The sequence below is a fragment of the Microbulbifer mixtoriginis (SeqCode) genome (assembly GCF_052466715.1).
The window spans coordinates 2,364,228-2,479,570 of record NZ_CP174288.1; the positions used below are offsets into that span (position 1 = coordinate 2,364,228).

The following is a 115,343-nucleotide window of genomic DNA, read 5'->3' on the forward strand; positions in this document are numbered from 1 at the left end:
TGTGCACCAAACATTCGATTCGCAAAATAGGAAATAGTAAAAGTCCAGAAAAATACCATTAAACCCAACGAATAAAAGCCTTGCAATTTTGGCATAACTAAAAAGTAAAGAGGTGCGGACATCAAGCATACGAGAATTGTATATATACAAGATTTAAATAAGTTAATTTGCGGACTTACAGATGCTATGATTGCTATAATTGTAATTAAAAGTACAACAAGCAGCCCGCCTATCATATCTGGAACAAATAAATAAGCTAAATAAGATATCCAAATCCCTACTAGCACGCGAACCACATTAGCCAGCCTATCAGGATCAGGCATTAACAATCCAAACCAGTATTCTTCACGTTCACTTGAAGTACTCGAACTGGAAAATTCCAGGCTTTTTAGATCATTTACAGCATTAATTAGTGCCCGGGTTTCCACCTCCAAATCATTCAAAGAACGCCTGGTTACAGCTATTGCGGCAGTCTCTGGAGTTGACAGCTCCTTTTTTAGTTTTTCAACGTCCCCCCTAACCACCCTCTCCCGAGCATCTCCAGCCACCTCATCTTCAGCAATGGCAAATCTAACTCTCTTAAATCGCCCTCTCATAACTTCCAAATAGTCATTCATATTCAAAAGAAACTTCATAATCCCCAAATCACTGGATAGGGCCAAACTCTCTTCTAATTTAAGTAATGACTGTGTTACCGCGGTTGTACGATAACCAAACGCCTTCCACTGTCTACGGCACTCCCAGATTTCATAACTATCAGAACTGGCATCATTAATAGCTGTACGCAAACGTGTATCTGCCCTTAACAGTTCGACTCGCTTATCTCTAAGGACTTTAACTTTCTTTCGATCTTGAATTCTTAAAAAACATCTATCTGCAAAAGCACGATGCATATCTAGCAGAGAAACCGCTGCTTCATGCAGTTCTTCACGGCTACAATTTGGCCAGATCAAAACAGCTACAAGCCCATATACAATAATACCCAGTAAAGATTCTTGAATACGGAATATCCCTTCCTCATAAGAAAGGGATAAATCACCACCGGTCGCATCCCATAACATCAAAATAACGTAGCCACAGGTCATCCAAAAATACTGACGTTTTGACCTTTGCAAGATATAAACGCAGCCCGCAACCCATACCGATAGCGCAATCATAAAAAGCCATCGATCTTGAGGGAATGATGCGACGATTATCCAGCCGCCTAGAAGTGCAAACAGAGTGCCCAGCATCCACAAAATGGCACGATTTAACGACTGCCCCAAGTTTGCCTGACTACACACAATAACGGCAAATGCACCCCAAAAAGGTTTTTCCCAATTGATACCCATTGCAATGGCATAAACAATTACCAAAGCCAGCGCAATTTTTATTGACTCTTTCGCATTGCGAGACAGGTACAATGTTATCTCCGAGTATTTTCACGATAAAGCGACAAGCTTTTGACACCCTAATGATTACAAGGCATGTAATTTTTAGGTTGGCAGGAGGAAGTATGGCATATAAGAAAGCAGCTAAATCAGGGATACACTTATAGATACAGCACACAAAAAGCGTATTTTAAAGTGCCAATAAAGTATGAGTGTCAGCGAAGATCACTGAAAACTTATATCTCAACATACGACATAAGTTATAAACGAAAAAATGAAGTTAGTATTTAAAAGCTCGTCTCACAGTCTAAGGCTTTCCGTCAGTCTCTTTTTATAGCCAGTAGTTTGGGCATAGGCAAAGAGATAATTTGTGTAGGCTTTTTATCCCCCCAGGAAAATTGTATTATCAAATTTATTGAGCGGTATACCTTTCTTTAACCGCTTAATAACATCACGATCGGTTAGAAAGGTACCCTAAAGCAATCAGCCCAGCATTTGCCTACTTAACATTTACTTCGCTTGATTGCGCGCCATCGTGTCATAACCATACACTTTGAAAATTGAACACCTGCTAAGTCAAAGAATGAGGGAAATGGGCCATACTTTACTCCCTCTGTAAGCGGCCGAAATTAAATGATACAAACAACTTGGACGACTGCCTCAGTGGCGCCAACAATCTATCAATTCGAGTATTTGCGGTGGCTAGTGAGGGCGGCACTTTGCACAGCCAGAGTGACTAAATAGGATGAGGTCACTATGACAACACTCTCCATCCTTTACTGTTCAACAGCAAAGCCATGTCACTTATCAGCTTCAGGCGCGGAATTCTATCGGAATATTAATTACTATCTACTGTTGGGCATGCTAAATGATACTCCACAGACCCAATAAAAAAGGCCCCTTGAGGGGCCTTTAAGAAACAATCCAGCTCAGAAATCAACCATTCAAAGCCTTAAACTCACGCCTGCGACGATGTAGAACCGGCTCAGTGTAGCCGTTTGGTTGTACACAACCTTCAAATACGAGCTCACAAGCGGCCTGGAAGGCAACACTTCTATCGAAATTTGGAGCCATATTGTTGTAATTGGCATCACCGGCATTTTGGCGGTCCACAACTGCAGCCATACGCTCCATGGTTTCGCGCACTTGCTTCTCGCTAACAATGTCATGCTTGAGCCAGTTGGCAATATGCTGTGAAGAAATTCGCAAGGTGGCGCGATCTTCCATCAGACCGACATCATTAATATCCGGCACCTTGGAGCAACCTACCCCCTGCTCAACCCAGCGCACCACATAGCCGAGAATGCCCTGAGCATTGTTATCCAACTCCAATTGAATCTCTTTAGTACTCCAATTAGTGTCTTTGGCCACCGGTACGGTGAGAATATCTTCCAGCTTGGCGTGATGGCGGTGCTGAATCTCCTCCTGTCGACGGTTCACATCGACCTTGTGGTAGTGCAGTGCATGTAAAGTTGCCGCCGTGGGCGATGGTACCCAAGCAGTATTCGCACCAGCCATTGGATGTGCGAGCTTGGCGTGCATCATCGCTGACATCTGATCTGGAATCGGCCACATACCTTTACCAATCTGCGCCCTACCCTTGAGACCGCTATTGAGACCCACATCCACATTCCACTCTTCGTAGGCGTTGATCCAAGTGGACTGCTTCATATCTCCCTTGCGAATCATGGGGCCGGCAAGCATAGAGGTATGAATTTCATCTCCTGTGCGATCCAGGAAGCCGGTGTTGATAAAGACCACGCGCTCTTTGGCTTCGGCAATGCAGGCTTTGAGGTTTACCGTGGTACGCCGCTCCTCATCCATAATACCCATTTTCACCGTGTGGCGCGGTAGGCCGAGGGCATCCTCAATACGATTAAACAACGTGTTGGCAAAAGCCACCTCTTCCGGGCCATGCATCTTCGGCTTTACGATGTAGATGCTTCCTTCACGAGAGTTCTTGATCTCGTTATTGCCGCGTAGATCATGTAGAGCGATCAGGCTGGTAATCATTCCGTCGAGAATACCTTCCGGAATTTCCTGGCCGTCACCATATAAAACAGCATCGTTGGTCATCAGGTGGCCAACATTGCGCACAAACATCAAACTGCGACCCGGCAGGGTTAGCTGATTACCATTCGGTGTAATATATTCACGGTCGACATTTAATTTGCGCTCAAAAGTCTTGCCGCCTTTATTGATGGTTTCCTTGAGGTCACCTCTCATCAGGCCGAGCCAGTTGCGGTAAACCACAACCTTGTCTTCCGCATCGACTGCCGCTACGGAGTCCTCACAGTCCATAATGGTGGTCAATGCAGATTCCATAAGGACGTCTTTAATACCCGCGTCATCGGTTTTACCGATAGGACTTTCACGATCCACCTGAATTTCAAAGTGCAGGCCGTGCTGCTTGAGCAAAATACTCGAGGGTTCTTCGCTGTCACCGCGGTAACCGGCAAACTGAGTGCCGTCTTTCAAGGTGGCAATATCGCCATTGGCTTGGACAACTTCCAGCAGAGAGCCGTTAATACGATATTGCACGGCTTCTTTATGACTGCCGCAGGTTAATGGAGCAGACTGATCTAGGAAGCTGCGCGCATATTCAATCACTTTGGCTCCGCGCACCGGATTGTACTCACTGCCCTTTTCCACTCCACCTTCTTCGCTGATCACATCAGTGCCGTAGAGGGCATCGTAAAGGCTGCCCCAGCGGGCATTTGCGGCATTCAGTGCATAGCGGGCGTTCATCACCGGGACCACTAGCTGAGGGCCGGCGAGAGTGGCGATCTCCTCATCCACATTCTCAGTGGAAGCACTGAACTCAGCGGGCTCATCCACCAAGTAGCCAATTTCTTTCAGAAAGGTCTGGTAGCCTTCCAGATCGAGGAAGCCCTGCGGATTTTCGGTGTACCAGCGATCCAGGGTTTCCTGTAATTCGTCGCGTTTTTCCAGCAGGGAGCGATTGACTGGCGCCAGTTCGCGGACAATCGCATCGAGTCCAGCCCAGAACTTATCGGCATCGACCCCGGTTCCTGGAATCACCTCCTCGCAGACCAGGTTGTAAAGCTCTGGTGCGATTTGTAGATCACCGATTTGGACTCGTTCCGTCATACCCTGGGCCTCTCACTGATTGTTGGAATTACGGCATTCTAAACAGCCATTTCAGCATACCGCTAATTTATAGACACAATTTCCACTATTCATAGATCAAATTTTTATGAAAATGGATGACGCATGATTCACTGCCAAGAGAACTGTATATTCACCCGCAGGGCGCATGATTCCTTACTAAGGGGTCACTCATAGAGCCCGACCAATATCCAAGATCAGGCGCCGTAACCAGCGGTGCGGTGCGCTCTGCTGTAAAAGTGGGCTCCAAGCCATTTTTAGCTCAAGAGGAGGGATATCCAACGGCGGATCCCTGCGCACGACTCTGGGATTGTCGCTGGCAAGCTGTGCCAGACGGGTGGGCACAGTGACAATCAGGTCACTCTGCTCGGCCAACAGCATAGCCACTTGGTAGTGGCGTGTGAAAACCGAGATATCCCGCTTTTCCCCCAATTTGCCAATAGCCTCATCCACCCAGCCCAAGCGTTGCACATCCTCTGGGTTTACTCCTACCCCCACACCCATGCCGGTCTTGCTCACCCATATATGCTGAGCCTTTAAGTAACTCTGCAGATTGTAGTCTTCGAGAATTGGGTTATCCGCTCGCATCATGCAAGAGAAACTGTCGCGCCATACGGTAGCTTGGTGGAAGCTCTGGGGCATACTATCGAAACGGTTAATTACCATATCCACCTTACCCTGCTCCACATCGACAAAGCTCACATCGCTGGGCGTCATGATATCCAGGCTGATTCCTGGAGCACCATCCCTCAGCTGCTTAAGCAGGGGGGGGATCAACGTGGATTCAGCATAGTCACTGGCCATAATGCGAAAGGTACGCCGGGTGTTGGCGGGATCAAAATCCCTATTGGGCTGAATCACACGGTCAATGCTGGATAGCGCCTCACGAACCATCGGCTGAAGTTCAAGGGCACGCTCTGTGGGCATCATGCCCTCTCGGGTGCGTACCAGCAGAGGGTCGTCAAAGAGTTCGCGCAGGCGTTTCAGGCCATTGCTCATTGCGGGCTGGGACAGCCCTAAGTAGTTGGCCGCTCGTGTCACATTGCGCTCGCGCAGCAGCACATCCAGGTATACCAGCAGGTTCAGGTCAGCTCTTTCCAGTTGCATACAACATTTGCCAGATCGATAGTGAAAATAAAATCAATAAATTAGGCAAATTATGCCACTCCTCCTAAGATACTCAACACCTAATCGCAGTCACCGTTTTAAGGAAACACTGTCATGTCCACTTACACTCAAGACATCGACGCGGTAGCTAAGCTCCGTGACAGCAAAAGCGGCACTTGGGATGCTATCAATCCCGAATCTGTTGCCCGTATGCGCGCCCAGAACAAGTTCAAGAACGGCCTGGATATTGCCAAATACACTGCCAATATCATGCGCGCTGACATGGAGAACTACGACAAAGACAGCTCCAAGTACACCCAATCCCTGGGCTGCTGGCACGGTTTCATCGGCCAACAGAAGATGATTTCTATTAAGAAGCACTTCGAAGGCAATACTGACCGTCGCTACCTGTACCTGTCCGGCTGGATGGTCGCCGCTCTGCGCAGTGAATTCGGTCCTCTGCCCGACCAGTCCATGCACGAAAAAACCTCTGTTGCGCACCTGATCAACGAACTGTACACCTTCCTGCGTCAGGCCGATGCCCGCGAGCTGAACGACCTGTTCCGCGAGCTGGACGCCGCCCGCGAAGCCGGCAACAAAGAAGCCGAGAAAACAGTTCAAGACAAGATCGACAACCACAAGACTCACGTTGTGCCGATCATTGCCGACATCGACGCCGGTTTCGGTAACGCAGAAGCCACTTACCTGATGGCCAAGCAGATGATCGAGGCGGGTGCTTGCTGTATCCAGATCGAGAACCAGGTTTCCGACGAGAAGCAGTGTGGTCACCAGGACGGTAAAGTCACCGTTCCTCACGAAGACTTCCTGGCCAAGATCCGCGCAGTTCGCTACGCATTCCTGGAGCTAGGCGTAGACAACGGTGTTATCGTTGCCCGTACCGACTCCCTGGGTGCCGGCCTGACCAAGCAGATCGCCGTGACCAAAGAGCCGGGTGATCTGGGCGACCAGTACAACGCTTTCCTGGACTGTGAAGAAATCGCAGCTTCTGATTTGGCCAATGGTGACGTTGTAATCAACCGCGAAGGTAAGCTGCTGCGTCCTAAGCGCCTGGCTTCCAACCTGTTCCAGTTCCGCAAAGGCACCGGTGAAGCCCGCTGCATCCTGGACAGCATCACCTCTCTGCAGAACGGCGCCGATCTGATTTGGATCGAAACCGAGAAGCCCCACGTTCGCCAGATCGGCGGCATGATGGACGAAATCCGCAAAGTGGTTCCCGATGCGAAGCTGGTTTACAACAACAGCCCATCCTTCAACTGGACCCTGAACTTCCGCCAGCAGGTATTCGATGCATGGTCTGAAGAAGGCAAAGACGTATCCGCTTACGACCGCGCCAACCTGATGAGCGCCGAGTATGACGACTCCGAGCTTTCTGCAGCTGCAGATGAGAAGATCCGTACCTTCCAGGCCGACGCTGCCCGTGAAGCCGGTATCTTCCACCACCTGATCACCCTGCCGACTTACCACACTGCGGCCCTGTCTACCGACAACCTGGCCAAAGAGTACTTCGGTGAGCAAGGCATGCTGGGCTACGTAAAAGGCGTTCAGCGTAAAGAAATCCGTCAGGGTATCGCCTGCGTTAAGCACCAGAATATGGCCGGTTCCGACATCGGTGACGACCACAAAGAGTATTTTGCTGGTGAAGCGGCACTGAAAGCTGCTGGTAAAGACAACACCATGAACCAGTTCGGTTAAATCGCTCTTATACCTTTCAGGTAGATTCAAGGCGGCGCAAGCCGCCTTTTTCTTCAGGGATTCTCTCCTGTTCAAATTGACCAGGACAATGATTCCGCCGAAGAAGAACAGTTATGCAAACTGCGCTTTTATCTCTGCATTTTGGACTTGGGCCGCAATCGCGGCCCTTTTTTTGCTCCCAATCTTATTGCTTTTTCTCAAAGACTTTTGCGCCATATTAGCTAGCCTTAGGGTATACACGCTAAGGTGCGCACCGCCTATGTCTGGCCCAAGACTTGTACTGACCATCAACTGCGGCAGCTCTTCTTTAAAGTTCACCATCATTAACCCAGAAACTGGTGAGGAACGCTTAAAAGGCCAAGCCGATGCCCTGGGATCATCCTCAGCAGCACTCTCTTGGCAGCGCGATGAAAAAGAGGGAACACAGAAACTCTCTCCAGGGGATGACTACGAAGGTGTTATCGGAGCGTTGGTAAAGCGATTCGACGGCCCCTGGTCAGCGTTGCGCGAGCAGCTTCGGGCTATCGGGCATCGGGTGGTCCATGGTGGCGAACAGTTCGCAGATTCCGCGCTGATCAATGACAGCGTGGTATCAGCTATCAGAGCCTGCTGTGAACTGGCGCCACTACACAACCCTGCAGCCCTGCAAGGTATACAGGCCTCACTGCTCGCTTTCCCAGAGTTGCCGCAGGTGGCGGTCTTCGATACCGCCTTCCACCAGAGTTTGCCGGATTACGCCTACCTCTATGCACTGCCCTACAGTTTGTATCGGGATCACCAACTGCGCCGCTACGGTATGCATGGCAGCAGTCATCGCTATATCGGTGAGCGCAGCGCCGAAATATTGAAAACACCCACAGACAACATCAATGTGATCTCCGCTCACCTCGGCAATGGCGCTTCCCTATGCGCCATTAAAAACGGAAAGAGCGTGGATACCAGTATGGGGCTGACTCCTCTTGAAGGGCTGGTAATGGGCAGTCGCTGTGGGGACTTAGACCCTGGTTTATTACTTCATTTGGGGGAGGCACTGGACTATTCCCTAGCGGAACTCGAACAGTTACTGAATCGCAACAGCGGCCTGCTGGGAATATCCGAGCTAAGCAATGACTGTCGTGAACTGGAAGAAGCTATGGGCAAAGGCCATGCCGGTGCTAGCTTGGCATTGAAGCTATTTTGTTATCGACTGGCCAAATATATCGCAGCCTACACAGTGCCACTAAAGCGCGTTGATTCGCTGATATTCACCGGGGGTATTGGCGAAAACTCATCTTGGGTGCGACGAGAAACGATAGGTTGGCTCAGCCAGCTCGGCTACCAGCTGGACAATAAGCGCAATGAAGACGTTCGCTTCGGTTCTGAAGGGCAGATATCCAGAGACGGAACACCGGATATCCTTGTGATACCCACCCGTGAAGATTGGGTTATTGCTCGAGATACCATCCGCTTAGCGAACAGGGCACTATAAACATGCCCCACAACGCGCGCGCCCTAATGCTGATTCCGCTGGATGTGGGTGTGGGTATTACATCGGTAAGCCTGGGCTTAATACGGGCACTTGAACGCAACCGCGTAGAAACCCAGTTTTTCAAACCTGTCAGCGAAGCGCCTTCCCGCGACGGCGCCATCGAGAGAACCACAGAGATATTGCGGCAGACTACCAAGCTGGACATTCCCCGTTCAATCAGCGCACAAGAAGCTGAAACTATGATCTCCGCAGGTGGTACCACGGAGCTACTGGAGAAAATTTTGGCCCGCTACCGCAGCAGCGTTCAAACTGCGGACGTAATAGTCGTAGAGGGACTTTTACCTGGAAGGCAGAATCAATTTTCTGACCAATTGAACTGCCAGATGGCAAAAACCCTGGATGCGGAAGTGGTGTTGGTTGCCAGCCTGCACACAGGTGATATTCGTCAGCTTACAGAGCGTCTGCAGTATGCGATGCAACCGTTTGGTGAGGGCCCATCCAACCCAGTGGTAGGCTGCATTATCAATAAGCTGGATGCCCCTCCCCGCATAACCGACCCACCTGGCGGCCACTTTATCTCGGTGGGCGCTCAACAGGAGCCCTGTACCAAAGCTGTCAACCGAAAGGATCTGTATCGTAAAATTCCTTTACGCATCGTTGGCACCATCCCCTGGAATGCGCAGCTGCTGGCCCCCCGGGCGCTGGATCTGGCCCGGCATTTCAATGCACAACTGATCAATCGCGGAGAACTAGAGAGCCGCCGTTTGCGCAGCGTAACCTTCTGCTCGCGATCCCTAGCCAATATGCTGCATCGCTTTAATTCAGGTGCCCTACTGGTCACTTCAGCTGACAGGCCCGATGTCATGGTAGGAGCCAGCCTGGCAGCAATGAACGGTGTAAAAATTGGCTGCTTGCTGCTGACTGGGGGCTACCGACTGGATCGCGGGGTACACAAACTTTGCACACCGGCCATGGAGACTGGACTGCCGGTAATGTTAGTTAGCTCCAACACCTGGCATACCGTGATGGAGTTACAAACCTTTAACCTGCGCACCCCCGCAGATGACCGCGAGCGAGTAAACCGGGTACAGGATTTTTTTGCCAGCCACTTGGATAGAAACTGGGTGCAATCCCTAAGCCAGGTTTCCCAGCGACCGCGGCGGATGTCACCCCCAGCATTTCGCTACCACCTAACAGAAATGGCCCGCCGGGTACTAAAACGCATTGTGCTTCCAGAGGGGGAAGAACCCCGCACTATACGCGCAGCTCTGGCCTGTGCAGAACGAGAAATTGCACAACCGATACTGCTGGGGAGACCAGGATCTATCCAGCGAATCGCCGAGCAACAGGGCCTCAGGCTCAGTAAAAAAGTAGAAATCATCAAGCCTGAAGATGTCAGGGAAGAGTATGTAGAGCCCATGGTAGCTCTTCGTAAAAATAAAGGCCTCACTCAGGTGGTCGCGAAAGAACAGCTGCAAGACAATGTCGTTTTGGGCACTATGATGCTGGCCCTAGACCGAGTGGACGGCCTGGTTTCAGGCGCTATTCACACTACCGCCAATACCATCCGCCCCGCCCTGCAATTGATCAAGAGCGCTCCAGGTGAAGAGCTTGTCTCCTCAATTTTCTTTATGCTTCTACCCGAGCAGGTACTGGTATACGGAGACTGCGCCATCAACCCGGACCCCAACGCCAACCAATTGGCTGCGATCGCCATCCAGTCGGCAGACTCCGCAGCGGCTTTTGGGATAGAACCCCGAGTAGCAATGATCAGTTACTCCACCGGCACCTCAGGAACCGGCTTAGACGTAGACAAAGTGCGTGAAGCTACACAAATCGCCAAGCAGAGAAGGCCCAAGCTGATTATTGATGGACCACTGCAATACGATGCGGCGCTGATAAAAAATGTGGCTGAGCAGAAAGCGCCACAGAGCCCAGTCGCGGGCCGCGCCACCGTATTTATTTTCCCTGATTTAAACACCGGCAACACCACATATAAAGCAGTACAGCGCAGTGCGGACTTAGTCAGTATTGGGCCTATGTTGCAGGGGCTACGCAAACCAGTGAATGATCTTTCCCGCGGTGCCCTGGTGGACGATATTGTCTACACCATTGCACTTACCGCTATTCAGGCCCAGCAACATCAACCACATATAACTAAAAAATAACTGGCCTCTATCCACAGAGGGGACGGCGAGGGTCAATATATTCATGCAGTGCGGCGGCAATAACATAGGCCTCCAGGCGGTGCTCATAGGTATCCGAATGGTCACAACCCATCCGCTCCAGACAGCGATGGATAAACGCGAACTGATCAGAATTGTCCCGCCACACTCTGCGCCCCTTGATCACCGTTATCAGCATTTTCCACCAGCTGCGGTCAGCCGCTCTCAACTGTTGAAGTGCGACAGCCAGCCATCCCTCTTCATCGGTAAAGTCCGTACCCAGCGGATAGTAAGGCAACATGGCGAGGGACTTTTCATCGGAAAAGACCTCGGCAATATGCTCCGGGGTATTTCGATTAAACTCTGCCGGAATAGTGAAGTCCTTTTCAATTTTGCCTGCATATTTGGCCTGTTCCAGCAACACTGCCTGAAATCGTGTATCGCAAATACTGAGCATGGAAACCATCACGTCCCGATCTGTTTTACCCCGCAGGTCCACCGCGCCGTATTCAGTTACTACAATATCTCGCAAGTGCCGAGGTATAGTCGTGTGGGGGTATTCCCAGACAATATTACTTTCACAAATTCCGTCGCGAACACGCGTGCTCGGCAGAGCAATAATGGAGCGGGCCCCAGGCAGTGCAAACGCCTGGGCAACAAAATTGTATTGCCCTCCAACACCACTAACTACCTGATTATCCATTAAAGCATCAGAAATAACGGCCCCGCCCAATGTCACCATCATGGCTGAATTTACAAAACGTGCGTGTTTGCGCTGGACTTGCTTCAGCATTTGTTGGCCGCGCAGATCGTTGGTGAAATCGATAGAAGTCATATCGATACCGGCCCGCTCAATGGGGGCTAGATCCCGTAACTCTCGATACATCACCTCAGGGCCAAGGTAAAATCCACCGTGCAACCAAATACCGCCTTTAAGTTTGTTGTTCAAACAACTGCCTATCAATCGTCGACGGCCGTGCTCACTGTGCAGGTCACACTCCTCCTCTTCGCCATCGGGTGTTAACAACTTGTGGCCGCGCCAACTGTAACTTGGATCCACAATACCAAAACGCTGCAAAAACGCCGTGTCATCAGGGGTTAATGGACAGTGGATACGCCCTCTCTTTTTCAGAGCAAGCAGAGTCTCTTCGTTCACTGTATGGGTGATCGCATCCGAGTCCAGCAACTCCTGCAGTGCCGCATCAGCAAACACTTCACGAATTAAAACCCCCGCCTTACGCAGATGTAAAAAGCCATGGGGAACCATTTCACTGGCACCATATAGTCCCTGTTGAAAGGGCATCTTTTGTAGGCGGAGGTTTTTTCGGTATGCGGATGACTCCGAATCGGCTAACTCATCCAGCAGGCGAGTGAAGAGCGGATTCTCTTTGTGACGCAAGCGCAAGGCATGACACACCGCATCGCCGAGCGCCCCGATACCCACTTGTAAAGTACCACCATCAGCGATCAGGCTGGCAATATGAAAACCAATAGCGTATTCGGTAAAACTCACCGGCATTGCAGGAGCGGCAAACAATGGGGTATTGAACTGGTCACCTTCTAGCAAAAAATCGAAAGCGCCTGCCGCAAGCTCACTACTGCCCGGCATATAAGGTAATTGATGATTTACCTCTCCCAGTAAAAAAAGCGATTGCCCTTTGCGATCGGAGGCCAGCTTTAAAAGTGGCAGGGTCAGATCCGGATTACAGCTCAAACTGTATTTGCCACCCGCCGGTGAAGGGGAGACCATTTGCGCTATCACATTGATCCCATTGCGCAAGAGATCTTCGGGCACCTCGGTATAATTAGTACTGACATAATGTTGCTGAGCGTAGCGATTACCCAGCAAAGCACCGGGCTCCATAAAAAACTCTATCACTTCAATATTATTGGGAAGCTGCCCTTGCCTCCTTGCCGTCACATAACCAAGATCCTGATAGTGACTGTAAAGACGATCCAGTAAAGGCTGTACAAAACGGCGCGTGATATCACTGTCCCCCCTGGGTCGCTCAAGGGTCAGGGCGGTATAAATGGTCAGAGAAATAGAAGGATCTGCAGCGGCACGCGCGTAGAGGGCATTGGCAAAGTGATTGGCTTTTCCCAATCCAAGGGGTAACCCCAGCACAATCTTTTTACCGACCCTGCGTAACAGAGCATCGATACACTCCTCGGCGCCGGTAAACCGCTGGGGAACATTATCAGGAGAAACTTCCATGGAAATCAGGCTTTTCTCACAAGGCTATTGGATTTTTCCCACCACCCTGGCCAAATGATCAAAGTGGTCGACCTGGATAGCCTTATCCACTGCATCAGCTGCGTCACGAAGAGCATCCGCTTCTTCATCACTAATGAGATTACGTTGCAACCCCTCTTCCACCGACTCGCGACTTAGGGTGCGAATACCCCCCTTTTTTAACTTCTCTCGTGCACGCTCAGAGGCACATACCTTGTTGAAGGCCTGCTCGACAATTTCAACTCCATCGCCAGGATTGCCAAGGAAAACACCACGGGTCAAACGGTCTCGGGTTTTGGAGGGACTCAACAGCAACTCGGCACATGCTCGCGCCTGTCGATCTGAAGCAGTATGGATACTATGCCCCCAGGGCATAGTCAGAAAATGCATCAACTGTCCAAAAAATGGGCGCGGGAAATTCTGAAAAACTTCCAGCAACTGAACTTCGATTTTATGCAAACCATCACGCATGGCGAATTCCAGCAACGGTAAATCATCTTTGGGATTGCCATCATCATAGAAACGCTTGAGAGTACAGCTCAACAGATAAAGCTGGCTAAGCACATCGCCGAGCCGGGAGGATATCAGCTCTTTTCTTTTTAACTCACCGCCCAAGGTGATCAGCGAGACCTCTGTCACCAGTGTCAGCACAGCCGAGTAGCGATTGATCTGACGAAAATACTTGGCCGCGCCTCCAACATTACGAGGGCTGCTGGCAAAGAGCCCCACGGTCCAACCGTGAAATACTCCTCGCAATAGTGTCTTGAACTGGAACCACATATGCTTGGGGAGTAAATGATCCAGTTGCTCCAGCCCCTCCTCTTCATCGGGATTTTCAGCAGCGAGCATTTCATCAAGTATGTAGGGGTGGCAGCGAATAGCCCCCTGACCAAAGATCATTAAGCTGCGGGTCAATAAATTGGCCCCTTCTACCGTTATCGCCACGGGTACCGCACGATAGGCATTACCCAGGTAATTCAGTGGGCCATCCATGATGGCTTTACCGGCATGAATATCCATGGCGTCATCAATAGCCTGGCGCAGCCCCCCCGTTGCATTGGCTTTCATAATTGCGGTGATTACCGCCGGCTTAAGTCCATCATCCAATGCCCTGGTGGTTGTCTTATGGGCGCTATCTAGCACGAAAGCGATAGCGGCGATCTCCGCCAGCCGACTTTGGACCCCTTCAAAACGCCCTACAGGAATATTGAATTGCTCGCGGATACGCGCATAGGCACCAGTGGTCCTCGCCGCCATCTTGGCACCGCCCGTAGAGAGCGAGGGAAGCGAGATGCCACGCCCGGCAGCCAGGGCACTCATCAACATTTCCCAGCCTTTGCCGACATTCTCCTGACCTCCAATAATCCACTCCATAGGGATAAAGACATCTTTTCCCCAGTTGGGACCATTTTGGAAGGCCTGCATCGCCGGGAGATGGCGTTGACCAATAGTTACGCCTTCTGTATCAGTAGGTACCAGTGCCACGGTAATTCCCAGCTCCTCTTTATCGCCGAGAATATGCTCCGGGTCGTACAACTTAAAGGCGAGCCCCAAGACCGTGGCAATAGGCCCCAGGGTGATATACCGCTTGTGCCAGTTGACACGCATCCCCAAGACCTTTTCCCCCTGATGATCACCGTAACAGACCTCTCCGCGGTCAATCATGGATGCCGCATCGGAGCCCGCCTGGGGGCTGGTGAGGCCGAAACAGGGAATATCCGTGCCATCGGCAAGCCGGGGCAAGTAATAATCTTTTTGCTCCTGGGTGCCATGAGCGAGCAGCAATTCTCCCGGCCCGAGGGAGTTGGGCACCATCACAGTGACGCCGACGGTGTTACTCCGCGTAGAAATTTTGGTGACTATTTCTGCATGCGCAGTAGGGGAAAAGCCGAGACCACCATATTTTTTGGGAATGATGATGCCGAAGAAACGATTTTTGCGTAGAAACTCCCAAACATGCTCTGGGATATCGTGATCAACAAAACTGATCTGCCAATCATTGATCATTTTGCAGAGCTCTTCGGCAGGCCCATCGAGAAAAGCCTGTTCCTCCTCATTCAGCTCCGGCGGTCCCATATCGAGTAGTTGCTTCCAGTCCGGTTTACCGGAGAGTAGCTGAGCATCCCACCAAACTTCTCCGGCCTCCATTGCCTCCCGTTCCGTTTGAGATATTGGCGGTAAAATCCTCTTTATGATGTTCAATAGGGGTTTGGTAAAGAATTTCTTGCGCAACTCGCTCATTTTTACCTTCCGCAGTATCCCTAGCGGTGCACTACCCCGCCAATTACCACTAGCCATGGTGCTATTTCAAAAAATAATGATAGGCAACGAATGCGGTTGAAGAGTTTCAGTAAGATCCCTTCCCAAATTGAAAACTCACAAGCAGTCACTCAGTACTCCTGACACAACATTTTGTGCGGGGAGAGCCCCCTGGTAACTAGACGCCCAAGAGAACCTGAAATTTATACATCAATAAGATGTATGAAGCGCCAGTTGTCGCGATATCCCTGGGAAATACTACCTATATTTAGAGAGATGGAATGGACGCCGCAAATGAAGCTCTGGATCAGTTGATAGAAAGCATTGAATTAGGATGCTCGTATGAAGCAGACTCTTGTGAACTCGCTTGCCGGTGTCGGACTTTTAACCCCCAGCCTGCTCTTCGCCAATCTGGTGGGAGAAGGCCCCCGGCTGGCCCCGGAAGATAGAATTACCCAGGGACAAATTGTTGAAGGTGAACTGAGCCTGGATGAAATTCGCCAGGCCGGGATGCTCATTTTCAGCACCCCCTTTAATCGCTACGATGGCTACGGGGATGGTGCACACGATGAATCCCAGCCTGATAACCACTCCGCGGATGGCGGGAACCGACCGACATTACAGGGCAATGGTACCTTCCTGCGAGTCAATGGACTCGACTCCCAGAACTGCCTGGAATGTCACAGTATCGTCAGCAATAGAACTGTGCCGGCCACCATGGGTATTGGCGGCGGTGGCGGTTTTAGTACCAGCGCAATGCTGCGTCCAGTAAATATTGATGTCATTGACGAGAGCTTCGATGGGACTGCGGAATACGATGGCCGCCTAATCAACCCCCTATTCTTATTTGGCTCTGGAGGGATTGAACTAGTCGCCAGAGAAATGACCGCTGACCTTCAGCGCCTCAAACAATACGCCTTAGACAACCCTGGAACTGTTGTCAGTCTGGATACTAAATCCGTTAATTTTGGCAGTATTCTTGTCGATGAAGATGGCAACCTGGACACCAGCAATGTGGAAGGCGTCGATGCAGACCTTGTGGTACGCCCGTTTGGCAGGAAAGGCGATAATGCCTCAGCCCGTGAATTCTCCTTGAACGCCCTTTCTTTCCACATGGGGATGCAGGCAACAGAAAAGTTTGGCGGGGCAGAAGCCGACGAAGACAATGACGGCGTGACCAACGAAATTTCTGTCGGTGACCTATCCGCGATCAGTATTTTCATTGCCACCCTGGACCGCCCCTTCCAAATAGAATCCGGCAAAAATAACCGGGGTCGCAAATTGTTCCACGAGGTAGGCTGTGCCGACTGCCATCGTCCCGTAATGACCACTGAGCGGAGGACCTTGCCCTTTAAGCTAACGGGCTCCCCGGAGGCACCATTTGAAGATACTTTCTATCACGTGGATCTAAGCAAGCCCCCCACAGTTTTTAAATCCATTTTTGGAGCGGGAATTGAGGTCGAAATGTTCTCTGATCTCAAGCGCTATGACATGGGCATAGCCTTAGCTGAAACCGCCTTTTTCCAGGATGAGGTGCAAAACAGGGAATTTATCACCGCACGTCTTTGGGGAGTTGCTGACACAGCGCCCTATATGCACGATGGGCGCGCACTCACCTTGGTAGAAGCCATCTTGTTACACGATAATCCTGGAAGTGATGCCGGCTACGCCGCAGAAAACTTCCAAAATCTGAGTGACGAAGACAAGAACAAGATCCTTTATTTTCTGATGTCTCTGCGCATGCCCAAGGATCCAGTTTCAGATTTACACAATCGATAGGCAGCTCTTTATGAACGATGCCCGCGGCAACAAAGTTGCCAGCGGGCATTTTTATCTGCAAGCTTTTGTGAAAGCTGTGTAATTGAAAAGTGGGGTTCACACTAGTGCTTCTTGCGCAACAATGATTCCGTTGTTATCCCCATACAGATATTCTCCAGGTCGAAAAGTCACCCCTCCAAAAGTCACTGCCAGATCCCGCTCACCAATACCTTTTTTCTCCGTTTTCATTGGGTGTGTACCCAGGGCCTGAACGCCTAAATCTAGCGCTCCAATCTGGTCAACATCGCGGATGCAGCCATACATCACTATGCCTTCCCAGCCATTGGCTACCGCTTTATCGGCGAGCATATCGCCAAGACAAGCGCGACGCATTGAACCACCCGCATCGACTACCAGAACCTTTCCTTGTCCCGGCTCCGCCACTAACTCCCGCACCAGCGAGTTATCCTCAAAACACTTAATAGTTACGATTTGACCGCCAAAGCTCTCACGGCCTCCGTAATTAATAAACATCGGCTCAACCACTTGCACTGCATCACCGTGGTCATCACACAAATCGGGGGTAGAAATTGGCATAAGTCCTCTCGCAATCATTCCGTAAAAAATGATGATAGCGATAGTGTCACTCTGGTGGCAGGCTGACAAAAAAATACCGGGTATCATCCCTATAGATAATACCCGGCCAAGGCTTCGCTGCTACAAAATCGTTTTCATGTTTTAGTGCGTAACCCGCACCGGAGTACCTACACGTACATGGCGATAAAACTTTCTAGCCATGTGCGGAGGCATACGCACACAACCATGCGAGGCAGGGTGTCTGGGCACATGGCCAGAAGCATGCAGACCGATCCCGCCGTTGAAGCGAATATAGTTATTCATTTTTGCACCACGATACACAGTACCGGCGGGGCGACGATGTTTACGGGTATTTACATTGGACCTCACCACCCGTCCTGTGCGCCTATCTACATAACTACCGTAGATCGAAGAGCGATGATGCGGGTGCTTGGACAATACACGGAAGTGTCCTGGCCGCGTACTATAACCCCGCTTACCGGAGGAAATTCTGGATACCCCGACCAACTTGCCGCCTTTGTAGAGGTAAGCGCGCTGTTCACTCAAGTCAATCCTGATTGAGGCGCCTCCTCCCCTAGCCGCAGCGCGATCATCAAACCAGTTACCACCGCGGGGCTTTGCCATTGCAGGGGGAACGGCGATTAGTGCCAAGAGGCACAACATCAGAAAAATATGCAATATTGGGATCTGTAACTGTCTGCTCGTATGCATAGCTCACCTCAACAACTTTCTCTGCTCTGCCAAAGTGGGCGGAAAGGAAAACAGCCCAACCGATACCACTCAAACTTCTACACCGGAGGATTTACCCCTGCAGGTGAATCAGCACCAAAGCAAATTGCGCTCAGTTTTTCTATCCACGCTCTGCCTCAGGACTCTTCCGATTTTATTGAGGCTGGTGGTAAGCCTTAGAATGAATTCTTATCTCTGAAGGCAAGCCATAGAGTTTTGAATTTTTTCGGTAGCGTGTGATCTGCAAATCTCACACAGAAATAGCAGGATAAATTCCGAAGTTATCGAGAGAAGCGGCAACAGAAGTCTAATTTTGGGGCAAACACGCAATGGATTCGGGGAAAAAAACCAAAGTCGCAGGAGAGGCGCTTAGATAGGAAAAGCGGCCCCAAAGGGCCGCTTTGAAAGGATATTAGGCTTCTTCGTTAGCTAGGAATAGCCAGGTATCTACAGCGGTATCCGGGTTCAGGGAAACACTGTCGATTCCCTCATCCATCAACCAGCGGGCGAAGTCTTTGTGGTCAGAAGGTCCCTGACCGCAGATGCCTACATATTTACCGGCTTTTTTGCAGGCCTGGATGGCGCGGGACAGCAGAGCCTTCACTGCCGGGTTACGCTCGTCGAACAGGTCGGCCACCAGGCCGGAATCCCGATCCAGACCCAGGGTAAGCTGGGTCAGGTCATTAGAGCCGATTGAGAAGCCATCAAAATGCTGCAGGAACTCTTCTGCCAGCAGGGCATTGGACGGCAGTTCGCACATCATAATGACCTTGAGACCAGCCTCTCCGCGGCGCAGACCGTTCTCAGCGAGCAGACCGACAACCTCTTCTGCCTCTTCCGGAGTTCGCACGAAGGGTACCATGATCTCCACATTGGTCAGCCCCATCTCGTCACGTACTTTCTTCAGTGCACGACATTCCAGGGCGAAACACTGACGGAAATCTTCAGAGCGATAGCGAGCCGCACCACGGAAGCCAAGCATCGGGTTCTCTTCGCTGGGTTCGTACAATTGGCCACCAACCAGGTGTGCGTATTCGTTGGACTTAAAGTCTGATAAACGCACGATTACACGATTAGGTGCAAAGGCCGCGGCTAGGGTAGCGATACCTTCTACCAGTTTCTCAACAATAAAGTCTTCCGGGGAGGCGTAGCCGCCGATGCGCTCACGGATATTCTGTTGCAGGTCATCCGGGAGGCTATCCAGCTCAAGCAGAGCTTTCGGGTGAATCCCAATCATGCGATTCAGGATAAATTCCAAGCGCGCCAGGCCAACCCCCTGATTGGGCAGGTGGCTAAAGGCAAAAGCGCGATCTGGATTGCCCACATTGAGCATGATTTTGAAAGGCAGGTCCGGCATTTCGGAAACTTCAGTTTCTTCACGCTGGAAGTCCAGCTCGCCGGACATTACGAAGCCGGTATCGCCTTCGGCACAAGAGACGGTGACGGGAGTACCGTCTTCCAATAACTCGGTGGCGTTTCCACAGCCAACCACTGCGGGAATCCCCAGCTCACGGGCAATAATCGCCGCGTGACAAGTACGGCCGCCGCGGTTGGTAACAATTGCGCTGGCCTTTTTCAACACCGGTTCCCAATCCGGGTCGGTCATATCGGTCACCAGGACCTCACCGTCCTGCATAGCTGCCATATCTTCGACGGACTTCAGCTTGCGAACGCGGCCGGCACCGATGCGCTGACCAATCGCGCGCCCCTCACACAGTACTTCACCGCGCTCCTGCAGGCTGTAACGCTCAATGCTGGTACCCTGATCGCGGGAGCGCACGGTCTCCGGGCGCGCTTGTACGATAAATAGCTTGCCAGTATCACCGTCTTTGGCCCACTCGATATCCATCGGACGACCGTAGTGCTCCTCAATTTTACGGGCCTGAATTGCCAGGCTGGTCAGCTCTTCATCATTGAGAGCAAAACGCTGGCGATCTTCTTCTGCAACCTCAACGGTTTTTACTGAGCGCCCGCAATCGCCGCTTTCGTCGTAAACCATTTTGATGGCTTTACTACCGCGATTGCGACGCAGGATAGCTGGGCGCCCGGCATCCAAAGCCGGCTTGTAGAGATAGAACTCGTCAGGATTCACAGCACCCTGTACAACAGTCTCACCCAGACCAAAGGCCGCAGTGATAAAGATCACATCACGGAATCCACTCTCAGTATCCAAGGTAAACATTACACCGGCAGCGCCAGTCTCACTGCGCACCATGTGCTGAATACCAGCCGACAAAGCTACACCTACATCCGCGTAACCTGTATGTACGCGGTAGGCGATGGCACGGTCGTTATAGAGAGAGGCAAATACTTCTTTAACCGCAATCAGAACCGCATCAATACCGCGGATATTCAGGAAGGTCTCCTGCTGGCCTGCGAAAGAAGCATCCGGTAAATCTTCAGCAGTCGCGGAGGAACGCACAGCAACAGCTGTTTCACCACCACCCAAAGCTTCATAACCATCGCGGATCTCTTTTTCCAGCTGTGCAGGAAATGGAGTCTGTATGATCCAATTGCGAATTTCATCGCCGGCTTTGGCTAACTCAGTAACATCACCGACATCGAGTCCTTTCAGCCGCTCGGCGATACGCTGCTCTAACTGCTCATGGGCGAGGAAAGCCCGAAAAGCCTCCGCTGTGGTCGCAAAGCCGCCCGGTACACTCACACCAGCGCCGGCCAGAGATGAAATCATCTCGCCGAGCGATGCGTTTTTACCGCCGACTTTGTCGACATCATCCATTCCCAGTTTTGCAAAGTCGATGGTGAAATTCGTCAAGTGAAGGCCCTCTGAAATCAGGTTTGTTGGGCGCTGATTATAAGGATGAGTCTTGTAAAAAATAGCCCAGGAAAAACGGTCAATATGTTGTAAATTTTCTACAAGCTTGCTTAGCTCTCAGAAAATAAGACCTTTAAGCCCACCACCTCTATACTAGCGGCCACTAAAATGTCCCGCCAACAGACAGAGACGCAGCATGGCAAAAGACAAACGCACCGCTTTTTTTATTTCCGACGGAACCGGCCTCACTGTAGAGGGCATTGGCCACAGCCTATTAGCACAGTTTCAAGACCAGCATGTCGAACAGGTGACTCTGCCTTATATTGACTCTACCGAAAAGGTCCAGCAAGCTCTCCAGCGTATAGAGAGCGCTGCCCAGGAATCCGGTCTGCAGCCCATCATTATTACCAGCATCGTTTCTGACCAGATTCGCGATCAATTGCACCAAAGCCCCGCTTTAATGCTGGATATCTTCGAAAATTACCTGACACCTCTGGCCAATTTATTTGGGCGCGATCCTGCACAGACCGTTAATGTCTCCCACGGCATTGCCGATAATCGCCGCTATAGCGAACGCATTGATGCGGTGCACTTTGCTATCGATAACGACGACGGGCGCCGCATCAGTGAATTTGAGCAAGCGGATGTCATATTGCTCGGCGTCTCCCGCTCCGGCAAAACCCCCACCTGCCTATATTTGGCCTTGCAATTTGGACTGCGCGCGGCCAACTACCCCATCACCGAAGAGGATATGGACTCCACCACCCTGCCCAAGATTCTGCGCCCCTTCCAGCGCAAACTCTTCGGTCTCACCATAGATCCCAAACGTTTGATGCAGATTCGACAGGAAAGACGCGCCAATAGCCGCTACGCTTCTATAGGGCAGTGCGAATTTGAGGTGCGCCAAGTCGAACAGATGCTAAGGCGGGCGCAAGTGCCCTTCCTCAATGCCACCCAGCTATCTGTGGAGGAGCTCGCTACGCGCCTGATGTCCCAGGCCGGCATCGAGCGAAGAATTGACTAAGGGATGACCAAAAAGCCAGGCGCCCTTTTCACGCCGCGACAAAGTGTGTAGTGTGCGCCGTCTTCCAGACTGCCGTGTTTTTATATGCAAATAGTCTCCCTGCCCTATTCACTCAATTCTGCAGCGGCCTTCAAGGCAATTGCGGATCTACCTGTGCCGGTATGGCTCGATAGCGGCCGACCTCTCAGCAGCGGAGGTCGCTACGATATTATCAGTGCCGACCCTCTTAACGCGCTGGAACTGGCAGCAGATAGCAGCGAGCCTTTCACTCGGGTAGATGACCTAAGTCGTGAGCTGTGCCCACAGGAGCGGGACTCACAACTGCCATTTTGCGGTGGAATCATCGGTTTTGCCGGTTATGAACTGGGCACCGGTGGTAACTTTTTGCCGGCGGATACCCGACCTACGGACCTACCGGCAGGCTTTTTTGGGCTCTATAGCTGGGCTTTTATTGCAGATCACCAGCTGGGCTCCTGCCATCTGGTTTTTCATCCTGCCTGCCCAGCCAGGCAGGTACAAGAGCTAATCGATCGTTTTAAATCGGTGCACTGGGAGCGAGAGCAGGATCCCGAGGGGTTTCGCCTTTTAGCACCATTTGCCCACGAACTCAGTGTTTCTGACTATGAGGAGCGCATTGCGCGAATCCTCGAATATATCGCAGCGGGAGATGTCTACCAGGCAAACTTTACCCAACGCTTCAGCGCCCCCTACGAGGGCGATCTCTTTGGTGCCTACCTGGCATTGCGTCGACGCGTGGCAGGGCCATTTTCAGCATTTATGGAAATGCCCCAGGGCAGTTTGCTGAGCCTATCGCCAGAGCGCTTTATTCGTGCCGATGGCAGTAGCTTGCGCACCGAGCCCATCAAGGGCACCGCCGCCAGAGTAGCTGATCCGGTAGAGGACCAGCGTGCGGCATTTACCTTGCAGAGAAGCCCTAAAGATCGCGCAGAAAACCTGATGATCGTGGATTTGCTGCGCAACGATTTCAGCAAGTTGTGCCGCAGTGGCAGCGTGAGGGTGCCGGAGCTATTCCAGCTGGCTAGCTTTGCCAATGTTCACCACTTGGTCAGCGTAGTGACAGGAGAGATGCATGAGGACTCAGCTTACAGCGACCTGTTAGCGGCCTGTTTTCCCGGAGGCTCCATCACCGGTGCGCCCAAACGCCGCTCTATGGAGGTCATTCGCGAGCTGGAAGGCAGCCCCAGGGGTATCTATTGCGGCAGCATCGGCTATATCAGTAGCTGCGGCCGCGCCGATACCAACATCGCCATTCGTACCTTTAGCGCCAGCAATGGGCGCATTACCTGTGCTGCCGGTGGAGGCATAGTCGCCGACTCTGACCCGACAGCAGAGTACAAGGAGTGCCTGGCCAAAGTGCGCTTACTTCTTGAAACCGCAGAGCAATTCCTGAATTGATCACCCAGCCCGTCAAAAATCACTGCCTGCCGGGCTTTTCTGTAGTCTTATTACAGCATTTTGGTTATAGAACTATCTAGGATCGATATTTCAAAGTTATTAGGCCATCTGATAGATTCAATGCCAGTAGTGCCAATTTCAGCGCTTAACTGGATCAAGGAATTTATTGTGAAGATCACACTAGTCAAAAAAGTACTCGCCGATGGCTCACCCTGCGCCAAATGCCGGGATGTGCAGGAAAAACTGGAAGTGAACGAACAACTCAAATTTATCGATCAAACTTTGATAGCTGACGTGCGCGACCCGCAAAGTGCCGGGATGCAAATTGCACAGCAATTTAATGTGGATCGAGCGCCATTCTTTGTGGTCGAGCGTGAAGGGCAAGAAGCAGAGATCTATACCGTCTACTTCAAATTTGCCAAGGAAGTTTTACAACCCCTGATCCAACAGGCAGAGGCCTCTTAGCCTCTGCCAGCCAGCTACACCGCAATACTAATAAACCGGCAGCTCTGTATCGGCAAATAGTGCATCTACCTCAGCTCTGGAAGTAGCATGCGCAGCTTGATCCACCAATTCCCGGGTGAGATGCGGAGCAAACTGTTGGATGAAATCATACATAAAGCCTCGCAGGAATATTCCCTTGCGAAAGCCGATCTTGGTAATACTGGGCTCGAACAAATCACTGGCATCCAGAGCAACTAAATCTTCATCCTCACCATCCACCGCCATATCCGCCACTATGCCAATACCGAGGCCCAGGCGCACATAGGTTTTAATAACATCCGCATCCGCGGCGGTAAACACGACCTTAGGCGAAAGCCCTTTCTCCAGGAATGCCTCATCCAATTTTGAGCGGCCGGTAAAGCCAAACACGTAAGTGACGATCGGATACTTTGCAACCTCTTCAAGATTCAGCTTGCTGACATGGCAGAGAGGATGATCTTTAGGCACCAAAATACAACGATTCCAGCGATAAACCGGCATCATCACCAAATCACTGAAAAGCTCTAGTGCCTCGGTAGCAATAGCGAAATCCGCAGTACCATCGGCTGCCATTTCCGAGATTTGCATGGGGGTTCCCTGGTGCATATGCAGCGATACATCAGGGTAACGGGAAATAAACAGCTTGATAACCGGGGGCAGCGCATACCGCGCCTGGGTATGGGTAGTGGCAACCGCCAAGCTGCCCTTCTTGTCATTGCTGAACTCCTGGGCAACCTGCTTGATATTTTCCACTTTGCGCATAATTTCGCCAGCGGTCTTGAGGATCGCCTCCCCCGCTGGCGTCACCCTGGTGAGGTGCTTGCCGCTGCGGGCAAAGATTTCCACCCCCAGCTCATCTTCCAGTAGGCGAATCTGCTTGCTGATGCCCGGCTGGGAGGTATAGAGGCTCTGCGCAGTAGCAGAAACGTTGAGATCGTGATGCGCCACTTCCCAGATATATCGCAACTGCTGCAGCTTCATAAGTCCTCCCTTTAATATCAATCACCCCGCCCCAGGACGAGTGCAACTCTGACATATAAATTGTTAGTTATAAAAAACATCTTGAGTTATGCGAGAAAAGAATAGCAGCCAATCGAAGCCGGGGCCAACGGACAGATGAATATCCGGTGAAGAGCGGCGGGTGTCAATCGACTTTCCAGTATTAATTGGCCCCGAAAGGGCTCAAATACTCAGGCATCACTATTTGCGATATTGGCAATACCGTGCGGCACATGACCTGTAGCCACATGCTCGGCTGCGGAGGCACAGTGCGCCGGCTGGTCATCAAAGAACACATCAGCACCGAATGCCCGCAGAAATTCCCCCTTTGGAAGCCCCCCCAAAAATACCGATTCATCTACCCGGATGTCCCAGGCACGCAACGTACGAATTACCCGCTCATGGGCTGGCGCAGACCTTGCCGTCACCAGGGCGGTGCGTATTGGACAACTCTCTAAACCAAATTCCGCTTGTAATGTTTGCAGAGCCTCAAGAAATCCCTTGAAAGGCCCTCCACCCAGTGGCATCTGTGCAGAGGCACGCTCTGCACGGGTAAAGGCATCCAGCCCATCCCGCTTGAAAATCTGCTCAGCCTCGTCAGAAAAGATTACCGCATCACCATCAAAGGCAAAGCGCAAAACATCGTCGCGCTGCTCGCGGTTACCCCCAGCCACCAAAGTTGCTGCAGCAACCCCCTGATCCAAGGCGCGACGAACATCCAAGCCATCAGTCGAGAGAAACAAATTACAGCCAAATGGACCGATATAGCGATAGGGGCTTTCACCATTGCAAAAGGCAGCCCGGGTAATATCCAGACCATAGTGCTCAATTGAGTTAAACACCCGAAGTCCTGTATCAGCACTGTTACGGGAAAGCAGGATGACCTCGACCCTGGGCTCCCCCTCAAGCTGCTCGTTGATTTTTAGAAATTTCTCTACCAGGTGGAAGGCATCTCCTTTCTGCAAAACATCGTTCTCCCGCTCTACTTGATAGCGCGAGAAAGCTTGCAGGCCCAGCTCCTCGAAAACCTTATGGCTATCATTCAAGTCGAACAGTGCCCGAGAAGAAATCGCGATTACCAGTTTGTCCGGACGCATCGCCATCAGGGCGCCTCCACATCACTGAGCCCCTCGGGACTATTATCGCTTCCTCTGAGGTTCAACAGAGTGAAAAGCATTCGCTGTAAATCTTCACGGGTACGGTAAGCACGCACCTCTGCTTGGTTAACCATCACCAGCAATAGCGCATGGCAGCTTTCCAGTGTGAGCCGACCCAAGCGATTCATTTCATTGGGCGGGCAGGTAAAGCCCAAGCGATGGAACATATCCACCAGGTGCCCGATCACCAGCTCGTCATGGCTCTTATCCAGCTCGTGCAACTCGGGAATTCCCCACATAGCTTGGGCCAATGGCAGCAGCCCTCGCTGCTCACGGTACACAGCTAGAAGGCGCCCAACAAACTCATCAATAAAACTCCCAAGTGTCATATGCTCGAGATCGAGCTCTGCCAGCTCAGCCATGGCCTCACTGATACTAGCGAGCCACTGCTCGCCCATAGCATAGAGAATCGCATGTTTATTGGGGAAATAATGGTAGAGGGAGCCCACTGAAATATCGAGTTTCCGCGCAATTAGGATAGTAGTGAGATCATCGAGCCCGACCTCTTCCAGGAGCCTCCCGGTGACATCGAGTATCTGCCGGGCTCGAGCCCGTGCACGGGCTTGGACCGGCTCGCGGCGAGGGGTTAATTGGCTTTTGCGCTTATGCTGTTCGGTACTGGACAAGATCGGTTTCCTAATGGCAACTCACAGCATCTTAACACCAAAGGAGTCGACAATTTCACCAGCAACAGTCCAGCCACCTCACCTCTTTCAATGCCCAAACCTATCAAGCAAACTGTGGTAAAGCATTCCCAACACCAGGCCCGGCCAACGCAAAAGGGTTCCACCAGGAAAAGTCTCTGTTGGGATCTTCGTCATGATGTCAAAGCGTTCCTCAGTGCCAGCAATTGCTTCAGCGAGGAGTTTTCCCGCAAAGGTTGCAGTAGGCACCCCGTGGCCCGAGTAACCTTGACTGTAATAGATATTGGGCTCCAGGCGCCCCATATGCGGCATGCGATTCATAGTGATCGCCAGAGTGCCGCCCCAGCCATATTCAATTCGGGTCTGCTTTAGCTGCGGATACACCTGCAGCATTTTTTTCCGTACAAACTTGCGTATATCTGCAGGAAAGCTGGCCGTATAATTCTCACCACCACCAAAAATCAGGCGGTTATCTCCCGATAACTTCCAGTAGTTGATAACAAACAGTGTGTCCTGTACTGCATAATCATTGGCGATCAATTTTTGAGCAGCAGGCTCAGACAGAGGTTCAGTGGCCAGAACAAAATTATTGATTGGCATAATTTTGCCAGCCAGCCGCGGCTCCAAGTTTCCGAGATAGCCATTGCAGGCCAATATAACCTTAGCCGCCTTTACCTGCCCCTTGGCTGTTTCGACGGTACAGGAATTCCCTCCCCGGTAGCTAGTCACTCTGCTGTGCTCATAGAGCTCGACCCCAGCTCTGACACAAGCCGCCGCTAACCCAAGCCCATAGTTCAATGGGTGAAGGTGCATGGAGCCACTGTCAATTTGCGCGCCTAAATAACGCCTTGTACCTACAAGGCCACCCACCTCCTGCTCATCGGCATAACGCACACCCGAGTAACCATAACGCTCCTGAAGAAGCTCGGCTTCCTTGCGCAGGTAGTTGTCATGGCTGGGTTTGGCTGCGAGATGCATAATCCCTCGCTTCAGGTCGCAATTAATTTGATGCTTATCAATCAACTGCTCTACCAGCCGCACCGCCTCAAGGCTAAATTGCCAAAACCGCTTGGCAATCTCCACACCGAACATTTCTTCCAAGTCACTTTGGCAGCGCCGTTGCCCAACCCCAACATGTCCACCATTGCGACCAGATGCGCCCCATGCCACACGCTGCGCGTCCAAGACAGACACTTTGTAGCCCCGTTCCGCTAAATGCAACGCTGTGGAGAGCCCGGTATAGCCGGCCCCAATCACACAAACATCCACCTCCCGGACACCATCCAGCTGGGGATAGGAGGTAAGCGGATTGGCACTTGCTGAGTAGTAAGAATCTGTATAACCAGAGGTGGTTTTCATCAATGCAGCCCTTCAAGGCGTTGAGTATGCGGGAGGCTCTGAAATAGTTCGGCCCCGAGAATAGCAAAATGGTAATTCCCTTTTGCCTGCCGTGCCAGGCTTCCCATAACCCCCCACATATATCCGGCAAGTCATTATTTTTGCCTGCACTGGCGGCTACCGCCTATATAAGGGTCAGGCATATACTGGTCAGACATGTAGATGGAAACACACTGGGTCTCTAACAAATGGACAAGATTACAAGCTGGCTCGCCGAACACGATATTGCCGAGGTGGAGTGCCTGGTGCCGGATATGTCGGGTAATGCCAGAGGCAAATTTACGCCTACAGATAAGTTCCTGACCCAGGACAGCCGACTTCCTGAAAGCATCCTTGTGCAAACCGTTACCGGCGACTATGTCGATGAGCACAATGAACTCGTGGACCCAGCAGATACGGATATGTTGCTGGTGCCAGATCCCGATTCCGTTCGACTTAACCCCTGGGCCAATGATCCCACTGCTCAAATTATTCACGATTGTTATACCCGGGATGGTCAACCACATCCGATTAGTACGCGGAACATCCTCAAATTCGTTTTGGAAAAATATAAAGAGAAAGGCTGGAAACCAATCGTTGCTCCGGAAGTAGAGTTTTACCTCATAAAGCGCAATCTTGATCCAGATGAAAAACTCTCAGCACCCGTTGGCAGATCTGGCCGCACGGAAAAAACCAGACAGTCTTATAGCATCGACGCTGCCAACGAATACGAACCCATTATTGAGGATATGTATAATTTCTGTGAGGCGCAGGGGCTCGATGTAGATACCTTGATTCACGAATCAGGAACCGCGCAGATGGAAATCAATTTCCTTCATGGAGACCCACTTCAACTCGCCGACCAAGTTTTCACCTTTAAACGCACCGTCAGAGAAACTGCTCTGCGCCACGGAATTTATGCCACCTTTATGGCCAAACCCATGGAGGACGAACCCGGCAGTGCATTACATCTTCACCAAAGTGTTGTCGACTTAAAAACAGAGAAGAACATATTTGTAGACGACCATGGAAATGAAAACGATAGCTTCATGTATTTTATTGGCGGTATGCAGGAGTACACTCCAGGATTCATTAGTTTTCTAGCCCCAAATGTGAATTCTTATCGACGCTTCACTCCCGAAATGGCCGCCCCGACAAGCCTGCATTGGGGCTATGACAATCGCACTACCGGCCTTAGAGTTCCCGACAGTTCACCTCAAGGAAAAAGATTGGAAAATCGTTTTCCTGGTGCCGACTGCAACCCTTATCTCGCCATTGCGGCTTCTCTCGCTTGCGGTTATCTCGGTATGATCAATAAGGTAGCACCTAGCGCACCGTATCAGGGCGACTGCTCCAAAGAGACCATTACCTTACCCCGCACTCAAGAGCACGCCCTCAATCTTTTAACGGAATGTGAAGGCGCCGCTGAAATGTTTGGCAAAAAATTCGTAAAAGCATGGAGCGCAATAAAGCGTGATGAATACGAGGAATTTAACCGAGTTATCAGTTCTTGGGAGCGGGAATATCTACTTCTCAACGTATAGATAATCCCAAAAAATATTTTTGAGACTTTTCTGAAATTTTATTCTCGGCTGGCGCACCACCCTTTTATCGGGTTTATTTAAGCGCATCAATTTGGATTCCTCGGCAGGATATTATTTGCTGATTTGTGACTAATTAAGCAAAAATATCGAAAACAATTCAAATATATGAGTTTGTCATCACCTTTTTGTTGCCACTAAGCACATGCAAGGTAATCTCAGGTTGCCCGGAATATTTGGGCAACCGGTTTGAGAAAGCGGACGTCATTGCCAATTATTGGCCCCACCCCAGATGCCCGGCCTTCTTCTGCTGTCTTACCAACCATAAAGACCGTTTGCATCAAGTTGCTGAAGCAATCAGTAATTCCTTACTGGATTGTTTTCCAGCTGCTGATGCTCGGTCGCTAATAAAAAAGTTAAATAAGGGAAAGCTAGCAATGAAGCATTTCATAGGACTTACCTGCACTTTAGCTATGGCTATTAGTGCGCAGGCTGCCGACCGTGTTCCAGCCACTCCGGATATGCTCTCGCCACAGACATTAAATACCGTTGCCGGATCTGATATGGCATTGGTAAAAATTCGTGAGCGTACTCTGGGAAATGGCAAAACCGTCGCCCGCTACCAACAAACCCACAAAGGCATACCCGTGTGGGGACAGACCGTAACCAGTTCTGGACAGGGGCTCATTACCGAGATGCACGGTAATATCCTTACCGGACTCGAACTTGAAGTGCCCACCGTGCGCGCGGCAATTGACGCGGGCAATGCCCTTGATCGCGCCATGAACCATCAGGTTTCTCTGCGCGCACAACAGGGAGTGATGTCGGGTGCTTTGTCACTGCCAGTGCTTAAACTGGAGGCCAAAAACCAGAAAAAAGAGCTCTATGTTTACATTAATGAACAAGATGAGGCTCGCCTGGCCTACCTGGTGAACTGGGTCGAGTATGGAGACGACCCCAAGCGCCCCTTCTACTTTATTGATGCCATGACCGGTGAAGTGATTAAGCATTGGGATGGCCTCACCTTCCAAGATGCACAAGGTCCTGGCGGCAATGTAAAAACGGGCCGCTATGAATATGGTACCGATTTCCCCTCCATGCAGGTTGATGCCAACTGCCGTATGGATACTACCAACGTTGAAACTGTGAACCTGAATCATGGAACCAGTGGCGGTAGCGTCCATCAATTCAACTGCCCCTACAATGATCACAAAGAAATCAATGGTGCTTATTCACCGCTAAATGACGCGCACTATTTTGGTGGCGTGGTCTTCGCGATGTTCAGTGACTGGTACAACACTTCACCGCTGACTCAAAAGCTGCGCCTTCGCGTACATTACGGTAATAACTACGAAAATGCTTTCTGGGATGGCAGCCAGATGACCTTTGGCGATGGCCAAAACACCTTCCACCCCCTAGTCAGCCTGGATGTTACGGCTCACGAAGTCAGCCACGGCTTTACCGAGCAGAACTCTGGCCTAGTTTACAGTCAACAACCAGGGGGAATTAATGAAGCCTTCTCCGATATCTCTGGTGAAGCCGCTGAATACTTTATGACTGGCAGTAACGACTGGCTGGTTGGAGCCCAGATTTTCAAAGCCAATGGCGCCTTGCGTTATTTTGAAGACCCGACACAGGATGGACGCTCCATTGGGCATGCCGACGATTATTACAGCGGTATGGACGTACACTATAGCTCCGGTGTCTACAATCGAGCTTTCTATCTGATCGCCAATACCAACGGCTGGGATACTCGCAAGGCATTTGATATTTTTGTCCTCGCTAACCAGATGTACTGGGGCTCAAACTCTGACTACGATGAGGCTGCCTGCGGTGTTGAGCAAGCTGCTGTAGACCTAGGGTACAGTAAAGCGGATGTTACAACCGCCTTCAGTACCGTAGGAGTTACCTGTGATAACACTCCACCACCTCCTCCTGGAGAGCTTGAAAATGGAGTTTCCGTTGACAACCTTGGTGGCGGCTCTGGCGATGAACTCCATTACACCTTAGATGTTCCTGCTGGCGCTACCGGCCTAAGCTTTAATATGTCTGGTGGCACCGGTGATGCGGACCTCTATGTACGTTTTGGCTCAGCACCAACCACCAGCACATACGACTGCCGTCCCTACACTACCGGCAACAATGAAACCTGTGAGATCTCCAACATACAAGCAGGCACCTACTATGTGATGGTGCGTGGTTATAGTTCCTTCTCCGGTGTCAGTCTGGTAGGTAGCTTCACTGACGGTGGCGGTGGCAACCCCGGCGGTTGGGAAAAAACCAATCTGTCTGGCTCCGCTAATGCCTGGCAGCACTTTACCCTGGATGTGGACAGCGGTATGTCATCCCTGAAAGCGGTAATGTCTGGTGGCAGTGGGGACGGTGACCTCTATGTTCGCTTTGGCTCAGCACCAACTCGAAACACCTGGGATTGTCGTCCATATAAATGGGGTAATGATGAGAACTGCAACATCAGCAACCCACAAGCAGGTACCTGGTACATTAGTATTCGCGGTTACCAGACATACTCCGGTGTAGCACTCAGCGCCCAAGCAGAATAAGCTTATCTGCTGAACATTCTGGCCCCGTTGCCATACCAACAGGACCAGACACTAAAAAAGGCAGCCACTAGGCTGCCTTTTTTTCATTCTAGGAGTAACCCTTGCAAGCCAAGTTACTTATGGCTGGGGTCCTTCCAATAATCCCTCACCGTTGACTTCATCTCCTTCGCCAATATCGTAATACCAAACAGGTTCGGTAAGGTCATAATGACGATAGCTACCGCAGACAGGTTCCAAATAACGGTGGTGTCCTCAATCGCCGCCCAGAAGAAAGCTATCACATACACAATTCGGTAAGGCATTACCGCCTTCGGACCAAACAGGTAGATCATAGAGCGATCACCATAGTAGGACCAAGCGATAGCGGTCGAGAAAGCAAACATGAGAATACCCAGAGTTACAATCAAGCCACCGTATTCTCCGAAGAAACCGCGCTGGAAAGCTTTACTGGTCAATGCAACGGAATGAACCAGGGATTTACCCCAAATATCCACATCCTCATTAGCAAACTTACCATCAACAACATTAAGCACACCGCTAAACTGATCTTCACCAACACGGAAATCCAGATCTTCTGCAATTGAGCGTGCATGAATCAGGGTGAAATCCTGCAGGTTTAGAGGCTGCCCATCAGTGACAACCACTGATCCGTTATAGGGCTTCACATCACTGGGTTGACCACTTAAGTAATTAAACAGCTGTTTAACCTGCTTGGGGTCACTCTCTTCGTAGCGACCTTCGACAACATATGTGTCAGCCCCCTCAAACAGGTTTTCGTGTTTTTCAGTCCATACACCGGAAGATAAGATTACCAAGCCAGTCAGAGTACAGATAATGATGGTGTCGATAAACGGTTCCAGTAGTGAAACCATGCCTTCGGAAACAGGCTCATCGGCACGTGCGGCGGCGTGAGCAATCGGTGCAGAGCCCTGCCCCGCCTCGTTGGAGAAGAGGCCACGATTCACACCACGGTTAAAGGCATAGGCAAAACTGGCTCCGAGGAAACCACCTACAGCAGCACTTCCAGTGAAGGCATCACGGAAAACGGCCACAAATGAAGGGACGATATTTTCTATATTGTAGAAAATCACACCCAACGCACCAATTACATAGATCAGTGCCATTGCCGGAACGATAGTGGAGGTAACCTTGGCAATTCGGGTAATGCCACCGATGATCACCATCCCCAGCAGGATGGCAAGCACACCACCAGTGAGCGCTTTCTCAATACCGAAAGAATCGTGCATCGCCTGGGCAATATTATTCACCTGGGGCAAGCTTCCGGTACCGAAGGAACAAATTACTGTGGCGATGGCAAATAACACTGCCAGCCACTTCATATTGAGACGGCGCTCCATATAGAACATAGGACCACCTGCGTAGTAGCCATCTGCCGCTTTAATACGATATTTATGTGACAGTGTGACTTCGACAAACTTGGTTGTCATCCCCAGGAAGGCAGTCATCCACATCCAAAACAAAGCGGCCGGGCCGCCCAGGAAAATAGCCAAGCCAACACCACCGATATTACCGGTACCTACAGTTCCTGAAAGAGCGGTAGCCAGTGCTTGGAAGTGAGAGGTATCTCCTGGGTCACCGGGTTTATCATATTTCCCCTGGACAATCTTAATCGCATGTCCAAAGTAACGAAATTGCGGAAACCCAAGATAGATAGTAAAAAAGAAACCTACCCCGAGCAGCACCCACGGGAACCAAGGTGCCGATCCGAGCATACCGTCCAACGACAGTAGCAGCTGATTAAAGGAATCCAAACTAACCCCCCACTTCTCTGAACCAATTCTGATTGTTTTATATACAGCCACAGCTGTAATTTGTTGCGCAGGTTAGCAGCTTCCGAAGCACTAGAACAGTAAAGGGGCCTAAACCCTATTAAAAGAGAAGTTATGACGATAGGGGAACAAGGCAAACTGCCCCCCCGAATGCAGAAATACCAGGTTACTAGATCCTTTATAATGGCCTTTTCTCAATTCTTGCATCAGCCCATAAAAAGCTTTACCGGTATATATAGGGTCCAACAAGATGCCCTCTAGAGCAGCAATCTCTTCAATCATTTCGTAGATTGGAGGTTCAGCCTTGGCATACCCCGGCCCAATATAGTCGGCGTTCACATGCACTTGCAGAGATTGCAAATCCACAGGGTTTCCCGATAACCTGCTCCAATGGCGGATATCCTCTCTCACTTTGGTTTGAAAATAAGTGGCATTATCGCAGACAGCATAACCTGTGACCTGAACACCAAGCCCCAGCAGATAGCACCCCATCGTTAAACCCGCCTGGGTACCTCCACTGCCAGTGGCACACACAATATGATCCGGCCGGAATCCTCTCATTCGACAATCTGTAATAAGTTCTTGCGAAGCCGAGAGATACCCCCACAATCCCAGACCATCGCTGGCACCAATAGGGATACGGAAGGGAATGTGCCCGCGCTTCGAATATTGATCAGACCAAAAATTGAACAGCCGCTTGAGATCTTTGGCAAAATTTTCAGGCGAATGGATGCTCACTTCTGCCCCCGCCAACTGATCCAGCAGTAGGTTTCCATCTGCTTGGGCTATGGGCTCACCACGCAATAACAGGTGCACTTTGAGTCCTAAGCGAGCACCGACAAGTGCAGTGGTGCGGCAATGATTGGACTGAATACCCCCAGCGGTGATCAAGGTATCGCTGCCCTGCTTTAAGGCCTCAGCAACAACAAACTCAAGTTTTCGCAATTTATTACCTGACATTCCAGATTCAGTCAGGTCATCCCTTTTTATCCAAATTCTAGGGCCGCCAAAAGGAAAGGAATATTGTTTACTAATCCTATCCAGCGGCTGTATAGGCGTGGGAAGATGGGCTAAACGTATCCGCTCAGGCAAAGAAATCGGCAAACTGTCAGGCATAGCAAGTTCCACTGCAAATACCAAAAAGGCTTATCGGTAAAGGCATAAAGCCTTGTCTATGCTAAATCTCCCGTAAAGGTAACAATTCTAGGACTCGTTAAAAGCCAATGTAATCCTGGCAGGAACAGCATTTACTACAGTCTGTAATCCCATACAGGCAGCGCGGCAAACTCCCACCATTCTCTCAATCGCTTCCCTCGACTCTGCAGATTTAACAAAAACAACGGTTTCTACTCCTTCACAGACCCCCTTAGGTGGAATATCAGTACATTCCTGCATATTGTACACCTCAGCCTTAAAACGCATCTGTTGCTCAATCTTGACACTTTCAATATTCAGTTTGTTCTGATTAATGTAGATGCTGATATGACTGAGAAAACAAAAAGCAATACCTGCTGATAGGTAATCAAGTGGTGCCGGTGCGCTATCCGCACCACCAATAATGGTGCCTTCATCGCAGAGTAATTCAAAAGCACCACATCCCGGTACGTTCGCTTGTACAGTCGCAGTTTTCAGGTATCCCTCTTCCAAAGCTGCTTTAGCCGAGAGGTTAACTTGAAAGTGAAAACTTCCCCGTTCTTTAACTGGTGGATCCACTTGAATTTTGGATAACTTAGGAAGTGCCGTAACTTTTCTAACAATGGCTGCTTTCAAAGCATTTTGGCTATCGCTTTGCATATAGGACCTCCTGAAAATTTCTAAATCAATTAACCAGAAGTATCGCCCGAGTAAATCTCACTTGCCGAAAAACGAGAAAGCCCGGCATATGCCGGGCTTTCCAATCTGAATGACTAAAAAATCTAGTAAAAAGCTATCAGATCTTCTTTATCGTGCCCTTGGGCAAAACAGCATGAACTGCTACTTTCTGGAACTTCAAAGACATATTGTCTGCAACTTCCAGCACGATGTAATCTTCGTCCACCTTGTCTACACGACCCAGCATACCGCTGCTCATCACGACTTCGTCACCCTTTTTCAGTGCACCAACCAACTCTTGATGCTCCTTCTGGCGCTTGCGCTGAGGACGGATGATAAAAAACCACATGAAAGCGAACAAGCCCGCAAACATCAACAGGGTGATCATGGGGTTACCCTGTGGCGCCGGTGCCGCTTGCTGTGCCATGGCGGAGGGGATAAAAAAGCTCATGCAAAACCTCAAAGAGTCAGCCTATAAAATTGCCGCCAACTCTAACGGGTTTCCCCTGTTGAGGCAACGGATTGGGCCGATCAACAAGAGACCGGCCTAACCAATTCGCACTCACTTAAAAGCGTTGACGCACCTGACGGCGATAACCAGTTGGCGACATACCGGTCCAGCGCTTGAAGGCACTGGTAAAGCTGGTCCGATCAGAAAAATCCAAAATCCTTGAAATTCCGTCAACACTCAGGGCGGTATCTTTGAGGAAGTGCACCGCGTGGCGGAAGCGCACGTGGTCACGCAGTGAGGCAAAGCTCAAGTTATGCTCCTGCAAACGACGCTGCAAAGTCCGGGTGGACATGCTTAAGTCGGAAGCAACGGGGCGAATAGCGAGAGAAGCCTTACCAATGCGCTGTTCGAGCACATCGATGACTCTGGCAGCAATGCCAAAGCTGGTAGCTTCCGGTGGGGCCAGCAGCTGGTCGAGAATATTCGGGTCGCCGGATATTCTGGCCTGCTGCAGGGATTTATCTTCAGAGAGCGAAGTCTGGTCGGGCTGAGTATGGTTCATCGAGCTGCTCCTTTTGAGTTCCGTGAGCCGCAGTTATTTTTCTATGTCCGCATCCAGCGAATCCCGGTTGCCCCTGCCCACACCAACACACCTACAACTTCGGCGGACTACTACTCGATGCGGGATGCACCAAAAACAGACATCGAATCCTTCACAGAGATGTACAATTTTTAAACTAACCGCTCCGGCAATACCCAAAGAGAAACACTCTCTCGCCGGCGCACCTTTCCTTTACATCTGCCAGTATAGACCAAGAATTGAGAATGCAAGGGACGACAGTGGTTTTTTTCATCTTATTGTGCCGCAGAAGACAAAATTGAATGGCCCCGGTACGCAATTTCAATGAAAACTCAAGGAAATTCGGGGGCCAGAGGCTACCCTCCCCCCTTAAAAAGAGTTTGCAGAAGCTGTGTAACAGATAATCAATCCAGATTTTCAGCCACCCAGCCAAGCACATCATCACTGTGGGTCTTGGTTTTCACTTTGTCGATAACATGGCGTAAGCGTCCACTTTTGTCGATGATAAAAGTTGTCCGGATTAGCCCCATATACTCTTTGCCCATAAACTTCTTCAGCCCCCAGCAACCGTACTTGTCCGCAATCTTGTGATCCTCATCGGACAGGAGGTCGAAGTTCAGCTCATGTTTATCAATAAATCGCTGCAACTTAGCTTCTGGGTCTGGGCTCACACCGAGAACAACAGTGTCTAGCTCCTTAAACGCATCGGCACTATCCCGGATACCACAAGCCTGTGTTGTACAACCTGGGGTCAGTGCCTTTGGGTAGAAATAAAGCACAACATTGCTTTTTTCGCGGAAATCTTTCAGTGAAACCTTCTCTCCGCTTTGGTTTGTCAGTGTGAATGCTGGTGCCAAATTGCCAATTTTGGGAAAAGACATAAGAAATCCCCTGAAGTGTTGGTTTAAGTTTTGGGGGGATTATAACGAAAAGTACTAACTGAAATGCCAAGAACTCCATCATTCAAAACTGGTGCAGGCGAAACTCCTTCTCCCTGCGCGCAAAAATGCCTATTTTCCTCAGCTTTTGCACTAACTCTGCCTTCTCTGCATCGGTTAAAAACTCACCTACCTCCAGGCATCCTTCTGGACCGCTAAAGGTCACCGAGGCAGGCTCAGCCGGACTGTTACCCATCCTCACCAGCAAGGCAAGATTTCCCCGTGAGAACTCCCGATGATAGACAGATTGCTGGCGGAACCCTTTACAACAATCGAACACAACCCGCTCATCGCTAATGCGGATTACTTCGCGACGGGTCCCTTCTAGGTAGACATAGGTGAATAAAACTGCGAGTAGTAAAATTTCCAACCCTGCAAATGGCAGGATCATCCAAGCCCCAGCAAAGGCAAAAGCCAAACTAATACCAAGGGAAACGCCAACCAGGGAAAAGAACACCCAAAGGTTTCCCGTTGCCGACAGGGATTGATTAGGCTGAAGAAGAATACAGGCGCATCGAGGGGCTTGGCGGCCGACTTCTGTGACCATGGCAAATACTTCCAGACAATACTTACCTAATCAGTGTAGTGCCGCCGCCATCAGCCCACACTCGTATAACGACCCGCCAGTATTCAGGCCACCACATTCTATTTTAAATACCATTAGCAAAAGTCACTTTATTAAGCTGCGGCTAAAGGAACCCTAATCTAGCCTTTCGGAATAAGCCACTGTTGGCGGGGTTGAAAAAATAAGAGGAAATGCCCTCACTGGTATCACTTACTTCTTACTTGAAATACGCAAACTTTTTTATCTGGACTAGCTGGCGATTTTATAGCTATAGCGAAGTCAATAAATCAGCGCCGAAGAGCCAAATAAAAAAGCCCACACACTGGTGCGGGCTTTTTAGACGAACCAGCCATCAAGGCCGATCAATCGACAGGGTTAGGGCAGCAGGTGAGCGACTGCATCACGCTCTTCCGCCAACTCCTGCTCGGTCGCAGTCATCTTCTCGCGGGAGAACTCATTGATCTCAACACCCTGTACGATTTCCCAATCCCCACCTTTGCAGGTGCAAGGGAAAGAGTAAATCAGGCCTTCCTGAATACCGTAAGAACCATCGCTGAATACAGCCATGCTGGTCCAGTCACCCTCAGCGGTGCCCAGGGCCCAATCGCGCATATGGTCGATAGCAGCATTGGCAGCGGAAGCCGCAGAAGAAGCACCGCGCGCCTTGATAATAGCTGCACCACGCTGTTGAACCGTCGGGATGAAGTCGTTTTCGTACCACTCCTGCTCCACTTTATCCATCGCCGCAGCACCGGCAACCTTCACTTGGTGCAGGTCTGGGTACTGAGTCGAAGAGTGGTTGCCCCAAATAGTCATATGGGTGATGTCGTTAACGCTGGAATCAGTTTTGTTCGCCAGCTGGGACAGAGCGCGATTGTGATCCAGACGGGTCATCGCGGTGAAGTTACGCGGGTCCAGGTCTGGCGCATTGCGCTGAGCAATCAGGGCATTGGTGTTAGCCGGGTTGCCAACAACCAGTACTTTTACGTTACGAGAAGCAACGTCGTTCAGGGCTTTACCCTGTGCAGAGAAGATAGCAGCGTTAGCTTCCAGCAGGTCTTTGCGCTCCATACCCGGTCCACGGGGACGCGCGCCGACCAGCAAAGCATAATCTGCATCTTTGAACGCAATAGTAGCGTCATCGGACTGAACGATACCCGCGAGCAGCGGGAAGGCGCAGTCTTCAAGCTCCATAGCAACGCCTTTCAGCGCTTCTAGTGCCGGGGTAATTTCCAGCAGCTGCAGAATAACTGGTTGATCTTTACCCAGCATCTCGCCGGAAGCGATGCGGAACAGCAGCGAATAGCTGATCTGACCGGCAGCGCCGGTAACAGCAACACGAACAGGTGCTTTCACGATAGTTCTCCTCGTTTGTAAGCGGCCGCATTATAGGGCCTCTTGAGCAAATTTCACCTCAAGCGGAGCAATTCCCAACTCAATTTGCCTAACAAAACTTTAATTTTTTATAAGAGACGCCAAAAAAAGGCTCAAGCCGAGGCAGTTTCCCGGTAACGCTGCTGCAAAATGCGATAAACCTGCTCGCTGTAATCTACTGCCGAGGCATCAAGCTCAGCAGCGATTTCCGCTAAGTGCTCATTGTCTTCACGTCCGCCCCAGTTCTTCACATAAGTTCCTTCTTTGTAACCGTTATCCTGGCGGAATCGATTGAGTACGTTCTTTCCTACATAACGTTGATACAGTTCAGTAAAAGGCATCTCTGTGTCGGCAAGAAGCTGCGCAAACCCTGGCAGATCGAAATGTTTACTTGCCAAGGTGCTCAAAGTAAAGGCCTCCAGGTCTTCACGAAAATCACCGGGCTCTCGCTGGCCAGCCTCTAATTCCCTCAGCATCTTTTCAGCAACTTGGGCCGGAGAGCCCTGTTGCAGCTCAAGACTCAGGCCAAAATGCCAGATATCCACCAGCTCCAACTTTACCTGGTCGATATCCGGTTGCTGCTTTTTCCACCACTTCCAGCCGTAATGATCCAAGAGTTCCGCGCTTTCTACCCAGATCGCGCGATACCAGGCAAAATTTTGCGCACGCCAGTTTTTGTTAACAACGGTATTAATTTCGTCCTGCAGGGTCAGCATGACCTGCAATTGTTGCTTCATCATATAGGGAACTTCTAACTAGCCGGGCTTAGGCAGCCCGAGGAAATAATCGGAGAAAGTTTTCTGTAGTGATTTCAGCCAGCTGCTCGTATGAAATTCCTCGCAACTCAGCAATAAATTCGGCTACTTCTCGCACATAAGCTGGGATATTGGGCTTGCCACGATAAGGAATCGGTGCAAGGTAGGGAGAATCTGTTTCCACCAACAGGCGATCGAGGGGCAGTTTGCGCGCAACATCGCGCAGATCCTCAGCATTTTTAAATGTCACAATACCGGAGAGGGAAATGTAATAGTTAAGATCTAATGCGGCCTTGGCCATCTCCCAGCTCTCAGTGAAGCAATGCAATACACCGGCTGTTTGTGGGTTTCCGTACTCTCGAATCAACTGAATTGTATCTTCACGAGCATCGCGTGTGTGCACAATAACCGGCAACCCCACCTGACCTGCGGCCTGCAAGTGAGCAATAAAGCTCTGCTGTTGGGTCTCTTTGGTGTCCGTACTGTAATAATAATCAAGACCAGTCTCCCCAAGTGCCACTACCTTGGGACGCTCAGCCATCGCGATCAGTTCGTCCACCCCAGCGAGACCGGATTCAACATCCAGTGGATGTATTCCAACAGAGCAAACAACATCCTCATATTTTGAGGCGATTTCTACGACGGCATCTGCATTTTCCAGACTGATACCAACACATAGGAATTTCCCAACTCCTCGGCTGCGTGCGAACTCCAAGACTGCATCCAAATCGCCATCAAATTTATCGAGCTTCAGTCTATCCAGGTGACAATGAGAATCTACGAGCATGTGAAAATTACAACGTGTGAGTAGGTCGACTGGATTCAAGGGTGCCAGCCAGGTAAGTTTCTATCTTGTTTTGTGCAATGTTGTCCTTGTCACCAAACTGAACGCCAATACCCGGCGTACGGTTTCCCTGGGCTCCATTAGGGGTTATCCAGATAACCTTGCCTGCCACCGGAATTTTTTCCGGCTCATCCATCAAGCTTAACAACAGGAATACTTCATCGCCGAGGCTGTAGGATTTATCCGTGCTGATAAACAAGCCACCATTTTTTACAAAGGGCATATAAGCGGCATAGAGAACCGACTTATCCTGGATTTTCAGCGATAGGATGCCGTTTCGGGCACCGCCTCCCATGGCTTTCATGCTCAACCTCAATGTTTTAAATATTGCGCTAACTTATCTGAGCGTACTGTTTCTGTCCAGAACACTACACGTTCCCGGTAGAAAGAAGCTTAATGCCCCCCGCGTGTGGTTACGGCTTTACATTTCTCATTAAGCAAAAAGCCTAGACCACCGTATCATCAACTCCTCCAGCAACAAGCGACGATTGGGATTCGCTCCACTCGCAAGCCCCTTACGCGCCTGAACGAGGTGATCGTAAAAACCAAACAGTGGGCGCAAACTGCCTTGCCCTATTCCAGGGAACCTCTGAAGAAGGGTCATAACCTGAGTATCGCCAGTGGAATCACAACTGCGCACCCTAGCCATTTGGGCAACCCACTGCTGCCAAAATTGAATAAGCTGGGCCAGATCTGCAGGCTCGGGCGGAGTCTCCCAGCGACCTGCAGCTGCCACAGCCCTTGCACTACCCTGAGCTAGGGCAATTAGCTCCCCCAGAAAGCGCTCCCGAACTTCCTCGCATTTTGGCTCGGCCAATTGCGCAGCCAATAATGGCGCCCCACCGGCCAACGCCAGGGCCTTGGTTGCCGCACCTTCCTTCAAACCATATCCATGCAGCCACTGCAATGCCATTTCTGCAGAAGGGGATGGAAAAGCAACAGCTTGGCAACGACTGCGAATTGTTGGCAGTAAACCTGCGGGAGAGTCACTGACCAGAAGGAAAATCACTGATGCCGCAGGCTCCTCCAGGTTTTTTAATAGCGCATTGGCCGCATTGATGTTCATAGCTTCCGCTGGCGCCAGCCATACCAAGCGCGCCCCCCCGCGCCCACTGGTGCGGGAGACAAAATCCCCCAGCTGGCGAATCTGTTCAACCTTAAGCGGACCGCCTACCTTTTCAGGCTCTACCCGAAGAAAATCCGGGTGCGACCCCGCCTGCCAAAGGTGGCAATCCTTGCAACTTCCACAGGCCTGCCCTTCTCTGGGCTGCTCGCACAATACCAGCGCAGAAAAAGCCTCAGCAAAAGCGCGTTTGCCAAGACCAGGCTGGCCACTCAGTAATAGGGCATGAGGGCATCGACCAGCGCGCCACTGGGTACCAAGCCGTTGCCACTGTTCCGTTTGCCAGGGTAGTAAAGAAGGAATAGGGGTATGTTCAGGTACTTCAGACACTGCCAATTGCCAAATTTGTAACTGGAAACTTCACCACACTAGTGGTGACCATATTTTAAAGCGTGCATCAAAGAAGCCGCTGTAACTCCTGCCCCAGCTGTTGCTGGACCTGCACTAAAGGTTGACTAGCATCGACAACGGCATAGCGCGAAGGGGCTGCCTGAGCACGTTCACGATAAGCTTCACGCACCCGGTGGAAGAAAGCCAGCTGCTCACTTTCAAACCGGTCGGCAGCTCCAGTACTGGCAGCGCGCTGTAAACCTATTTGCGGGTCCAAATCTAAAAGAAGCACCTTATCAGGCCGCAAATCTCCCTGCACATCATTTTCTAAGCGCTCGATTAGAGCCCTGTCAAGCGCTCGCCCCCCACCTTGGTAGGCATAAGTGGCATCAGTAAAGCGGTCACAAATCACCCAGTCACCCCGTTTCAAGGCCGGGATAATCACTTTCGCCAGATGTTGTGCTCGAGCGGCAAAAACCATAAGCAGCTCCGCCGTGGGATCAACAGCCTCGTCACGCTTAGCCAGTAGCAACTCCCGCAGCTGCTCAGCCAGGGGAGTGCCGCCTGGCTCACGGGTTTGAATAAATGGAATATTACGATCAGTTAACCACTGGGTAATAAACTGCAGGTTGGTAGACTTGCCAACCCCCTCCCCGCCTTCCAGGGTTATAAATTTTCCGCGCGACACTATTTCTAATTTCCTTTTGCCGGACTGGAGCGGTAATCCGCTCGTCTTTTCAGCTGATACTCCCGCACCGCACGGTTGTGCTCTGTCAGAGTGGCTGAGAAATGATGGGAACCATCCCCCTTACCTACAAAATACAGGCTTTTGCCGGGCTTTGGGTTCAGTGCGGCGCGGATAGCCGCGCGTCCCGGCAGTGCAATTGGCGTAGGGGGGAGCCCATTGATTACATAAGTATTATACGGGGTTGGCTGGCGAAGGTGTGCTCGGGTGAGGTTACCATCATAGTCTTCCCCCAGCCCATAAATTACGGTGGGATCGGTTTGCAAGCGCATGCCCATATTTAGGCGCCGCACAAAAACTCCGGCAATTTGACTTCGCTCGGAAGGCTGACCAGTTTCCTTTTCAATCAACGAAGCCATAATCAAGGCCTCATAGGGTGTTGCGTAAGGGAGGCCATCCTCTTTTGCCTGCCACTCTTCATCCAGCACGCGCTGCATACGTTCATACGCTTCGCGTAAAAGCTCAATATCTGTAGTCCCAGAGCGATATACATAGGTATCTGGGAAAATCCAACCTTCCTCAGCACCCTCTTTCAGGCCAAGAGCCCTGGCCGCGGCACTGACACTACTGCCAGCCTCAGATCTAACAATCCTCTGCCCCGAGCGAATCTTTTGCAGCGCCTGCCGGAAAGTCCATCCCTCGACTAAAGTAAGTCGATAAATGGTGACGTCACCCCGGTTTAACCGGGTAATTAAATCCACTGCCGTACTTCCGCTGGGTATCAGATACTCACCAGAGTGGATATCGGTTTTGCCCTCCCAATAGGCATAGGCAAGAATCAATCGCGGCCAGCTAATCACCCCGTCACTTTTCAGTTTCCGCAAGGTTCCAGATAAGCTGCTGCCTTTTTGCACTTGGAACTGCAGGCCCTTTTCTCCCACAGCCAGTGGAGACGCTAGGGCCATCTGTAACATCCACATAGAGGCTCCGCCCAATAAGGCAACGAGGAGAAAACCACTAAACAGGATTTTCCAAAACTTGAAAGGAGAGCTTGTCCGCTTTTTCTTTACCACAATGTTTCCATGATCAAATGCTGCAACCCTCGAACACCAGCCCCGATCGACCAACGTTGATGACCGATAATCTCGACAACCGGCAATACCCCGCGCACGCTGTTACACAATGCTACTTCATCAGCCCCGCTCAGATCCCGAATTTCTAAATCTCGCTCCTGCCACTGAATCTCACTGGATAACCAGTCCCGCATGACGCCCCGGACACCACAGCGATGCAAATCAGGCGTTATCCAGGTATTACCAAAGCGAGCCAGTAAATTACAGCGCAAGCTCTCGATAACCCTGCCCTCACTATCTAACATCAGGCCATCGATACGCTCCCCGTCAGGAAGCTCAGATTTTGCCTTATTATATCGATTGCGACATAAAAGTTTGCTGCCTAAGTTCCTACTTTTTGAAAGCGGTAGATAGGTCTTACAGCGGTAAAGTCGAACTCCAAATTCAGTCTCGGCAGTCAACTTTAGCGGCAACAAGGACAGATCCCAGCACCACTCACCACCAACCGAACCCAGCCGCAATCGGGCGATCGCCATTTTCTGGTTAAGCTGCTCAACCAACCGGGGTATGCACTGATCAATCTCTTTAAGAAGCAGCTCATCAAAACCAGCATTCCGGGCCAGGCGCTCTCGGTGTAGCGGCCACAGCGGCAACCTTCCGTTGTGACAGCGCATGGTTTCGAGGATTCCATCTTCGTAACTCTCATCAGCAGGCAAGCTCTGTACAGGTCGGCTTCTGAGAAAAAATTGTGGCAATTTGCACATATCAGGATGGGAGTTGCCCGCCCAGAGGCGGGCAGACAGATCAGGTTCGCTTGAAGATTAATGAACCATTGGTGCCACCAAACCCAAAAGAGTTAGATAGTACCGAATTAATTACTCTAGGCTGGGCCTCCTGAGGCACTAGGTTGATATTTTCACAAGCCTCGTCTGGGTCATACAAATTGATTGTTGGCGGTGCCATCTGATCGCGCAGAGCGAGGACAGAAAAAACCGCTTCAAGAGCTCCTGCAGCACCGAGAAGGTGGCCAGTCATAGACTTTGTAGAGCTTACCGCCAGCTCTTCTAAAGAATCTGCAAAAACCTCACGAACAGCCTGAATTTCAGCCGTATCTCCCAATGGCGTAGAGGTGCCATGTGCATTGATATACTGGATATCAGCAGCATTCATACCGGCGTCATTAAGCGCATTCTGCATGGAGAGCGCAGCTCCAGCACCATCTTCTGGAGGCGAAGTCATGTGATGGGCATCGCCACTCATACCAAAGCCTGCAAGCTCTGCGTAAATCTTTGCGCCGCGGGCTTTCGCGTGTTCGTACTCCTCCAGGACAAGTACCGCAGCTCCCTCTCCCAGCACAAAACCATCTCGACTTTTATCCCACGGGCGACTGGCCGTCTTGGGGTCATCATTGCGCGTAGAGAGCGCCCTGGCCGCACAGAAACCACCGAGCCCAACAGGCGTAGTGACCATTTCGGCCCCGCCACATACCATAACATCCGCATCGCCATACTGAATGGTCCGCATGCCCAATCCCAGAGCATGGGTGCCAGTAGTACAGGCTGTTGTGACGGCGAGATTTGGGCCCCGAAGGCCAAATTTTATCGACAAATTGCCAGCGACCATATTGATAATGGCACCCGGCACAAAAAATGGTGACACTCGTCGGGGGCCCTTATCGGCAATTAACAGGGCATTATCTTCAATAGCCAAAATGCCTCCCATACCGGAACCGATACAGGTCCCCATACGTGACGCATTCTCTTCATTAATTTCCAGACCGCTATCTTCCATAGCCTGGTTACCCGCAACCAGGCCATATTGCAAGAAAGTGTCCATCTTGCGCGCATCTTTTGCGGCTACATAAGGAGTCGGATCAAAATCTTTCACCATAGCGGCGAAGCGGGTTGAGAACGCCGAAACATCGAATGACTCTATTGGAGCAGCTCCACTGACGCCCTTTAGGATGCCAGACCAAGTCTCCTCTACGGTGTTACCCAGCGGGCTCACTGCGCCCATTCCGGTTACAACAACTCTTCTGTGCGACACTGCGGTCCCCCCGAAACTCTTACTGCCACTGCTCTCCCTTCAATCTACATACGAAGGAATCAACACTAGAACAGCAGTCACAATTCCATAGTGCAAATATAAAGAGAGCCGCGCTATGTAACATAGAACGGCTCTCAGAAACGCTTGGCTACGCACAGTAATAAAACTGTTCGCGCCTAAACCACCCAGCAGGAATTAACCAAGGTTGTCCTTGATGTAATCAATTGCCAGCTGAACAGTTGTGATTTTCTCAGCTTCTTCGTCGGGGATTTCGGTTTCGAATTCCTCTTCCAAAGCCATTACCAACTCAACTGTGTCGAGTGAGTCCGCGCCCAGATCTTCAACAAAAGAGGCTTCAGGCTTAACGTCTTCTTCCTTCACGCCCAGTTGTTCAGCAACGATCTTTTTAACGCGCTCTTCAATGCTGCTCATGATTCAATTTAACTCCTAGTGGGTAAAAATCTGTTTTAGTCGCTATTGTTATTTCGCCAATCCAATTAACAGCGATAACGACCGGCTCACACAGCTTTTGGATAATTCAGAGGCCATTGTACCCCAAGTTTTTAGGGTTGTAATGCACGGCTCTGCGGCACCATCAGCAAATACAAAAAACTTTTAAAAATCAATAGGTTATTGAAATATTTTCAACGTACCTCAGGCCATATACATGCCGCCATTGACATGTATCGTCTCCCCCGTGACATAAGCTCCGGCATCACTCGCCAGGAAGGCCACAACAGAGGCAATCTCTTCGGGCTGCCCCAAACGACCCAGAGGGATCTTACCAAGAAGCGCCTCGCGCTGCGCCTCAGGCAGCACTTTGGTCATATCGGTATCAATAAAACCCGGGGCGACCGTATTCACAGTAATGCCGCGAGAGCCAATCTCTGCAGCCAGGGACCGAGCAAAACCTGCTACTCCAGCCTTGGTGGCCGCGTAATTGCTCTGACCCGCGTTGCCCATGCTACCCACCACGGAGCTGATATTGATGATACGCCCCCAGCGCGCCCGAGTCATATCTCTGAGGCAGGCTTTTGTCATACGGTAGACAGCGGATAAGTTTGTCTCGATCACCGAGTCCCACTCATCATCTTTCATGCGCATGAGCAAATTGTCTTTTGTGATTCCCGCGTTATTAACCAAAATGGTCGGCGCCGCAAAATCATTTTTCACTACTTCTAGCAGCCCAGCGATACTTTCCGCACTGGTAACATCAAGTACCATACCTGCGCCATTGAAGCCCTGCTCGGCGAAACGCGCACTAATTTTTTCGGCGCCACCAGCACTAGTGGCAGTACCGATGACCACTGCGCCTTGGCTGCCCAACATATCCGCAATTGCTGCACCTATGCCGCGACTGGCACCAGTGACCAGGGCAACTTTGCCCTCAAGGGAGGTCTTCAGACTCATACTTACTTTATCCTTATTTGACCATTGCCATCGTGCCTGAGCAACTCAGGCGGCTGTAGATCTCAGCGCTTCATTAAAGCTGCTGGGAGTGTCTATACCGTGACAAACGGCACTGCGATCAATACGTTTGATAAGACCAGCCAGCACCTTACCCGGACCACACTCAACCAGCTGGGAAGCACCATCGTTTATGAGCTTTTGCGCACAGGCAGTCCAGCGAACCGGACTATATATCTGCTCAATCATCAAAGCCTTGATTTTCGCGGGATCAAATTCAGTTTTGGCATGCACGTTGTGTACAACAGGGATTTGCGGGGCGCTGAATTCCGCCGCCTCGATCTGAGGGGCGAGCTTCTCCGCTGCCGGACGCATTAACTCAGTATGAAATGGCGCACTCACCGGCAAAGGCATGGCACGCTTTGCACCGGCCGCTTTACAGGCATCTATCGCCCTTTCCACAGCAGCACTATTGCCTGCAATTACGATCTGGCCCGGAGAGTTGTAGTTCACCGCAGCCACCACTTCACCTTGAGCGGCTTTAGCACAGAGCTCTCCCACCACATCATCATCAAGCCCAATCACTGCGGCCATAGCTCCTGTACCCACGGGTACAGCTTCCTGCATCAGGCGGCCACGTTCACGAACCAGGTGGACAGCATCTTTAAAAGCCAGGACACCGGAACACACCAATGCCGACCACTCCCCAAGACTATGCCCTGCCATGCGAGCTGGCACCGCACCACCACGAGCGCGCCAATGGCGATAGAGAGCAACACTGGAGGCTAAAAGAAGAGGTTGCGTACGCTGGGTAAGATTGATTGCTTCCTGCTCACCATTTTGACAGAGATCCCAGAGGTCATATCCCAGAACTTCTGAGGCTTCAGCAAAGGTGGATTGGATTTCAGGGGCCTCCTGAGCAATTTCGGAGAGCATGCCGATCTTTTGAGATCCCTGCCCCGGAAAGACGAATGCAAGCGCGGCATTGGTCATAAGATATCCTTAAACCTGTTTGGCAAATTTCAGTAGGAGGGAGGTGTAGTATCTACCCCATTTCCTTTGAGTTTCGCTCGCCAGCTTGTACCAAGGCGGCGCCAACTCTGGCAGCCAAATCGGCATCGGCACATTCTTTTGCCGTCACCATAGCCCGGTAAAAAGCTTCGCTGCTGGCACCCCCGTGACTTTTAATCACGTTGCCCTTCACCCCTACAAAGCTGGCGCCATTATAGCGAGCGGGTTCCACCTGTGTGCGCCATTTTCGCAACAGCTTTATGGCTAATTGGCCAAAAAAACGTTTGAAACACCCCTTTTTCTCAATGGTGAACGCTTTTTGACCCATCAGTCTAATCACGCCTTCGGCGGATTTCATGGCAACATTTCCCATCAAACCGTCGCACACAACTACATCGACAGCCCCGGTAAAGATGTCGTGCCCCTCTACAAAACCCACATAGTTAACCTGTGGATCCCCCTCGAGGAGCTCGGCCGCCCTGCGTATTTCAGCAGTACCTTTGTGCGCCTCGGCACCAATATTCAGCAGTGCAACCTCAATGTCCGCACGCGGAACGCCAGTGTGGAGATGCTGAGCCTCAATACCCATACGCGCAAACTGCAGTAGATCTTCCGCGCTGCACCCCACATTTGCGCCGAGATCCAAAAGGTAGCAGGAACCGTGCCCTGAGGGTACAGACTTGCCCAGTGCCGGCTTGCGAACGCCCTCAATATTACCCAGAACACTGCGGCTTAAGGCCAAAAGGGCGCCGGTATTTCCAGAGGTAACCATTGCCTGGGCACTACCTTCCGCCACAGCTTTTAGAGCTTGGGCCATGGTGGAGTTGCGCTTATGGCGAACCGCCTGCAAAGGGTTGCACTCTTGGGTAACAACCTGCTCACAAGGGATGATTTCAAGGCGATCGGGAATTTGGGCGTGGCGCTGCTCAAGGAGCAGAGCTTCTAATTGCGCGCGCGGGCCGAAAAGTTTCAACTGCGCTTCAGGGAAATTTTGCAGAAATCTAATACAGGCCGGAACGACAGAGCGGGGACCTAAGTCCCCGCCCATTGCATCCACGGCCAATCGCAATTGGCTGGACAAAGCTTACTCTTCTTCGGAGCCGCCGCCGATGTCGATCACCTTGCGACCACGGTAGAAACCATCTTTGGTCACGTGGTGGCGACGGTGCTTTTCACCAGTAGTCGGGTCTACGGAGAGAGTTGCACCGGCGCCTAGCGCGTCGTGTGAACGGCGCATACCGCGACGGGAACGAGTCTTCTTGTTTTGTTGAACAGCCATTGCTAGCTCCTAAAATAAACAAATTTCGCTGGAACCGGGGCGCCTACCGGCGAGCCCAAACTCTAAGAGAAAATCTAGGATTTTCCCGAAGAACCCTTCAACTGCTCCAGCACTTTAAAGGGGTTTTCCCGTTGCTCACCCGCTTCAGATGCCTTCTCACCAATATGGAAAATCTCCTTGGAGACACACTCCTCATCGTGATAAGCCACCATCGGCAGATTGAGCAAAATTTCATCTTCGAGGATCTGGTGCAAGTCCAGCTCATCGCCATCCTGAATCACCGGATCCAAGTCTTTGGGAAGAGCCTTGCCCTGCTCTTCAGACCAAACGATACCCCAGCAAAACTGCGCCTCGAGTTGCTCGCCTACAGGATGCAGGCAACGCTGGCATAACAAATCCACCGTGCAGTGCACCTTACCGCTAACAGTGAGGTGATTTTGCAGGTCGCGGCCAAATTGGATTTCAGCCTCGACCTCCCCTTTCACAGACTCAACGGCTTCACGTAGTCGCTGCAGTGACTCCAGAGGCAAAATACCTTCCAGATACTGCTCGCGCTGCACCAATTTCCGAGCGTCAACGCTCTTAGGCAATACTGATTTAGAGGGGGCTATCGACATAAGCGCGCAATTCTATGGACTCACCCTACCCTTGTCAAAACAATTCAGTCACTGCAGTATCGCTCGGTCACAAACTTTGACCTAACAACCATGGAACCGCCCAAATAATGGCCTCCACACTGATACTAGCTTCCAGCTCCCCCTACCGCAGGGCGCTACTGAAGCAACTCCACCTCCCCTTTCAGACCGCGTCCCCCCATATAAATGAAGATGCCAAGCCAGGGGAGGCCGCTGGCGCCCTTGCCTTAAGGCTCGCCCAGGAAAAATCTCGCGCTTTAATGCGAGACAACCCCCAATCCCTGATCATCGGCTCCGACCAGGTTGCAGAATGCCGGGGACAAATTCTGGGCAAGCCCGGTAATCGCGACAAGGCCATTGCTCAACTACAGGCCTGCTCCGGCAACAAAGTTACCTTCCATACAGGGCTGTCTTTGCTAGAAAGCGCAAGCAACCGCCAAGTGAGCACCGTGGAAACCTTTACAGTGTATTTCCGGCCACTCAGCCTTCCGCAAATTGAAAAATATATTGAGCTGGAAGAGCCCTACGATTGTGCAGGCTCATTTAAAGTGGAGGGCCTCGGTATAGCATTATTTGAAAAGCTCGACGGCACCGACATTAACACTCTTATAGGTTTACCCCTAATTCGCCTGGTAGATCTGCTCGGCGAATTTGGTATAGATCCACTGAAATCAACTGCTAAGAGCTAAGCGGCGGCCAACCCAGCAACCCGGAAAACTCATCGATAATCGCCTGGGGATTACACTCCCGCAGGCGACTTGGGCAATGAGCGCCATAGCTAACCCCCACGGCGGGCATACCAATCGCTACCGCCATTGCCAAGTCATAAGTGGTGTCACCAACCATCACCGCATCATCAACACCGCAATCAACTTCAGCTAGCAGCTCACTCAGCATCAATGGGTCTGGCTTGGAAGCAGTTTCATCTGCACAGCGGCTCGCTATAAATAAGTGCTCCATGCCATGCTCTTCAAACTCCCGACTGAGGCCTCGACGACTCTTCCCCGTGGCGACCGCCAACTGATGCCCCTGGCAAAGCAACGCATCCAAAGTATCTAAAACCCCATCAAATAAAGGTAGGGGTTCCACTCGCGCCGCCATCCACTCCTCTGAATAGAATTGCTTCAAGGCTTGCCGATCTTTATCAACAGCCTCAGGAAAAAGAGTGGCCACCGCCTCCGGCAAACCCAATCCAATAATATTGCTCACCGCTCCAGGAGAAAGTGCCGGCAAACCAACTCGCCCCGCCGCGCGCAACATGCAGTCAACAATCCGCGTCTCGGAATTACAAACAGTGCCATCCCAATCGAGAATAACCAGCATCGCCGCGCCCCTTTACTCGTCTCGCAACTTCTTTAATAGCGCTTGCATTTCAGTGGGTAGCGGCGCTTCAACATGCACATCGGTGCCGTCTGGAAGCGTGCAGCGCACAGAAGCCGAGTGCAGGAAAAGACGCTTAAGGCCTCGCTCACGAAACGCACGGTTATCCTCATCACCAGTGTACTTACTATCACCCGCCAGGGGACAACCAACAAACTGGGCGTGCACGCGAATCTGGTGGGTGCGCCCGGTTACCGGCTCTGCGCCCAACAGTGTTGCCGCTTTAAAACGCTCCAACACCTGGAAGCGCGTCTCGGAAGCCTTTCCATCCTGATGCACCGAGACCATCCGCTCACCACTCTTGAGGGTATTTTTACGCAACGGGGCTTCAACAACCCTCCTACCTCGAGGCCATTTACCTACCGCCAGCGCCAGATAAGACTTCCCAATCCGTCCGCCCCTCAGTTCCGCCTGCACATGCTGTAAAACATTACGCTTGCGCGCCACCATGATCGCACCGCTAGTATCCCGGTCGAGGCGATGCACAAGCTCAATAAATGGGCTCTGCGGATACATCTGCCGGAGCACTTCAATCAAGCCAAGCCGGACGCCACTACCGCCATGAACGGCAAGGCCGGCAGGCTTATTGATCACAAGCAGGCCCTTGTCATCATAAAGTATGGAGTCGTGCACCAACTGGCGCAGCTGCTCTCCAGCATGGGGGGCAGTAGCCTGCCCTGCCGCACGAATTGGCGGCACACGCACCACATCGCCCGCCGCGAGCTTGTATTCTGCCTTTACCCGTCCTTTATTTACCCTTACCTCACCCTTGCGCAGGATTCGGTAAACGCGTGAACGGGGCACACCTTTTAGGCGTGCCTGAAGGAAATTGTCAATCCTCTGCCCAGCCAGCTCTTCAGGCACAGTCAAAAACTGCACGCCGCCAGAGGGGTTCCAGGTATCAGAGGGAGTGTCGGCCGCAGCCGTTTTCAGGGGAGGTGTACTTCGCATGGCGCGCATCATAGCGCCGCTGCAAGGACAATTGAAGCACCTCCCTGCCCGTGCTATATTCGGTCGGCCTGAATTCGGCTGGTTTTCGGTCATCGGCGGCTTCCCACATGAAGAAATAGCCATGGCTTCGGAGAAAATACTGCTGTTCGGCCAGTGCGCGGGCATACCCGTGTTATTGATAAAAACTTTGCTGATGAGCACTCCCCAAAACGAGAATCTCAAGGGGGCCTCACCAGCACAACAGCCCACAGTTAAGTGGGTAACAATCGCGAAGGTAAGACGGGCCGCGACCCGCAGCGCTTGAAAGGACGACTCAAAACTTGCGTCCCGCTCTGTAGATAATGCCAGCGACCGAACTGGCAACCAGGAGACAACTGCTTACTTTAACCTGGTCAACAAAATATAGAAGAAGAGTAGCGGCCAAAAGCCGAGCTACAGAGCTAGAAACGATGACGCAAACCTTGCCACCCAGCTTGAAACTGACCCAAGGGTGGCGCCCAACCCGGCCATGGAAACCCACGGCCCCGGTACAGGGCAGTACTAAACGTAAGGTACTAGAGGAAGAAAGGTACTGGTAAGTGCCAACGGATAGCAGCACAGCATCGCATATCCGGAGTTTTTGCAGTGGAATGTTGGGCGAACGCTCGTCTCGAAAGGCCGCGTAGACTGAATTTGCGGAACAGACAGCCTCTCTAGCTTCCCTGCCCCGCCACCAGGTCATCTCCTCTTGGCGGCCCATAAGCAAGCCTGCAATGAGCGGTGTCTCACCTTTGCGCAACGCAAGGAAATCGACACGCATGAAGAGAATGTTGATCAACGCAACTCAGCCTGAGGAGTTGCGTGTAGCACTGGTGGACGGCCAGTGGCTCTATGACCTGGATATTGAAAATCGCACCCGTCAACAAAAAAAAGCCAACATCTACAAAGGTAAAATCACCCGTGTAGAACCCTCGCTTGAAGCCGCATTCGTCGACTACGGTGAAGAGCGCCACGGCTTCCTTCCCCTGAAAGAAATTTCCCGAGAATACTTCCTCAAGCAACCCAAGGACATCGAAGGCCGCATCAAGATTAAAGATGTCGTCAAAGAGGGGATGGAGGTTGTTGTTCAGGTAGATAAAGAAGAGCGCGGCAACAAAGGCGCGGCCCTCACCACATTTATCAGTCTCGCCGGGCGCTACCTGGTACTAATGCCGAACAACCCCCGTGCCGGCGGCATCTCCCGCCGCATTGAGGGCGATGAACGCTCTGAGCTACGTGACGCCCTAGCCAGCGTGGATGTCCCCTCTGGCATGGGCATGATTGTGCGCACCGCCGGTGTGGGCCGCAGTGGCGAAGAGCTGCAATGGGATCTCAACTACCTCCTGCAACTGTGGAGCTTAATCAAAGAATCAGCGGACAAAAATAGCGCGCCCGAATTCCTCTTCCAGGAAAGCAATGTAATCATCCGGGCGATTCGCGATTACATGCGCGATGATATTGGTGAAGTTATTGTTGATGATGCGGATGCCTTTAAACTAGTAAAGGGCTTTGCTGAACAAGTAATGCCCCACTACGCCCACAAGGTAAAGTTCTACGAAGATAGCATTCCGCTCTTCAACCGATACCAAATCGAAAGCCAGATTGAGACTGCCTTTGAACGCGAAGTAAAACTTCCCTCCGGTGGCTCAATCGTTATTGATGTGACTGAAGCACTGGTCTCCATTGATATCAACTCCTCCCGCGCCACCAAAGGCGGAGACATTGAGGAGACCGCGCGCAACATCAACCTGGAAGCCGCCGATGAGATTGCCCGCCAGCTGCGCCTGCGCGATATGGGCGGCCTGGTCGTGATCGACTTTATCGACATGCAAAGCAAGTCCAATCAGCGCGAAGTTGAAAAGCGCATGGAGAAAGCTCTCAGCATGGACCGCGCCCGTGTACAAGTTGGCCGCATCTCCCGCTTCGGCTTGCTGGAAATGTCACGCCAGCGCCTACGCCCATCTCTCGGTGAAACCACCTTCCGCGTTTGCCCCCGCTGTAGCGGCCAAGGCACTATTCGCGGCACCAAATCTCTGGCCCTCTCTATCTTGCGCCTAGTAGAAGAAGAGGCCAAGAAGGAGCGCAGCGCAGAGATTCGCGCAATCACCCCAGTAAACGTTGCCACCTACCTCCTCAACGAGAAGCGCAAAGCGATCTCCCAAATTGAGTCACGCAATAAAACCCGCGTAGTGGTCGTACCTAATGCGGAAATTGAAACGCCGCACTTTGAGGTTCAGCGCCTACGCGATGACGACACATCTACCCTTGAAACCTCCTATAAAATATCTGGAAGCGTAGAGGAAACTGTCACCAAGAAAGAAGAGCAGCCTAAGCGCCCACAAGCACAGCCTGTTGTACAACCGCTCGCGCACACCGCACCGGCACCAACTCCGGAGAAAAAACCGGAGCCAGGTCTGTTTAGCCGCCTGATAAACGCTATTGCTGAGCTTTTCACCAGCAAAGAAGAAGAGCCCAAAAAGCATCAGAAGTCCCAAAACCGCGGTAAAGATTACCAGCGCAATCGCAACCGTAATCGCAATCAGCGCGGTGGCAACCGTGGCAGTCGCAATGAACGTCAGACTCGCCGCAAAGACGATCGCCGCGAAGATAGCAAGAGCGATGACCTGCGCGAAGCCAGGCAGACCACAAAGTCGTTCGATGAGCGTGATAGCGGAGCCGACCGCGGTGAAGGACAGCGCCGCCGCCGCCGCCGCCGTAGCGGAGACAATCGCCGTAAAGATGAAAATCGCGGCAACGTCTCCGAGGGTAACACTAACGAAAACATCTCACAGGTAGATGAAAGCGCCGATCAGGATCGCCCGGCACGTCGCCCCAGCAATGTTCGCGGCCGTCCACAAGCTCGTCGTCGTGGCCGCCGTACAGAAAACACTGCCGCCACAGCCGTAGCTCAGAGCCAGGAAGAGCTAAATCGCGAAGTCAATGAAGCGATTGACGAAGCGGAAAGTGAAGCCAGGAAATCCAGGGATACCGCAGCCAAAAACTTGAGCGAAGCTCCTGTGAGTGAGGCGGCGAAGCCCAAGCACAAAGAGCAAAAAGCTCCCGAGCCCACCCAGGTAACCGAGCCCAAGCCTGTAGTGAAGGCTCCTGAGCAAAAGCCTTTTGCGCCTAAGGTTTCTGAAAGCCAAGCGAAAGTAAAACCAGTTGCAGAGGCCTCTCCAAAGGCACAGCCAGCAATCACAAACGAGGCACCCGCTCAGCAGCCAGTAACACCTGAAAAGGTTACTGCAACCAGAGAAGAGCAACCCTCTCCTACCCTGGTAACCCCCAAAGCCTCTCAAGAAGTACAAGCCACAAAAGTGTCGGCACCTGCTACTAACGTGGAGGCTACCGCAGCAACTGAAGATGCTGAAGAAACTGCCCTAAAAGAAGCCAGTGAAGCCGCAAAGGCATCGGTAGAGCAAGGCGACGCTATCGCCAGAGAGGAAATGATGGCTGCAGAAGCTAAAGCTTCTGAGGAAATCGCTACGCCGGCAGCTCAGGGACGCGCCGGCAACGACCCGCGCATCAACCCCAAGCCATTGCTGGAGCTGGCAATCGTGACAGAGCATCGTGACATAGGCTCCCAGCAGCCGCTAGACACCGCTCAACCAGCGGCCATCCAGCACAGTCCTCGCGCACTTGCACGCCCAGCCAATGACCCGCGTGTGGCACGTCAAGTAACACAGGCTAATACTGACCACAATTCTGCAGAAGCAGGCTAAGCAACCAATAAAAGCCGCCAGCAGTTCAGCTGCTGGCGGCTTTTTACATCTGAAGAATTGCCCTTGACTGGTCAATAAATCACCTAACCCATTGAACTAATTGAAAAAATTTAAAACGGCACTTGTATGTAGCACGAAGCTATGTATAATGCACAGCACAATTTGGTGGGGTGGCTGAGTGGTCGAAAGCGGCGGTCTTGAAAACCGTTGACTGTAACAGGTCCCAGGGTTCGAATCCCTGCCCCACCGCCATTATTCATGCAGAAAGCCCTGATTTTTCAGGGCTTTTTTGTTTCTGCTTTTTGTGGTCCCCCACTTGTTCCCCCACTTAACTTTTGTAAGATCTTCACAGCAAAAGCCACTCCGCCCCTGCTGTATCGAATTGGCACCGTGGCAGCCCTTCCGCAATCAGTTCATACCCATCCCGGATAGGAACTGGCGGATATTTTCATTGACTGCCCGTAACTAGTAACTACTCGCGTCCCCATAAATAACTTTAACAAGTCAGCTGACCGTCCAGCGCCACAACTACCACCACAGAAAAAAAGGGAGCTTCATAAGGACAGCGCATACTGCTCATGAGCGCAGCATGTAAAAATAAAGACCTACCGGGCAGGATATGCCCATGAGCAAGCGGCCTCCATTGCTCATACCATCCTGTGGTGACGATAAGCTACCGGCTCACGATGCCCAGCCAAGAAATTTTGCCAACCCGCAGCTGATTTAGATTCAGCATTTAACCAAGTCAACATATGATCCGCCCCTAGAAAAACTGGACTACGGTCATGGCCAACCGCCTCAACTTCTGGAGCCGGGTCATCGGTAATCAAGGTGCATGAGAAGTAACCAACCTCTCCCCCCAATGATTCCCAGTAGTCCCAAAGGATTGGTGCCCACATCAAATCTTTACCCTTTGGAGTAAACTGGACCTGAGCTTTCTTACCCTTATGTTCGACCCATTCAAAGAAACTCGTGAATGGTAATATCCCATGCTGGTGGCCAATCAGGGAGCGCCAGGTTTTTGCTTCAAGTAATCTATCTAGCCGAGCGTTATATAGACTGTATTTTGTCGCTAGATCCCAAGCCGAGTTGGATAGGCGTATTGAGTAACGTAGCGGGCGCAACCAATTCCTACCTCCATCACATATTATGCCCGGCGCAAAATAGCGGGGGTATACTCTTTCGCCTGGCCCTGCAAGGCGGAATTGACTGACACGAGGTAGCCCCTTCAACCCGAGCGCGTGGCGAACCTCCGCTTTAGCAGAGCAGTTCTCCCACTTCTGGTTGAAGCGGAATTGATTCCAGGCATTCACATCCGCTCTAAACCCTACAGGTAGTGATGACAGCGTCTTGTCACTAGGGACCGTAAAGGAGTAGCACATGGAAATTCACCGTAAAGTATGGCCTGAACCACACTAATAGGATGGTTAAAAGAAGAAGGAGAATTTAAGAGGAACTTATCACCTGTCCTCGCCCTTCAGATAGTCCACTATTTTATCAATCTCCTCTTCATTTTCGTCAATAAGCCTATCTGAAAGAATCTTAAGCTTGTCAATTGATTTGTAATCAAAAGGGCCCACAAAGGGGTCAATAAGCTCAACATTAAGATAATCATATTTCACCCGCGAGGGTGCTAAAGACTCGGCAATTTCCAGAGAAAATATTTGCTGATAATCCATTGATCGTGTCATGCTAAATATTGCATCATGGAACCAGCGTAATTTCCCCCAACTCTTTAGACTTCTATAATCAAAACCCATAGTATGAACTGGGTGTATTCCGGAACCAAGAATCAGCAAGTAGTAGTTTTTGCCTGGAAAATTTTTTATTACATCATGCAAGATGACGTTAGCTGGATCATTAGCCGTGATTGCTGCATCTGCAAAGTAACGATGGGTAATCTTCTTGTCTGGCCCCACAAAATCAACAGGGGTAAAAAAAGCCTCTGCACTCGATGCAGCAGCAACAAGCTGATAAAGCGTATTAGTAGGCAAATCTAAAGCTTTTATCCCTCTATTCTTAAATAGATGCAACCTTCCATTATGTACATCCAGCGACGGGATAATTACATAGTTATTTAAGCTGGTGAAGTTCATCGCAGGAGAATAATTTCTCTCCAAGACTTCTGAAAGATGGGTACCCATAAATTGCGGCGAGAGGTATCCATTTAATGTCAAGGCATTATGATACCAGGGCACTGAAAACAAAAACTCGCTTTCTTTTTCATATACTTTTATTAACCTTTCACTTCTTGAGGAAATGTTGTCATGATCAAAATCAAGCCGACCCAATTGGGAAAGAGGAATATTCAAGCTCGTGGCAATAATCGCACCTGTTGAAACTCCACTAAAGACGTCGAACACTTCCTCTACAGGCTTCCCCAATTGTTTCTCAATATGCTGTATCACATAGAGAGGAATAAGCCCCCTGACGCCACCCCCTTCAATGATCAGAATATTAATTGTTTCCTTTTTTTCTAACGCCTCATTGCTTTTTATTAACTCCTCTGTAATCGGCTGGGAATCAAACTTGATACCGCGAACAAAAACATAATTGTAAGAAAAAACCAGCAAACCTAGAGCCACTATTAACAAAAAGAAAATGACTACAGAATGCTTGATTTTCATTACAGCACCTCTACCCTACATACAAAGTATAAGCACAAACCTTAAGTTTGACTCTACCATCATAAGCTAGCTGTAAATTCTATTTGGAGAGACTTGTGTCTTATAAAAAATAACATACCACAAACAAATTCCCCCAAGTAAAGTGTTAAACCTATATAAAATTTCACCCCCAAGACACTTATCCGAACAGACATAAAAATAGCTAGATAATCCTTTTTTTCGAAAAATATGAGAACGAATTACTAGTGGCTTTTCTTCTCTGTAGGCAAATACAGATATTGACTACTCATGCCCTACTGCCATTATCCTATTCATAACCTTACAATTATCCTTAACGAACGTTACGCCTAGCCTCTCGAAGCTTGCTCACACTACATGTTCTAACAGACTTAACTGATTCATTAGCATCCTGGTCTTTCAAACCTTATGCAAAACTTTATCGCTGGCATTTGTCAAAAAAAATTCATCAATCCCTACAATTAGCGTCAAATATGAGATACTCCCCCCATAAAAGAACCCTAATAAACTGGGAAAAGACCTATGACTAAGTTCACCACCTACTTGGCAGCTGTCTTACTAGCTGGATGTAGCGCCACCACAAGCATCACACAAAAAAGTGCTAGTGAAGTTCGTCAGGCGGTAACGATACATAATAGTTCCGAAAATAACGCAACTGAATATAGCGGCCCTCCAATGCAGGCAACCACCGATGGCTCGGATCACAACCTGTATTACTATATGCTACGTGCTCTTGCCCCCAAGAATGGCGGAAGCCCCCAATACCAACTGCGTATTGATATCACATACCGGGAAAACTGGCGCAACTATGACACAGCCACATTTAGTGGTGGAAACGAGGTTGAGCTATCCCAACTCGATCGAAAAGTCCTCAACTGTGCATCAGCATTTAAATGCATGCTTGAAGAAACTCTGGAAGTCACATTGAGTGAAAATCAGATCACCACTGCTCTCAAGAAGCGAGAAAGCCTTAGAGTGAAGCTTTATGCAAAGTCAGGTCATCGCTCGGTTATCGAAGTGCCCAGCTCTTATCTGATGGGTTTTTACTCCAGTGTTGTCAATAGACGGGGCTAAAAACTGGAAGGCCATCACAATTACTTATTGTGTGACCTTTAAATTGTGGGATCTCTGAGTAGCTCCGGAATACCTATACAGACTTCAGCACCTGGCTCGCTTAACAAGGCAAAGTCTTCATAACAGGTTTGTGAATAGTCTGAACACTCGCAAAAAAATAGAGCCGAAAGCCTGGCAGGATCATTCAGATATTCCCAGGCTTCTATAATCTACAAACTATGATTTCTGCAGGCTTTCAGCAGTCTTAGCAAGCCCCTCTTCTACCGATACCGGTGGCTGCCAATCAAGCAGGTTCATAGTTTTTCCAATATCCACTTGCAAAGAACCACATAGACGATCGGCAACAGCCCTTTTCCCCAGTAGGGAGAGAGTAAAGATCAGAACAGATACTGGCACAGGCATCAATAGAGCCCGGCACCTTAGGCTCCTTGAAAGCCGCCTCAATAAATCCGTGATAGACATATCAAGACCATCAGATACAAGGAAGACTTGATTTCTTGCGTTCGGGTGTTCAATACAAACTGTGATCAAGTCGATCAAGTTATAGACAGAAACCAGGCTGCGCCGATTGTTAATTGAACCTAACGGCAGTGGAATACCTTTCTGCAGCCAACGCATCATGGATTGAAAGTTAGCTTTTACTCCAGGTCCATAGACTAATGGTGGACGAATAATAACCACTTCCAGGCCAGTTTCCTCTGCCAGAGCGAGCAAGGCATCCTCAGCTTCTTTTTTTGAAATCCCATAGGGGTCTACAGGATTTGAGGGCTCCTCTGCGGTAAATGGGCCTCTGCCAGTAGTGGATTCCCCGTTCACCTTAATAGAGCTTAAGAAAATAAACCTTTTTACCCCTGAAGATGCCGCTTGGCGGGCCAGCTGTAAGGTACCTTCCAAGTTCACTTTGCGAAATTCTGCCAAGGGGTCAGCAGCACCTTCTTTCATCACATGAACTCTCGCGGCAGTATGGATCACCACATCAATATTGTTCAGTGTGGTACCCCAGTCAGTTTCCGCATCTATGCGAGGTACATAAAGCCCCCCTTCTATCTCCTGGCGATACACGGGCAGTACCTTAACCCTTTTAGATCGCAGGGCTGATAAAAGAGCACTTCCAATAAAGCCACTGGCACCGGTCAACAATACTCGCGCTTCCACAAGCCCCGCCCATATCAATTAATTTCATCAGGAAGTAGTTTACAGATGGGGAAGCATTGAGTCACTGGTGGAAGGGTTGACGATAAAGAGCTCTTAGCGGGTAGCCTGAAAATAAAAGTATCTTGGCTAAGCAATGATTAGACAACTCAAAAGTGTTCAGCAAGAGGGGATTTAATACTCTCTTATCTATTATTCGACCTTTAATTTTGATCTCTAAGGCTGCAAAACCGAAGCTGAGCTTTGCCAGCATTTTTCACTCTGGCTCTGACATTCTCTAGAGCCCGCCCATGGGGCTCAGTAGTTTCTGCGGTTCCCCATTTAATCTCCCATTTTTCTCGGGCTGCCAAGCAAGCCTTGGCTTGCCGATAATGCCAGCGAGCCTCAGCACAGGGGTTAAGATCTCTGGGAACCTTACGGTCACAGATACGATGGTATCTTTTGCGGGCCAAATTTGCTTTAAAGTCTTTATCTATTACCGCATCAAAGTGGCGAATAGGCGAAGCTATAATCCTTTGCGATGTCGCGCCCCCCCTAGCAATGGCCCTAGAAGGGATAGCCCAGCGTAACGTGGTTAACGCGGACTGATCTGAGAAAAATTCAATGGGTGAAACAACTAAAAGTTTCCCATCAGACAAACATATTACTGAAATCGGGCTAGTGCCAGCCAGAGGAAGCTTCTTTAGATAGTAACTAGTCGTTAACCTATGAGACGTTGACCATTTAGAGGCACTAAAACCATTTAAAGGGGCGGTATCAAACCCCATAGTGCCGGCTGAGAATGTGGAAATGGCAACTATCAATAGACCGCTTAAACCAATGAGTGACTCTCCAATCCGTTTATTACCATTTGTAGGCATAAGCAGATCCTAATAAATTTAGATGCCCGGACAGTCCGAAGCGAGAGACTTAAACTTTAACAAACTAAAAGGCTAGTCTAGTGTCGCGAAGCTTAAGCCCCAACTACGCTCTTTCGGAGAAATCAAACTTGCCTACGTCAAGACTTAAAGGTGTTTTTGTAGTTCTTTTTGATTTAGCACTGGGGTAATCCAAATTTCCGCACCCAGAGCTGAAAAAAACTTTTCGTTATAAGCCATCAGATGATCCTGCCGCTTCTCCTCAAGAATAAAAATAGCCGCGCGCTTACCATCCTCTAAAAAGAAATAGGAGGATTCAGGCTCAGCCGAAGCGATAAAATCATTGAAGGCTCTCGGCATGGACTTGTCTGCGATAGCATTATTGCCACTTTTAACTGGGATCAGGATTTTCATTAACAGGCGCATCGGGCTTCCTCTGTTGGGGAATTAAGGTTTAGGCTCCAACCATAGTCAATACCAGACCAATTAAGCGATATGAGGTGACTAATCCCGCTGAAGGACACTAGTGGTTAAGTAGAGTTCTTATGCTTCTACCATGTTTCTACTGCCGTCTTCCGCGCCTGAACCCCTCTCGTGCCAGTGAATCCACTTTAGATCCACCACCATCACGGTATAAAGCACCGGCACCAGTAGCAAAGTACCGCAGGTTGCCAATATCAAGCCTCCTATCTGGGCAAAACATAAAGGCTGCCAAAGAGGACCACCATGGAAAGCGAGAGGCACCAGGGCGCAGGTAGTAGCCGCTATTGTGATCAGGATTGGTCTTAGTCGTAGGATCCCCGCGTCCAACAATGCCTCTCTGAAAGGATCGCCTGCGGCATGACGCACTTCTATAAAATCAAACAAGACAATAATATGGCTGACAATTACCCCTACCAAGCTTACTATCCCCAGAAAAGCCATAAACCCGAATGGCTGGCCAGTAACATAAAGCGCGGCAAGGGCACCCACCATACCCAGTGGTACGGTGGCAAATACCACCAAGGGCTTCAATAAGTTACTAAACTGGAAAACCAGAGCCAAAAAAATGGCCCCCGAGGAAACACCAAGTATCATGAGTAGCTGTGCAAACCCATGTGTTGAGTTAGCCGCATCTCCAGAAGCTTGTATTTGATAACCACTGGGCAGCGTCTTTTGCAAGGCATCTAATTCATCTTTTACATCTCCCATAATATCGGAGGCAATAAATCCTGCATAAGGGTACGCAAAAACAGAAATCGTGCGAAATTTTTCCAAACGACGAATTCGCTCAGTTCTAAAGTCAATTCTTGTTGTAGCCACCTGCTCTAGGGGAACTCTTACTTCCGTATCTGATGAAAACACATAAAGGTTGTTAATATCCTGCAATTGCCCACGCTGATCCAGTCGGAGGCGAATAACGATTGGTATTTCTTTGTCCCCCTCCCGTAAGGTGGATACCTCACTACCATTAATTGCCGTTGATGAAGCCTGGGCAATATCCGCATTAGTGACTCTAGACATCGCTGCCCGGTCTTCAAGAACATTCATATAAACCGCAAGACTCCTCTCTCCCCAGTTCTGGCGAACCGTGCGAGCATATGCAGATTTCTGTACAATATTTTTCACTCTCTCGGCAACATCTCGCAAGATAATAATATCCTTACGCTCTTCCTCAGAACCGGTTGTCACACGCCCTGACACCCTTATTTCAAAGGGATAATCTACCGGGGTAGTTTGCAGTTGGCGCACATCCAGATCGGCTCCGGGGATATTCTTACTGAGTGCTTCCTGAATAAACGGCACCAACTTTGGAGTCAGATTTTTATCATTGATACGGATAATAATTTGACCATAATTAGCTTGCTGTGGCCGAGGGTTCACTGTATACCAAAAACGCGGCGCCCCTCCACCAACGGTAGTACTCAGTGCCTGTAGAATTGGTTCATCAGAATTCCCACCATTTTCTTTTTGATACTTTTCTATTGTTTGTCTAATCACCTGCTCCGCTTGTTTGGCAACATTATCTGTTGCATCAATGCTTGCATCATTCTGCAACCAGACATCCACATAGGACAAATATTGAATATCGTCTGGAAAAAAGGCATTTTTCAACTGCGTTTTCAATACCACTCCCGCAATCAGAAAAAGTAGAAATCCCAGTAGTACAAGTTTCCTGTGATCTATAGCCCAGCTAGCGGTTCGATAGTACACACCAGTAAGCCCATGTTTCCGCCGCTCCTCCAGTGTTGGCTCTGTACGCTTCGGTGGACGCAAGAGAAGATTTCCTATGAAAGGCAGAAAAGTCATAGATACTATCCGGGAGGCGATCAATGCGCAGGCCATAACAATTGGCAAACTGTGCAAAAAATCACCTTGATTTCCGGTTAGTAGTAAGAAAGGTAAATACGCAACCACATTGGTGAGCGTCGCAAAGAAAATGGCTTTCGCGAGTAGGGTTGGCCCAAGCCAGGCAGCAATAAACGATGGTTTACCCGCGGCCATCTGTCGCTTGATGGCATCCCCGGCAACAACAGGATCATCCACTAAAAGCCCAAGGGCAATAATCAATGCTGCAATAGAGACTTGCTGAATATCCACCCCCATAAACTGGATAAAGCCGAAGGTCATTGCCAAGGTAATCGGGATTGAGATCATCAGTAGGACGGCGGAACGCCAATCAGAAAACCCGATAAAAGCGACAATAACCACAAGGATAATGGCTTCAACCAGCGCCTCAATAAAAAGCCCCACACTTTCCTTTACTTGTCTGGGCTGATCAGACACTTTTTCAATAATTAAATCTGGCGGCAAGTCGGCTCTAACCTGTTCCAGTAACTTTGTGAGTACCTTGCCTAGCTCGCCGATTTGCTCACCATCACGCATCTGTACCGATAAGTTGACGCTGCGATGCCGTTGCCATGTTCCATCGTGTTTAGATTTGCTGACATAGTAATTCAATAGCTCTGGTGGCGACTCATACCCCATTGAAACATCCAGTACACCCCGTAGGTACACCGGAGTACCATCATCACTCAAAGCGATAGGTACATCCCCAATGTCTTCATAATTGCTAAAGTCCCCACTGGGAAATATTGCGACATCCATATCCTCAACAGTCAGATTGCCGCCAGGAATGGTTGTATTGCGGGCATTGAGTATTGGGCCAATCATATCCGGGCGCAGGCCGTAAGAAGCAAGCCGCTCCTGGGAATAAACCAAATCGACTTGCTGTTGCAGCACCCCGGAACGCAGTACCCGCTTTACCTGCGGGAGAGTGCGAATATTCGCAGCGATGAGATCAGAGAAATCATCCAGTTGCCTATAGCTGTATTTTGCCCCAGCCACTTCGGCAAGACGCTCACGAGTTTTAGCAATATCTCGTACAAGAAAAGGCTGCCAGGAGTCGGGAAAAAATTTCTGTGCACTAAGTCGCTCATTTAAAAAACGATATCCTGCGCGCATCAACTCTTCATCGCTTTTATCAGAGGTAAAATCTACGCCGATATAACCGGGGCCCGACAGAATTTTAAATGCAGTGCCATAACCCTGTTTCTCCATCCAGCGGGAAAAGACCTTGAAGGCAGCCAAGCTATTCACCCCGTGCACTGAAAGCGGCAGGGCCACCATAATACTAACCCTCTGTTCTACTCCCTGGTTTTTATACTTGGCGCGAACCTCCGATAATGCTTCTCGGATGTTTTCTGCCCGGAGGCTAATTTCAGTAGCTCCGGCCCTTGGGCTGGCTACGGCCAAAAGCACGGCAGCCGTATCCCCAAATTCATCATTGAATTGAGTAGCCTGTGTCCCTGAAGGCAGTTGACCCTGCGCGTCAATAAGTTTCAGGTTTATATCGTTAAATGCCTTGGTGACATCGGTGTGGGGGGCAAGCTGAGTTTGTACTACGGACACACCGTTAAGGGTCAGGGATTTTATTGCAAAGGAGCGCGCATCTGGCTGGTAGAGATATTCACTCTGGGCGATGGCATCTTCTATTCGTCGTGTTACCAGCTCCTCAACTTTGATGGCACTTTGCCCTGGCCATTTGGTTGTTGCTGTAGCTATACGGACGGGAATATCTGGATCCTTACTTTTGGGCATCGCGATATAAGAGATAAGCCCCCAAAACATAACCCCGACCAATAGCGCCCATGAAATGGAGGAGTTATCGACAAAAAAACGAGCGGTATTAAAGCGGTGCTCACTTTCAGCTTCCAGGATTTCTTCTCTGGTTTTTTCGTCTTTAACCACCATTGATATTCCCTTGAGGCACTAGGGCACTATCCTTACCGCCTGACCATCCTGTAACTGTGACGCACCATTTGACACAACCCGCTCCCCCTCCTTGAGGCCGTGTAAAACAACAATGTTGTTACCCACTACCGGCCCTGGAACCACTCTGCGCAGCTTTGCCTGTAAAACATTGTTGTCAATTTCCAATACAAAAACGGCAAAGCCTTCCGACTCATTTGATTGCGGGACCAAACATGAAAGGGGCACCACAACCCGATTTGGCTGAGGCCGCATTTTGTCCAGTAAAAGACTCATAATCATGCCCGGTTTTAATATTGCATTGGGGTTAGGCACGGTTACGGTAATGGCAAAAACTCTGGTGCGTTCCTCTGCTTTCGGGGAAACTTCTGTGACCTGGCCAGTAAAAGTCTTGCCTGGTTGGGACTCTGTCATCATAGAGATAACACTACCCAGTTTGGCAAAGCTCAACACCACATCAGGCACATTAAAAACCACTTTGACACGAGAGATATCGGCAACCACAAAACCAACGGCATCCCTTTGCACCAGAGTGCCGACCTCTATATTGCGTTGAAGAATAATTCCGGTAAGGGGTGAACGTAATACCGTGTCATTGAGATTCTCTTTAGCGTTATCCAAGCGCGCCTTAGAACCTACAACAGAGGCCTGTGAGATCTCATACTCCTCCCGGGCGGCGTCGTAATCCGGTGCCGTGATACTTGCGGTGGCAAAAAGAGCCGAAGCTCTTTTGTAGTCCAGATCTGCTTTCCTCCGGGCAGCCTCTGCTTTACTGACATTCGCTGCCGCCTCAACCACCTTGTCTCTGTATTGCTCGTCGTTGACGATAGCCAGGGGCTCTCCCTGAATCACTCGGTCCCCGCCCTGCAATATTCTTATTTTTCCAAGAACCCGGCGAGTTGGAATTTCATCGATATACCCCTCTGTTCGAAATGCTACATCTACCTGCGTATAGGGGTGGACCACAGCAGAGTATGGATAACCTTCAATTCCACTTTCTGTACGAGCCACTGTAGCTTGCACAGGCACCGGACTTTTCCCCGGCGGCTCACTTTGGCAGGCCGATAGTAAGAGCAGAAACATCAGTAAAAGGGGTAAACGCAACATCGTTACACCTCCCCAACCGCTCTTTCGTATTCGGCTAACGCCCTCCAGACAGAAAGTACCGCTTTGTTGTAATCGCTGTTGGCGCGATCGAGCTGGGTTTCCGTTTCCAGTACGTTGGTTAATAGCGTCGTTTGCTCACGATAGCGATTGATCATTACCCGTAACTTTTCCCGATATGCCGCTTGTAGTTCTCGCGCTACGGCTACCGATTCCTGCGCAGTCCGCAACTTGCGCAAGCTATCACGCACCTCTATTTCAATTTGGCTGCGAACCTCCCCCATTTTGACTTCAGCCCCAGCAATTTTACTCGCGCGGCTGGCCAGCTCATCCCGCTTGCGCCCCCAGTCAAAAATCTCCCAGCGTAAATCTAAAGCAACGATTGCCTCGGCATCGGGCACAAGGCTTACGTTAAAGAGCTTGAGATAGCTGAAGTGAAAGTCTATATCGGGAATATATTCAGATTTCTTAACATCGTAGCTGTATTCAGCCTTCTCAATGGCCAACAGTGATTCAATAAAATCAGGGCGTTGATCAAAGGCCAACACTAGGGATGCATCGGTGTCATACACGACTTGATGAGGTACAGGGAGGTGCTCGACGCTAAATGGCGTTTCTACATCGCGCCCTAATAGCGCATTGAGTCGCTCCTTGGCCGTAATCATCTCATCAATCCTGCGCTGGCGCTCCAGTTGGCGCTGGGCCAAGCGGGCACGTACATCCAGCAACTCGTATTCCAGAGCCACCTGTTGGTCGACATAATTGCGCACCAGGTCACTCAGGGAACTCAAGAACAAAATAGATTCATCAATTGCCTGGAGGTCACCGATAATCCTGCCCACCTCGAAATACTGCAGCTTTACCAAAAAAGCGACATCCTGCTGCGTCCAACGCACTTTTTGCACCGCCATCGCCGTGGTGACATAGCCCTCGCAGATTTCCAAGGCAATAGTGTAGAGACGGGTAAGAGGCTGGCGCGCACTGAAGGAGACAATCTCAGTAGTTCCCTGCTCGGTGGTGATCTCCACATTGTTTGGTGGGATTGGTCCTATTTCAGAATCGGGAACAAGGCTACCCTCAGGGAAGGTATAGCTCTGGGTGGTGAGGTTGTGATTGATGGCGGCATTCAGTTCCAATCGCGGGTAACGGCGTGTCTTTAGCGCCTCAACCATATCACCCGCCTCATCGACTTCTAGAGCCGCGCCCTGCACCCGCAGGTTGGTACGAATGGCCGTTTGTACTGCATCATTGAGCGGAAGCACAGGCTCAGGGGCAGAGCTCCAGGCAGCGCCGATAAAGATCCATATTGCGAACCCGCCCTTGAACAACGATCACCCCTTCCTGGCAGCAGCACACACCCGCACAATATGCAATTATTCCAGTAAGTATATGTGCTTCATGCTCACCGCTTAGTCAGCACGCCTATCCCCACGCCAACCAGTGTACTCCCCCTACATATTTCTTTTTTTTATATCTGCCTGAGCCATTTCCCCGCCAATAAATCCTTTATAGGTGCTAGCGCCCGATAAAATCCGGGTGCGTCAAAATGAAGTTTCACCTGCCCTTTTCCATTGGCTAGGCTAATAACTGGCGGCGATCAAAACCGCTTGTTGTTGGCTCCCGAGCAGTTCTATGGCGGTGAAATTCCTACCGGTAATTGTGATTCTGATTTGCCTGATCGCCGTGGCCGGTGCGCTCAGCCTGATGATGTATTTCAACCTAGATGAGCGACTGATCGAACTGTTCCAGTGGCTCAATGAGCAGGGCTGGCAAACCAGCCTGCTATTCGTGTTAATCGTTGCCCTGGCGATCGTATTGTTGTTGCCTGGTGTTATTTTCACCATGGGCGCAGGATTTGTATTTGGAGTAATCAAAGGCACTTTGTTGGTACTGGTGGGAACCGTCCTAGGCGCAACCCTGGCCTTTCTGATTGCCCGCTACTTGCTCGGAGAGAGGCCATCACGCTGGATTATGTCCCACATAAAGCCCGCCACGGTGGGCGAAGTGATTCGTCGTGAGGGCTGGCAGATGATCATGTTAACCCGCCTGGTACCACTGTTCCCTTTCAAGCTCTCCAACTATTTCTTTGGGCTAACACCGGTTCGATTGCGGGATTTCGTACTGGGCAATGCTCTGGGGGTAATCCCCCTCACTCTGAACAATGTATATGTAGGCTCCATCGCCGCAGATCTAACGTCCCTGGGTGAGGTGGAGGAGCGCACTACGGTGCAATGGGCGCTTTACATCATGGGCTTTGTACTTGCTGTACTAGCCTTGATCGGCCTCACACGCATGGCGCGACGCGCCCTGAAGAAGATCGTGAAAGAAGAGGATCTCTGATGCCCTGGATGAAATGGCTACCGTGGCGCTTCTTCGTACGCCGATTTGCCACCGCCCACGGTTTTCTTGATCCGCTGACATTGATGGCTCGCTTACAGCGCTTCGCCGAACCCTCAGAAGTCAGCGAGCCCATTGAGCTACTGCGTGCGGGTGCGGTATTTCACGCCCGTGCACTGATCAACAGCAAAGTAATCCAGCACAATCTGGACTGGGTCTGGCCCTATTGGATACAACGCCAGTTTGACCCACGAGATAATTCGTTTATCCCCCGGGCTTTTTCTATTACCCACTGTAACCTCAGCCACCGCAATTGGACCGCTGTGGGGTTGCCGGACTGTGAGGCTTTGCCGGTGGTCGATCCCCGTGGCCTGGTCACACCCTACTACGACGGGTGGTCTATTGATGCCTGGGTAATCGGCGACGGTGGCGAGGAATTAACTCCCGCCTCCCTCACCTATTGTGAGCAACACCAGGAACTGGATGATCACCTCTCTGTGGTTACGGAATCCGCTCGCCACGGACTCAAACTGCGCAACACTGTAGCCGTAGAAGCCATTGATGGAGCCCCCCACTGCAACATCAAACTTACCGCCAGTTGCCGGAACAGCGGCTGGCTACTGGTAGTCCTGCGCCCATGTAATCCAGAGGGGGTCAGTTTTGTACACAAGGTGCGCCTCAATGACCAAGGCCGGGGGTGGCTCATTGAAGACAAGCAAGCGGTTTTATTCAGTCAACCCATCGACAAGCACTTGGCCTCAGATTATCGCGGTGGGGATATTTACCTGCACTTGAAAGACGAAACTGGGCGTATGCAGGGTGAATGTGATGTGGGCATGGCCTCCGCTGCAGCCATGTTTCGATTAGAGCGTCACAAACCCCTGAAGCTGGAAGTTTCAATTCCCCTCGACAGCGAAACCCCTAAAGACACAGAGACGAAAAGCTGGGCGGAAAGCTTGGCAGGCCACTGCGCGCTCGAGATTCCAGATCGGGACTTCCAATTCCTTTACGACTCAGCCATTCGCACCCTAATTCTGCACTCCCCCAAAGATGTGTACCCAGGCCCTTACACCTACAAGCGATTCTGGTTCCGGGATGCCGCCTTTATGATCCAGTCACTGCTTTACGCAGGCTTGATTGATCGCGCAGAACGGGCTTTGGATCAGTTTCCCCATCGACAAAAACGCGATGGTTTTTTTCACTCCCAGGATGGTGAGTGGGATTCCAACGGCGAAGCTCTTTGGATATTCAACTTATTTTGCCAACTGGCAAATAAGCCGCTTAAGCAATTCTGGTGCGAGCCCATCCTCAAGGGAGCCAGATGGATTATCAACAAGCGCCTGCCCCAGGATGGCAGCCTCTGTGCGGGCCTGTTACCAGCGGGCTTCAGTGCAGAGCACCTGGGTCCCAACGACTGTTACTACTGGGATGACTTTTGGGGAGTAGCCGGATTACACGCCGCTGCCGCCATCTGCACCAGAGAAGGCATCGACGACAATGCACACCGATTCAGCACTGCCGCCAATGATTTTCAGCGCACCATTGACGAAAGCCTCAGCAGTGCTCAAGAACGGCTAGGAAGATCCGCCATGCCGGCCTCTCCCAACCGGCGCCTGGATGCCGGAGCTATCGGGTCCGTGGTGGCAGGCTATCCACTACAGCTCTACCCCCCGGATGATCCCCGCTTGATCGACCTGGCTGACTTTTTGATCGACAAATGCTTTGTCAGCGGCGGTTTCTTTCAAGATATGATCCACTCGGGTATCAATGCCTACCTCACACTACATATTGCCCAGGTCTTACTGCGCGCCGGGGATCGGCGATGCCTGGAGTTGATGCGCAGTGTCGCCAAACTGGCCTCCCCCACCGGCCAGTGGCCTGAAGCCATCCACCCCCATTCCCTGGGCGGTTGCATGGGCGACGGGCAGCATGCCTGGGCCGCTGCAGAGTGGGTCGCCATGCAGCGCAATTGCTTTGTGCGAGAGGAACAGGACGCCTTGATACTGGTCTCAGGATTACCGCCGGAATGGCTCAAGGATACGTCTGCCAAGGTCCCCATTCGCTTCGGCCCAGCGCCGACGCGCTTTGGAGTGATTTCCCTGGAGATCACTCCCGGAGTCCGCCCAAAGGTCTCCTGGACCGCAGACTGGTACGGAAAGCCACCGGCCATTGCTGTTAACCCCATTGGCTTTCCACCCACACTGGTTGGCGAGGGGCTGCAATCTGTGGAGTTAAAATCCCAGTGAATATCGTCATGCTGACCAACACCTACTTACCCCATGTCGGTGGCGTGGCGCACTCGGTCGCTGCTTTCAGCGAGGAATATCGCAAGCGAGGGCACAGGGTTTTGATCGTGGCCCCGGAATTTCCAGAGAAAATCGCCGGGGAAAAGCACGTTGTACGCATCCACGCCATCCAAAATTTCAATGGCAGCGACTTCTCAGTAGCACTGCCTTTTTCACCGGATTTGAGTGATCGGCTAGATCAATTCAAGCCAGATATCGTTCACGCCCACCACCCTTTTCTTCTGGGTATGACTGCCCTTCGAGTAGCCCGGCAGCGGGAGCTACCGCTGGTTTTCACCCACCACACACTCTATGAGCACTATACCCACTATGTACCCGCTGACTCTCAAGTGCTGAAACGCTTCGTGATTGAACTGGCCACACGCTATGCCAACCTGTCCAGCCTGGTACTGGCACCCAGCCACAGCATTGTTAAATTATTGCGTGAGCGCGGCGTTCAAACCCCCATCGCCGAGGTGCCCACGGGCGTTCAACTGGAGGATTACAACAACGGCGACGGCAGCAAGGTGCGTCGGCGCCTGGGTATTCCCAAATCCGCATTTGTGGTGGGCCACCTGGGCCGCTTTGGTCAGGAAAAAAATCTGCGTTTCCTCTGCAATGCAGTGACGAGATTTATGCGGGATGAAGGCAACACTCACTTCCTGTTTGCCGGCAGCGGACCACTTGAGGATGAGCTGCAGGCAATTTTTGCCAGCCGGGGGCTTTCCCAGCGTCTGCATATGCCCGGTGCAGTGCTCGGCGAGGCGCGCCGGGACATGTACAACGCCATGGACGCTTTTGTTTTCGCCTCTACCAGTGAAACTCAGGGGCTAGTGCTCTCTGAGGCCATGGCTGGAGGGGTACCGGTTATTGCCCTGGATGCCAACGGCTCCCGGGAAATGGTACGCAATGGTAAAAATGGGCGACTGGTGACGGAAATAAACCTGGAAAGCTTTATTGAGGCAATCCGCTGGCTTTACCAGCTACCCCCGGAACAACGCCAGGCTCTCAACCGAGAAGCCCTAAACACCGCACGGGATTTCTCTATGCACAGCTGTGCACAGAGAGCGCTGGATCTCTATCAACCTCTGCTCAAATACGGATGGGCCCTGGATGACTCCCTCTTCGCCCAGTGGATGCGCATGCGCAATCTTATTGGTGCCCAGTGGGAGATTATCGAAGGGTTGACCGGAGCCGCCGGTGCGGCATTTGGCCAGGCACCGGAGCCATAGCCGCCCATTATGTTAAGCAGAGTCGGACTTTCCATTAGGCGCTGGCGCCGCCGCTTCAGCCGCAGCGAGTGGATCGCCAAACTGTTAGGACTCTCCACCAGCGGCCGTCAACCCCACGCACCGGGTTTGATCCTGATCCAGATTGATGGTTTGGCACATCCGGAACTCTTAAAGGCTCTTTCCGGGGGCCGGATGCCTTTCTTAAAGGGCCTGATCCGCAAAGAACACTACCGCCTGGAACACATGTTTTCCGGGATTCCCTCCACCACCCCCGCCGTACAGGCAGAGCTGTTCTACGGTGTGCGCCAGGCAGTACCGGCCTTTGGCTTTCTTATCCATGAAACCCAAAAACTCGGCCGTATGTACGACCCGGAAGTGGCCGCGCTGGTGGAAAGCAGGGATATGTTCAAACAGCGTGACCCCCTTCTGCGCGATGGCAGTTGCTACCTGAGCCTGTTTCGCGCCGGTACCAAAACCGGCGAGGCACACTTTTGCCCAGCCGATCAGGGCTGGGGTCCAGCCCTGCGCAGTGCCAGCCCCTGGACCATTGCCGTTCTCATCCTGACCAACTTATGGAGTCTGATACGCACAGCTGCACTGATTGTGGTGGAGTTGCTGCTATCCCTTGTAGACTGCATACGCGGCGTGATGCAGGGGCAAAACTTGCTCAAGGAGTTGATGTTTGTCCCCACCCGGGTCGGTATCACCATTCTCTCAAGAGAATTTTGCACCATGGGGGTCAAGGTGGACATCAGCCGCGGCCTACCCATTATTTATGTCAATTTGCTCGGTTATGACGAGCAGTCCCACCGACGCGGCCCGCGCTCGGCGTTCGCCCACTGGGTATTGAAGGGTATCGACGATGCCATAGCCCGCATTTGGCGTGCCGCCCATGCCTCCGATCGGCGCCACTACGATGTGTGGATTTTTTCCGATCATGGCCAGGAACAAACCAAGCCCTACGAGGAGGTCTTTGGCCGCAGTCTTGGCGATGCTCTGTCAGAGACATTATCCGATCTCGCAAAACCGCCAGAAATTGAGCCAGGCCAAAGCAGGCACGGCGTGCAGCTGGAGCGGGCGCGCTTGTTTGGCAGCGAATGGATGGATAAAAAAGACATAGAAAAACAGGAGGAGTCTGTTGATTGCAGCACCAGTAAAACCCCTCTGGCACTCACCGCCCTTGGCCCTCTGGCCATGCTCTACAACCTGGAATTGGGCAATATCAGCCGCGAACAGGTCGCTCGCAAGATAGTTGAACAGGCCCATGTGCCTCTGGTGCTCTATCGGGTGGACCCCACTTCGGCAAAGTCTCCGGTACACGGATGGTGGAAATACGGCCCGGTGAGGTTGCCCGAAGACGGCCGCAAGTTGATGGGGGACGAGCACCCCTACCCCGAGCAATCCATTGCCGACATGATCAGCTTGTGCAGTCACCCCGACTCCGGCGACTTTATGATGTACGGCTGGTGCTCCAGCGAGGAACAGCCTCTGACTTTCGCCATGGAAAACGGCAGCCACGGTGCCGCCGGTCCCAGGGAAACCCACGCCTTTGCCCTAATGCCTAAAGATATACAGCCGCCAGATCCGCGGCTGGGCTACTGGCGCCCCCAGGATCTACGCACTGCTGCGAGGGCCTACCTGCGCGGCGCCCACCCGATAAAATTGGATGAGCACCAGCTGCCACAAAAAACTCTGCGAGTCATGACTTACAATGTGCATAGCTGTAAAGGAACCGACGGTACTCTGTCACCGCAGCGTATTGCCAGGGTAATCGCCCGCTACCGCCCCGATATTGTCGCCTTGCAGGAACTGGATGTGAAACGCAAACGCACCGGGGGGCTTGATCAGGCTGAGCGCCTGGCACGGTTACTCTCAATGGATGTGCATTTTCAGCCAGCCATTAACCTCAATGAGGAGCGCTACGGCGACGCCATTCTCACTCACCTACCGGCAAAGCTGATCAAAAAAGGAATTTTACCGGGGCCACCCAAGGGTAAGGGGCGCTTGTTCAATCCCGCTGCAGATGAGCCTCGCGGCGCCATTTGGGTAGAAGTTGAGCATAATGGCAGCAAAATTCAGGTGATCAATACGCATCTCGGACTCTCGCGCGCAGAGCGGTTACTGCAGGTGGATGCTCTGCTGGGACCAGAATGGCTGAGCAACCCTCGCTGTAAAGGCGAGCGAATTTTACTCGGTGACTTCAATGCTCTGCCCACTTCCGCCGAGTGTAAACGCCTCTGCGGCTACCTGCGCGATGCCCAGGAGCAAGCACCCAGGCATAGCCCTAAAGGCACTTTTCTCAAGGTGCGAATCGACCATATTTTCTTGAGCGCCGGCATTGTGATAAAAAAAGTGCGAGTGCCACGTACCGTGCTGACCCGACAAGCTTCGGATCACCTGCCTTTGATTGTCGATATCGAGGTGCCTTTTAGGCCCGAAACAAGCAAAACCCCTTGAAAAATCTCCAGCGGTCCCTATTAATAGCAGGAGAAGATTCGACTAAAACCCTGAAAAAACTGCGGTTTTTCGAATTCAACTCAATTTATAGCCAGCGCCTAAAAGGGATTTCCCGACTTGATGGTCCCCACCGCGAGCTATATGATTCCGGTATCGATTAAATAGCAGGAGTCGCTAAATGCAACCGCAAGCTTATACAAATACCCGTGCACTGGACCGCTCGGAATCGGCGAAGGTGTTGCGCAATACCTATGCCCTCTTGGCCATGACTGTACTTTTTAGTGCTGTCACAGCCGGTATCTCTATGGCCGTCGGCATGGGCCGCGGCATGAGCCTGATCTGCTCCCTGGGAGCCCTGGCCCTGATTTGGTTCGTTCTGCCACGCACTGCCAATTCCAGCGCCGGCGTCGGTGTTGTTTTCGCATTCACCGGCCTATTGGGCGCATCTATCGGCCCATTGCTTAACCATTACCTGGGCCTCGCTGGCGGTGGCCAGATCGTAATGCAAGCTTTAGGTACCACAGCCCTGATTTTCTTTGCCCTCTCTGCTTACGTACTGACTACCCGCAAAGACTTCAGCTTTATGGGTGGTTTCCTGGCTGTTGGCCTGATCGCTGTACTGGTCTGCTTCCTGGCAGTCATCATCGCAGGCTTCTTCGGCATTCACATGCCTCTGGTCAGCGTTGCCCTGAGTGGTGTTGTTGCCCTGCTGATGTCAGGTTTCATCCTGTATGACACCAGCCGTATCATCAACGGCGGTGAGACCAACTACCTGATGGCAACGGCTTCCCTGTACCTGAATATCTTCAACCTGTTCACCAGCCTGCTGCACATTCTTGGGTTCGCTTCCTCTGACGACTAAGCATAAGTGCTGCTGAGCTAGACCCAATGCCCCGCTCTGCGGGGCATTTTACTATTTGGCCCCCTATGAAGTTTTCCCTGGCAATTTACTCCGCTCCACACGCCTCGCAATCGGCAGCCAGCGCATTGCGCTTTGCCAAAGCGCTACTGGCCGAGGGTCATAAAATCTACCGGATTTTTTTCTACTGTGATGGCATACAAAACGGCAACAATATTGCCGCACCCCCCCAGGACGAAGCCGACCTGATCAGTGAGTGGCAATCACTGCAACAGAAACACAACCTGGATTTGGTCGTCTGTATCGCCGCCGCTCAAAGACGCGGTGTCTTAAGCCAGCGGGAAGCAAACCGCCTGGAAAAGCCCGCAGCCAATCTTGCAGAAGGCTTCGAACTGGCCGGCCTCGGCCAGCTCACCGATGCCGTTGCCAACTCTGAGCGCCTGATCACTTTTGGAGGTTAACAATGGGTAACCAGACCCTGACCCTATGCAGGGCTGCACCCTATGGTAGCGCCCTGGCCCGAGAGGGGATTGAAGCTGTGCTTGCCTCAGCGGCTATGGAACAGGACGTTGATTTGTTATTCCTTGGCGATGGCGTATTCCAACTACTGGGCAACCAAGCTCCAGAGGCCATAGAACAAAAAAACCTGTACCGGAACCTTATGGCACTCCCCATGTTTGGGGTCGAACAGCTCTATGTGTGCCAGCACAGCCTGGAGCAAAGAGGTATCCACCCTGACCAAATACAGATTCCCGGAGCGGAAATCTCCCTGATTACTAAGCCAGGGAAGCTAATCGCTGCTTACCAGTGCGTGTTGAGTTTTTAAGATGACCTTACATATTGTCAGTAAATCGCCTTTTAGCAGCCAGGCCCTACACGATTGCCTGCAGAGTCTCACCGAAGGCGATGCCCTACTCTTGCTTGAAGACGGGGTCTACGCCCTGAAGCACCAAGCCTTGCACGACCTACAAGAAGCAAAGGTCTACTGCCTGATTGCCGATAGCGAAGCCCGCGGCATACAGGCCAGCTCGACACTCGCCTCAGTAGAGATGATCAACGATGCTCGCTGGGTGCAACTATGTACCGAGCATAACCCCATCGTCAGTTGGTTCCGGTGATCAATACAATGAGCAACCTAACTGTAAATGGCCGGGAAATCCCTCTGGATAAAGAGGGTTACCTGCGAGACCTCAATGATTGGAACCGCGATGTGGCCGAAGAGCTAGCTCACGCCGAGAAAATCGAGCTGACCAACGCCCACTGGGAGGTCATTGAGCTGCTGCAGGAATTTTATCGCCAATTTGAACTATCTCCCGCTATGCGCCCGCTAGTAAAGTTTATCGGCCAGCACCTGGGCTCGGAAAAAGGCCGCAGCATCTACCTCATGCAGCTGTTCCCACCAAGTCCTGCCAAGATTGCCAGCAAAATTGCCGGTCTCCCCAAGCCCACCAACTGCCTCTAGGCCGAACATTTAGATATGGAGAATGACTCTGCGCTCACCGTGGTGGTATCGGTGCTCCCACAAATAGATACCCTGCCATGTACCCAACATTAGCCGCCCATTTTGCACGGGGATCGAGAGGCTGGTGGCAGTCAGGGCCGCTTTGATATGGGCCGGCATATCATCTGGCCCCTCAAGAGTATGGGTATAGAGGCGGTCATCCTCTGGCACCAGCCGATTGAGCCACTGCTCAAGATCCCTGCGCGCGCTAGGGTCGGCATTCTCCTGGATCAGCAGGCTCGCCGAAGTATGTTGTATAAATAGCGTACAAAGCCCCTCCCCCACATTGAGCCTCGACACCCAATCGGCCACTTGGCTGGTAAACTCCTGAAGCCCCTGCCCAGACACTCTTATTGCAATCTCACCTATTGCCATACGGATTCCTATATAATTCGCGCCCGCTCTACCATTGAGACTACCGTATTTTAATATGGCACTGCACCGCGTTAACACCGACGACTATCAAGACCAGCTCCATGCAAAGGCCAAGCGCCTGGCCGAGGCCTATCGTGAATTTACTAATCTGGAGCCTGAGCTATTTCCATCTCCGCCCATTCATTACCGGCTTCGCGCCGAGTTCAAGGTTTGGCATGAAGGCGGCGTAGCTCATTACGCCATGTATCGCCAGGGTGAGTATAAAAAGCCTTTTATCATCGATACATTTACCGTGGGCTCGGAGCTAATGAATCAGCTAATGCCCAAGGTCTTGGAGGCCGTTAACAGCAGCGAAATACTGCGCAAGCGCCTGTTCTCCGCCGAATTCCTTACCACTTTGAGTGGTGATGCGCTCATCACACTCATCTATCACAAAAAGCTGGAAGAGAGCTGGGAACAGGAAGCAAGGGCCTTTCAAGAAAAACTGGGCTTCCCTATCCTTGGACGCTCGCGCAAGCAGAAAATGGTGTTAGAGCGAGATTTCGTCACCGAGAAATTGGATATCGATGGCAAGAGCTATCAGTACAAACAAGTAGAAGGCAGCTTTACCCAACCCAATGGGCACATTTGCCGTTCCATGATCCAGTGGGCCAAAAATGCCTGCGGCCAGAACTCCAGCGACCTGCTTGAGCTCTATTGCGGCAATGGCAACTTTACCATTCCACTCAGTGAAAATTTTGAGAAAGTACTGGCCACTGAAATCTCCAAGGTTTCGGTCAACTCTGCCCAGGAGAATATTCAGGTAAACAGCATCAATAATCTGGATATCGTGCGCTTATCCAGCGAGGAGTTTACCCAGGCTATCGACAAGGTTCGCCCATTTCGTCGCCTCGCTCATATAGACCTGGATAGTTACAGTTTTGACACTGTGCTGGTAGATCCCCCCCGCGCCGGCCTGGATGAAGATACCTGTGCAATGGTTGCGCGCTTCCCTCGCATTCTGTATATCTCCTGTAATCCGGAGACCCAGCTGGAAAACCTCAAATTCTTGAGCAGGACCCACCGCATCGAGCGCTTTGCCTTATTTGATCAATTCCCCTACACAGACCACACCGAAACCGGCTTGTTACTGGTGCGCAAATAACGACCAATGAAGGTATTACTCGGGGGCAACTTCTTACTGCCCCCGAAACAGCCTTACATCGCTCTAATCATCACTGTAAATCAATTGAAGACCTGACAGTCCCAAATCAAGAGGAAACCTTGAAAGGGAACTTTTGAGGAGAGGGGCATTACTTCCTACTAGTTATTGCAGCAAAGCGAAACCAACACCCGAAGGAACAATTGTAGTACTTACATTTGAACAAAATGAGCACTTCTCGAAGAGATCCTCTCAATTCGGATCAAAACTGATATAAATAAGGAGCAGCACAAAAATTAATACTCCTTATTACTTTCGTTCTGTGCCTAGCTATCTATCAAGCAATTCTCGACCAAAATGTCATATCAACAGATTCCGAGTCAAGGATCTGCAAATACTTTCTTGTAACTTCATTATCCAGCCACAACTGACATATCTGTTCAGCCCTTTCCTGGGTTGAGGCTAAAGCGACATCAGCGTAGATACCATTTTTACCTCGCAGAAGGAAATGAGATAGCAAACCTTCTTGCTTGGATAAAAACGCATCATCAACCTCTTTTGAGAGTGCTATCAAGTCTTTCTCCGAAACACCTTCCCGGAGACGAAATGTAGCAAATTCAAAACCTATAAAATCAGCCGTTCGATTGTGATATAACATTATTCACTCCTTCTGTGGAGGTCACATTATCGGGTTAGACTCCTGACAGCATTGTGTCAGTAGTGTTTTGCAAAGATGAACTTTTCTGCACTTCAATATAATCTGACAAGCTAACATTAGTGGGAAGTTCACGCTGGGACACTTCCAGGTCAAGGCTTTCAATACGATCAATTCTAAAGTCTCGATAATCTTGCTTTAAACCACACCATCCACCAAGGGTCCACTTGCCACCCCAATAGAAGAGACCCAAGGGATAAACGATTCTCTTTGACCTACTGCCTGCCAGGGAAGTATATGAAAGATAAATCCACTGCTTTGAACTAATCGCTTTATGAAGCTGGTCCCACAAACTGAAGTCCACTGATCTTAAATGCTTACCTGGTACCCTAACTATTTTATGGAGGTCATACTTCCCAAGATCAGGTAAACCAGCTTCAATTTTACTTAACAGTGAAAGTGAAGATTGCTTTAACTCAGCCCCAGTCCATGAAGACAGTAAATTTAAACCAATAATAAGCGCTTCAAATTCTTCTTGTGTTAATTGCAATGGGGGAAGCTCAAACCCATTTGAAAGGCGATACCCTACACCTGCTTCACCATAAACAGGAATCCCCGATACAGAGAGATCATCCATATACCTATAGATTGTCCGTTCAGAAACAGATAATTTTTCGGCAAGTTCTTTTGCAGTTATAGGCTGGTGAGCTCTTAAAATGTTCGCAAGCTGAAAAAGCCTATCTGATTTCCTCATTTTGGTTACTTCTCTCTATCCATAACTAAGGAAAAATTAATCAACATAACAAACACTTTAACAGCTCAGAAAAATCTAGTCACCTCACCCAAGTTCCGGTACGCCGCTATGACAAAGCGGAAAGATTGCGCATAAGGAGCAAGAAGCAGAGTGTAATCATACCATTGAATCAGCAAATACACTCTCCGCCACGATAAATCCTTATTATTCGCCTGCTACTTTTGAAAGATAAAATTGATAGGCACGGTTCGCAATTTCACGGCCTATCTTTTGGCCCGCTGGTACTGAAGGTTCAAAATGCACACCAGCCCAAATACGGCTGTTTCCGCAGTCTTCCTCAAACGATGTCCAAGTCGGGAAATGCAAATACATATCAGCTTGCGGTGTTATGCCAGGTTCAATCTGTGAGCTTCCCGCAGGAGCAGGTACGCTATACCCTAACGTATCTCCTTGAGGTAAAAATAGGCGGCTTGTTTCTGCGTGAGCTGCACAAAAACTGGCAGATGCAGAGGGATATTCCGGATGATCTGCTACAGGTAAATAGCTTGTCCATTGGCTAGCTGGCAAGTCGTTCACTGTTCCTTTGCCTACGCCACCCCAAGCAGTAACTAGCTCGTCCTTATAAATATAACGAACGGCAGAAAAAGGCCGAACTGAATTATGGCGACGCTTTTCTTTCCAAATTGCAATAGCGGTATCAAAAGCGGCCATATTGGTGAGGAAGTCATAATGAATGAAGTCCATCAACGAAAGACCTTGAGATTCAGATGCAAATACAGCAGCAAAGCCCAAGCTGAATATCTTCATATCAAACAGCTCGGCTTTCATCTTCTGTTCATCCGTCAAGCTCGCTGACGTATTCAGTACATCATTAACTTGCGCAACATAACTTGGATAGTTCCAAATTTTTGACTTTAGAGGTATTGGAGAAGTGAATTCGTCCGGAGACTCATAGCTATAGGGTGTTGTCAGTGCAATTTGAGGGGTTACGAATTGCTGAACCCGGAATACGCCAGGGCGCTCCATTAAAACAGCTGGTTGCCACTTAGAAGGGAAGCGTAATTTGTATGCCGTATTAGCTGGCTTGAAATCGGTATAGTCGGCATAGGGTAAACGATGATATAGCTGATCTCCCTCATTACCCAACTGATTCATACCGTCATTGGCGCGCCCTTCCAATACCTTTCGGCCGGCATAGTTACCAATACCAATCGGCGTAGTAGTATCTTCAGAAAGGTTGTAGGGATCCAAACCTAATTCAACCAGCATGTTATCCCATTCCGGTACCAAATGTGGAAACAACCCACTTAGCACTTTATGAGATGCGTAAGAAAGTGCAATATTTAATTCACTGTTATCCGATGGCTGAGGCATCCTTGCAATGTCAGAATAAACACCTTTTGCAGTAGGGTGATAAGGTGCAGTTGCATCAAACCAGGAGTTGGTTATTAATGTCGTAAAACGTAGCACTAAAGTTGCATCATTAGCAGCGGGCGAAACCTCAAAAATTGCGCAGGCCGCAGCAGGAATTATATTCTGTGCTGCAGCATTGCAACTCTCTAAGTCTACAGAGCTACACTTTGGTGGCAATGTAACATCGGCCAATTGTGGGCAAGTGAAGGCTTGAGCCTGCCAGCTAGCTGAAACAACTAGAAAACCCAAAACTCCTTTTAGAGCCTGCTTATAAAATTTATTGCTTCGCATTAAACTTCCCTTTTCATTTGATTAACATTAATAACAGAACTTTCGTCCCATAAGACATTTCCGCCGTCAGCAAAAGCCACGTAGACTATTTCAAAATTTTGACACTACTACCCCCCATTACCATTTATAGTGATCATAACGCCCGCATTACTGCAATATTGTGATACAACGCAAGCATCCTAAATATGTAGTGTCAAGCCAAGAGGAGACCAATTACCATTAGAGTTCTTCTCTTATTAAGTACTTAGATACTGCTGGCAGTTAAGCAAACGATACATATAAAGTTCTTATTAGATCGCACCTACTATTTACCAAACAGCCTAACCGATGAAAGGGACACAGCCAAATACCCCAAAATACAAGAACTTACACCCTAAAAAAGACACAAGAATGGAGTAAGAAAAGTGTTCCAAACAGTGAATTTAAAACCTACCCTAGCGCCATCTTCATATAAATAAATAACTCGAAGGAAAGTATATTCTTCAACTTAACTTTGTTGTTTTAGTCGACATGAATTTCAATTAAAGATGAGACGATCAGATTGCCTAGCGTGTCAGAATAAACCTAGGGAGGTGATAGAAAAACATAGATAAATTTTGAGAATTTCACCACAAGCAAGGATGCGACATCGATTAATTAGCGCCTTCAGGCACTTAGAGTGAAAAGCTACTACCCACTTAACTGGAGGAGGTTTCAGGCGCGAAGTTAATTGGCTTGTTATACCCGCTCACTAAACGCCAGCCTGATGCCGAGTGCTGCAAAGCTAGTTGCAAAGAGCTTCTGAATTGCAATGCTTGCTTTCTCTGATTTAATAATGAATGCGCTAAAACTACCTGATAGAAAACCATACACAATAAAAACGCCAAACGTCATTATCATGAACACAACGCCAAGTGTAAGCATGCTATCCAATGCACCTTCTGTTGTAGCTGGAATAAACTGAGGAAGAAACGCTAGAAAGAAAATAGATAATTTTGGGTTTAGTATATTTAGCAAAAAGCCTTTTACTATGATGCCTGAGTATTTGCTGTCTGACTGCTGGTTAGAAACTGATAAAGGAGATGAGGAACGCCACATTTGATATGCCAAATAAAGCAAGTAGACAGCTCCAATGTATTTAACGATTTGAAACGCTATTACACTAGTTTGAAAAATTGCAGCCAAACCAAAAGCGCTTGCTAAGAGTGCTGGAATGATGCCTAAAGTGCATCCTAGGGCAGCAAATAAACTTGCTTTTCTACCAATAAACAATCCGGTAGCCACAGTATACAACACTCCGGTCCCGGGAATTAAAACTACAACTAACGAAGTAAGTAAAAACTCTAAAGATATCATCCGGTGTATCCTTCTCCTGCAAGGGTATAACGTTCAGCTTACATATTTTGCGGGCAATCGTGCTGCTGCTTGTATGGTCGTTCTTGTCCGATTCTGATGTTGAAAATCCTTTTCGCTAACGGGTAAATTGAGACCCACCTTCAGCGGCCACCGAAGGCCTTGTTTATCACAGTTCGCTGCCCGGCCGGTTCGTAAAAGACCGATAACAAGTATGAACGTGATAAGTACTCACTAGGCATAACTCGAATAGTCATGTGGGCCTCGAGCCCGAATAGCAAGGCGGAGATAGCTTATCTTATGGAACCTCAAGAGATCAATGTCGGTATCGATACTAGCAGCAAACAGCTCGATATTTTTGTGAGACCAACTGGCCAATTCTTTAGTGTTACCAATGATAAAGATGGTATTAAGGACGCCATTAAACGACTACAACCCCTTAAACCCAAAAGAGTACTTATCGAATACACCGGAAGACTTGAACTGGAGTTCGTCTGTGCTGCTCACAAAGCGGGATTGCCGATAGTTGTTTGCAATCCTTCGCAGGTAAGAAACTTTGCAAAGTCAGCGGGACGACTCGCCAAAACTGACAAGCTGGATGCTGTCGACATTGCTCACTTTGGGGAGGCAATGAAGCCGAGGCTATCGTCGATAAAACCTCAAAAATTAAGGAATATCAGTGACTTGCTGATTGTAAGAAGTCAGTGCTTGGAGATGAGTACAATGCAAAAGAACCGTCTCAAGCGAATGCCTAAATCTGTACACAAACCTATTCAATCCATATTGAAAGCCATCAAAAAAGAGTTAGAAGTAATCGACAAGCAGCTGGATAAACTCGTCAGCAGTATTGCCGAATGGCGACAAAAACGCGACCTATTGTTAAGCGCTAAGGGAGTCGGGAATGTGTTGGCCTACACCCTGATGAGCGAACTACCTGAATTGGGAAAACTGAACCGAAAAGAGATTGCTGCACTCGTTGGTATCGCCCCTATGAACCGCGATAGTGGGAACTTTCAAGGTAAACGCTATATTCATGGTGGGCGGCATCGTGTGCGCACGGTCCTATTTGTTTCCATAATGTCGGCTATCCAGTGCCATCCTAAATTAAAGCCAATGTATAAACGCTTAGTCGACGCTGGCAAACCTAAAAAAGTGGCCCTTATCGCATGTATGAGAAAGCAACTTACCATCCTGAATACCATGGTGAAAAATAACACCTACTGGGATGAAAATATGGCTTAAAAGCTTGACAAGCAACCATAGTCACTTGTTAGCTGGCACTTTATGCAGTTGCCAGTTTTACTGCTTGTGCGGCATGAATTTGTGTTGTGTCGTACAGTGGCACTTGAGTATGTTGTTGCTGAACAAGTAGAGCAATTTCCGTACAACCGAGAATCACTGCTTCAGCACCTTGTGAATGAAGATTCTTGATTGTTTCAAGATACTTTTCTCTAGAATTACTGTTAATCTGGCCAAGACACAATTCATTGTAAATTACATCATGAATGGTATTTTGCTCATCTTCATTTGGAACAATAACTTCAATTCCATATTTTTCTGAAACACGGTTTTTATAGAAACCCTGTTCCATTGTGAATTTTGTACCAAGCAAACCAACACGTTTAATACCATCGGCAATGAGCTTTTCTGCTGTTGCATCTGCTATATGGACAAGTGGGATTGAAATAGAAGATTGAACTTCATCTGCGACTTTGTGCATCGTATTTGTGCAGATTAGAAGAAAATCAGCACCTCCTGCCTCAACAGACTGAGCAGCCTGTGAGAGAATCTTTGCTGTTTCATCCCAGCACCCTTTATGCTGTAACTTTTCTATCTCATTGAAGTCCACGCTATAAAGACAAATCTTTGCTGAATGTAACCCGCCAAGGATGTCTTTTACGCCTTCATTAATTTTCTTGTAGTAGCTTGCTGTCGATTCCCAACTCATACCACCAAGTAGACCGATAGTTTTCATATACCTCTCGTTTAACTCATTGTTTAATTGTGCCAGCTAATCGGGATAGGGAGGCACCTCACGATGCCCCTCCTCCCACACCAGCAGGCATACGGATCACGTACCATGGCGGTTCAATTCTTTTCCGCTTTCTATCTGCCACTTCCGGCAGCCCCAAGTTCCTAAAGTATCTATTTGGTAATGCTCTGTAAAGGGCTGGACTTTTACTTAGCCTCCATCATGGTCCATGCGCTGATTTGGCCGTATTCCACGCTAAAAAGCGATCAACTCCTAGCCCCCTTAATCTGCGATACCCACTACGCCCCCATTGCTTCCATAGATAACATCGCAACTTCCGCCTTATCCACTTGTCTAGATCTCTCAGAGGGCTCAGTACTTCACTGATGTCGAAGTACGCTTTCCAACCAAGCAGGGACTTCTTTAACTCTTCTATGATCTGAGTAAACTTGCGGCCTCGTGTTCGGCGGGTGACCATTCTGATCTTTGCCTTCAATTTATTAATCGATGATTCTGATACCTTTATCCGGGCATCTTTCCTCAGCAATCTAAATCCTAGAAAGCTCCGCTTCCAGAAGTGATCCTCTGCACTCTTCTCAGTATTTACTGTGAGCTTCAGCTTACATTTGATGAAGTGCGTAAGGCTTGATTTTATCCGCTCTGCAGACCGACGACTTCCCACCAGTATCTGAAAATCATCGGCATATCGCACAAAACTGAGTTGGCGCTTGTGCAGCTCCCAGTCCAGTTCATTAAGCAAAATATTGGCTAGGAGCGGAGATAACGGCCCACCTTACGGTACGCCTTTAGTTGTAGCTATTAACTTGCCATCAACTACCGTCGGCGCTTTTAGGTATTGGTTTATCAAACCCAGTACATCGGTCGGTATCCCACTTTTCTTCAGTGTTGACATAAGTTTGTCATGATTCACTTCGTCAAAGAAGGATTTCAAGTCCATATCAATCGTCCAGCGCTTTCCTTGTCGAATAAAGGATTGCACTTGTTTCATTGCCTGATGCGCTGATCGATTTGGTCTAAAACCAAAACTAAGCGCATGGAACTTCGGCTCCCATTGCTCACTGAGTATCTGTGCGATAGCTTGTTGGATCAATCTATCTTGCACAGTGGGTATACCCAATGGACGCAGGCCTCCATTGCCTTTTGGTATAAAGACGCGTCTCACTGGTTGAGGACGATAGCTACTACTTAGTACCTTTTGTCGAGTAACAATCCAAGTCTGCTTAAGATGTGCCGGTAACTGTTTTACCGTCATACCATCGAGACCTGGCGCACCCTGGTTACGAGAAACTTGTTGTAATGCTAGAAACAGATTATTCCTATCTAGAATTCTTCGCATTAAAAGAGATGGGGAATTGGACAAGGTACGATTAAGTTTCGAGTTTGAAGTTCACCCAAAAAAAAGATATTTTTTTTCTGGCAACTAAGTTACTTGTCAGATGCAGTCATCAAGCTCTGCGTTAACAATACTGTCCAGAATTGTTCAGGCCTTTAGTAGCACGAAATCTACCTACAATGCCTTCTGCTGACTTCTATAGGTCGGTCAAAACCAATCTCTCAGTTTTCAGTTATTCCATTAATAACCTATAGACCTCCCAGGGTAAGACATTTAACTTTCTTCACGTGGATGCTGGATTTATAAAACGCAGGCCAGTTGTGGATGGAGAGCTTCATGGTCACGTGCCCACTGGCTCCGCCTACGTCACACCTCATATCCAGTTCTTGTTCATCACCCCGTGAATTTGCGTTGGGCTTCCTCCAGCCAACACCTCACGGTATTAACCTTGCCCTTTCGCTAACCTTCGGCCCCACGAATACCTGGTAAGAGGACTTTCACCTCTCTAGTTAAATGCCATGCCTGGCACACATGCCTCAAGCTGCGGTTGCATAGCAATCCGACAGCCATGACTTGTTATGTTTTTGCCCTGTTGATGGCACCTTGTACCAAGCGCTCTGTTTTAACAATAGCTCTTGTATGCGTACCGTTGCCAGCTTTACCACCTTTATCATGTAGCTCAACTTCAAATTTATATAGTTTACCCTCCATACCCTTGTATATTGCAATAGCTTTAACTTCTTCTCCATTAGGGGTGGCAGCAAGATGATTTACCGTTACATTTACACCAACCGACAGCTCATCATCTCCTAGAAGAGATTTCATTAAACGTGCTGCGGCTAACTCCATTAGCGCGACCATCCTTGATGTTGCAAAAACTTCCGGAAAATCATCTTGTTCATCGATTGACAAGTTTTTAGCTAAATCTTTGGATTGCACTACGTATATTAATTCTTCTCTACTTTCTAATTCCAACTTTTACTCCTAAATTTTGACTGAAACATAACGCCTTTGTCACAGGCTTAATTGTAGTGGAACCTTTTTTCGTACAGTTGCGAAGCAATGGCAAAAGATGTAACGGAAATTAAGTCCTGTGCACAAACTTATTAAACCCTACTCTCTATTTGGTGATGCTGCACTACCAGCCAATATACCACCGTCGATGTTTAGCTCTATACCTGTGACATACTTTGACTCATCTGATGCAAGATATAAGGCGGCATAGGCTACATCTTCGGCAGAGCCCATTACACCTAGAGGAATATCTGATGAGATGGCTTGTATAGCATTAGCTCTTGCATCTCCTTCTCCAAGCATGGCGTCCCACATTGGAGTTAATATGGCGCCAGGGTGTATTGAATTACATCGAATAGGATAACCTCGCTCTGCACAGTAAAGAGCAACAGTTTTACTGTGATTTCGAATAGCAGCTTTGCTTGCAGCATATGCTGCTGCACCTGGAATACCAACAATACCTGATCTTGATGAGAGGTTTACAATACTGGCTGATTTAGATGATTTCATAAGCTTAATAGCTGTTTTACAACCTAAGACAACACCATCTGAGTTAACCGCATTGACTTTTTGCCAACTATTAAAGTCTAAATTTTCTGGGTCATGTGGCCCGCTTGTTTCTAGAAAGCCCGTTATACCCGCATTGTTCACGAGAATATCGAGTTGCCCATGCTTATCTAAAATAGTTTCTTGAGCTAACAACCAATCATTTTCTTTAGAAACGTCTAAATGCAAGTATTCGCAGTTTTTGCTAATACTTGATGTAACAGCCTTTCCTTGCTCATCATTTAAATCAGAAAGAATAACGAAAGCACCTTCTTCCACGAAGAGTCGTGCAATTGCTTCTCCTATTCCTCTGGCTGCTCCTGTAATTAATGCAATCTTATTCTCTAACCGCATTTTGATTCCTTTTCGTTTAACGAGGCTGTAGAAAAACAGTTTTAGAAAAAGCTGCCATTTACCAGACTCCTCCAATTGAAAGTTCGGCTAAAATTTATCTATACCGCCAAATTTCTTTCATTGTATTAAATTTAGGCGTCTTGATACCCTTAATTTATACTCAATCAGTGGATACTGCCATATCTCATCAACTTTTCAATGTTATGTACCAAGCAGAACATCTGCCATTGCCCCTGAACCTTACTTTTTCCTCGTAGCGAGAAGCGATTCAATCGCTTGTTGGTACCAATGTTCCCAAACACTGGCTCGACAACAGACATTCGGAGCCCATAAATGGTCTTGCCTTCGGTACTATCAACCCGCTTTTTAATCCAGTCGGTGGCTGTCCGTCCGTTTGCCCAAGTAAGAGATATTTGCCTTCCGTGTCCTTTTCGAGAGTCGGCAGAATCTGGGTTTCGCATACATTGTTTTTTAAGGCTGCATGCCCTGCAGTCAGTGAGGTGCCCTTCGAACAATAGTTTTTTCTTATCTTCACTGACATCCTCTTCTTTTAACAAGAGCATGGCTTTTCCTGCTGGACAGACACAGGTTTTCTTTTTCTTGTTGAATGTAAATTCACTAGCTGGGATAGTCTTCTGGACATTAGCCCTACCTTTTTGATTGCGCTTGCCATACTTGGTTTTTTGCTTTGTAAAAGCTTTATCACGTGAACGGAATTTATTGTCAGGTATGTAGGCATTGATGCCGTTCTCTCGCAGGTAGCTGTAGTTAACGTCGTTGGAGAACCCAGTATCAGCAGTAATGATGACCTGTTTGGCCAAGATGTCTTCATCTATTCCTATATTCTGATAATGGCAACTGATGCCATCGAGAATAGGTTTCAGTGTATGATGTTCCTGGCCCTCTCCAAAGGCCTGTGCCTCAACAACTATTTGATGCTTCTTATCAACTGCGGCAACACCGTTATAGCCCTGGATGGTTCCCTTGCTGGTAGTCATCTTGGCTGATTCATTGTCCGTGATATTACTTTTTACCTCTTTAGGGGTTTTACCTTGCCCCATCCTGGGGGAGTGATTCTTTAAGAACTGATCAATTTTATCAAAGTGTTTCTGCAGAGTATCAGCCGCTTTAGCTACCGCATGAGCGTGGTATTACCAGCCCTTTGGATTAGGCCGGTATATAGTATTTCCACCGTCTAATAAAGAAAAGTCGCTGTACCGGTTGCGATTAACTCTTCCTTATCATTGCTCAGCTCCATACGCGCAACAACCAGCTTGTTACCAGTACGCAGAATAGAGCCCTCACAGAGAAAGTGTTCTCCCCTGCCCGGCTTCAGGTAATCCACACGCATATCTACGGTGCCAAGTTTGGATAGACGATCAGCTTTTTCTTTCCAGTGTACGTCGCCCATACGCTGGTAGGCAGCAACCATAGCGGTAAGGCCACCGACAGTATCCAGGGCTGTAGCGATTACGCCACCATGTAGGATCTTTTTCCAGACATTACCAATCAGCTCTGGGCGCAGATCAAATCCTGCTGAAAGGGTCAGCGCTTCCAAGTCCAGGGAGCGCATTTCAAGACCAATCTGTTGGTTAAAAGGGATCTTTTCAAAAAATCCCTTTACCAACTCCTGAAATTCATGGGGTGAGGGCTCTGTCATAATCTTGCAACCCGATTGAGACCATCCAGTGCGGCACTACGGTAGGCCTCTGCCATGGTGGGGTAGTTAAATGTGGTGTTAACGAAATAATCGATGGTGTTATTTGGCGAGGGCTGCTTCATGATGGCCTGACCAATATGCACAATCTCTGCCGCTTCGGCACCAAAACAGTGAATGCCGAGAATTTCACGGGTTTCAATATGGAACAGGATCTTGAGCATGCCCACGCGCTCACCAGAGATCTGTGCGCGTGCGGTGTGTTTAAAGAGCGCACGCCCCACCTCATAGGGTACCTTGGCGGCTGTCAGTTCGGATTCTGTTTTTCCTACTGAGGAAATTTCCGGCAGGGTATAAATACCAGTGGGCGCATCCTCGATTACACGGTGCCCGCGGCCGGCAATGGCTGCTGCTACCGCCCTACCCTGGTCATAGGAGGCACTGGCAAGGCTGGGCCAACCAATAACATCGCCCACCGCAAAGATATTATCCACTTCCGTGCAGTAATGATCATCTACGCTTAACTGGCCGCGGTGATTAGCTTCGAGGCCGACATTTTCCAGGCCCAGGGAGCTGGTATTACCTGTACGACCATTACACCAGAGCAGCGCGTCTGCATGGATACGCTTACCCGACTGCATTTCCATAATCACGCCCTGATCATTGGGGAGCACACGCGCATACTCCTCCTGGTGGCGAACGGTAACGCCCATATCTCGCAAGTGGTAACTCAAGGCATCAGAGATCTCATCATCCAGAAATTCCAACAGGCTACTGCGGGTATTGATCAAATCTACCTTGATACCAAGACCAGCGAAAATAGAAGCGTATTCACAGCCAATCACGCCGGCGCCGTAGATCATGATGGAATGCGGCGTATGCTGCATATCCAGAATCATATCGCTGTCGTAGACACGCTCGTGATCAAAGTCCACATCTGCGGGACGATATGGACGGGAACCCGTGGCAATAATAAATTTTTTCGCGGTGACAATTTCTGTGGCACCATCGGGCAGCTGTACTTCTACACTATTCGCATCGCGGAAATTTGCCGCCCCAACGATTAGCTCAACCCGATTACGCGCATAAAAAGAGGTGTGCATTTCCACTTGATAGGAAATCACTTTATTGACCGTTTGCATCACCTGAGGAAAGGTTAGGCGGCGCGGTTCACCCAAAGCACGAAAAACACTCTGAGTGTTATAACGCATTAATTGTTTGACAGAGTGGCGCAGAGCTTTGGAGGGAATGGTGCCCTTATGGGTACAGTTACCGCCCACTACTTGGCGTTTTTCAATCACTGCGACACGCATGCCTTTTTTCGCGGCGCTCATTGCGGCGGCCTCACCAGCGGGACCAGAACCAATTACAACCAAGTCAAACTTTTGCTCTGCCATCTATAGCTCTAATTCTATTTTTCCAAAACGGAGTATGAGATTTAAGAATGCCTCACACTCACTACTAAAATCAGCACAGAAGGTGCCAATGATATAAAACAACAAGCCCGTTAATTACGGGCTTGGGAGAGATTGCCTACTTGCGCTTAGTCGCGTCGTAAGCGAGGTCTTCAGCGGCAACCTTTTGCTGACGCTTACGCTCTTGCTCTTTTTCGCATTCGTCGTCGTTGCCACCACAAATGGTGCAGTCCTGCTTCATGCCGATATTATTCAGGCCGCCACAAGAGCCTTTTAGTGGCTTATTTTGCACCATGGCGCCGAGTGCCATTCCGGCAACTACTAACAGCATGGCAATAAAAGCAAAGATAAATATTGTCATTACTCAGACCTCTCTAAGTAGGGTGCAAAGGCGCGGCTATAGCGCTCCTCGAAACCCTTATCAGTTTTTACCAGCATGAAAACAGCCAGGTTTTCACGTTCGGCCAAAGCCAACCCTTCTTCAGCCCCAAGTACATTGAGAGCGGTAGCAAGGCCATCTGCTTCAGCACAGGTATCTGCCAGCACGGTTACCGAGGCCAGCTTGTGCTGTAACGGTCGACCAGTGCGGGGGTCGATACTGTGTGCATAGCGCACTCCATCGCGTTCATAGTAATTCCGATAATCACCACTGGTAGCCACCGCCTTACCACTAACACCAATAGGCTGTTGAACCATCTGGCCAAATGAGTCAGGTGCTTCAATACCAATTATCCAGGTCTTACCTTTTGGATTCACACCCAGGGTACGCAGTTCACCGCCGATTTCGACCAGGTAGTTGCGAATTCCCTGCTGCTCCAGCAACAGTGCAACCCGGTCGACGCCGTGCCCCTTAGCGATAGCCGAAAGGTCAATTTCTACCGGTCTCTGACGAGTGATCGTATCCGGTTTACGGGTCACTTTAAGTGCATCGGAGCCGACTACCTTTTGCAGGCCAGCTATCTCCGCATCGGAGGGAATTTTCTCAGGCTCTGGTTGGGGACCAAATCCCCACAAGTTAACCAGTGGGCCAACGGTAACCTCGAAGGCACCCTGACTGCGTCGATAAATATCCAGGGACAGCGTCACAATATCTACCAGCGGCTCACTGACCGGGATGGCCTCACCTACAGGACCGCGGTTGAAACGCATCAACTCCGAGTCCTCGATATAGGTGGACATCTCCTGGTTGACCTGCTGCAGCTCATCGTCAATTAACGATTGCAGCTCGCTACGCTTTACGCTTTGCGGTACATCGACAACCGTGATGTGATAAGCGGTCCCCATGGTGCGGCCACTAAGCTGCCAGTTTTCCGCTGCCGGAGTACAGGCAGTGAAAATTACAGTCGCCCAAAGCAAAAACAGGGCCGGAAGAACGGGCCCTGTTTTTGCTTTTATCGGGGCTTTGATTGCGTTTAGCAAACTAAGCTCTCCGTTTAACCACCGAAGTCATCAAGGAGGATATTTTCATCCTCTACGCCCAAGTCTTTGAGCATGCTGATTACTGCGGCGTTCATCATGGGTGGCCCACACATGTAGTACTCACAGTCTTCCGGAGCCGGGTGGTCCTTCAGGTAGTTTTCATACACCACGTTGTGAATGAAACCTGTGTAACCCGTCCAGTTGTCCTCCGGCTGCGGATCAGACAAGGCCACATGCCACTTGAAGTTATCAAACTCAGCAGCCAGACCGTTGTAGTCATCTTCGTAGAACATCTCGCGCAGAGAACGCGCGCCGTACCAGAAGCTGATCTTGCGCTTGGAATTCAGACGCTTGAGTTGGTCGAAGATGTGTGAACGCATCGGCGCCATACCGGCACCACCACCGATAAACACCATCTCGTTGTCGGTTTCCTTGGCGAAGAACTCACCGAAGGGTCCATACACCTTGATCTTGTCACCCGGCTTCAGGCTGAACACGTAGGAAGACATCTGACCCGGCGGGATACCCTCGGTACGGGGTGGCGGAGTCGCAATACGGATGTTGAACTTAACAACACCTTTTTCTTCCGGGTAGTTAGCCATAGAGTAGGCGCGAACCACAGGCTCGGTCACCTTGGACTCCAGCTTGAAGAAGCCAAAGTGCTCCCAGTCACCGCGGTACTGGTCTTCTACTTCGAAGTCGGCAAATTTAACGTGGTGAGCTGGGGCTTCCAGCTGTACGTAACCGCCAGCACGGAAGTCAACGTTTTCGCCTTCGGGCAGACGCAAGGTCAGCTCCTTAATGAAGGTGGCAACGTTGGGGTTGGATTCCACAGTGCACTCCCACTGCTTCACTCCGAACACCTCTTCCGGCACTTCGATTTCCATATCTTGCTTAACCGCAACCTGACAGGAAAGACGCTTGCCTTCTTTCGCATCGCGCGGGGTAAAGTGAGCCGCTTCAGTCGGCAACATATCGCCACCGCCCGCAGTCACTTTACACACACACTGCGCACAACTGCCGCCGCCACCACAGGCGGAGGCCAGGAACAGGTTATTGGCAGCCAGGGTTTGCAGCAGCTTGCCGCCGGCTGGCACGGTGAGAGTCTTCTCACCGTTAACCAAAATGTTGACGTTGCCGGTGTTTACCAGGCGCGAGCGGGCCGCAAGGATCACCGCCACCAGCGCCAGTACGATGACGGTAAACATCGCTACGCCGAGGATAATTTCAATACTCATTTATTGTTTTCCCCGCTTAGATATCGATGCCGCCGAAGGACATGAAGCCCAGGGACATCAGACCAACGGTTACGAAGGTGATGCCCAGACCTTTCAGGCCATCCGGAACGTCACTGTACTTCAGCTTTTCACGAATACCGGCCAGAGCAGTAATCGCCAGTGCCCAGCCAAGGCCGGCACCGAAACCGTAGGCAACACTCTCACCGAACGCGTATTCGCGCTCAACCATGAACAGGGAGGCACCCATGATGGCGCAGTTCACGGTGATCAGCGGTAGGAATACACCCAGGGCGTTGTAGAGCGCTGGTACATATTTATCCAGGAACATCTCCAGGATCTGTACCAGTGCCGCAATTACGCCGATGTAAGACAGCAGGCCGAGGAAGCTCAGGTCCACGTCGGGGTAACCGGCCCAGGCCAGTGCGCCGTCTTTCAGCAGGTAGGTGTAAATCAGGTTGTTCACCGGTACTGTCAGAGTCAGTACCACGATAACCGCAACACCCAGGCCAATCGCAGCTTCGATCTTCTTCGATACGGCCAGGAAGGTACACATACCGAGGAAGAAGGCCAACGCCATGTTTTCAACGAAAACGGCGCGGATAATCAAAGAAATATAATGTTCCATGGATTAGGCCTCCTGCGCTTGGGAATTAGGCGCAATCTTGAACTCGTCTTGCTCAACCTGGGCAGGCTTCCAGGCGCGGATTGCCCAAATGAACAAGCCGATCAGGAAGAATGCACTGGGCGGCAATAACAGCAGGCCGTTAGGGATATACCAGCCGCCGTTGCTCACGGTGGTCAGGATGTCCACACCGAACAGTTTGCCAGCGCCGAACAGTTCACGGATTACCGCGAGACCAATTAGGATAACGCTGTAGCCCAGACCGTTACCGAGACCATCGAAGAAGCTGGGCAGCGGCGGGTTCTTCATAGCGAAGGCTTCCGCACGACCCATTACGATACAGTTGGTAATGATCAGGCCAACGAATACGGACAGCTGCTTGGAGATGTCGTATGCCAAAGCCTTGATCAACTGATCCACCAGGATTACCAATGAGGCAATCACGGTCATCTGAACGATGATGCGGATACTGTTCGGGATCTGGTTGCGGATCAGTGATACCGCAACGTTGGAACAGGCCACAACTGAGGTCAGAGCGATACACATTACCAGGGTTACCTGCAGCGAGCTGGTTACAGCCAGTGCAGAACAGATGCCCAGGATCTGCAGTGCGATCGGGTTGTTGTTAAAAATCGGCTCTAGCAGAGTCTCTTTGATTTTCATGCTTATGCCTCCCCTGCTTTCAGGTTTTTCAGGAAGGGACCATAACCTTGGTTACCCAGCCAGAAGTTCACCAGGTTGCTAACGCCCTTACTGGTCAGAGTTGCACCGGACAGGCCGTCTACTTCGTGAATCGCATTCGGGCTGTTGGGGTTAACCTGGCCTTTGATCACAGCGATATCTACGTCGCCTTGCTTATTGAAGACTTGCTTACCAACCCACTGGGCTTTCCAGTTAGGGTTGTCCACTTCGCCACCCAGCCCGGGAGTTTCCTTGTGCTCGTAGAAGCCGAGGCCCGCTACGGTGTCTAGGTTGCTCTCCAGCGCGAGGAAGCCGTACAAGGTACCCCAAAGTCCGTAACCACGAACAGGCAGAATGATCTTGTCCAGTTGGCCATCTTTCTCTACCAGGTAAACCTCTTTAATGTTTTCCCGACGGATAATCTTGGCGGTATCCTCGTCTGCCGGCAGTCTCTCACTGGCAGAGGGAATCTTGGAAGCAGCGCGACCGCTGCCGCCAGCCGGCGCTTCATCGGTGAACTTACCGGTGTTCAGATCAACGTATTTGATCTTCACATCGGCGAAGGCTTTCTCTACTTCCGCTTTGTTAGCGCGAGAGTCCTTCAGCAGGCCACCAGCCATCAGTACGTTGCGCTTCATGTCCAGCTCGGCATTCGCCTGCTGGGCAGGCTTCAGCATTACCGCCGCAGTGGAAACCACCACAGAGCACACCAGGCACATTACCAGCGCGACAATCAGAGTACCGGTTACGGAATCTTTATTAGCCACGTGCCAACCTCCGTTTGATATTGGACTGCACCACAAAGTGGTCAAACAGCGGAGCGAACAGGTTAGCGAACAAGATCGCCAACATCATGCCTTCCGGGAAGGCCGGGTTCACTACACGAATCAGGACAACCATCACCCCGATCAGGATGCCGTACCACCAGCGACCAGTGTTGGTCATAGCAGCGGAAACCGGGTCAGTGGTCATAAAGATCAGGCCGAAAGCAAAACCGCCCACCACCAGGTGCCAGTACCAGGGTACCTGGAACATCGGGTTGGTTTCGGAACCGATCATGTTGAACATAAATGCGGTGGCCATCATACCCAGCAGAGTGCCGGCTACGATGCGCCAGCTGGCGATCTTCATGCCCATCAGAATTACACCGGCAATCAGGATAGCCAGGGTAGAAGTTTCACCGATGGAACCATGTATCTTGCCGAAGAAAGCGTCGAACCAGGTTACCTGGCCAACCGCAGCATTCACGATACCGTTCTGGATACCTTCACTGGCCATGACAGACAGCGCGGTAGCGCCGGTGTAACCGTCAACCGCAGTCCAAACTGCATCGCCAGACATCGCTGCCGGATAGGCGAAGAATACGAACGCACGACCGGTAAGTGCCGGGTTGAGGAAGTTTTTGCCGGTACCACCGAACACTTCCTTACCGATCACCACACCGAAGCTGATGCCCATAGCCACCATCCACAGAGGCAGATCCGGCGGACAGGTTAAGGCAAACAGAATGGAGGTTACGAAGAAACCTTCGTTCACTTCGTGACCGCGCACAGCGGCGAACAGCACTTCCCAGATACCACCCACAATAAAGGTGACCGCATAAATCGGCAGGAAGTACATGGCTCCGTAGACAAAGTTGTCCCACAGGCTCGCAGGGTTATAGGAGGTCAGAGCACCAATAATGGCGTGACGCCAGCCGGACAGATCCGGATTGGTCATACCTTCCAGAATAGTGTTGGCCTGGAAACCGATATTCCACATACCGTAGAAGGCAGGGATCATCGCACAAGCCCACACGGTGATCATAATACGCTTCAGGTCGATACCATCGCGCACATGAGAGGTGGTCTTGGTTTTATCAGCCGGCTGGAACAAGCCAGTATCAATGGCCTCAAAGAGGGCATAGAACTTTTCGAATTTGCCGCCTTTGTGGAATTTCGGTTCGATGGAATCGAGGAATTTACGCAACATACTTACCCCTCCTTCTCAATACGGGTCAGGTTGTCCCGCAAAATGGGGCCGTATTCGTACTTGCCCGGACACACAAAGGTGCACAGTGCCAGATCTTCCTCATCCAACTCCAGAGCACCCAGTTTCTGGGCCATAGCGGTATCACCCACGATCAGGGAGCGCAGTAGCTGGGTCGGCAGTACGTCCAGCGGCATGACCTTCTCATAAGTGCCGACCGGTACCATGGCACGCTCGGAACCGTTAGTACTGGTGGTGAAGTTGAACAGTCTGTTCTTGAACAGGCGCGAAAGGTAAATCGGGAAAACGGAGAAGCGCTTGTTACCGGCACGCAGATAGTGCAGGAAAGGACGCTCACCACCCTCTTCCAGCACAGATACCTGATTATGGTAACGACCCAGGTAACCCAAAGGACCTTCAGCAGTGCTGCCGCCAAATACGGAGCCGGAAATAACGCGGTCGTTATCACCTTTCAACTCACCGGAAGTCAAAGTTTCCAGGCTGGCACCGAGACGAGTGCGCACAAGTCGGGGCTGCTTAACTTGAGGGCCGGCCAGGGAAACAACGCGATCGGTGAACAGTTTACCGGTGGTAAACAGTTTGCCTACGGCGATCACATCCTGGTAATTAATGGTAAATACACTGCGAGAACCGGAAACCGGGTTCAAGTAGTGGATATGGGTACCGGACAGGCCAGCCGGGTGGGGGCCGGCAAAAGCTTCGCGGCGAATATTCGCAGCGCTCGGTACGGGGATATCTGCATCAGGAGCGGTACAGACGTAAGTGGTTTCCGCCAGCTTGGAAAGAATCTCAACGCCCTGAGAGAAGGCTTTGGGGTTCTCGGCAATGACCACTTCTGGGTTGGCAGCCAGAGGATTGGTGTCCATCGCATTGATAAACACCGCTTCCGGTTTAGCATCCAAAGCGGGCACGCGGCTGAACGGGCGGGTACGCAGTGCGGTCCACATACCGGATTCAACCAGGTTCTCAACGACCTGTTCGCGCGTCAGACCAGATAGCTTATCTGCGCTATAGCTCTGGAACTGTTCTGCTGCATCGCCGTCTATGCCAATCACAACGGATTGCAGAACACGGCGGGCACCGCGATTGATAGCAACAACACGACCGGCGGCCGGCGCGGTGTAGCGCACGCCTTCGGTTTTTTTGTCACTGAACAGTAGCTGACCAAGATTGACGCGATCCCCTACAGCCACTGCCATTGTCGGCTTCATCCCGTGATAATCGGGGCCGAGAACAGCAACGGTCTTGATCGCAGGTCCTTTGTGGATGACCTGCTCGGGCGCGCCGGATATGGGTAAGTCCAATCCCCGACGGATCTTTCTCATACGCCTATGCCTAAGTTTCTAGTTTATAAAATTGCAATAAAGCCCACCCGCCCAGGTTCAAACTGAAAAACAGTCAATCCCGGACTGGCGAGCCATACTGTGGAATTCTGTGCTGCGAGGGCTTATGCCGTTTCACCCGTAGACCGGGCGGAAGGAAGCTAACTAAAGGTTGTGCGCGCTAACTTCTCGGCGCACGGCCGCCCCGCAAAATCGCGCGCATTATAAAGATGGGGCAAAAGCTTTACCAGTCTGGAAGCGTCCAAAGTGGCACTAAGAAGGGAAATTTCTACTGAAAAAACAGGGATTTGGAAAGATGTGGGCGGACGGCTGTGACTGCCGCCCCACCCTCATGGTCAGCCCAAAGAGCCGACCTGCAGACTTTAAGCTGACGCCTTAGTCTTTCTTAGGGAACAACTCATAACGAACGCCAGCCATATCTTCCAAGCAGCGAACCACTTGACAGCTATAACCGAACTCGTTGTCGTACCAGCAGTAGAGCACTGCGTTCTTACCATCCACGATAGTCGCAGTGGAATCGAATACGCAGGCAACGCGGGAGCCAACAAAATCGCTGGATACCACTTCCGGGGAGTTGGTGAAATCGATCTGCTGACGCAGTGGCGAGTGCAGTGCCACATCGCGCATATATTCGTTCAGCTCTTCCTTGGTGGTCTCTTTACCCAGGTTCAGGTTCAGGATCGCCATGGAAACATTAGGGGTCGGAACGCGAATTGCGTTACCGGTGAGCTTACCTTTCAGCTCGGGCAGCGCTTTGGCAACCGCCTTGGCAGCACCGGTTTCAGTCAGAACCATATTCAGCGCTGCTGCGCGACCGCGACGCTCACCTTTGTGATAGTTGTCGATCAGGTTCTGGTCATTGGTGTAGGCGTGTACAGTTTCTACGTGGCCGTGCTCAACGCCGTAACCGTCCATCATCGCCTTCAGCACAGGCACGATGGCGTTAGTGGTACAGGAAGCGGCAGACAGCACCTTATCTTCCGGCTTGATGTCGCTACTGTTGATACCGTAAACGATATTCTTGATATCGCCCTTGCCCGGTGCAGTCAGAAGCACTTTGGAGGCGCCGGGGCTCTGCAGGTGCTGGCTCAGGCCTTCTTCATCGCGCCATACACCGGTACTGTCAACGATAATCGCATCGTTGATACCGTGCTGGGTGTAATCCACTTCCTGCGGGGAGTTGGCGTAGATAATCTTGATTTCGTTACCGTTACAGATCAGGGAGTTGGTCTCCTCGTCTACACGGATAGTGCCCTGGAAAGCACCGTGTACGGAGTCGCGACGCAGCAGAGAAGCGCGCTTCACCAGATCGTTGGGGGCCTTACCCTTGCGCAGTACGATAGCGCGCAGACGCAGAACGTCACCACTACCGGCCTTGTCAATCAGCAGGCGGGCAACCAGACGGCCGATACGGCCAAAACCGTAGATCACAACATCTTTGGATTCAGGCAGAGGCTTGCCGGCACCCGCTGCGTCGGACAGCTCTTCACGTACAAACTCATCCACAGACAAGCCGCGATCGTCGCGCATGTACTTGTTGGTCATGGTTCCCAGGTCGATATGTACGGGACCCAGCTCCATCTTGCAGATGGCTTCCAATACAGGGAAGGTTTCAAACTCGGAGAGTTCATTTTCCTCAACCTGGCGCACGAAACGGTGCGCTTTCATAATGCTCAGCACTGAGCGATTAACCAGGTTGCGGCCGTACATATAAATACCGACGTTGCTCTCACGGTTGAGCTTTCCAATCATCGGGATCATGGATTCAGCCAGTGCTTCTCGCTGTTTCCAGTCCTTGAAAAAGTCCGCGGGCTTCGGTCGCTTCTGAGTCACTATCGGACACCTCTGCAATGTGTTTAATAGGCAGGAAATCACGGCCCACAAACCACTCGGGGCCGTATGGCTGCGCATTATCAGTATTCACCCGCTGCTACGCAACTGCGCAAAAAAAAACCAAAAAAATGTAGTAAAACTACCTTTTTGTTGTCACAAGCCCTCGCGATACGCAATCCCCTAAAAATTGCAGCCGTTTGAGATCGAAACCACAGGCACAGATATCATAGACTGCAGCCCGATCCGATCGCGGCTACAATAGCCGCCCCTGGCACTACAGCAAATGAAAGCGCGGATATTTAAGGAACGATGACCGATATACAGCCCCTGACTCCCCCCAAATTTCACAGCACCACCGACCGGCAATTCTGGGGACAACTTCACGGCGCAGCGGCCGCACTCGCCATTCTGAATGCTGCTCGCAACAGTCAATCCCCCACACTGCTGATCACTCGTGACAGCCTCGAGGCGCACCGCTTAGAGGTACAGCTGAAATTTTTTAACAAAGCGCGGAGAGATGCAGCCTCAGAGGGCGACTTTGAGATCTTTCATTTACCAGACTGGGAAATTCTCCCCTACGATACCTTCTCCCCACACCAGGATATTATCTCGGACCGCCTGGCAACCCTCTACCGCCTGCCGCAAATGGGGAGCGGTATTGTCATAGTGCCCGTGAGCACCTTAATGCATCGCCTGCCGCCAAGTGATTACGTAGCCGGCAATGCGCTGATCCTCAATGAGGGGCAACAATTTGATATTGATATCCAGCGTCGCCTGTTAGAGCAGGCAGGCTATCACTGTGTAGATACCGTCTATGAACACGGTGAGTTTGCCGTGCGCGGCTCACTCATGGATATTTTCCCTATGGGCAGTCCACTGCCCTATCGCATCGATCTATTCGACGATGAAATTGAATCCCTGCGCACCTTTGACCCAGAAACCCAACGCACAGTGGATAAGGTGGAAACTATTCACCTGCTGCCCGCGAGAGAGTTCCCAATGCACAAGGCCGGTCTTTCCGGCTTTCTGCAGAACTGGCATGAACAATTCCAGGTGGACCCCAGTCTTGTGCCCATCTACCAGGATATCAGTGCAGGAATTGCCCCAGCGGGTATCGAATACTACCTGCCACTATTTTTCGATAACAATTGCGCGAGCCTGTTCGACTACCTACCCGAGAACAGCCAAGCTTTTATCCAAGGAAATGTGCAAGCACCTGTTGATAGCTTTTGGCGCGAGGTCAGCAACCGCTATGAGAGCCGCCGCGGCGATCTGACCCGCCCAATTCTTCAACCACGCCAGATTCTGCTGGATATCGATGAATTCAATGGCGCGCTCAAATCGATGCCAAGGGCCATCTTCTCTGCAGAGACGCTGCCCGATGCCCAGGGCAATTACAACTTTGCCACCCAAGTACCTCCAACCCTACCGGTAGACGGCAAGGCCGAGCAGCCAATGGCCGCCCTGGAAAGTTACCTGATGGAGTACTCCGGGCGAGTGCTCTTCTGTGCCGAAAGCGGTGGGCGCCGCGAGGCATTGCTGGAGCTTTTAAAAGGTATTCGCCTGACTCCCCCAACCTATGCTAGCTGGGAAGAATTCCTCCAAAGCAATGAATCCATCGGGATCACCGTAGCGCCCCTGGATCAGGGCCTGTTACTGACCGATCCTGCCGTCAACCTGATCGCTGAGCCGCAGTTATTTGGCGAGCGGGTGCTACAACAGCGCCGCCGCAAAAAAGCCAAAGATGATGCAGACAATGCAGTCAAAAACCTGGCCGAATTGCGTATCGGCGCCCCGGTAGTGCATATCGATCAAGGAGTGGGACGCTACCGCGGCCTGCAACACCTGGAAATCGATGGACAGCCTGCCGAGTTCTTGACTCTGGAATACGCCAATGAAGCTAAGCTCTATGTTCCCGTAGCCAGCCTGCACCTGATCAGCCGTTACTCCGGTGCCGACGAGGCCCTGGCTCCACTGCATAAAATGGGCAGCGAACAGTGGCAGAAAGCCAAGCGCAAAGCCGCCGAAAAAGTTCGTGATGCCGCTGCCGAACTCCTGGATATCTATGCGCGTCGTGAAGCCCGTGTAGGTCACGCTTTTGCCGACCCCAAGCTGGCTTATAGAGAATTTTCAGCCGGCTTCCCCTTCGAGGAAACGCCAGACCAGCAGCAGGCCATTGAAGCCGTGATTGGCGACATGCAGTCGAAAAAGCCCATGGACCGACTGGTGTGTGGCGATGTGGGCTTTGGTAAAACCGAAGTCGCTATGCGTGCGGCCTTTGTCGCCGCCCATGCCGGCAAGCAAGTGGCCATGCTGGTACCCACCACCCTATTAGCGCAACAACATTTTCAGTCTTTCCAAGATCGCTTCGCCGACTGGCCCATCAATATTGAAGTGATCTCCCGCTTCCGTTCAGGCAGAGAAGTGGACAGCGTGAAAGAGAAGATAGCCAGTGGCAAAGTGGATATCCTTGTCGGTACCCATAAGCTTCTACAGAGCGACCTGGATTTTAAGAATCTCGGACTGCTGATTATCGACGAAGAACACCGCTTTGGGGTACGCCAGAAAGAACGCCTCAAGAGCCTGCGCGCCGAAGTGGATATCCTCAACCTAACCGCCACACCGATCCCGCGCACTTTAAATATGGCAATGGCCGGCATTCGCGATCTATCAGTCATCGCCACGCCGCCGGCGCGACGCCTCTCTGTAAAAACTTTCGTGCGCGAGCGCGACGATGCACTGGTGAAGGAGGCCATACTGCGGGAGATCCTCCGTGGCGGCCAGGTGTATTTCCTGCACAATGAAGTGAAAAGCATTGAGCGTATCGCCCGAGAATTACAGGAGCTGATTCCCGAGGCCCGCATCGGTATCGGTCACGGTCAGATGCGTGAGCGCGAACTGGAGCAGGTCATGAGTGACTTTTACCACAAGCGCTTTAATGTTTTGGTGTGTACCACCATTATCGAAACCGGTATCGACGTCCCAACTGCTAACACAATACTGATCGAACGCGCAGACAAATTTGGCCTGGCCCAGCTGCACCAGCTGCGTGGTCGTGTGGGGCGATCCCACCACCAAGCCTATGCCTACTTGCTGACCCCCAACAAACGCTCAATGACTGGCGACGCGGTCAAGCGGCTGGAAGCCATCAGTGAAGCCCAGGATCTTGGGGCTGGATTCACCCTGGCCACCCACGATCTGGAAATCCGTGGCGCCGGCGAGTTACTTGGTGAGGAACAGAGCGGTCAAATCCAGAGTGTCGGCTTCAACCTGTATATGGAGATGCTCGACCGCGCGGTAAAAGCCATTCGCGAGGGGCGCACTCCCAATATCGACGACCCCCTGGAGTCCCCGGCTGTAGATGTCAATCTGCGGGTACCGGCGCTGATTCCAGAGGACTACTTGCCGGATGTCCATGGCCGTCTAATGATGTACAAACGTATCGCCAATGCCGTTGATCGCCAACAACTGAAGGAGTTACAGGTGGAGATGATCGACCGCTTTGGTCTATTGCCAGAACCGGTCAAACACCTGTTCCGCACCACCGAAATAAAACTGAAGGCCGATAAAATGGGCATTCGCAAATTGGAAGCCTCCGCCGCCCGAGGTCGCATCGAGTTTGCCGAAAATACCCAAGTAGACCCCCTCACCCTGGTGAAATTGGTGCAAACACAGCCGGGACGCTACCAGCTGGCCGGCGCCAACCAGCTGAACTTCAGCCTCGATGAAGAGGGCGCCGACCGCAAGCTACAGGAAATAAGCGAAGTGCTGGAGCGCTTAGCCCAGTGATAGTATCCGGTAGCTAGTGACCTGATCGATCGACAGGGGGGCCACCCCCTGCCACAATCCCGGCCTATATAGCTGGCCGCGAAATACTCACCCTGCTCTGACGATAGACAGGACAGATGGAAGAAAGTGGTAACCCAATGACCATAAAAAAGATAGTGCACCTCTGCTCTACACTTGCCCTGGCACTCTCCGCCACGACCTCACAGGCGGCGAACTACGCCGGCAATACTTTCGAAATCGAGATGATCGTGTTCGAACGCCCCCAAGGTATGGCACAAACCAATGAAACCTGGCCTGCGGAGCCGAGCCTCACATACCCTGCTCGCTGGGTGGACTTTGAAACCCCTGCACCCCGGGAGGAAAAAGCAGAATCCCCTGTCGCAACCGCATTCCCTGAATCCACAGAGCTCCCCCAAGAAGATACAGCATTGGACGAGGAGCCTGTCAGCTTTGCAGTCAGCGAGTTCGGCGATCACAATATTGACCAAGCTCCCCCCCTCCGCTTACTCCTCTCCCCCGTAGACACCAAGCTGGATACTAAGGCGGCAGCTCTAGTGAGAGGCGGGGATCGCATTTTATTCCACAAAGCTTGGCACCAAGTTTTGGAGCAAAAACATAAGTCACCAGCAATCCTGATTGATGGTGGCGAAACCTTTTCAGGGCACAGCCAGCTGGAAGGGTCAGTTACCCTGAGCGTCTCACGCTATTTGCACCTGAGCACAAACCTTTGGCTCAATGATTTCTCTGCTCCCGCATCTGCGGAGGGTATCCGCCTGCCTCATCGACCCAAGGCTGCTCCAACACCCTCCGAGGAGACAATTTCTTTCTCTGCCACGAATGAGGGGCTTATTGCTTCCAATCCGAATAGGCATAACTTCTCAAACGCAGCAGGAGATCAGGAGCCCATAACCTTAGATGCCCCAGCTGAGCAACCGGTATATGTTATGCGGGCCGCTCATTTACAACATGAGCGCCGTATGCGAAGCGGCCAACTGCACTATATTGACCACCCGGCTTTTGGTATTTTGATTGAAATTCGCACTGTGGCTGAAAACAACGAAGAAGTCACAGAAGAAACCACCCCAGTTACCTTATAAACAGCCAATTAATACTCTTTCAAATACCCCCTTCAAAGGGGGTATTCCATATGCAATAGCATATTTAACCAAACAAATTACACTTTCTTAAATCTATAAAAGCCGAATCGAATCCGGCATAACAGATAACACAACCAAACCAATTTGACTGCAATTTATAAAATAAAATTTTACAAAGGCAGCAACTTAACGATATCCGGCAAGAAACAAGTACAAAGACACGGAAGGCGAAGAGAAAAACTCACCCCATTATTACAACACCCTCGCTCAAGTGAAAATCACTAGAAAAGCAAAATAGCCAAATAAAATAAAAAAGCTTAATAAAGAAGCAGCGATAAAGATTTTTAAATTTATTCCGCCAGACAGAACTGAAACCCTGACTCCTAACATTAAATTGGTTTCAAGACTATTAAAGCTTCATAAATAGCCTGGAGTGCTTTCAGAAACTAAAGGCGCAGGTAATTAATACATTTCAAAATATAACGAAACTCGTGGAACGGGTCATATATGTATGCAGACCGCCATAAGACACATATTGAACCAAGCGAATGGAGAAATAGAAAAGCGAGCTGAAAAGCCCGCTTTGGAGGCGCTGGCAGAGCTGGCGGCTGGCACCGCAAACTCTACGCGACAACAGTTCTTTCAACGAGTGATCCGAAAATCACTCACAGGGAACAACATCTTCCGCCAGCAGTCCTTTGTCACCTTGTTGCATTTCGAACTCAACCGCCTGCCCCTCGTTAAGGGTTTTATAACCCTCTCCGCGAATGCTGCGATAGTGAACAAAAATATCTTCAGTTCCTTCTCCACAGGTGATGAAGCCATAACCCCGTGCGTTATTAAACCACTTCACTGTACCTGTAACGCGATCACTCATTGAGAAAACCTCATTATTGTTATTGCGCCTACCTCTATTACCTCACTGCTCAATTCGGCAAGAGGGGCAAACGCCACCCCATTGTTAACAAACTGCTCCATGCAGAATGCTATCTTGCTTCACCCTATTGAGAGTAACCCAAAGGGCGTAACCTGATTCTTAGATAAAACAGCGCCAGTGTCTAGGTTTCTATGTGAAATAAATACTACGTTTTTACCAATAGGCGTAATTAACCGTCAAAACCCCAATTAAGCGCGATATTTAAACTAAACATTTGTACCTTATCGCACTCCCAATACTCAACTGTCTAACGCGGCTTCTCGCGCTAATGAAGGAATATCGGCAATATGTACCGTCGAGGTCGGAAATGCACAAGAAGCACCATGGCGCTCAATTATATTGAGTACATTCAACAAAACATCCTGTTTGATTTCATGGTATCTCACCCACTCTGTCGTTCTGGTAAAGGTGTATATAAAGAAATCAAGGGATGAGGCTGCAAAACTATTAAAATTAACAATAAGAGTTCGGTTGGCATCTATTTCCGGGTGATGCTGTAACATTTTCTTAACATCTGCCACTATCTGCGCCATTAAATGACCATCTTCATAACGAACCCCAATAGTTTCAAAGATCCTGCGATTGAGCATTCGCGAAGGGTTCTCGACAGAAATCTGCGTGAAGACACTATTGGGCACATAAACCGGGCGCATATCAAAGGTGCGTATGCGAGTCAGGCGCCAGCCAATATCTTCTACAGTCCCCTCAATCTCCTTGTCGGGGGAGCGTATCCAATCGCCAACCGCAAAGGGGCGATCTAAGTAAATCATCAGTCCACCAAAGAAATTCGCCAGCAAGTCCTTAGCGGCAAAGCCTACCGCCAACCCCCCGATGCCACCAAAGGCCAAAACGCCGCTGACGCTATAGCCCAGGAACTGCATAATCACTATACCCGCAGTGATAGCGATCGAAGCCCGCACCAGCTTGCCGATGGCTCTAACCGTGGTGGCATCCATCGGCTTGCCAATATAGCGGGGATTGCAAAGGTTACGCTCCGCGCTGTGCGAGAAGCGCCAAGCGAACCAAGAGAGGACCAGAATAAGGCCTATCTCGCGGGCAGGCTCTGCCAGGGAGAAAATCTCTGCACCCGTCGCCTGACCCGCACGCTGGGCGGCCACCGTGAGCCCCAACAGCCAGATTAATACTTGTCCAGGAGGGGAGAGAGCCCCTACCAGCGCATCATCCCAGGGATTGACAGTCTTCTCAGCCCTGGCAGCCAGTTTTTGCACAAAGCGGCCGAAAATCCAGGCCGCCAGTGCGGAAGCTAATACAATAAGAAAAACAGAGATTATCCAAACCCGGTTATCACCCAGCCAGGACAACAGCACACTCTCTACGGACTCCACAATTCCCCCTCCGCTTATAAAACCGGCTCCAGCCGCCCATAGGTTCTTGGAGCAAGCTGCGGAAACCGGTATTTCTCAACTACTGCATTATTGAAGCTAACCAGCTGCGAGTTCTATGCCAGCGCTCACTTTTTTCGAGTTCCGCCCAAGAGGTGATTGAGGGTCTACCCCGCATGGCTTTCAGACGCTCACTCGATTCCGCTGCGGGAATAAAGTTCTGCAGCCCAGCGAGAGACTCCAAAGCCCCTGCACGGTTATTGCAGACTACGCCCATATCACAACCCGCTTCCAGAGCAGCGCGGATTCTCTCCCCATAACCACCGGCAGCTTCCGCCCCCTCCATGGACAGATCATCACTGAAGATAACCCCATTAAAACCCAGTCGTCCTCGCAAAATATCCTGTAGCCAGTAACGGGAGAAACCCACCGGCTGACTGTCTATATTGACGAAGCGAATGTGAGCGGGCATCACCGCATCCAGTTCATCGGCCCCTATGCAGTCAATAAAGGGCAAGGCATCGCTGGCCAGCACCTGCTCCAGGGAGCGCTCGTCTTGAGGAAGCTCCACATGGCTATCTTCAAGCACGTGCCCGTGTCCTGGAAAGTGCTTGCCGGTTGTAGCCATACCAGCCTCACGCATCCCTTGAATAAATGGTCTTGCAATAGCCGTCAGGTGATGGGGGTTGGGACAAAAACTGCGATCTCCAATAACTCGGCTGTGGCTGTCATCGGCATCCAATACAGGGGCGAAACTGAAATCCATCCCTACAGCCAATAACTCAGAGGCAAGCAACCAACCCACATCCTGCAGCTGTGCTGCTGAAGCCTCGGCGGACAGTTTTTGCATGGAAGGCAAACGCGTGAACCCCTCTCGAAAACGCTGTACGCGCCCACCCTCCTGATCAACAGCCAGCAGTATCTCTGGGCGCACAGATCGAATATCGGCAATCAGAGCTTGAATCTGATCGCGATCGCGATAATTGCGCGCAAAGAAAATCAAACCACCCACGAGCGGGTGGCGCAAAAGCTCGCAATCCTCATCAGTGAGCTTCTGCCCTTCGATATCGATCATCACCGGTCCGAGTGATGCAGGCATATTCAGTTCCTCTAAGATTCACCAGCTGCGAAGTTTAACCGGACTCCACCTTTAGCATTGCCGAAGCGGCCGGCACAAGGCGCTCCAAAGTTTCCGGCAGGCTGCTCTGAGCACCAAAATCCTCTCTCAGGATAGCCTCTATGGCATCGTAGCTCGACAAGGTGAAAATAGTGGCCCCTAACATAAAATACAGGCGCCAGTAGAAGGTCACGGGATCAACTCCCGGTAAGGCCTCGGCCAGTAGGCCTGCGAAGCGTCGGTAACTATCACCGTAACGAGACACTATAAAGCGGCGTAAGTGCCCCTGAAACTGCGTATAAGCCAGTCCCAGCAGGCGCATAAAGCGCTGAGCATCCAGCCCAAGTTGGCTCAGACTGCCCAACCCAACTCGGTATAGGCTCTCCAACAACCCTTCAACCTTAAGTGGTTGGCCAGAAGCTATGCGTCGATCCAACTCTGCTTCCAGCGCATCGGTAAATGGTGTTAGGAAACGCTCAAAGACCGCCTGGATCAACTCTTTCTTAGAACCAAAGTGGTAGTTGACCGCCGCCAGATTGACTCCGGCAGTACTCGTAATAGTCCTAAGGGATGTCTCGGTAAAGCCGCGCTCGGCAAAGAGCGCTTCGGCAGCATCCAAGATGCGGTTAACGGTATCCATCTGACTCATAGATATCAAACCACCATTTAAAACAGCTGTTTAATTTCGGCCAGAGTAGCACACTCCCAGCTCGCTGGCGGCTTATTGCACATACAGAAAGAACGGTTGTAGGGGGAAGTCCAACCTGGCGAATCCCCATAGGCAAAATTGGTTTGGTAAATTGGCAGGATAAGATGTAATTACCGAAGCGACTGACCACTACCTCTTCCCATAGGCCTTAGTGCATTCCACTGCGTGGGAAGAAAGATAGGGGCGCTAACTACTATTTAGGGACGAGGCACAGCCGTAGGCTCTGTATTTTGGCCTCTACTTCCTGTATTCCTGTTTTTTCTGCCTCCCCTACTCCTCGCCCTATCCGATTGTTAATTAATAAAGAAAGTAACCTAGACATCTCGAAAACTTTTTAATCCCTGGCTCGCATATATTTCATAATCAAATCTGCAGCCTCTTCTACTGCATCCACCACATGAAACAGGTCTAGATCAGCAGAGTCGATACAATTCCGTTCCAATACCGTATCTACCAGCCAATCGTACAGCCCTCCCCAATAACGCTTGCCCACCAAAACTATTGGGAATCGCCGTACTTTTTGAGTTTGTACTAATGTCAGCGCCTCAAATAATTCGTCCAGCGTGCCGTAGCCCCCGGGTAAACCCACAAAGCCCACGGCATGCTTCACAAACATAAATTTACGCACAAAGAAATAGCGAAAATTCAAACTGATATCTTGGTAAGGATTAGCTGCCTGCTCAAAAGGCAGCTCGATATTTAATCCGATTGAAGTACCAGGCTGCTCAAAAGCCCCACGATTACACGCCTCCATCAGACCCGGCCCGCCACCGGTCATCACAGGTATCCCCTCTGCTGCTAAAAGCTCCCCAAGCTTCACCCCTTGCTGATATTCCTGGCTATCTTCAGTGAAACGCGCACCGCCAAAAACTGTTACCGCCCCGTTAAGCGCAACTAAACGCTCAATTCCATCAACCAACTCAGATTGAATGCGCAGAACTCTCCAGGCTTCAGCCATTTTCGCATCAAGCATTATTGTTCTCCCTTGCTGTCAGTTCTTTCAACTATTCTTTTCATTCCCTGTTTTCTTAAACAATGTAGCAGCTGGACTGCAGGCAGGTGCTCAGTTTGCGAGATCCTTAAATCTGTATATAATCCCAGCAACTGTATAAAAATACAGAAACGCTAGGTAAATCTATGACCAATCTCACCGCACGCCAGACTCAAGTATTAGAGCTGATAAAAGCCTACCTGGACGACACAGGTTACCCTCCCACCCGCGCAGAAATCGCCCAAGAGCTGGGTTTTCGCTCGCCCAACGCTGCAGAGGAACACCTCAAAGCACTGGCACGGAAAGGAGCCATTGAGATGGTTGCCGGTGCCTCCCGAGGTATTCGAATTCCCGACCACCAATCGGGACTTCCCATCGTGGGGCGTGTCGCCGCAGGCAACCCTATTCTGGCAGCCGAACATATTGAGGATTATTGCGACCTGCCCGCCAGTTTCTTCCACCCACCGGCAGATTATTTATTGCGGGTACACGGCATGAGTATGCGAAATGCCGGCATTCTCGATGGGGACCTTCTTGCAGTGCAGAAGACCGAACAAATCAGAAACGGGCAGATTGTAGTTGCGCGGATTGATGATGAAGTAACCGTTAAGCGCTTCCGCCGTAAAGGTAATCAGGCAACGGTACAACTCCTACCTGAAAACGAAGACTTTGATACCATTCAAGTAGATATGCGGGATAAGAACTTTGTGATCGAAGGGTTAGCGGTGGGCGTTATTCGCCAAACTCCGTGAGACTAAAAGATTTACCGACAATCAAATACAATAACAGCGGCTTCTAGCCGCTGTTATTTCACTTAATTTTTCGCCTTTACCGTAGATTAGTGAATCGTATGGTTAACCGGCATCGACTCTTCCTCTTCAAAGTAACCTGGCTCCAGGTCATCGAGATTTTGCACGGCTTCTATACCCGCCTCTAACATGGCCCGGGCTACCGCTACCTTGTGCTTTCGCAAAAATTGGAGACTCTCGGCTGAGAAACGAATACTCACCAGAGGGTCCTCCTCATGGCCGGCACGGCGCAGAGCCACATCGCCATTGGCCAACTCGATAATCTCAAAAGTTTCGGAGGACATTTGCTTTCCCTTCACTGCACATCAGTTTGCGCCCAGTGTACCACAGGCAATTTAGAAGTTTCAGTGGGCGCAAAAAGATGAATAGAAAGGTAGCTGAGTCCTCTTAGCACTCCTCGAGGTTGGCACGCTGTCTAAGTATCAGCTCACTGAGAGCTTTGTGCCATTTAAGCAGCGCTTCGAAAGAAAGCTCAATTGGTACTGGTCCGGCGATATTGTGAGTCGGAATAAGGTTATCAGCTTGCCCTTTTTCCTCCGCTAATGTAGGCAGCCTTAAGAGCTGGTTCCACGCGCGTAATAATTCGCTAAGCCAACTCCCTGGCTCTGAGAGCAATGACTGCAGTTCACCTACTTCAAGGCTCGCTCTCCCCTGGCTGTGTAGGCTATCAAAAATAACCTGTACAGACTCCGGCTCAAAACCCAATTGCAGCTGGTGTGACAGTTCAGCCAGGAAAGCCTGATAGGCTTTCCACAGCTGCAACAAAGCACCTTCTTCCATGGCCATTCGCTGAATAGTAGAGTCATAACTACTTGTGGCCAGCAGCTGACTCTTACGCAATGCCGAAGTGACTAGGCCGGTATAGGGGTTACTCATTTACTTTTTTGCCGCCGCTTTCTTAGCTGCCGGCTTTTTCTTGGCCGCCGCTTCGACTTTCCAGGCACCATCCCGGTAAAAAGCCTTCCAACCCGTGGCCTTTCCATCCTCCTCAGACTGAACATACTGCTCTTGGGTCTTACGGCTGAAGCGAACTACGGTATCGCGCCCCTGATCATCCTGTGAGGGAGCCGAGAACAAGAAACTGTACTTAGGGTCAATCTCACTTTGGTGAGGCAGCAGCTCTTTTATCAGCGGGGCACGGGTCTCACGGTTTTTCGGAAACTGGCTGGCGGCCAGGAATAATCCGGAGGCACCATCGCGGAGAATGTAATGATCCTCAACCTTCAGGCAAGCCAACTCCGGCATAGGAACCGGATCCATTTTGGGTGGCGCCGGCTGGCCATTTTTCAACAGCTTGCGGGTATTCTTACAGGCTTCGTTAGTACAGCCGAAGTATTTACCAAAACGGCCTGACTTCAGCTGCATGTCGCTACCGCACTTATCACACTCAATAATCGGACCGTCATAGCCCTTAATTTTGAACGTGCCCTGCTCTACCTCGTAACCATTACAGTCTGGGTTATTACCGCAGATATGTAGCTTTCTCTGCTCATCAAGCAGATAACTATCCATCGCCGTGCCGCACTTGGGACAGCGGCGTTTCTCCCGCAGCTGGCGGGTTTCGGCATCTTCGTCCTTATCCGCGTCCACGGCCTCATCGCCTGAAACCAGATTCATCGTGTTGGTGCAGCGCTCCTTAGGAGGAAGCGCGTAACCGGAGCAACCAAGGAATACACCGGTAGAACCTGTGCGGATCTGCATATGGCGACCGCACTTACTGCACTCGATATCGGTATCTGTCGGCGTGTTGCGCCGCATACCCGCATCGCTGGACTGAGCTTTTTCCAGCCGAGAGGAGAAGTCTTGATAAAACTCGTCGAGTAACTGCTTCCAACCTTTATCGCCATCGGCAACCGCATCCAGAGACTCCTCCAGGCTTGCGGTAAAACCGTAGTCCATCAGATTTTTAAAACTTTCGCTGAGGCGGTCGGTGACAATATCACCCATTTTTTCCGCGTAGAAACGGCGGTTCTCAAGCCGCACATAGCCCCGATCCTGAATTGTGGAAATAATAGAGGCATAGGTTGAGGGCCGGCCAATACCACGCTTTTCCAGCTCTTTCACCAGAGCGGCTTCGCTAAAACGAGCCGGAGGCTTGGTGAAATGTTGTTTCGGGTCCAGCTG

The 115,343-nt window shown here is 50.5% G+C and carries 101 protein-coding genes, 1 tRNA gene and 2 pseudogenes (2 of these 104 cut by a window edge); 29 read left to right on the forward strand and 75 right to left on the reverse strand.

The annotated features are described in order from the left end of the window. From ACJJH9_RS10430 to ACJJH9_RS10440, 3 genes are all read right to left on the reverse strand, one after another. Positions 1-1,403: the 5' portion of an FUSC family protein gene (locus tag ACJJH9_RS10430; RefSeq protein ID WP_444925188.1), read on the reverse strand. It extends 781 nt beyond the left edge of the window; 1,403 of the gene's 2,184 nt are visible here — the first part of the coding sequence; the start codon lies at positions 1,401-1,403; its stop codon lies off the left edge, out of view. A gap of 903 nt (positions 1,404-2,306) precedes the next feature. Further along, entirely contained in the window at positions 2,307-4,481 is a 2,175-nt protein-coding gene (locus ACJJH9_RS10435; RefSeq protein WP_444925189.1) for a malate synthase G, read from the reverse strand. Positions 4,482-4,670: 189 nt separating this feature from the next. After that, positions 4,671-5,606 (reverse strand): LysR family transcriptional regulator, encoded by a 936-nt coding sequence (locus ACJJH9_RS10440; protein ID WP_252081803.1) that lies wholly within the window; start codon positions 5,604-5,606, stop codon positions 4,671-4,673. Between the two features lie 114 nt (positions 5,607-5,720). Between ACJJH9_RS10440 and ACJJH9_RS10445 the strand changes: the two genes are divergently transcribed. The 3 genes from ACJJH9_RS10445 (at position 5,721) to pta (ending at position 10,955) form a co-directional block, all read left to right on the forward strand. Then, positions 5,721-7,319, forward strand: coding sequence for an isocitrate lyase (locus ACJJH9_RS10445; RefSeq protein WP_444925190.1), 1,599 nt, complete (start codon positions 5,721-5,723; stop codon positions 7,317-7,319). A gap of 259 nt (positions 7,320-7,578) precedes the next feature. Next, complete coding sequence (locus ACJJH9_RS10450) at positions 7,579-8,787, forward strand: acetate kinase (protein ID WP_444925191.1); 1,209 nt, start codon at positions 7,579-7,581, stop codon at positions 8,785-8,787. A 2-nt stretch (positions 8,788-8,789) separates the two neighbouring features. Continuing rightward, on the forward strand, positions 8,790-10,955 hold the full coding sequence (gene pta / locus ACJJH9_RS10455) for a phosphate acetyltransferase (RefSeq protein ID WP_444925192.1): 2,166 nt from the start codon (positions 8,790-8,792) through the stop codon (positions 10,953-10,955). Positions 10,956-10,962: 7 nt separating this feature from the next. Here pta and ACJJH9_RS10460 read toward each other — a convergent pair whose 3' ends face one another. After that, positions 10,963-13,167 (reverse strand): acetyl-CoA hydrolase/transferase C-terminal domain-containing protein, encoded by a 2,205-nt coding sequence (locus ACJJH9_RS10460; RefSeq protein ID WP_444925193.1) that lies wholly within the window; start codon positions 13,165-13,167, stop codon positions 10,963-10,965. Positions 13,168-13,191: 24 nt separating this feature from the next. Continuing rightward, on the reverse strand, positions 13,192-15,426 hold the full coding sequence (locus ACJJH9_RS10465) for an acyl-CoA dehydrogenase (protein WP_444884705.1): 2,235 nt from the start codon (positions 15,424-15,426) through the stop codon (positions 13,192-13,194). 360 nt (positions 15,427-15,786) lie between these two features. Here ACJJH9_RS10465 and ACJJH9_RS10470 point away from each other — a divergent pair, with 360 nt between their 5' ends. After that, positions 15,787-17,223 (forward strand): di-heme oxidoredictase family protein, encoded by a 1,437-nt coding sequence (locus tag ACJJH9_RS10470; RefSeq protein WP_444925194.1) that lies wholly within the window; start codon positions 15,787-15,789, stop codon positions 17,221-17,223. 96 nt (positions 17,224-17,319) lie between these two features. Here the strand turns inward: ACJJH9_RS10470 and rraA are convergent, their stop codons facing one another. From rraA to ppsA, 3 genes are all read right to left on the reverse strand, one after another. Then, the gene (gene rraA / locus ACJJH9_RS10475) at positions 17,320-17,799 is read right to left on the reverse strand and encodes a ribonuclease E activity regulator RraA (RefSeq protein WP_444925195.1); all 480 of its coding nucleotides are present in this window, start codon (positions 17,797-17,799) and stop codon (positions 17,320-17,322) included. Positions 17,800-17,940: 141 nt separating this feature from the next. Then, a complete protein-coding gene (locus ACJJH9_RS10480; RefSeq protein WP_252081811.1) occupies positions 17,941-18,510 on the reverse strand; it encodes a L,D-transpeptidase in 570 nt (189 codons plus the stop codon). Between the two features lie 430 nt (positions 18,511-18,940). Then, entirely contained in the window at positions 18,941-21,304 is a 2,364-nt protein-coding gene (ppsA, locus tag ACJJH9_RS10485; protein WP_444904912.1) for a phosphoenolpyruvate synthase, read from the reverse strand. Positions 21,305-21,500: 196 nt separating this feature from the next. On the opposite strand from ppsA, the gene ppsR reads away from it, so the two are divergent. From ppsR to ACJJH9_RS10500, 3 genes are all read left to right on the forward strand, one after another. Next, complete coding sequence (gene ppsR / locus ACJJH9_RS10490) at positions 21,501-22,328, forward strand: phosphoenolpyruvate synthetase regulatory kinase/phosphorylase PpsR (RefSeq protein WP_252081813.1); 828 nt, start codon at positions 21,501-21,503, stop codon at positions 22,326-22,328. Between the two features lie 84 nt (positions 22,329-22,412). Then, positions 22,413-23,744, forward strand: a complete 1,332-nt coding sequence (gene pabB, locus ACJJH9_RS10495; RefSeq protein ID WP_444922712.1) for an aminodeoxychorismate synthase component I — start codon at positions 22,413-22,415, stop codon at positions 23,742-23,744. 168 nt (positions 23,745-23,912) lie between these two features. Further along, the gene (locus ACJJH9_RS10500) at positions 23,913-24,209 is read left to right on the forward strand and encodes a hypothetical protein (protein WP_444890165.1); all 297 of its coding nucleotides are present in this window, start codon (positions 23,913-23,915) and stop codon (positions 24,207-24,209) included. 27 nt (positions 24,210-24,236) lie between these two features. Here the strand turns inward: ACJJH9_RS10500 and cysB are convergent, their stop codons facing one another. From cysB to ACJJH9_RS10520, 4 genes are all read right to left on the reverse strand, one after another. Next, positions 24,237-25,208 (reverse strand): HTH-type transcriptional regulator CysB, encoded by a 972-nt coding sequence (cysB, locus tag ACJJH9_RS10505; RefSeq protein WP_444886350.1) that lies wholly within the window; start codon positions 25,206-25,208, stop codon positions 24,237-24,239. Positions 25,209-25,417: 209 nt separating this feature from the next. Next, positions 25,418-26,329, reverse strand: a complete 912-nt coding sequence (locus ACJJH9_RS10510; protein ID WP_444886351.1) for a 5'-nucleotidase — start codon at positions 26,327-26,329, stop codon at positions 25,418-25,420. Further along, positions 26,329-27,009 carry a TetR/AcrR family transcriptional regulator gene (locus tag ACJJH9_RS10515; protein WP_444922713.1) on the reverse strand — a complete coding sequence of 227 codons (681 nt, stop codon included), beginning with the start codon at positions 27,007-27,009 and terminating at the stop codon, positions 26,329-26,331. Before ACJJH9_RS10515 ends, ACJJH9_RS10510 begins: the two co-directional genes overlap by 1 nt. A gap of 87 nt (positions 27,010-27,096) precedes the next feature. Beyond that, entirely contained in the window at positions 27,097-28,386 is a 1,290-nt protein-coding gene (locus ACJJH9_RS10520; protein ID WP_444922714.1) for an NAD(P)/FAD-dependent oxidoreductase, read from the reverse strand. A 227-nt stretch (positions 28,387-28,613) separates the two neighbouring features. On the opposite strand from ACJJH9_RS10520, the gene ACJJH9_RS10525 reads away from it, so the two are divergent. Both ACJJH9_RS10525 and ACJJH9_RS10530 read left to right on the forward strand, forming a co-directional pair. Further along, entirely contained in the window at positions 28,614-29,948 is a 1,335-nt protein-coding gene (locus ACJJH9_RS10525; protein WP_252081820.1) for a glutamine synthetase family protein, read from the forward strand. Positions 29,949-30,382: 434 nt separating this feature from the next. Continuing rightward, complete coding sequence (locus ACJJH9_RS10530) at positions 30,383-32,506, forward strand: M4 family metallopeptidase (RefSeq protein ID WP_252081821.1); 2,124 nt, start codon at positions 30,383-30,385, stop codon at positions 32,504-32,506. Between the two features lie 113 nt (positions 32,507-32,619). On the opposite strand, the gene ACJJH9_RS10535 is transcribed toward ACJJH9_RS10530, so the two are convergent. From ACJJH9_RS10535 to ACJJH9_RS10555, 5 genes are all read right to left on the reverse strand, one after another. Continuing rightward, positions 32,620-34,278 carry an alanine/glycine:cation symporter family protein gene (locus ACJJH9_RS10535; protein ID WP_444922715.1) on the reverse strand — a complete coding sequence of 553 codons (1,659 nt, stop codon included), beginning with the start codon at positions 34,276-34,278 and terminating at the stop codon, positions 32,620-32,622. Positions 34,279-34,386: 108 nt separating this feature from the next. Beyond that, positions 34,387-35,412, reverse strand: coding sequence for a D-cysteine desulfhydrase family protein (locus tag ACJJH9_RS10540; protein WP_444886355.1), 1,026 nt, complete (start codon positions 35,410-35,412; stop codon positions 34,387-34,389). Positions 35,413-35,499: 87 nt separating this feature from the next. Further along, positions 35,500-36,090: an OsmC-related (seleno)protein gene (locus tag ACJJH9_RS10545; protein WP_444886356.1), complete on the reverse strand. Its 591-nt coding sequence runs from the start codon at positions 36,088-36,090 to the stop codon at positions 35,500-35,502. A gap of 136 nt (positions 36,091-36,226) precedes the next feature. Then, positions 36,227-36,559 carry a preprotein translocase subunit YajC gene (gene yajC / locus ACJJH9_RS10550; RefSeq protein WP_020415218.1) on the reverse strand — a complete coding sequence of 111 codons (333 nt, stop codon included), beginning with the start codon at positions 36,557-36,559 and terminating at the stop codon, positions 36,227-36,229. Positions 36,560-36,674: 115 nt separating this feature from the next. Then, on the reverse strand, positions 36,675-37,121 hold the full coding sequence (locus ACJJH9_RS10555; protein WP_020415217.1) for a helix-turn-helix domain-containing protein: 447 nt from the start codon (positions 37,119-37,121) through the stop codon (positions 36,675-36,677). Between ACJJH9_RS10555 and ACJJH9_RS10560 the strand changes: the two genes are divergently transcribed. Continuing rightward, the gene (locus ACJJH9_RS10560) at positions 37,113-37,295 is read left to right on the forward strand and encodes a hypothetical protein (RefSeq protein WP_252081826.1); all 183 of its coding nucleotides are present in this window, start codon (positions 37,113-37,115) and stop codon (positions 37,293-37,295) included. The two genes, ACJJH9_RS10555 and ACJJH9_RS10560, sit on opposite strands and share 9 nt — an antisense overlap. A gap of 248 nt (positions 37,296-37,543) precedes the next feature. Here the strand turns inward: ACJJH9_RS10560 and bcp are convergent, their stop codons facing one another. The 17 genes from bcp to ACJJH9_RS10645 all read right to left on the reverse strand — a co-directional run bounded on the left by bcp (position 37,544) and on the right by ACJJH9_RS10645 (position 51,186). Next, positions 37,544-38,020: a thioredoxin-dependent thiol peroxidase gene (gene bcp, locus ACJJH9_RS10565; RefSeq protein WP_252081827.1), complete on the reverse strand. Its 477-nt coding sequence runs from the start codon at positions 38,018-38,020 to the stop codon at positions 37,544-37,546. Positions 38,021-38,102: 82 nt separating this feature from the next. Further along, positions 38,103-38,624, reverse strand: coding sequence for a DUF2244 domain-containing protein (locus ACJJH9_RS10570; RefSeq protein ID WP_444886357.1), 522 nt, complete (start codon positions 38,622-38,624; stop codon positions 38,103-38,105). Positions 38,625-39,017: 393 nt separating this feature from the next. Further along, a complete protein-coding gene (locus ACJJH9_RS10575) occupies positions 39,018-39,998 on the reverse strand; it encodes a malate dehydrogenase (RefSeq protein ID WP_444890161.1) in 981 nt (326 codons plus the stop codon). 131 nt (positions 39,999-40,129) lie between these two features. Further along, positions 40,130-40,753, reverse strand: a complete 624-nt coding sequence (locus tag ACJJH9_RS10580) for a dUTP diphosphatase (protein WP_444925216.1) — start codon at positions 40,751-40,753, stop codon at positions 40,130-40,132. Positions 40,754-40,781: 28 nt separating this feature from the next. After that, positions 40,782-41,558 (reverse strand): TatD family hydrolase, encoded by a 777-nt coding sequence (locus ACJJH9_RS10585; RefSeq protein WP_444922716.1) that lies wholly within the window; start codon positions 41,556-41,558, stop codon positions 40,782-40,784. A 7-nt stretch (positions 41,559-41,565) separates the two neighbouring features. Continuing rightward, positions 41,566-41,919, reverse strand: coding sequence for a PilZ domain-containing protein (locus tag ACJJH9_RS10590; protein ID WP_020415211.1), 354 nt, complete (start codon positions 41,917-41,919; stop codon positions 41,566-41,568). Positions 41,920-42,048: 129 nt separating this feature from the next. After that, positions 42,049-43,068: a DNA polymerase III subunit delta' gene (locus ACJJH9_RS10595; RefSeq protein WP_444904919.1), complete on the reverse strand. Its 1,020-nt coding sequence runs from the start codon at positions 43,066-43,068 to the stop codon at positions 42,049-42,051. A gap of 67 nt (positions 43,069-43,135) precedes the next feature. Next, positions 43,136-43,756, reverse strand: a complete 621-nt coding sequence (gene tmk, locus ACJJH9_RS10600; RefSeq protein ID WP_444904920.1) for a dTMP kinase — start codon at positions 43,754-43,756, stop codon at positions 43,136-43,138. A 5-nt stretch (positions 43,757-43,761) separates the two neighbouring features. Next, positions 43,762-44,826, reverse strand: coding sequence for an endolytic transglycosylase MltG (gene mltG / locus ACJJH9_RS10605; protein ID WP_444922717.1), 1,065 nt, complete (start codon positions 44,824-44,826; stop codon positions 43,762-43,764). Then, positions 44,820-45,542 carry an aminotransferase class IV gene (locus ACJJH9_RS10610; protein ID WP_444922718.1) on the reverse strand — a complete coding sequence of 241 codons (723 nt, stop codon included), beginning with the start codon at positions 45,540-45,542 and terminating at the stop codon, positions 44,820-44,822. The genes mltG and ACJJH9_RS10610 overlap by 7 nt, the downstream gene beginning before the upstream one ends. 88 nt (positions 45,543-45,630) lie before the next feature. Beyond that, positions 45,631-46,872, reverse strand: coding sequence for a beta-ketoacyl-ACP synthase II (fabF, locus tag ACJJH9_RS10615; protein ID WP_252081834.1), 1,242 nt, complete (start codon positions 46,870-46,872; stop codon positions 45,631-45,633). A 195-nt stretch (positions 46,873-47,067) separates the two neighbouring features. Next, positions 47,068-47,304 (reverse strand): acyl carrier protein, encoded by a 237-nt coding sequence (gene acpP, locus ACJJH9_RS10620; RefSeq protein ID WP_152453358.1) that lies wholly within the window; start codon positions 47,302-47,304, stop codon positions 47,068-47,070. A gap of 222 nt (positions 47,305-47,526) precedes the next feature. Beyond that, positions 47,527-48,282 (reverse strand): 3-oxoacyl-ACP reductase FabG, encoded by a 756-nt coding sequence (gene fabG / locus ACJJH9_RS10625; RefSeq protein ID WP_252081835.1) that lies wholly within the window; start codon positions 48,280-48,282, stop codon positions 47,527-47,529. 45 nt (positions 48,283-48,327) lie between these two features. After that, positions 48,328-49,272, reverse strand: coding sequence for an ACP S-malonyltransferase (gene fabD, locus ACJJH9_RS10630; protein ID WP_444922719.1), 945 nt, complete (start codon positions 49,270-49,272; stop codon positions 48,328-48,330). Positions 49,273-49,324: 52 nt separating this feature from the next. Continuing rightward, a complete protein-coding gene (gene plsX / locus ACJJH9_RS10635) occupies positions 49,325-50,371 on the reverse strand; it encodes a phosphate acyltransferase PlsX (RefSeq protein ID WP_444884690.1) in 1,047 nt (348 codons plus the stop codon). A gap of 3 nt (positions 50,372-50,374) precedes the next feature. Then, positions 50,375-50,569, reverse strand: coding sequence for a 50S ribosomal protein L32 (gene rpmF / locus ACJJH9_RS10640; protein ID WP_252081838.1), 195 nt, complete (start codon positions 50,567-50,569; stop codon positions 50,375-50,377). 74 nt (positions 50,570-50,643) lie between these two features. Then, positions 50,644-51,186, reverse strand: a complete 543-nt coding sequence (locus tag ACJJH9_RS10645; protein ID WP_444886366.1) for a YceD family protein — start codon at positions 51,184-51,186, stop codon at positions 50,644-50,646. A 107-nt stretch (positions 51,187-51,293) separates the two neighbouring features. Here ACJJH9_RS10645 and ACJJH9_RS10650 point away from each other — a divergent pair, with 107 nt between their 5' ends. Further along, entirely contained in the window at positions 51,294-51,893 is a 600-nt protein-coding gene (locus ACJJH9_RS10650) for a Maf family protein (RefSeq protein WP_252081840.1), read from the forward strand. Here ACJJH9_RS10650 and ACJJH9_RS10655 read toward each other — a convergent pair. Further along, positions 51,883-52,527, reverse strand: a complete 645-nt coding sequence (locus tag ACJJH9_RS10655) for an HAD-IA family hydrolase (protein WP_444922720.1) — start codon at positions 52,525-52,527, stop codon at positions 51,883-51,885. The genes ACJJH9_RS10650 and ACJJH9_RS10655 overlap by 11 nt on opposite strands. A 12-nt stretch (positions 52,528-52,539) precedes the next feature. Continuing rightward, the gene (gene rluC, locus ACJJH9_RS10660) at positions 52,540-53,535 is read right to left on the reverse strand and encodes a 23S rRNA pseudouridine(955/2504/2580) synthase RluC (RefSeq protein ID WP_444922721.1); all 996 of its coding nucleotides are present in this window, start codon (positions 53,533-53,535) and stop codon (positions 52,540-52,542) included. Between rluC and ACJJH9_RS10665 the strand changes: the two genes are divergently transcribed. Beyond that, on the forward strand, positions 53,534-53,839 hold the full coding sequence (locus ACJJH9_RS10665; RefSeq protein WP_444922722.1) for a hypothetical protein: 306 nt from the start codon (positions 53,534-53,536) through the stop codon (positions 53,837-53,839). The genes rluC and ACJJH9_RS10665 overlap by 2 nt on opposite strands. Before the next feature lie 9 nt (positions 53,840-53,848). On the opposite strand, the gene ACJJH9_RS10670 is transcribed toward ACJJH9_RS10665, so the two are convergent. After that, complete coding sequence (locus tag ACJJH9_RS10670; RefSeq protein ID WP_444922723.1) at positions 53,849-54,334, reverse strand: hypothetical protein; 486 nt, start codon at positions 54,332-54,334, stop codon at positions 53,849-53,851. On the opposite strand from ACJJH9_RS10670, the gene rne reads away from it, so the two are divergent. Further along, a complete protein-coding gene (gene rne, locus ACJJH9_RS10675) occupies positions 54,333-57,275 on the forward strand; it encodes a ribonuclease E (protein WP_444922724.1) in 2,943 nt (980 codons plus the stop codon). The genes ACJJH9_RS10670 and rne overlap by 2 nt on opposite strands. A gap of 164 nt (positions 57,276-57,439) precedes the next feature. Further along, positions 57,440-57,527: transfer RNA gene (locus ACJJH9_RS10680), tRNA-Ser, on the forward strand. Between the two features lie 395 nt (positions 57,528-57,922). On the opposite strand, the gene ACJJH9_RS10685 is transcribed toward ACJJH9_RS10680, so the two are convergent. Then, on the reverse strand, positions 57,923-58,657 hold the full coding sequence (locus ACJJH9_RS10685; protein WP_444922725.1) for an SOS response-associated peptidase family protein: 735 nt from the start codon (positions 58,655-58,657) through the stop codon (positions 57,923-57,925). Positions 58,658-58,735: 78 nt separating this feature from the next. Then, on the reverse strand, positions 58,736-59,902 hold the full coding sequence (locus ACJJH9_RS10690) for a patatin-like phospholipase family protein (protein ID WP_444922726.1): 1,167 nt from the start codon (positions 59,900-59,902) through the stop codon (positions 58,736-58,738). A 540-nt stretch (positions 59,903-60,442) separates the two neighbouring features. On the opposite strand from ACJJH9_RS10690, the gene ACJJH9_RS10695 reads away from it, so the two are divergent. Next, entirely contained in the window at positions 60,443-60,994 is a 552-nt protein-coding gene (locus ACJJH9_RS10695; RefSeq protein WP_444922727.1) for a hypothetical protein, read from the forward strand. Between the two features lie 216 nt (positions 60,995-61,210). On the opposite strand, the gene ACJJH9_RS10700 is transcribed toward ACJJH9_RS10695, so the two are convergent. From ACJJH9_RS10700 to ACJJH9_RS10725, 6 genes are all read right to left on the reverse strand, one after another. Further along, positions 61,211-62,149, reverse strand: coding sequence for a UDP-glucose 4-epimerase family protein (locus tag ACJJH9_RS10700; protein ID WP_444922728.1), 939 nt, complete (start codon positions 62,147-62,149; stop codon positions 61,211-61,213). Positions 62,150-62,349: 200 nt separating this feature from the next. Further along, the gene (locus tag ACJJH9_RS10705; RefSeq protein WP_444922729.1) at positions 62,350-63,006 is read right to left on the reverse strand and encodes a hypothetical protein; all 657 of its coding nucleotides are present in this window, start codon (positions 63,004-63,006) and stop codon (positions 62,350-62,352) included. Between the two features lie 144 nt (positions 63,007-63,150). Beyond that, positions 63,151-63,429 carry a hypothetical protein gene (locus ACJJH9_RS10710; RefSeq protein ID WP_252081914.1) on the reverse strand — a complete coding sequence of 93 codons (279 nt, stop codon included), beginning with the start codon at positions 63,427-63,429 and terminating at the stop codon, positions 63,151-63,153. A gap of 117 nt (positions 63,430-63,546) precedes the next feature. Beyond that, positions 63,547-67,236 carry an efflux RND transporter permease subunit gene (locus ACJJH9_RS10715; RefSeq protein ID WP_444922730.1) on the reverse strand — a complete coding sequence of 1,230 codons (3,690 nt, stop codon included), beginning with the start codon at positions 67,234-67,236 and terminating at the stop codon, positions 63,547-63,549. A gap of 18 nt (positions 67,237-67,254) precedes the next feature. After that, positions 67,255-68,361, reverse strand: a complete 1,107-nt coding sequence (locus ACJJH9_RS10720) for an efflux RND transporter periplasmic adaptor subunit (protein ID WP_444922731.1) — start codon at positions 68,359-68,361, stop codon at positions 67,255-67,257. Positions 68,362-68,363: 2 nt separating this feature from the next. Then, positions 68,364-69,686, reverse strand: coding sequence for a TolC family protein (locus ACJJH9_RS10725; protein WP_444922732.1), 1,323 nt, complete (start codon positions 69,684-69,686; stop codon positions 68,364-68,366). A gap of 304 nt (positions 69,687-69,990) precedes the next feature. On the opposite strand from ACJJH9_RS10725, the gene ACJJH9_RS10730 reads away from it, so the two are divergent. The 9 genes from ACJJH9_RS10730 to ACJJH9_RS10770 all read left to right on the forward strand — a co-directional run bounded on the left by ACJJH9_RS10730 (position 69,991) and on the right by ACJJH9_RS10770 (position 78,990). Then, positions 69,991-70,698 carry a TVP38/TMEM64 family protein gene (locus ACJJH9_RS10730; protein WP_444900581.1) on the forward strand — a complete coding sequence of 236 codons (708 nt, stop codon included), beginning with the start codon at positions 69,991-69,993 and terminating at the stop codon, positions 70,696-70,698. After that, positions 70,698-72,941 carry a hypothetical protein gene (locus ACJJH9_RS10735; RefSeq protein WP_444922733.1) on the forward strand — a complete coding sequence of 748 codons (2,244 nt, stop codon included), beginning with the start codon at positions 70,698-70,700 and terminating at the stop codon, positions 72,939-72,941. Before ACJJH9_RS10730 ends, ACJJH9_RS10735 begins: the two co-directional genes overlap by 1 nt. Further along, on the forward strand, positions 72,938-74,212 hold the full coding sequence (locus ACJJH9_RS10740; protein WP_444900579.1) for a glycosyltransferase: 1,275 nt from the start codon (positions 72,938-72,940) through the stop codon (positions 74,210-74,212). The genes ACJJH9_RS10735 and ACJJH9_RS10740 overlap by 4 nt, the downstream gene beginning before the upstream one ends. Positions 74,213-74,221: 9 nt before the next feature. After that, positions 74,222-76,669, forward strand: coding sequence for an endonuclease/exonuclease/phosphatase family protein (locus ACJJH9_RS10745; RefSeq protein ID WP_444922734.1), 2,448 nt, complete (start codon positions 74,222-74,224; stop codon positions 76,667-76,669). Positions 76,670-76,847: 178 nt separating this feature from the next. Continuing rightward, positions 76,848-77,531: a Bax inhibitor-1/YccA family protein gene (locus ACJJH9_RS10750; protein ID WP_152453311.1), complete on the forward strand. Its 684-nt coding sequence runs from the start codon at positions 76,848-76,850 to the stop codon at positions 77,529-77,531. Positions 77,532-77,596: 65 nt separating this feature from the next. Continuing rightward, entirely contained in the window at positions 77,597-77,989 is a 393-nt protein-coding gene (tusD, locus tag ACJJH9_RS10755) for a sulfurtransferase complex subunit TusD (protein ID WP_444904934.1), read from the forward strand. 2 nt (positions 77,990-77,991) lie between these two features. Continuing rightward, positions 77,992-78,354: a sulfurtransferase complex subunit TusC gene (tusC, locus tag ACJJH9_RS10760; RefSeq protein WP_444922735.1), complete on the forward strand. Its 363-nt coding sequence runs from the start codon at positions 77,992-77,994 to the stop codon at positions 78,352-78,354. A 1-nt stretch (position 78,355) separates the two neighbouring features. Continuing rightward, positions 78,356-78,646, forward strand: a complete 291-nt coding sequence (gene tusB / locus ACJJH9_RS10765; RefSeq protein WP_444886386.1) for a sulfurtransferase complex subunit TusB — start codon at positions 78,356-78,358, stop codon at positions 78,644-78,646. Positions 78,647-78,654: 8 nt separating this feature from the next. Next, positions 78,655-78,990, forward strand: coding sequence for a TusE/DsrC/DsvC family sulfur relay protein (locus ACJJH9_RS10770; protein WP_444886387.1), 336 nt, complete (start codon positions 78,655-78,657; stop codon positions 78,988-78,990). 9 nt (positions 78,991-78,999) lie between these two features. Here ACJJH9_RS10770 and ACJJH9_RS10775 read toward each other — a convergent pair whose 3' ends face one another. Continuing rightward, positions 79,000-79,404, reverse strand: coding sequence for a secondary thiamine-phosphate synthase enzyme YjbQ (locus tag ACJJH9_RS10775; protein ID WP_444922736.1), 405 nt, complete (start codon positions 79,402-79,404; stop codon positions 79,000-79,002). Between the two features lie 55 nt (positions 79,405-79,459). Here ACJJH9_RS10775 and trmA point away from each other — a divergent pair, with 55 nt between their 5' ends. Further along, on the forward strand, positions 79,460-80,548 hold the full coding sequence (gene trmA, locus ACJJH9_RS10780; protein ID WP_444922737.1) for a tRNA (uridine(54)-C5)-methyltransferase TrmA: 1,089 nt from the start codon (positions 79,460-79,462) through the stop codon (positions 80,546-80,548). 334 nt (positions 80,549-80,882) lie between these two features. On the opposite strand, the gene ACJJH9_RS10785 is transcribed toward trmA, so the two are convergent. The 4 genes from ACJJH9_RS10785 to ACJJH9_RS10800 all read right to left on the reverse strand — a co-directional run bounded on the left by ACJJH9_RS10785 (position 80,883) and on the right by ACJJH9_RS10800 (position 84,993). Continuing rightward, on the reverse strand, positions 80,883-81,203 hold the full coding sequence (locus ACJJH9_RS10785) for a hypothetical protein (RefSeq protein ID WP_444922738.1): 321 nt from the start codon (positions 81,201-81,203) through the stop codon (positions 80,883-80,885). 34 nt (positions 81,204-81,237) lie between these two features. Next, entirely contained in the window at positions 81,238-81,954 is a 717-nt protein-coding gene (locus ACJJH9_RS10790; protein ID WP_444922739.1) for a helix-turn-helix transcriptional regulator, read from the reverse strand. A gap of 204 nt (positions 81,955-82,158) precedes the next feature. Then, the gene (locus ACJJH9_RS10795) at positions 82,159-83,658 is read right to left on the reverse strand and encodes a vanadium-dependent haloperoxidase (protein ID WP_444922740.1); all 1,500 of its coding nucleotides are present in this window, start codon (positions 83,656-83,658) and stop codon (positions 82,159-82,161) included. A gap of 717 nt (positions 83,659-84,375) precedes the next feature. Further along, the gene (locus ACJJH9_RS10800; protein ID WP_444909444.1) at positions 84,376-84,993 is read right to left on the reverse strand and encodes a LysE family translocator; all 618 of its coding nucleotides are present in this window, start codon (positions 84,991-84,993) and stop codon (positions 84,376-84,378) included. Between the two features lie 297 nt (positions 84,994-85,290). On the opposite strand from ACJJH9_RS10800, the gene ACJJH9_RS10805 reads away from it, so the two are divergent. Next, complete coding sequence (locus tag ACJJH9_RS10805) at positions 85,291-86,232, forward strand: IS110 family RNA-guided transposase (RefSeq protein ID WP_444922741.1); 942 nt, start codon at positions 85,291-85,293, stop codon at positions 86,230-86,232. Between the two features lie 40 nt (positions 86,233-86,272). Here the strand turns inward: ACJJH9_RS10805 and ACJJH9_RS10810 are convergent, their stop codons facing one another. From ACJJH9_RS10810 to ACJJH9_RS10890, 17 genes and pseudogenes are all read right to left on the reverse strand, one after another. Then, the gene (locus tag ACJJH9_RS10810; RefSeq protein ID WP_444922742.1) at positions 86,273-86,965 is read right to left on the reverse strand and encodes an aspartate/glutamate racemase family protein; all 693 of its coding nucleotides are present in this window, start codon (positions 86,963-86,965) and stop codon (positions 86,273-86,275) included. A gap of 217 nt (positions 86,966-87,182) precedes the next feature. After that, positions 87,183-87,509, reverse strand: coding sequence for a group II intron maturase-specific domain-containing protein (locus tag ACJJH9_RS10815; protein ID WP_444925217.1), 327 nt, complete (start codon positions 87,507-87,509; stop codon positions 87,183-87,185). A 12-nt stretch (positions 87,510-87,521) separates the two neighbouring features. Then, positions 87,522-88,319, reverse strand: a pseudogene (gene ltrA / locus ACJJH9_RS10820) (group II intron reverse transcriptase/maturase); the annotation flags it as partial. A gap of 573 nt (positions 88,320-88,892) precedes the next feature. Further along, positions 88,893-89,291, reverse strand: coding sequence for a thioesterase family protein (locus tag ACJJH9_RS10825; RefSeq protein WP_444922743.1), 399 nt, complete (start codon positions 89,289-89,291; stop codon positions 88,893-88,895). Positions 89,292-89,429: 138 nt separating this feature from the next. After that, the gene (locus ACJJH9_RS10830; RefSeq protein ID WP_444922744.1) at positions 89,430-90,230 is read right to left on the reverse strand and encodes an SDR family oxidoreductase; all 801 of its coding nucleotides are present in this window, start codon (positions 90,228-90,230) and stop codon (positions 89,430-89,432) included. 164 nt (positions 90,231-90,394) lie between these two features. Then, positions 90,395-91,366: pseudogene (locus tag ACJJH9_RS10835) on the reverse strand (transposase); the annotation flags it as partial. 59 nt (positions 91,367-91,425) lie between these two features. Further along, positions 91,426-91,890 (reverse strand): thioesterase family protein, encoded by a 465-nt coding sequence (locus ACJJH9_RS10840; protein ID WP_020413081.1) that lies wholly within the window; start codon positions 91,888-91,890, stop codon positions 91,426-91,428. Beyond that, positions 91,887-93,284, reverse strand: coding sequence for a Si-specific NAD(P)(+) transhydrogenase (sthA, locus tag ACJJH9_RS10845; RefSeq protein WP_252081948.1), 1,398 nt, complete (start codon positions 93,282-93,284; stop codon positions 91,887-91,889). The genes ACJJH9_RS10840 and sthA overlap by 4 nt, the downstream gene beginning before the upstream one ends. Before the next feature lie 136 nt (positions 93,285-93,420). Continuing rightward, positions 93,421-93,663, reverse strand: coding sequence for a (Na+)-NQR maturation NqrM (gene nqrM, locus ACJJH9_RS10850; RefSeq protein ID WP_252081949.1), 243 nt, complete (start codon positions 93,661-93,663; stop codon positions 93,421-93,423). Then, on the reverse strand, positions 93,663-94,721 hold the full coding sequence (locus tag ACJJH9_RS10855; protein ID WP_444922745.1) for an FAD:protein FMN transferase: 1,059 nt from the start codon (positions 94,719-94,721) through the stop codon (positions 93,663-93,665). Before ACJJH9_RS10855 ends, nqrM begins: the two co-directional genes overlap by 1 nt. Before the next feature lie 14 nt (positions 94,722-94,735). Beyond that, a complete protein-coding gene (gene nqrF / locus ACJJH9_RS10860) occupies positions 94,736-95,959 on the reverse strand; it encodes an NADH:ubiquinone reductase (Na(+)-transporting) subunit F (protein ID WP_252081951.1) in 1,224 nt (407 codons plus the stop codon). 16 nt (positions 95,960-95,975) lie between these two features. Beyond that, a complete protein-coding gene (nqrE, locus tag ACJJH9_RS10865; protein WP_020413086.1) occupies positions 95,976-96,584 on the reverse strand; it encodes an NADH:ubiquinone reductase (Na(+)-transporting) subunit E in 609 nt (202 codons plus the stop codon). 3 nt (positions 96,585-96,587) lie between these two features. Then, entirely contained in the window at positions 96,588-97,244 is a 657-nt protein-coding gene (locus tag ACJJH9_RS10870; RefSeq protein ID WP_252081952.1) for an NADH:ubiquinone reductase (Na(+)-transporting) subunit D, read from the reverse strand. Positions 97,245-97,246: 2 nt separating this feature from the next. Next, a complete protein-coding gene (locus ACJJH9_RS10875) occupies positions 97,247-98,029 on the reverse strand; it encodes a Na(+)-translocating NADH-quinone reductase subunit C (RefSeq protein ID WP_252081953.1) in 783 nt (260 codons plus the stop codon). Further along, on the reverse strand, positions 98,022-99,233 hold the full coding sequence (locus ACJJH9_RS10880) for an NADH:ubiquinone reductase (Na(+)-transporting) subunit B (protein ID WP_252081954.1): 1,212 nt from the start codon (positions 99,231-99,233) through the stop codon (positions 98,022-98,024). Before ACJJH9_RS10880 ends, ACJJH9_RS10875 begins: the two co-directional genes overlap by 8 nt. 2 nt (positions 99,234-99,235) lie before the next feature. Then, positions 99,236-100,576 (reverse strand): Na(+)-translocating NADH-quinone reductase subunit A, encoded by a 1,341-nt coding sequence (locus tag ACJJH9_RS10885; protein ID WP_444884608.1) that lies wholly within the window; start codon positions 100,574-100,576, stop codon positions 99,236-99,238. 393 nt (positions 100,577-100,969) lie between these two features. Next, a complete protein-coding gene (locus ACJJH9_RS10890; RefSeq protein WP_444885908.1) occupies positions 100,970-102,430 on the reverse strand; it encodes a glyceraldehyde-3-phosphate dehydrogenase in 1,461 nt (486 codons plus the stop codon). Between the two features lie 306 nt (positions 102,431-102,736). On the opposite strand from ACJJH9_RS10890, the gene mfd reads away from it, so the two are divergent. Next, entirely contained in the window at positions 102,737-106,216 is a 3,480-nt protein-coding gene (mfd, locus tag ACJJH9_RS10895) for a transcription-repair coupling factor (protein ID WP_444922746.1), read from the forward strand. Between the two features lie 137 nt (positions 106,217-106,353). Continuing rightward, the gene (locus ACJJH9_RS10900) at positions 106,354-107,313 is read left to right on the forward strand and encodes a CsiV family protein (RefSeq protein WP_444900564.1); all 960 of its coding nucleotides are present in this window, start codon (positions 106,354-106,356) and stop codon (positions 107,311-107,313) included. A gap of 661 nt (positions 107,314-107,974) precedes the next feature. Here ACJJH9_RS10900 and ACJJH9_RS10905 read toward each other — a convergent pair. From ACJJH9_RS10905 to ACJJH9_RS10925, 5 genes are all read right to left on the reverse strand, one after another. Beyond that, positions 107,975-108,190, reverse strand: a complete 216-nt coding sequence (locus ACJJH9_RS10905; protein WP_020413094.1) for a cold-shock protein — start codon at positions 108,188-108,190, stop codon at positions 107,975-107,977. 299 nt (positions 108,191-108,489) lie between these two features. Beyond that, positions 108,490-109,596: a mechanosensitive ion channel family protein gene (locus tag ACJJH9_RS10910; protein WP_252081958.1), complete on the reverse strand. Its 1,107-nt coding sequence runs from the start codon at positions 109,594-109,596 to the stop codon at positions 108,490-108,492. A 79-nt stretch (positions 109,597-109,675) separates the two neighbouring features. Then, complete coding sequence (nagZ, locus tag ACJJH9_RS10915; RefSeq protein ID WP_444922747.1) at positions 109,676-110,692, reverse strand: beta-N-acetylhexosaminidase; 1,017 nt, start codon at positions 110,690-110,692, stop codon at positions 109,676-109,678. Positions 110,693-110,726: 34 nt separating this feature from the next. After that, a complete protein-coding gene (locus tag ACJJH9_RS10920) occupies positions 110,727-111,359 on the reverse strand; it encodes a TetR/AcrR family transcriptional regulator (protein ID WP_444884603.1) in 633 nt (210 codons plus the stop codon). 394 nt (positions 111,360-111,753) lie between these two features. Beyond that, a complete protein-coding gene (locus ACJJH9_RS10925) occupies positions 111,754-112,392 on the reverse strand; it encodes an LOG family protein (protein ID WP_252081961.1) in 639 nt (212 codons plus the stop codon). A gap of 164 nt (positions 112,393-112,556) precedes the next feature. Between ACJJH9_RS10925 and lexA the strand changes: the two genes are divergently transcribed. Further along, complete coding sequence (gene lexA, locus ACJJH9_RS10930) at positions 112,557-113,162, forward strand: transcriptional repressor LexA (protein WP_252081962.1); 606 nt, start codon at positions 112,557-112,559, stop codon at positions 113,160-113,162. An 86-nt stretch (positions 113,163-113,248) separates the two neighbouring features. Here the strand turns inward: lexA and ACJJH9_RS10935 are convergent, their stop codons facing one another. The 3 genes from ACJJH9_RS10935 to topA all read right to left on the reverse strand — a co-directional run. Next, positions 113,249-113,503 carry a hypothetical protein gene (locus tag ACJJH9_RS10935; RefSeq protein WP_152453256.1) on the reverse strand — a complete coding sequence of 85 codons (255 nt, stop codon included), beginning with the start codon at positions 113,501-113,503 and terminating at the stop codon, positions 113,249-113,251. Between the two features lie 103 nt (positions 113,504-113,606). Further along, entirely contained in the window at positions 113,607-114,095 is a 489-nt protein-coding gene (locus tag ACJJH9_RS10940; RefSeq protein ID WP_444922748.1) for a DUF6586 family protein, read from the reverse strand. Beyond that, positions 114,096-115,343, reverse strand: partial view of a type I DNA topoisomerase gene (topA, locus tag ACJJH9_RS10945; protein ID WP_444886418.1) — the final stretch only. The gene runs 1,422 nt beyond the window's last position; only the last 1,248 of its 2,670 coding nucleotides appear in the window; its start codon lies off the right edge, out of view — the gene reads right to left on this strand; the stop codon is at positions 114,096-114,098.

Bases quoted from the DNA above. Each gene is read 5' to 3' on its own strand.
- nqrF (WP_252081951.1), bottom strand. From the start codon at position 95,959: ATGAGTATTGAAATTATCCTCGGCGTAGCGATGTTTACCGTCATCGTA.
- fabD (WP_444922719.1), bottom strand. From the start codon at position 49,272: ATGACCAATGCCGCGCTTGCATTCGTCTTTCCGGGGCAGGGATCTCAA.
- ACJJH9_RS10655 (WP_444922720.1), bottom strand. From the start codon at position 52,527: ATGCTGGTTATTCTCGATTGGGATGGCACTGTTTGTAATTCCGAGACG.
- ACJJH9_RS10810 (WP_444922742.1), bottom strand. From the start codon at position 86,965: ATGAAAACTATCGGTCTACTTGGTGGTATGAGTTGGGAATCGACAGCA.
- sthA (WP_252081948.1), bottom strand. From the start codon at position 93,284: ATGGCAGAGCAAAAGTTTGACTTGGTTGTAATTGGTTCTGGTCCCGCT.
- ACJJH9_RS10840 (WP_020413081.1), bottom strand. From the start codon at position 91,890: ATGACAGAGCCCTCACCCCATGAATTTCAGGAGTTGGTAAAGGGATTT.
- ACJJH9_RS10785 (WP_444922738.1), bottom strand. From the start codon at position 81,203: ATGTTATATCACAATCGAACGGCTGATTTTATAGGTTTTGAATTTGCT.
- ACJJH9_RS10705 (WP_444922729.1), bottom strand. From the start codon at position 63,006: ATGCCTACAAATGGTAATAAACGGATTGGAGAGTCACTCATTGGTTTA.
- mfd (WP_444922746.1), top strand. From the start codon at position 102,737: ATGACCGATATACAGCCCCTGACTCCCCCCAAATTTCACAGCACCACC.
- nqrE (WP_020413086.1), bottom strand. From the start codon at position 96,584: ATGGAACATTATATTTCTTTGATTATCCGCGCCGTTTTCGTTGAAAAC.
- ACJJH9_RS10580 (WP_444925216.1), bottom strand. From the start codon at position 40,753: ATGAAGCAACAATTGCAGGTCATGCTGACCCTGCAGGACGAAATTAAT.
- ACJJH9_RS10510 (WP_444886351.1), bottom strand. From the start codon at position 26,329: ATGGCGATGCGTCCGGACAAACTGGTAATCGCGATTTCTTCTCGGGCA.
- ACJJH9_RS10770 (WP_444886387.1), top strand. From the start codon at position 78,655: ATGAGCAACCTAACTGTAAATGGCCGGGAAATCCCTCTGGATAAAGAG.
- rne (WP_444922724.1), top strand. From the start codon at position 54,333: ATGAAGAGAATGTTGATCAACGCAACTCAGCCTGAGGAGTTGCGTGTA.
- ACJJH9_RS10480 (WP_252081811.1), bottom strand. From the start codon at position 18,510: ATGCATACGAGCAGACAGTTACAGATCCCAATATTGCATATTTTTCTG.
- ACJJH9_RS10735 (WP_444922733.1), top strand. From the start codon at position 70,698: ATGCCCTGGATGAAATGGCTACCGTGGCGCTTCTTCGTACGCCGATTT.
- ACJJH9_RS10540 (WP_444886355.1), bottom strand. From the start codon at position 35,412: ATGCCTGACAGTTTGCCGATTTCTTTGCCTGAGCGGATACGTTTAGCC.
- ACJJH9_RS10570 (WP_444886357.1), bottom strand. From the start codon at position 38,624: ATGGTCACAGAAGTCGGCCGCCAAGCCCCTCGATGCGCCTGTATTCTT.
- ACJJH9_RS10665 (WP_444922722.1), top strand. From the start codon at position 53,534: ATGGCGCGCATCATAGCGCCGCTGCAAGGACAATTGAAGCACCTCCCT.
- ACJJH9_RS10560 (WP_252081826.1), top strand. From the start codon at position 37,113: ATGGTTCATCGAGCTGCTCCTTTTGAGTTCCGTGAGCCGCAGTTATTT.
- ACJJH9_RS10745 (WP_444922734.1), top strand. From the start codon at position 74,222: ATGTTAAGCAGAGTCGGACTTTCCATTAGGCGCTGGCGCCGCCGCTTC.
- ACJJH9_RS10435 (WP_444925189.1), bottom strand. From the start codon at position 4,481: ATGACGGAACGAGTCCAAATCGGTGATCTACAAATCGCACCAGAGCTT.
- ACJJH9_RS10870 (WP_252081952.1), bottom strand. From the start codon at position 97,244: ATGAAAATCAAAGAGACTCTGCTAGAGCCGATTTTTAACAACAACCCG.
- ACJJH9_RS10445 (WP_444925190.1), top strand. From the start codon at position 5,721: ATGTCCACTTACACTCAAGACATCGACGCGGTAGCTAAGCTCCGTGAC.
- ACJJH9_RS10585 (WP_444922716.1), bottom strand. From the start codon at position 41,558: ATGCTCGTAGATTCTCATTGTCACCTGGATAGACTGAAGCTCGATAAA.
- ACJJH9_RS10790 (WP_444922739.1), bottom strand. From the start codon at position 81,954: ATGAGGAAATCAGATAGGCTTTTTCAGCTTGCGAACATTTTAAGAGCT.
- nagZ (WP_444922747.1), bottom strand. From the start codon at position 110,692: ATGCCTGCATCACTCGGACCGGTGATGATCGATATCGAAGGGCAGAAG.
- ACJJH9_RS10685 (WP_444922725.1), bottom strand. From the start codon at position 58,657: ATGTGCTACTCCTTTACGGTCCCTAGTGACAAGACGCTGTCATCACTA.
- ACJJH9_RS10885 (WP_444884608.1), bottom strand. From the start codon at position 100,576: ATGAGAAAGATCCGTCGGGGATTGGACTTACCCATATCCGGCGCGCCC.
- ACJJH9_RS10670 (WP_444922723.1), bottom strand. From the start codon at position 54,334: ATGCGTGTCGATTTCCTTGCGTTGCGCAAAGGTGAGACACCGCTCATT.
- pta (WP_444925192.1), top strand. From the start codon at position 8,790: ATGCCCCACAACGCGCGCGCCCTAATGCTGATTCCGCTGGATGTGGGT.
- ACJJH9_RS10545 (WP_444886356.1), bottom strand. From the start codon at position 36,090: ATGCAAAGCGATAGCCAAAATGCTTTGAAAGCAGCCATTGTTAGAAAA.
- ACJJH9_RS10690 (WP_444922726.1), bottom strand. From the start codon at position 59,902: ATGAAAATCAAGCATTCTGTAGTCATTTTCTTTTTGTTAATAGTGGCT.
- fabG (WP_252081835.1), bottom strand. From the start codon at position 48,282: ATGAGTCTGAAGACCTCCCTTGAGGGCAAAGTTGCCCTGGTCACTGGT.
- ACJJH9_RS10465 (WP_444884705.1), bottom strand. From the start codon at position 15,426: ATGAGCGAGTTGCGCAAGAAATTCTTTACCAAACCCCTATTGAACATC.
- ACJJH9_RS10935 (WP_152453256.1), bottom strand. From the start codon at position 113,503: ATGTCCTCCGAAACTTTTGAGATTATCGAGTTGGCCAATGGCGATGTG.
- ACJJH9_RS10720 (WP_444922731.1), bottom strand. From the start codon at position 68,361: ATGTTGCGTTTACCCCTTTTACTGATGTTTCTGCTCTTACTATCGGCC.
- acpP (WP_152453358.1), bottom strand. From the start codon at position 47,304: ATGAGCAGCATTGAAGAGCGCGTTAAAAAGATCGTTGCTGAACAACTG.
- pabB (WP_444922712.1), top strand. From the start codon at position 22,413: ATGCAAATAGTCTCCCTGCCCTATTCACTCAATTCTGCAGCGGCCTTC.
- cysB (WP_444886350.1), bottom strand. From the start codon at position 25,208: ATGAAGCTGCAGCAGTTGCGATATATCTGGGAAGTGGCGCATCACGAT.
- ACJJH9_RS10880 (WP_252081954.1), bottom strand. From the start codon at position 99,233: ATGTTGCGTAAATTCCTCGATTCCATCGAACCGAAATTCCACAAAGGC.
- ACJJH9_RS10750 (WP_152453311.1), top strand. From the start codon at position 76,848: ATGCAACCGCAAGCTTATACAAATACCCGTGCACTGGACCGCTCGGAA.
- ACJJH9_RS10520 (WP_444922714.1), bottom strand. From the start codon at position 28,386: ATGAAAACCACCTCTGGTTATACAGATTCTTACTACTCAGCAAGTGCC.
- ACJJH9_RS10530 (WP_252081821.1), top strand. From the start codon at position 30,383: ATGAAGCATTTCATAGGACTTACCTGCACTTTAGCTATGGCTATTAGT.
- nqrM (WP_252081949.1), bottom strand. From the start codon at position 93,663: ATGACAATATTTATCTTTGCTTTTATTGCCATGCTGTTAGTAGTTGCC.
- ACJJH9_RS10710 (WP_252081914.1), bottom strand. From the start codon at position 63,429: ATGCGCCTGTTAATGAAAATCCTGATCCCAGTTAAAAGTGGCAATAAT.
- ACJJH9_RS10650 (WP_252081840.1), top strand. From the start codon at position 51,294: ATGGCCTCCACACTGATACTAGCTTCCAGCTCCCCCTACCGCAGGGCG.
- ACJJH9_RS10795 (WP_444922740.1), bottom strand. From the start codon at position 83,658: ATGCGAAGCAATAAATTTTATAAGCAGGCTCTAAAAGGAGTTTTGGGT.
- bcp (WP_252081827.1), bottom strand. From the start codon at position 38,020: ATGTCTTTTCCCAAAATTGGCAATTTGGCACCAGCATTCACACTGACA.
- ACJJH9_RS10830 (WP_444922744.1), bottom strand. From the start codon at position 90,230: ATGCGGTTAGAGAATAAGATTGCATTAATTACAGGAGCAGCCAGAGGA.
- lexA (WP_252081962.1), top strand. From the start codon at position 112,557: ATGACCAATCTCACCGCACGCCAGACTCAAGTATTAGAGCTGATAAAA.
- ACJJH9_RS10440 (WP_252081803.1), bottom strand. From the start codon at position 5,606: ATGCAACTGGAAAGAGCTGACCTGAACCTGCTGGTATACCTGGATGTG.
- ACJJH9_RS10460 (WP_444925193.1), bottom strand. From the start codon at position 13,167: ATGGAAGTTTCTCCTGATAATGTTCCCCAGCGGTTTACCGGCGCCGAG.
- yajC (WP_020415218.1), bottom strand. From the start codon at position 36,559: ATGAGCTTTTTTATCCCCTCCGCCATGGCACAGCAAGCGGCACCGGCG.
- rpmF (WP_252081838.1), bottom strand. From the start codon at position 50,569: ATGGCTGTTCAACAAAACAAGAAGACTCGTTCCCGTCGCGGTATGCGC.
- ACJJH9_RS10715 (WP_444922730.1), bottom strand. From the start codon at position 67,236: ATGGTGGTTAAAGACGAAAAAACCAGAGAAGAAATCCTGGAAGCTGAA.
- ACJJH9_RS10525 (WP_252081820.1), top strand. From the start codon at position 28,614: ATGGACAAGATTACAAGCTGGCTCGCCGAACACGATATTGCCGAGGTG.
- ACJJH9_RS10450 (WP_444925191.1), top strand. From the start codon at position 7,579: ATGTCTGGCCCAAGACTTGTACTGACCATCAACTGCGGCAGCTCTTCT.
- ACJJH9_RS10730 (WP_444900581.1), top strand. From the start codon at position 69,991: ATGGCGGTGAAATTCCTACCGGTAATTGTGATTCTGATTTGCCTGATC.
- tusD (WP_444904934.1), top strand. From the start codon at position 77,597: ATGAAGTTTTCCCTGGCAATTTACTCCGCTCCACACGCCTCGCAATCG.
- rluC (WP_444922721.1), bottom strand. From the start codon at position 53,535: ATGCGAAGTACACCTCCCCTGAAAACGGCTGCGGCCGACACTCCCTCT.
- ACJJH9_RS10940 (WP_444922748.1), bottom strand. From the start codon at position 114,095: ATGAGTAACCCCTATACCGGCCTAGTCACTTCGGCATTGCGTAAGAGT.
- trmA (WP_444922737.1), top strand. From the start codon at position 79,460: ATGGCACTGCACCGCGTTAACACCGACGACTATCAAGACCAGCTCCAT.
- ACJJH9_RS10900 (WP_444900564.1), top strand. From the start codon at position 106,354: ATGACCATAAAAAAGATAGTGCACCTCTGCTCTACACTTGCCCTGGCA.
- tusC (WP_444922735.1), top strand. From the start codon at position 77,992: ATGGGTAACCAGACCCTGACCCTATGCAGGGCTGCACCCTATGGTAGC.
- ppsR (WP_252081813.1), top strand. From the start codon at position 21,501: ATGGCAAAAGACAAACGCACCGCTTTTTTTATTTCCGACGGAACCGGC.
- ACJJH9_RS10925 (WP_252081961.1), bottom strand. From the start codon at position 112,392: ATGCTTGATGCGAAAATGGCTGAAGCCTGGAGAGTTCTGCGCATTCAA.
- ACJJH9_RS10805 (WP_444922741.1), top strand. From the start codon at position 85,291: ATGGAACCTCAAGAGATCAATGTCGGTATCGATACTAGCAGCAAACAG.
- ACJJH9_RS10775 (WP_444922736.1), bottom strand. From the start codon at position 79,404: ATGGCAATAGGTGAGATTGCAATAAGAGTGTCTGGGCAGGGGCTTCAG.
- tusB (WP_444886386.1), top strand. From the start codon at position 78,356: ATGACCTTACATATTGTCAGTAAATCGCCTTTTAGCAGCCAGGCCCTA.
- ACJJH9_RS10800 (WP_444909444.1), bottom strand. From the start codon at position 84,993: ATGATATCTTTAGAGTTTTTACTTACTTCGTTAGTTGTAGTTTTAATT.
- ACJJH9_RS10590 (WP_020415211.1), bottom strand. From the start codon at position 41,919: ATGAAAGCCATGGGAGGCGGTGCCCGAAACGGCATCCTATCGCTGAAA.
- ACJJH9_RS10920 (WP_444884603.1), bottom strand. From the start codon at position 111,359: ATGAGTCAGATGGATACCGTTAACCGCATCTTGGATGCTGCCGAAGCG.
- ACJJH9_RS10555 (WP_020415217.1), bottom strand. From the start codon at position 37,121: ATGAACCATACTCAGCCCGACCAGACTTCGCTCTCTGAAGATAAATCC.
- ACJJH9_RS10905 (WP_020413094.1), bottom strand. From the start codon at position 108,190: ATGAGTGATCGCGTTACAGGTACAGTGAAGTGGTTTAATAACGCACGG.
- rraA (WP_444925195.1), bottom strand. From the start codon at position 17,799: ATGCCAATTTCTACCCCCGATTTGTGTGATGACCACGGTGATGCAGTG.
- ACJJH9_RS10645 (WP_444886366.1), bottom strand. From the start codon at position 51,186: ATGTCGATAGCCCCCTCTAAATCAGTATTGCCTAAGAGCGTTGACGCT.
- ACJJH9_RS10695 (WP_444922727.1), top strand. From the start codon at position 60,443: ATGACTAAGTTCACCACCTACTTGGCAGCTGTCTTACTAGCTGGATGT.
- ACJJH9_RS10470 (WP_444925194.1), top strand. From the start codon at position 15,787: ATGAAGCAGACTCTTGTGAACTCGCTTGCCGGTGTCGGACTTTTAACC.